Source organism: Streptomyces lydicamycinicus, assembly GCF_000829715.2.
Classification (GTDB): domain Bacteria; phylum Actinomycetota; class Actinomycetes; order Streptomycetales; family Streptomycetaceae; genus Streptomyces; species Streptomyces lydicamycinicus.
Map to the genome: position 1 here is coordinate 337,914 of NZ_BBNO01000004.1, position 113,468 is coordinate 451,381.

At 69.6% G+C, this 113,468-nt stretch carries 111 protein-coding genes, 3 tRNA genes and 1 pseudogene (2 of these 115 cut by a window edge); 44 read left to right on the forward strand and 71 right to left on the reverse strand.

The window, feature by feature from the left end:
- The 17 genes and pseudogenes from TU31_RS14790 to TU31_RS14850 form a co-directional block, all read right to left on the reverse strand.
- A protein-coding gene (locus TU31_RS14790) for an HK97 gp10 family phage protein (protein ID WP_042154483.1) crosses the window boundary here: on the reverse strand, positions 1–203 show its 5' end (the start). 229 nt of this gene lie to the left of the window's left edge; only the first 203 of its 432 coding nucleotides appear in the window; the start codon lies at positions 201–203; its stop codon lies beyond the left edge, outside the window.
- On the reverse strand, positions 203–607 hold the full coding sequence (locus tag TU31_RS38600; protein WP_158894479.1) for a hypothetical protein: 405 nt from the start codon (positions 605–607) through the stop codon (positions 203–205). The genes TU31_RS14790 and TU31_RS38600 overlap by 1 nt, the downstream gene beginning before the upstream one ends.
- 144 nt (positions 608–751) lie before the next feature.
- Complete coding sequence (locus TU31_RS14795; RefSeq protein WP_042155437.1) at positions 752–1,006, reverse strand: hypothetical protein; 255 nt, start codon at positions 1,004–1,006, stop codon at positions 752–754.
- A 196-nt stretch (positions 1,007–1,202) separates the two neighbouring features.
- Positions 1,203–1,628, reverse strand: a complete 426-nt coding sequence (locus TU31_RS14800) for a DUF6093 family protein (RefSeq protein ID WP_042154485.1) — start codon at positions 1,626–1,628, stop codon at positions 1,203–1,205.
- Positions 1,625–2,062 (reverse strand): DUF6093 family protein, encoded by a 438-nt coding sequence (locus TU31_RS14805; RefSeq protein WP_158894482.1) that lies wholly within the window; start codon positions 2,060–2,062, stop codon positions 1,625–1,627. Before TU31_RS14805 ends, TU31_RS14800 begins: the two co-directional genes overlap by 4 nt.
- Positions 2,063–2,142: 80 nt before the next feature.
- Positions 2,143–3,258 (reverse strand): hypothetical protein, encoded by a 1,116-nt coding sequence (locus TU31_RS14810; protein ID WP_042154489.1) that lies wholly within the window; start codon positions 3,256–3,258, stop codon positions 2,143–2,145.
- Position 3,259: 1 nt separating this feature from the next.
- Positions 3,260–5,374 (reverse strand): methyltransferase, FxLD system, encoded by a 2,115-nt coding sequence (gene fxlM / locus TU31_RS14815; protein WP_042154491.1) that lies wholly within the window; start codon positions 5,372–5,374, stop codon positions 3,260–3,262.
- A gap of 27 nt (positions 5,375–5,401) precedes the next feature.
- Positions 5,402–6,673, reverse strand: coding sequence for a lanthionine synthetase C family protein (locus TU31_RS14820; RefSeq protein WP_042154493.1), 1,272 nt, complete (start codon positions 6,671–6,673; stop codon positions 5,402–5,404).
- Positions 6,670–9,663 (reverse strand): lantibiotic dehydratase, encoded by a 2,994-nt coding sequence (locus TU31_RS14825; protein ID WP_245698547.1) that lies wholly within the window; start codon positions 9,661–9,663, stop codon positions 6,670–6,672. Before TU31_RS14825 ends, TU31_RS14820 begins: the two co-directional genes overlap by 4 nt.
- Before the next feature lie 190 nt (positions 9,664–9,853).
- Complete coding sequence (locus tag TU31_RS36875) at positions 9,854–9,994, reverse strand: FxLD family lanthipeptide (RefSeq protein ID WP_078885829.1); 141 nt, start codon at positions 9,992–9,994, stop codon at positions 9,854–9,856.
- 123 nt (positions 9,995–10,117) lie between these two features.
- A complete protein-coding gene (locus TU31_RS36880) occupies positions 10,118–10,291 on the reverse strand; it encodes an FxLD family lanthipeptide (RefSeq protein WP_078885789.1) in 174 nt (57 codons plus the stop codon).
- A gap of 207 nt (positions 10,292–10,498) precedes the next feature.
- The gene (locus TU31_RS14830) at positions 10,499–11,419 is read right to left on the reverse strand and encodes an endonuclease/exonuclease/phosphatase family protein (RefSeq protein WP_042154496.1); all 921 of its coding nucleotides are present in this window, start codon (positions 11,417–11,419) and stop codon (positions 10,499–10,501) included.
- A gap of 18 nt (positions 11,420–11,437) precedes the next feature.
- A complete protein-coding gene (locus tag TU31_RS14835; RefSeq protein ID WP_042154497.1) occupies positions 11,438–12,364 on the reverse strand; it encodes an endonuclease/exonuclease/phosphatase family protein in 927 nt (308 codons plus the stop codon).
- A gap of 60 nt (positions 12,365–12,424) precedes the next feature.
- A complete protein-coding gene (locus tag TU31_RS39725) occupies positions 12,425–12,646 on the reverse strand; it encodes a hypothetical protein (protein ID WP_245698548.1) in 222 nt (73 codons plus the stop codon).
- A gap of 461 nt (positions 12,647–13,107) precedes the next feature.
- Positions 13,108–13,308: pseudogene (locus TU31_RS40250) on the reverse strand (DUF5999 family protein); the annotation flags it as partial.
- Positions 13,309–13,645: 337 nt separating this feature from the next.
- Positions 13,646–13,849, reverse strand: coding sequence for a hypothetical protein (locus TU31_RS38605; RefSeq protein ID WP_158894485.1), 204 nt, complete (start codon positions 13,847–13,849; stop codon positions 13,646–13,648).
- Positions 13,850–13,922: 73 nt separating this feature from the next.
- Positions 13,923–14,138, reverse strand: a complete 216-nt coding sequence (locus TU31_RS14850; RefSeq protein ID WP_042154503.1) for a hypothetical protein — start codon at positions 14,136–14,138, stop codon at positions 13,923–13,925.
- A 378-nt stretch (positions 14,139–14,516) separates the two neighbouring features.
- On the opposite strand from TU31_RS14850, the gene TU31_RS14855 reads away from it, so the two are divergent.
- Together TU31_RS14855 and TU31_RS14860 are read left to right on the forward strand one after the other, a co-directional pair.
- Positions 14,517–15,413: a helix-turn-helix domain-containing protein gene (locus TU31_RS14855; RefSeq protein WP_042154505.1), complete on the forward strand. Its 897-nt coding sequence runs from the start codon at positions 14,517–14,519 to the stop codon at positions 15,411–15,413.
- A gap of 7 nt (positions 15,414–15,420) precedes the next feature.
- On the forward strand, positions 15,421–15,639 hold the full coding sequence (locus TU31_RS14860) for a DUF397 domain-containing protein (protein WP_177164684.1): 219 nt from the start codon (positions 15,421–15,423) through the stop codon (positions 15,637–15,639).
- Between the two features lie 86 nt (positions 15,640–15,725).
- Here the strand turns inward: TU31_RS14860 and TU31_RS14865 are convergent, their stop codons facing one another.
- The 8 genes from TU31_RS14865 to TU31_RS14895 form a co-directional block, all read right to left on the reverse strand.
- On the reverse strand, positions 15,726–16,598 hold the full coding sequence (locus tag TU31_RS14865) for a hypothetical protein (protein WP_245698550.1): 873 nt from the start codon (positions 16,596–16,598) through the stop codon (positions 15,726–15,728).
- Positions 16,599–16,605: 7 nt separating this feature from the next.
- A complete protein-coding gene (locus TU31_RS14870) occupies positions 16,606–16,932 on the reverse strand; it encodes a hypothetical protein (protein ID WP_042154506.1) in 327 nt (108 codons plus the stop codon).
- A 71-nt stretch (positions 16,933–17,003) separates the two neighbouring features.
- Positions 17,004–17,297, reverse strand: coding sequence for a hypothetical protein (locus tag TU31_RS14875; protein WP_042154508.1), 294 nt, complete (start codon positions 17,295–17,297; stop codon positions 17,004–17,006).
- Positions 17,297–18,352 (reverse strand): major capsid protein, encoded by a 1,056-nt coding sequence (locus tag TU31_RS14880; protein ID WP_042154510.1) that lies wholly within the window; start codon positions 18,350–18,352, stop codon positions 17,297–17,299. Before TU31_RS14880 ends, TU31_RS14875 begins: the two co-directional genes overlap by 1 nt.
- 13 nt (positions 18,353–18,365) lie before the next feature.
- A complete protein-coding gene (locus TU31_RS14885) occupies positions 18,366–18,785 on the reverse strand; it encodes a K structural protein (RefSeq protein WP_052718947.1) in 420 nt (139 codons plus the stop codon).
- Positions 18,786–18,934: 149 nt separating this feature from the next.
- A complete protein-coding gene (locus TU31_RS14890; protein ID WP_158894487.1) occupies positions 18,935–19,624 on the reverse strand; it encodes a hypothetical protein in 690 nt (229 codons plus the stop codon).
- Between the two features lie 140 nt (positions 19,625–19,764).
- Positions 19,765–20,739, reverse strand: a complete 975-nt coding sequence (locus tag TU31_RS38610) for a hypothetical protein (RefSeq protein WP_158894489.1) — start codon at positions 20,737–20,739, stop codon at positions 19,765–19,767.
- Positions 20,740–20,790: 51 nt separating this feature from the next.
- Positions 20,791–22,623: a hypothetical protein gene (locus tag TU31_RS14895; protein WP_042154514.1), complete on the reverse strand. Its 1,833-nt coding sequence runs from the start codon at positions 22,621–22,623 to the stop codon at positions 20,791–20,793.
- Between the two features lie 236 nt (positions 22,624–22,859).
- On the opposite strand from TU31_RS14895, the gene TU31_RS14900 reads away from it, so the two are divergent.
- Together TU31_RS14900 and TU31_RS39160 are read left to right on the forward strand one after the other, a co-directional pair.
- Entirely contained in the window at positions 22,860–23,765 is a 906-nt protein-coding gene (locus TU31_RS14900) for an SRA domain-containing endonuclease (protein ID WP_052718948.1), read from the forward strand.
- Positions 23,766–23,890: 125 nt separating this feature from the next.
- Positions 23,891–24,067, forward strand: coding sequence for a hypothetical protein (locus tag TU31_RS39160; RefSeq protein WP_181018605.1), 177 nt, complete (start codon positions 23,891–23,893; stop codon positions 24,065–24,067).
- 1,005 nt (positions 24,068–25,072) lie between these two features.
- Here TU31_RS39160 and TU31_RS14910 read toward each other — a convergent pair.
- Both TU31_RS14910 and TU31_RS14915 read right to left on the reverse strand, forming a co-directional pair.
- A complete protein-coding gene (locus TU31_RS14910; RefSeq protein WP_042154518.1) occupies positions 25,073–26,611 on the reverse strand; it encodes a terminase large subunit domain-containing protein in 1,539 nt (512 codons plus the stop codon).
- Positions 26,608–27,144 carry a hypothetical protein gene (locus TU31_RS14915; RefSeq protein ID WP_042154520.1) on the reverse strand — a complete coding sequence of 179 codons (537 nt, stop codon included), beginning with the start codon at positions 27,142–27,144 and terminating at the stop codon, positions 26,608–26,610. The genes TU31_RS14910 and TU31_RS14915 overlap by 4 nt, the downstream gene beginning before the upstream one ends.
- Positions 27,145–27,577: 433 nt before the next feature.
- Between TU31_RS14915 and TU31_RS39165 the strand changes: the two genes are divergently transcribed.
- Positions 27,578–27,742 carry a hypothetical protein gene (locus TU31_RS39165; protein ID WP_181018606.1) on the forward strand — a complete coding sequence of 55 codons (165 nt, stop codon included), beginning with the start codon at positions 27,578–27,580 and terminating at the stop codon, positions 27,740–27,742.
- A gap of 39 nt (positions 27,743–27,781) precedes the next feature.
- Here TU31_RS39165 and TU31_RS38615 read toward each other — a convergent pair whose 3' ends face one another.
- The 10 genes from TU31_RS38615 to TU31_RS35955 all read right to left on the reverse strand — a co-directional run bounded on the left by TU31_RS38615 (position 27,782) and on the right by TU31_RS35955 (position 35,027).
- On the reverse strand, positions 27,782–28,294 hold the full coding sequence (locus tag TU31_RS38615) for a hypothetical protein (RefSeq protein ID WP_158894491.1): 513 nt from the start codon (positions 28,292–28,294) through the stop codon (positions 27,782–27,784).
- 18 nt (positions 28,295–28,312) lie between these two features.
- Positions 28,313–29,758, reverse strand: coding sequence for a methyltransferase domain-containing protein (locus tag TU31_RS14925; protein ID WP_042154523.1), 1,446 nt, complete (start codon positions 29,756–29,758; stop codon positions 28,313–28,315).
- A complete protein-coding gene (locus TU31_RS39385; RefSeq protein WP_052718949.1) occupies positions 29,755–30,417 on the reverse strand; it encodes a ParB/RepB/Spo0J family partition protein in 663 nt (220 codons plus the stop codon). The genes TU31_RS14925 and TU31_RS39385 overlap by 4 nt, the downstream gene beginning before the upstream one ends.
- 92 nt (positions 30,418–30,509) lie before the next feature.
- The gene (locus TU31_RS38620; protein WP_158894493.1) at positions 30,510–30,683 is read right to left on the reverse strand and encodes a hypothetical protein; all 174 of its coding nucleotides are present in this window, start codon (positions 30,681–30,683) and stop codon (positions 30,510–30,512) included.
- Complete coding sequence (locus TU31_RS38625) at positions 30,676–31,578, reverse strand: hypothetical protein (RefSeq protein ID WP_158894495.1); 903 nt, start codon at positions 31,576–31,578, stop codon at positions 30,676–30,678. The genes TU31_RS38620 and TU31_RS38625 overlap by 8 nt, the downstream gene beginning before the upstream one ends.
- 265 nt (positions 31,579–31,843) lie before the next feature.
- Positions 31,844–32,053: a hypothetical protein gene (locus tag TU31_RS38630; protein WP_158894497.1), complete on the reverse strand. Its 210-nt coding sequence runs from the start codon at positions 32,051–32,053 to the stop codon at positions 31,844–31,846.
- A gap of 231 nt (positions 32,054–32,284) precedes the next feature.
- Positions 32,285–33,223 carry an SAM-dependent methyltransferase gene (locus TU31_RS14940; RefSeq protein ID WP_052718950.1) on the reverse strand — a complete coding sequence of 313 codons (939 nt, stop codon included), beginning with the start codon at positions 33,221–33,223 and terminating at the stop codon, positions 32,285–32,287.
- Between the two features lie 15 nt (positions 33,224–33,238).
- Complete coding sequence (locus tag TU31_RS14945) at positions 33,239–33,490, reverse strand: hypothetical protein (protein ID WP_042154526.1); 252 nt, start codon at positions 33,488–33,490, stop codon at positions 33,239–33,241.
- The gene (locus tag TU31_RS14950; RefSeq protein WP_042154528.1) at positions 33,487–33,819 is read right to left on the reverse strand and encodes a hypothetical protein; all 333 of its coding nucleotides are present in this window, start codon (positions 33,817–33,819) and stop codon (positions 33,487–33,489) included. The genes TU31_RS14945 and TU31_RS14950 overlap by 4 nt, the downstream gene beginning before the upstream one ends.
- A gap of 62 nt (positions 33,820–33,881) precedes the next feature.
- On the reverse strand, positions 33,882–35,027 hold the full coding sequence (locus tag TU31_RS35955) for a ParB/RepB/Spo0J family partition protein (protein WP_052718951.1): 1,146 nt from the start codon (positions 35,025–35,027) through the stop codon (positions 33,882–33,884).
- An 814-nt stretch (positions 35,028–35,841) separates the two neighbouring features.
- Between TU31_RS35955 and TU31_RS38635 the strand changes: the two genes are divergently transcribed.
- Positions 35,842–36,216, forward strand: coding sequence for a hypothetical protein (locus TU31_RS38635; RefSeq protein WP_158894499.1), 375 nt, complete (start codon positions 35,842–35,844; stop codon positions 36,214–36,216).
- A 4-nt stretch (positions 36,217–36,220) separates the two neighbouring features.
- A complete protein-coding gene (locus TU31_RS14960) occupies positions 36,221–36,997 on the forward strand; it encodes a hypothetical protein (protein WP_042154530.1) in 777 nt (258 codons plus the stop codon).
- On the opposite strand, the gene TU31_RS14965 is transcribed toward TU31_RS14960, so the two are convergent.
- The gene (locus tag TU31_RS14965; RefSeq protein ID WP_042154532.1) at positions 36,983–37,945 is read right to left on the reverse strand and encodes a recombinase family protein; all 963 of its coding nucleotides are present in this window, start codon (positions 37,943–37,945) and stop codon (positions 36,983–36,985) included. The two genes, TU31_RS14960 and TU31_RS14965, sit on opposite strands and share 15 nt — an antisense overlap.
- A 110-nt stretch (positions 37,946–38,055) precedes the next feature.
- A complete protein-coding gene (locus TU31_RS14970) occupies positions 38,056–38,259 on the reverse strand; it encodes a hypothetical protein (RefSeq protein ID WP_042154535.1) in 204 nt (67 codons plus the stop codon).
- A 185-nt stretch (positions 38,260–38,444) separates the two neighbouring features.
- On the opposite strand from TU31_RS14970, the gene TU31_RS14975 reads away from it, so the two are divergent.
- The gene (locus TU31_RS14975; protein WP_052718952.1) at positions 38,445–40,028 is read left to right on the forward strand and encodes a tyrosine-type recombinase/integrase; all 1,584 of its coding nucleotides are present in this window, start codon (positions 38,445–38,447) and stop codon (positions 40,026–40,028) included.
- Positions 40,029–40,151: 123 nt separating this feature from the next.
- On the opposite strand, the gene TU31_RS14980 is transcribed toward TU31_RS14975, so the two are convergent.
- The 3 genes from TU31_RS14980 to TU31_RS14990 form a co-directional block, all read right to left on the reverse strand.
- Positions 40,152–40,228 (reverse strand) — tRNA-Ile (locus TU31_RS14980).
- Positions 40,229–40,407: 179 nt separating this feature from the next.
- Positions 40,408–40,480 (reverse strand) — tRNA-Asn (locus tag TU31_RS14985).
- Between the two features lie 5 nt (positions 40,481–40,485).
- A tRNA-Asn gene (locus tag TU31_RS14990) sits at positions 40,486–40,558 on the reverse strand.
- Positions 40,559–40,777: 219 nt separating this feature from the next.
- On the opposite strand from TU31_RS14990, the gene TU31_RS14995 reads away from it, so the two are divergent.
- Together TU31_RS14995 and TU31_RS15000 are read left to right on the forward strand one after the other, a co-directional pair.
- Positions 40,778–41,077, forward strand: a complete 300-nt coding sequence (locus TU31_RS14995; protein WP_042154536.1) for a hypothetical protein — start codon at positions 40,778–40,780, stop codon at positions 41,075–41,077.
- A gap of 62 nt (positions 41,078–41,139) precedes the next feature.
- Entirely contained in the window at positions 41,140–42,621 is a 1,482-nt protein-coding gene (locus TU31_RS15000) for an FGGY family carbohydrate kinase (protein WP_042154539.1), read from the forward strand.
- A gap of 43 nt (positions 42,622–42,664) precedes the next feature.
- Here TU31_RS15000 and TU31_RS15005 read toward each other — a convergent pair whose 3' ends face one another.
- The 8 genes from TU31_RS15005 to TU31_RS15040 form a co-directional block, all read right to left on the reverse strand.
- Positions 42,665–43,888 carry an RNA polymerase sigma factor gene (locus tag TU31_RS15005; RefSeq protein WP_042154540.1) on the reverse strand — a complete coding sequence of 408 codons (1,224 nt, stop codon included), beginning with the start codon at positions 43,886–43,888 and terminating at the stop codon, positions 42,665–42,667.
- 142 nt (positions 43,889–44,030) lie between these two features.
- Positions 44,031–45,947, reverse strand: coding sequence for a DNA primase (gene dnaG / locus TU31_RS15010; RefSeq protein WP_042154542.1), 1,917 nt, complete (start codon positions 45,945–45,947; stop codon positions 44,031–44,033).
- 194 nt (positions 45,948–46,141) lie between these two features.
- A complete protein-coding gene (locus TU31_RS15015) occupies positions 46,142–47,146 on the reverse strand; it encodes a pyridoxal-phosphate dependent enzyme (RefSeq protein WP_042154544.1) in 1,005 nt (334 codons plus the stop codon).
- A gap of 9 nt (positions 47,147–47,155) precedes the next feature.
- Positions 47,156–48,421, reverse strand: a complete 1,266-nt coding sequence (locus TU31_RS15020; protein ID WP_042154545.1) for an NAD(P)/FAD-dependent oxidoreductase — start codon at positions 48,419–48,421, stop codon at positions 47,156–47,158.
- A gap of 270 nt (positions 48,422–48,691) precedes the next feature.
- Positions 48,692–50,005 carry a deoxyguanosinetriphosphate triphosphohydrolase gene (locus tag TU31_RS15025; protein WP_042154547.1) on the reverse strand — a complete coding sequence of 438 codons (1,314 nt, stop codon included), beginning with the start codon at positions 50,003–50,005 and terminating at the stop codon, positions 48,692–48,694.
- Positions 50,002–50,883 carry a sirohydrochlorin chelatase gene (locus TU31_RS15030; protein ID WP_042154549.1) on the reverse strand — a complete coding sequence of 294 codons (882 nt, stop codon included), beginning with the start codon at positions 50,881–50,883 and terminating at the stop codon, positions 50,002–50,004. Before TU31_RS15030 ends, TU31_RS15025 begins: the two co-directional genes overlap by 4 nt.
- Before the next feature lie 140 nt (positions 50,884–51,023).
- Positions 51,024–52,049 (reverse strand): adenosine deaminase, encoded by a 1,026-nt coding sequence (locus tag TU31_RS15035; protein WP_181018607.1) that lies wholly within the window; start codon positions 52,047–52,049, stop codon positions 51,024–51,026.
- Positions 52,050–52,201: 152 nt separating this feature from the next.
- Positions 52,202–52,642 carry a gamma-glutamylcyclotransferase family protein gene (locus tag TU31_RS15040; protein ID WP_042154551.1) on the reverse strand — a complete coding sequence of 147 codons (441 nt, stop codon included), beginning with the start codon at positions 52,640–52,642 and terminating at the stop codon, positions 52,202–52,204.
- A 122-nt stretch (positions 52,643–52,764) separates the two neighbouring features.
- Here TU31_RS15040 and TU31_RS15045 point away from each other — a divergent pair, with 122 nt between their 5' ends.
- A complete protein-coding gene (locus TU31_RS15045; RefSeq protein ID WP_042154554.1) occupies positions 52,765–53,481 on the forward strand; it encodes a SanA/YdcF family protein in 717 nt (238 codons plus the stop codon).
- A 16-nt stretch (positions 53,482–53,497) separates the two neighbouring features.
- On the opposite strand, the gene TU31_RS15050 is transcribed toward TU31_RS15045, so the two are convergent.
- Positions 53,498–54,541 carry a trypsin-like serine peptidase gene (locus tag TU31_RS15050; RefSeq protein WP_042154556.1) on the reverse strand — a complete coding sequence of 348 codons (1,044 nt, stop codon included), beginning with the start codon at positions 54,539–54,541 and terminating at the stop codon, positions 53,498–53,500.
- Positions 54,542–54,543: 2 nt separating this feature from the next.
- Entirely contained in the window at positions 54,544–54,909 is a 366-nt protein-coding gene (gene cutA / locus TU31_RS15055; RefSeq protein WP_181018608.1) for a divalent-cation tolerance protein CutA, read from the reverse strand.
- Positions 54,910–55,235: 326 nt separating this feature from the next.
- Between cutA and TU31_RS15060 the strand changes: the two genes are divergently transcribed.
- Positions 55,236–55,601 carry a cupin domain-containing protein gene (locus tag TU31_RS15060; protein WP_042154557.1) on the forward strand — a complete coding sequence of 122 codons (366 nt, stop codon included), beginning with the start codon at positions 55,236–55,238 and terminating at the stop codon, positions 55,599–55,601.
- 93 nt (positions 55,602–55,694) lie between these two features.
- Positions 55,695–56,513: a class I SAM-dependent methyltransferase gene (locus TU31_RS15065; RefSeq protein WP_042154559.1), complete on the forward strand. Its 819-nt coding sequence runs from the start codon at positions 55,695–55,697 to the stop codon at positions 56,511–56,513.
- Between the two features lie 22 nt (positions 56,514–56,535).
- Here TU31_RS15065 and TU31_RS15070 read toward each other — a convergent pair whose 3' ends face one another.
- From TU31_RS15070 to TU31_RS15080, 3 genes are all read right to left on the reverse strand, one after another.
- Positions 56,536–57,324 (reverse strand): sulfite exporter TauE/SafE family protein, encoded by a 789-nt coding sequence (locus tag TU31_RS15070; RefSeq protein ID WP_042154561.1) that lies wholly within the window; start codon positions 57,322–57,324, stop codon positions 56,536–56,538.
- Between the two features lie 158 nt (positions 57,325–57,482).
- Positions 57,483–57,701 (reverse strand): hypothetical protein, encoded by a 219-nt coding sequence (locus TU31_RS15075; protein WP_042154563.1) that lies wholly within the window; start codon positions 57,699–57,701, stop codon positions 57,483–57,485.
- Between the two features lie 199 nt (positions 57,702–57,900).
- The gene (locus TU31_RS15080) at positions 57,901–59,205 is read right to left on the reverse strand and encodes a ferredoxin reductase family protein (RefSeq protein ID WP_063770802.1); all 1,305 of its coding nucleotides are present in this window, start codon (positions 59,203–59,205) and stop codon (positions 57,901–57,903) included.
- Between the two features lie 637 nt (positions 59,206–59,842).
- On the opposite strand from TU31_RS15080, the gene TU31_RS38640 reads away from it, so the two are divergent.
- The 16 genes from TU31_RS38640 (at position 59,843) to TU31_RS40255 (ending at position 82,042) form a co-directional block, all read left to right on the forward strand.
- The gene (locus TU31_RS38640; RefSeq protein WP_052718953.1) at positions 59,843–61,276 is read left to right on the forward strand and encodes an Ig-like domain repeat protein; all 1,434 of its coding nucleotides are present in this window, start codon (positions 59,843–59,845) and stop codon (positions 61,274–61,276) included.
- Positions 61,277–61,496: 220 nt separating this feature from the next.
- A complete protein-coding gene (locus TU31_RS39175; RefSeq protein ID WP_181018609.1) occupies positions 61,497–61,655 on the forward strand; it encodes a DUF7196 family protein in 159 nt (52 codons plus the stop codon).
- A 61-nt stretch (positions 61,656–61,716) separates the two neighbouring features.
- Positions 61,717–62,004: a DUF1360 domain-containing protein gene (locus TU31_RS15100; protein ID WP_042155464.1), complete on the forward strand. Its 288-nt coding sequence runs from the start codon at positions 61,717–61,719 to the stop codon at positions 62,002–62,004.
- Positions 62,005–62,112: 108 nt separating this feature from the next.
- The gene (locus tag TU31_RS15105) at positions 62,113–62,793 is read left to right on the forward strand and encodes a DUF899 family protein (protein WP_042154569.1); all 681 of its coding nucleotides are present in this window, start codon (positions 62,113–62,115) and stop codon (positions 62,791–62,793) included.
- 97 nt (positions 62,794–62,890) lie between these two features.
- Positions 62,891–64,891: a glycoside hydrolase gene (locus TU31_RS15110; RefSeq protein ID WP_042154571.1), complete on the forward strand. Its 2,001-nt coding sequence runs from the start codon at positions 62,891–62,893 to the stop codon at positions 64,889–64,891.
- Positions 64,892–65,048: 157 nt separating this feature from the next.
- Positions 65,049–67,706 carry a nitrite reductase large subunit NirB gene (nirB, locus tag TU31_RS15115; RefSeq protein WP_042154573.1) on the forward strand — a complete coding sequence of 886 codons (2,658 nt, stop codon included), beginning with the start codon at positions 65,049–65,051 and terminating at the stop codon, positions 67,704–67,706.
- Positions 67,706–68,107: a nitrite reductase small subunit NirD gene (gene nirD, locus TU31_RS15120; RefSeq protein WP_078885791.1), complete on the forward strand. Its 402-nt coding sequence runs from the start codon at positions 67,706–67,708 to the stop codon at positions 68,105–68,107. Before nirB ends, nirD begins: the two co-directional genes overlap by 1 nt.
- Positions 68,108–68,225: 118 nt before the next feature.
- Positions 68,226–68,723, forward strand: a complete 498-nt coding sequence (locus TU31_RS15125) for an SRPBCC family protein (RefSeq protein WP_042154575.1) — start codon at positions 68,226–68,228, stop codon at positions 68,721–68,723.
- A 170-nt stretch (positions 68,724–68,893) separates the two neighbouring features.
- A complete protein-coding gene (locus TU31_RS15130) occupies positions 68,894–69,199 on the forward strand; it encodes an ArsR/SmtB family transcription factor (RefSeq protein ID WP_018088131.1) in 306 nt (101 codons plus the stop codon).
- Between the two features lie 261 nt (positions 69,200–69,460).
- Complete coding sequence (locus TU31_RS15135; protein WP_042154577.1) at positions 69,461–70,405, forward strand: oxidoreductase; 945 nt, start codon at positions 69,461–69,463, stop codon at positions 70,403–70,405.
- Positions 70,406–70,433: 28 nt separating this feature from the next.
- The gene (locus TU31_RS35965) at positions 70,434–71,057 is read left to right on the forward strand and encodes an RDD family protein (RefSeq protein ID WP_052718954.1); all 624 of its coding nucleotides are present in this window, start codon (positions 70,434–70,436) and stop codon (positions 71,055–71,057) included.
- A gap of 165 nt (positions 71,058–71,222) precedes the next feature.
- On the forward strand, positions 71,223–73,172 hold the full coding sequence (locus TU31_RS15145) for an APC family permease (RefSeq protein ID WP_042154578.1): 1,950 nt from the start codon (positions 71,223–71,225) through the stop codon (positions 73,170–73,172).
- A gap of 36 nt (positions 73,173–73,208) precedes the next feature.
- Positions 73,209–74,006: a maleylpyruvate isomerase family mycothiol-dependent enzyme gene (locus TU31_RS15150; RefSeq protein ID WP_042154581.1), complete on the forward strand. Its 798-nt coding sequence runs from the start codon at positions 73,209–73,211 to the stop codon at positions 74,004–74,006.
- Positions 74,007–74,092: 86 nt separating this feature from the next.
- On the forward strand, positions 74,093–74,452 hold the full coding sequence (locus TU31_RS15155) for an SUKH-4 family immunity protein (protein WP_052718955.1): 360 nt from the start codon (positions 74,093–74,095) through the stop codon (positions 74,450–74,452).
- Positions 74,453–74,591: 139 nt separating this feature from the next.
- Positions 74,592–75,086 (forward strand): hypothetical protein, encoded by a 495-nt coding sequence (locus TU31_RS15160; protein WP_042154583.1) that lies wholly within the window; start codon positions 74,592–74,594, stop codon positions 75,084–75,086.
- A gap of 107 nt (positions 75,087–75,193) precedes the next feature.
- Entirely contained in the window at positions 75,194–82,042 is a 6,849-nt protein-coding gene (locus TU31_RS40255) for a toxin glutamine deamidase domain-containing protein (protein ID WP_042154585.1), read from the forward strand.
- Positions 82,043–82,113: 71 nt separating this feature from the next.
- On the opposite strand, the gene TU31_RS15170 is transcribed toward TU31_RS40255, so the two are convergent.
- Complete coding sequence (locus TU31_RS15170; protein WP_158894501.1) at positions 82,114–83,088, reverse strand: HEAT repeat domain-containing protein; 975 nt, start codon at positions 83,086–83,088, stop codon at positions 82,114–82,116.
- 142 nt (positions 83,089–83,230) lie between these two features.
- Between TU31_RS15170 and TU31_RS15175 the strand changes: the two genes are divergently transcribed.
- The 7 genes from TU31_RS15175 (at position 83,231) to TU31_RS15200 (ending at position 89,177) form a co-directional block, all read left to right on the forward strand.
- Positions 83,231–83,554, forward strand: a complete 324-nt coding sequence (locus TU31_RS15175; RefSeq protein ID WP_245698552.1) for an SUKH-4 family immunity protein — start codon at positions 83,231–83,233, stop codon at positions 83,552–83,554.
- Positions 83,555–83,671: 117 nt separating this feature from the next.
- On the forward strand, positions 83,672–84,292 hold the full coding sequence (locus tag TU31_RS15180; protein ID WP_158894503.1) for a hypothetical protein: 621 nt from the start codon (positions 83,672–83,674) through the stop codon (positions 84,290–84,292).
- A gap of 466 nt (positions 84,293–84,758) precedes the next feature.
- On the forward strand, positions 84,759–86,018 hold the full coding sequence (locus TU31_RS15185) for an ABC transporter substrate-binding protein (RefSeq protein ID WP_078885793.1): 1,260 nt from the start codon (positions 84,759–84,761) through the stop codon (positions 86,016–86,018).
- 101 nt (positions 86,019–86,119) lie between these two features.
- A complete protein-coding gene (locus tag TU31_RS15190; protein ID WP_042155478.1) occupies positions 86,120–87,028 on the forward strand; it encodes a carbohydrate ABC transporter permease in 909 nt (302 codons plus the stop codon).
- 24 nt (positions 87,029–87,052) lie between these two features.
- On the forward strand, positions 87,053–87,889 hold the full coding sequence (locus TU31_RS15195; protein ID WP_042154590.1) for a carbohydrate ABC transporter permease: 837 nt from the start codon (positions 87,053–87,055) through the stop codon (positions 87,887–87,889).
- 40 nt (positions 87,890–87,929) lie between these two features.
- Positions 87,930–88,070, forward strand: coding sequence for a hypothetical protein (locus tag TU31_RS38645; RefSeq protein WP_158092687.1), 141 nt, complete (start codon positions 87,930–87,932; stop codon positions 88,068–88,070).
- Positions 88,071–88,271: 201 nt separating this feature from the next.
- Positions 88,272–89,177 carry a TauD/TfdA dioxygenase family protein gene (locus TU31_RS15200; RefSeq protein ID WP_181018623.1) on the forward strand — a complete coding sequence of 302 codons (906 nt, stop codon included), beginning with the start codon at positions 88,272–88,274 and terminating at the stop codon, positions 89,175–89,177.
- Positions 89,178–89,252: 75 nt separating this feature from the next.
- Here TU31_RS15200 and TU31_RS15205 read toward each other — a convergent pair whose 3' ends face one another.
- Positions 89,253–90,098 carry an ArsR/SmtB family transcription factor gene (locus TU31_RS15205; protein WP_052718957.1) on the reverse strand — a complete coding sequence of 282 codons (846 nt, stop codon included), beginning with the start codon at positions 90,096–90,098 and terminating at the stop codon, positions 89,253–89,255.
- A 558-nt stretch (positions 90,099–90,656) separates the two neighbouring features.
- Between TU31_RS15205 and TU31_RS15210 the strand changes: the two genes are divergently transcribed.
- Complete coding sequence (locus TU31_RS15210) at positions 90,657–90,866, forward strand: hypothetical protein (RefSeq protein WP_042154593.1); 210 nt, start codon at positions 90,657–90,659, stop codon at positions 90,864–90,866.
- A gap of 149 nt (positions 90,867–91,015) precedes the next feature.
- On the opposite strand, the gene ppdK is transcribed toward TU31_RS15210, so the two are convergent.
- The 3 genes from ppdK to TU31_RS15225 all read right to left on the reverse strand — a co-directional run bounded on the left by ppdK (position 91,016) and on the right by TU31_RS15225 (position 96,472).
- On the reverse strand, positions 91,016–93,796 hold the full coding sequence (ppdK, locus tag TU31_RS15215) for a pyruvate, phosphate dikinase (protein WP_370682744.1): 2,781 nt from the start codon (positions 93,794–93,796) through the stop codon (positions 91,016–91,018).
- A gap of 308 nt (positions 93,797–94,104) precedes the next feature.
- Positions 94,105–94,809 (reverse strand): type 1 glutamine amidotransferase, encoded by a 705-nt coding sequence (locus TU31_RS15220; protein WP_042155482.1) that lies wholly within the window; start codon positions 94,807–94,809, stop codon positions 94,105–94,107.
- Positions 94,810–94,954: 145 nt separating this feature from the next.
- A complete protein-coding gene (locus TU31_RS15225) occupies positions 94,955–96,472 on the reverse strand; it encodes an MFS transporter (protein WP_042155484.1) in 1,518 nt (505 codons plus the stop codon).
- A 102-nt stretch (positions 96,473–96,574) separates the two neighbouring features.
- Here TU31_RS15225 and TU31_RS15230 point away from each other — a divergent pair, with 102 nt between their 5' ends.
- Positions 96,575–97,522, forward strand: coding sequence for a helix-turn-helix transcriptional regulator (locus TU31_RS15230; protein WP_042154597.1), 948 nt, complete (start codon positions 96,575–96,577; stop codon positions 97,520–97,522).
- A gap of 42 nt (positions 97,523–97,564) precedes the next feature.
- Here TU31_RS15230 and TU31_RS15235 read toward each other — a convergent pair whose 3' ends face one another.
- Positions 97,565–98,137, reverse strand: coding sequence for a MarR family winged helix-turn-helix transcriptional regulator (locus tag TU31_RS15235; protein WP_042155486.1), 573 nt, complete (start codon positions 98,135–98,137; stop codon positions 97,565–97,567).
- A 249-nt stretch (positions 98,138–98,386) separates the two neighbouring features.
- On the reverse strand, positions 98,387–99,514 hold the full coding sequence (dusB, locus tag TU31_RS15240) for a tRNA dihydrouridine synthase DusB (protein WP_042154599.1): 1,128 nt from the start codon (positions 99,512–99,514) through the stop codon (positions 98,387–98,389).
- 154 nt (positions 99,515–99,668) lie between these two features.
- Between dusB and TU31_RS15245 the strand changes: the two genes are divergently transcribed.
- Positions 99,669–101,123, forward strand: coding sequence for an MFS transporter (locus TU31_RS15245; RefSeq protein ID WP_042154601.1), 1,455 nt, complete (start codon positions 99,669–99,671; stop codon positions 101,121–101,123).
- A 49-nt stretch (positions 101,124–101,172) separates the two neighbouring features.
- Here the strand turns inward: TU31_RS15245 and TU31_RS15250 are convergent, their stop codons facing one another.
- The 3 genes from TU31_RS15250 to TU31_RS15260 form a co-directional block, all read right to left on the reverse strand.
- Positions 101,173–101,535 (reverse strand): hypothetical protein, encoded by a 363-nt coding sequence (locus tag TU31_RS15250; protein ID WP_042154604.1) that lies wholly within the window; start codon positions 101,533–101,535, stop codon positions 101,173–101,175.
- Complete coding sequence (locus tag TU31_RS15255; RefSeq protein ID WP_219819204.1) at positions 101,535–102,260, reverse strand: DUF6232 family protein; 726 nt, start codon at positions 102,258–102,260, stop codon at positions 101,535–101,537. Before TU31_RS15255 ends, TU31_RS15250 begins: the two co-directional genes overlap by 1 nt.
- A 160-nt stretch (positions 102,261–102,420) precedes the next feature.
- Positions 102,421–103,344 (reverse strand): helix-turn-helix transcriptional regulator, encoded by a 924-nt coding sequence (locus TU31_RS15260; protein WP_245698553.1) that lies wholly within the window; start codon positions 103,342–103,344, stop codon positions 102,421–102,423.
- Between the two features lie 101 nt (positions 103,345–103,445).
- Here TU31_RS15260 and TU31_RS15265 point away from each other — a divergent pair, with 101 nt between their 5' ends.
- From TU31_RS15265 to TU31_RS15275, 3 genes are all read left to right on the forward strand, one after another.
- A complete protein-coding gene (locus tag TU31_RS15265) occupies positions 103,446–104,969 on the forward strand; it encodes an MFS transporter (protein WP_042154608.1) in 1,524 nt (507 codons plus the stop codon).
- 152 nt (positions 104,970–105,121) lie between these two features.
- Positions 105,122–106,126 (forward strand): aldo/keto reductase, encoded by a 1,005-nt coding sequence (locus tag TU31_RS15270; RefSeq protein WP_042154610.1) that lies wholly within the window; start codon positions 105,122–105,124, stop codon positions 106,124–106,126.
- A gap of 190 nt (positions 106,127–106,316) precedes the next feature.
- Positions 106,317–106,904, forward strand: coding sequence for a TetR/AcrR family transcriptional regulator (locus TU31_RS15275; protein ID WP_042154612.1), 588 nt, complete (start codon positions 106,317–106,319; stop codon positions 106,902–106,904).
- 263 nt (positions 106,905–107,167) lie between these two features.
- Here the strand turns inward: TU31_RS15275 and TU31_RS15280 are convergent, their stop codons facing one another.
- From TU31_RS15280 to TU31_RS15300, 5 genes are all read right to left on the reverse strand, one after another.
- The gene (locus TU31_RS15280; protein ID WP_042154614.1) at positions 107,168–107,668 is read right to left on the reverse strand and encodes an anthrone oxygenase family protein; all 501 of its coding nucleotides are present in this window, start codon (positions 107,666–107,668) and stop codon (positions 107,168–107,170) included.
- Between the two features lie 106 nt (positions 107,669–107,774).
- Entirely contained in the window at positions 107,775–108,137 is a 363-nt protein-coding gene (locus TU31_RS15285) for a winged helix-turn-helix transcriptional regulator (protein WP_052718958.1), read from the reverse strand.
- Between the two features lie 98 nt (positions 108,138–108,235).
- A complete protein-coding gene (locus tag TU31_RS15290) occupies positions 108,236–108,439 on the reverse strand; it encodes an SCO3870 family protein (protein ID WP_042154618.1) in 204 nt (67 codons plus the stop codon).
- 118 nt (positions 108,440–108,557) lie between these two features.
- Complete coding sequence (locus tag TU31_RS15295; RefSeq protein ID WP_042154620.1) at positions 108,558–109,211, reverse strand: response regulator; 654 nt, start codon at positions 109,209–109,211, stop codon at positions 108,558–108,560.
- A gap of 8 nt (positions 109,212–109,219) precedes the next feature.
- Positions 109,220–110,446 carry a sensor histidine kinase gene (locus tag TU31_RS15300; protein WP_042154622.1) on the reverse strand — a complete coding sequence of 409 codons (1,227 nt, stop codon included), beginning with the start codon at positions 110,444–110,446 and terminating at the stop codon, positions 109,220–109,222.
- Positions 110,447–110,620: 174 nt separating this feature from the next.
- On the opposite strand from TU31_RS15300, the gene TU31_RS15305 reads away from it, so the two are divergent.
- On the forward strand, positions 110,621–111,151 hold the full coding sequence (locus tag TU31_RS15305; protein ID WP_107070688.1) for a hypothetical protein: 531 nt from the start codon (positions 110,621–110,623) through the stop codon (positions 111,149–111,151).
- Between the two features lie 463 nt (positions 111,152–111,614).
- Here the strand turns inward: TU31_RS15305 and TU31_RS15310 are convergent, their stop codons facing one another.
- Positions 111,615–112,997, reverse strand: a complete 1,383-nt coding sequence (locus tag TU31_RS15310; protein ID WP_042154624.1) for a glycine--tRNA ligase — start codon at positions 112,995–112,997, stop codon at positions 111,615–111,617.
- Positions 112,998–113,207: 210 nt separating this feature from the next.
- Here TU31_RS15310 and TU31_RS15315 point away from each other — a divergent pair, with 210 nt between their 5' ends.
- A protein-coding gene (locus TU31_RS15315) for a metal ABC transporter substrate-binding protein (protein ID WP_042154626.1) crosses the window boundary here: on the forward strand, positions 113,208–113,468 show its 5' portion. It continues 702 nt past the right edge of the window; the window shows 261 of its 963 coding nt (coding positions 1–261); it begins with the start codon at positions 113,208–113,210; its stop codon lies beyond the right edge, outside the window.

Consider the following 113,468-nt stretch of genomic DNA (forward strand, 5'->3'; position numbering starts at 1 on the left):
GTCGGCGCGTTCGGTCCCGGTCTGCCGCTGGCATTGGCCTTGATCGCCGTCTCCAGCAGCATGGCGTAGTGCTGCACAACGCTGGCCACCGCCGGGAGCGCGGCTGCCGCGCGAGCATTCAACCGTGCCGCGATCTGGGGCGCGTTGCTGTAGGCCCCTGCCAACGGGTGGGCGTTCGGGTGCGGATTCTGCGGGGAGGCCATCAGTTCGTCTCCGGGTTCGGGTCGAACTCTCCCCGCGCCCACTGCTGGAGCTGTGCGAGCACCGCCTTGGTGAATCCGTACTGGCCGCCTTCGAGGTCAGGGCGGGCGAGGGCCGCCTTCTCCAGAAGTCCTGCGTCCATAGCCGAAAGGAATGCAGCTGCCGCAGGTCCCGGTTCGTGGGGGACGCCGACCGCGACTCGGGCGAAGCCGTCGAAGTCTGAGCCGGACTTTCCCCTTGCAAGTTGGATGACCAAGTCGGCTGGCTGACCCGCCAGTTGATGAATGGTGTAGCCGGAAACGACTCGCGAATAGTCGACTCCGCCTATCTGTATCGACGCCTTGGTTCCGTCCGTCGTGACCCTCACCTGCTGAAGGCAGGCGGCCGAAGTGTCCGTGATCTCCATACGTCGAGCGTAAGCCGGTTCTCGGACACTCCGATTCGCCTTAGAGCCTGTCCGATGGGTCAGCCACACCGGCCTACGGACGGGACTGAAAGCCCACCGCGTTAAAGCAGCCCGCTGCTGCTCGCTCCTTAGAAAGCCGAGTTGTCAGCAGGACGAGCCCACGCCGTCGAACTGCGCACCCGGGTTGCCCTCCCCATTGAGCGCGTTACCCAACAGACCGTTGAGGAGCCCGACCTGGCCCAGAATATCGATGTTCAGGTCGTGCGTCTTGCACCAGTGGCCGTGGCGATTGTTGAGCTTGCCGCCGCCCAAGCCGTCATCAGCAAAGGCACCGCCTGCGGCTCCGATCATGGCAACTACAGCCAGGGCAGACGCGGCGACAGCAGTATGGATGCGCATGTTCACTCCCATGTGACAGTCCCGACCCGGCGGTGTCGCCGAGGGCGGCGGCCCGGAGAGTGCCGCCGTACGGGTGAAGATCTCCGACGCAATCGGCCGCAAACGACGGCGAAGCCTGGTTCCCCCGAACTAGCTAAATCCTCCAGCGCGTCGAATGAAAGGGACCAGGTCACTGACAGCACCCGTCGGACAGGCTCTAGGACGGCGGGGTGATCTCGTCCAGTCGCGTCACACGGACAAGTTCGACGGTTGATGCCTCTGCCGGGTCGAGAACCTGCCAGACACGGCCGCCGGTCGCCGCACTGCCCGAATGCGCGACGGTCACCTCAACTCGGTCGTACCGGGCTGGCACCGGTGCGCCGAGAGGGGTCAACAACCGGTACCAGGACACCGTGTCGTCGAGCCACTGCTTCCCGATGATCCCCTCGGCGGTGACCTGACCGTGCCCGGACAGCATGGCGCCGGGCCCCTCATAGACCAGGTCGGCGGGCACCTCCCCGAGAAGCCCGGTGTCGGGGTCGAGCGCCGGCGTACCCGTCGGCCTGGTCACGCGCACCGTGTCCAAAAGGAGCTTGGCTTCCAGCTCCTTGCGAATCTCCTCCGGATCAATGGCGGTGGTCACGCCACCGTTCCCGACTTCTGGGTGTTCTGGTCAACCCACGTCGTCCGAACGACGCTCAGGGTAGAGGTCTCCCCGATGTCGATCACTCGCCATGTCCGACCGATGGCCGACTCGTCTTCGGCTTGCACGACGGTCACGGTGTCCTCGCGGGAGGCGACCGGTGCCGACAACGGAGTCAGCAGTCGGTACCGGGACGGGGTGTCGTCCACGTACGCCTGCCCGGCGAGGTGCAGGACAACGGAGGGCCCGCCAGTGGGGAAGATCGCGCCTGGGCCTTCGTAGATGGTGACGGGCGGACCGGGCTCGTACTGCCCTGTGTCCGGGTTGAAGATCGGCTCGCCAGGCCGGTAGATACGGATCTTGTCGGTGAGGATCTTCTTCTCAACGATCGCGCTGACGGCCCCCAGAGTCAGCCCTTCAGTAGGCACGCTCATGCATTCGAGCGTAGCCGCGCCCGCCGACAGCCCGGAATCTGTGCCCGGGGTGGTGAAGTCGGCCCGTCCCCACCACGACGTCAGGCACTAGCGGAAGGTGCTGCAGCGCACACGCGGGTGATCACAGACTCGCTGGTGTTGAGGGCGGTGAACAGGTCCCCTCGCAGGTCTTCGGGAATGGCGCCGGAGCCCAAAGCACACCCCTCGACGATTCTCTGAAGACGGTCTGCCTGCTGGGCGGTCATGTACTCGTGGCAACCAGGGTGAGACAGCACATCGCGAGCTGCGTAGCCGTCGCCTACCGCGACGGTCTCCTCGACGAGATCTGTGGCAATACGGCTGGCAATCCCCGGACCCTGTCCACCAGCAAGGTCGATGGCGGACAGCCCCAGCCGTGTGAGGAACACCGCCAGGCCAGCACTTCGCTCCAGGGAACGGTAGAGATCCACCAAGTCGTCGAGAGCAGTGTCGACCGGCAGGTTCGCCGTCCGCCTGCACAGCACCGTAAGAAGTGCTGCAATCGCGCTCTCCCACGCCTCACCAGGAACGGTGCCACTCAGCAGGACCTCAGCCCGTTCGATGTCTCCCGCCGTGATGTGGGCTATGACGGCAACCTGGCGGCCGTCAAGCATCCTGCTGCCGATGCCCTTGTGCCGCTGGACCTGGGCATGTGCCTCCGCCCACATGTCGGCGCTGGCCAGGGCGCGCGTACCGTCGGCCAGCAGTACGGTCCACAGCCATTGATGCAGCTTGCGGCGGTCCTCGTTCGCCCCGGTGACGCGCTCAAAGGACACCTCGTTCCCGTCGATCGTGACGGCCGTGCCGGACGTCACCGCTCGGTACATCGAGTCGAGAAGAGCAAAGCCACCGCCTCCGTCGCCGGAACGGATCAGCAGCCGCGCGAGGTTGACCAGGGGCTCCAGGCTGAACCGGGCGACCTGCGCGCCCAGGGGCTGGGTGCGCAGGTACGCCACGGCGTGACGCCAGCACAGAGTTCGGGCCAGGTCCGGAACGGCACAGTCGCTGGCGAGCAGGGCCGCCTTGTTGAAGGCGGCAGATGCTGGGGCCAGCCGGCCGGTGCGCTCGGCCTCCCGTGCAAGGCCGCCGATCTCCTGAACTCGATCAACGAGGGGCGAACAGGCAGGCCGAGGCCGGGCGACCAGCGGAAAACGCCGCACTATCTGGCTGGCGTCCATCTCACTGCCACTCGATGACGATCCGGTTGAGGGCATTGTCGAACGCGAATCGTCCCGGCGCCGAGGCCGGCGGTGCACCATCGAGATTCTGGACTTCGAAGGCCACGTTGCGCTCGCGGAAACCGCGATTCCATACGCCCATCTCTTCGGCCACCCGATCGGCGAGCTCCTTGCCTGCCGGACCGTGGCCGATGGCTCCCGCCTCGTACAACTGCCCGCCGTCCTCGGCAAGACCAGCCTTCCGCAGCGTGAGGTAGGCGAAGCTGCTTTGTTCCGCCACCGCCATGGGCCGGAACCCGTCGGCCAGGTTGCTGGCCCCGGCGCCGTTACGATCGACTTCCATCCGGCTGAGGGCGTTGTCCAGGCTGCACGACAGCCAGAGCCACATGTACTCCGGCGACTCAGACCCCCGGAACGTCACGCCCGACCACGCTTCGGTTCCCGGCTGGTCGAGCACGCCGCGCAGCGCCTCGTCCGCCTTCTGCTCCTGGTTGAACTGGAGCTTGACTGCGCCGTCGTCGGTCAGTGCGACAAGGCGCCGCGGGTCATCAGCTACCCCTGCCCGCAGCGGCATGAACGTGCACATCGCACTGCGGACGCTACGCCAGCGGCCATCTGCGTCCCGCTCGAAGGCGACAGCACGCGAGACGCTGCCCCGCAGCCGGAGAGGCACGACGAGGCGGCCGTCGGGCGCGAGCTGGTCGAGCCAGGCCGACGGGATCCCGTGAGCACCAACGGTCGCGACGATCCGGTCGTAGGGAGCGCCCTCCAGGTGGCCGACCGCGCCGTCTCCGAGGATTACGGTCACGACGTCGGCGAATCCGGCTTCTTCGACGGCCGCTTGGGCGTTGTCCACGAGGTCCTGGTCCACGTCGATCGTGTATACGTGCCCCTCTTCACCGACCAGACGTCCCATGGTCGAGGCGAACAGGCCGCTGCCGGCACCGCCTTCCAGGATCCTCATGCCCGGCTTTGCTTCGGTGAGTTCCAGCATGAGGGCGTTGACCGACGGCTGGGAGACGGCGCTGATGGACGCACCGGAGCTGTCGAACTTGGTGTGGACCGGGGTGTCGGCGTACGCCTCTTCGAGGGTGGCGCCAGGCTTCGACTGGCGTACGAACACGTGTCGAGGTACTGCCCGAAGAGCGGCTTCGATGTCGTCGCTGTGCACGCGTCCATCGGCCTTGAGCTGGTCGACCAGCTTGTTGCGGAGGTTCTCGGCAGCGGTGTTGTCGTTGATCGTGTCGGTATCCACGCCGGTGAGGCTAGTGGCATCAGCGGCCGTGCCTGATGCAGACGCGGCGGATTCGCTCGTTCCCATGACTACCTCTTTCGCCAGGTTTGACAAGGTGCTTTGGTCCTCACTGCTGAGGCCCAATCGGTTCCAGTGGAAGATCAGGTGGTGGGCGAGTACCGCTCGAAATCCGCGTTCCAGCCGTCCAAGGCGGTGGAGGCGAGCGAGCCGCTGCCCTGCCCACTCGAACGTGGCAAGCCAGTCGGCCAGTCCCGTCAACGAGCCTCCGTCGACGAGCCTGCTGGTGGCGCTGACATCGACGGTCATGAGCTGTCGCACAGCCTTCGCGGCCCGGTCGGACACGGGCGCGACCGCCGTGCCTTGTCGCTCAGCGGCCACCCTCGCCCATACGTCGCCCTGCTCGAAACGATCCAGGCCCGCGGAGCGCATGAGAACGCTGAACAGCAAGATCGCCAGCTCGCGCCGTCCCAGGCCCGGCGCCTCGGGGACTTCCCGCACAGCGGCGGCGAATTCGAGGATGTGGCGACTGTCGTGGTGAAACAGCTCGTGGGCCAGCTTCATCCCGGCGGCGCCACCGAATGCCACCGCCTCCGGCTCGTAGATCCCCACCGTCCACTCGCTGACTAAGCCCTCGGCCCGCAGGCGTTCCAAGAGGCTGTCCAGGCGTGTGGAAGCCCGATCGTCAGTGGGCTCATACCGGATCCGCCAGCACGGGAATTTGCGCAGGAACGACCACTGCACGATCTCGCCCTCCGCTGCACCGACCTCAAGCTCGGGCAGAAGGTGTTCGGCGGCGAGCTGTTCAGAGTCCGGCCAGGTGGCGAACTGGACGAGGCGCTGCGGCCACTCGTCAGGTGCCATATTCACTGTTGCCTCTCTTCGTACGGGTCAGTTGATCAAGAAGCATGTGTCCCAGCCGGATATGGGGGGCGTGCCTGTCTGCGTCGCGTGCAGAGCGAGAGCCACGCCGGCTGCGCCTTCGAGCAGTCCGATGTCGCCGGGCCCGTTCGGCGGCCGAAGAAGCGATGTGGCCAGAGCAACTGGCTCGACGTGTGTGATGGGAGCGAGCAGGCGAGGCAGCTGCTCGGCGAGGACGGGCTTGATCGCGTCCGCCGCCATGCTCCGCGTGATGTGCGCCAGCCCCGCAAATCCGTGACAGATGGAGTGATCTCCGGTCGCTTGCAGCTGTTCCGGATCTGTCATCGCGTGTGCCATGGCGCTCTCGGCCATCTGTTGCCGCTCTGTGTCGCCCGTCGCGATTCCAGCGAGTTGCAAAGCTCGGGCGATGCCCGCTGTTCCGTAGCACCAGCTCGGGCGTGAGGGGCCGTTGCCGGCATCGCCGTAGCGAAGCTGCTCTCGGGTGATCCAGTAGGGCCACCAGGGTCCGGCCGGTCCGTCCTGACGCCATCGATCCAGCCATGCGCAGATCCGGCTGATTGCCTCGGCCTGTCCGTCGACAGTGACACCGCGCCGTGCGGCAATCGACAGAAGAGCCAGTGGGCCACCGATGCCGTGTGCTACCCCCGTGTTGGCGTGGCCTTGAGGGAATTCCGGTGACGGCTTGCCGGAGGGGGCCAGGTCGCACCACCAACCGGGTACGAGCTCGCCGGAGCTTTCGATCGGTTCGGTGAGCCGGACCAGGTAGGAAAGGACAGCTCGGGTCAGGTCGACTTGGCCCTCGCGCCTGAGCAGAAGAGCACCGAGGCCGCTCAGGCCGCGGATGGTGTCGAACTCCGCCAGCGCGGGCAGCTGCCCACGGTCCATTCGGAGATGTGCACGCTCCAGCCGGTGACGCGTCATGTTCTCGATGTGCCGGTCGAGGGTGTCCAGGGCGCGGGCATACCGCTCGGGCCGGTCTGCCGCCGCGGCGTTCAGAGCGAAGGCGAGCGCGGGGGCGCCGTAGTAGAGGTGACCGTCCACGCCGCCGACGGCTGGGGCTTCAGCGGCGCAGGTGAGCCAGTCGTGAGCGAGCTTCCACGACGCGATGCCGGAGCGGGCCCGCTCGACGTGTAAGAGAGCGACGCCTGCGGCGCCGTACGCCAGAGACTGCGGAAACCAGCCCTGTGTGAGTTCAAGCCCGCGCACATCGGCCGGTGAAGCCAAGCGATCGGCGATGGCGTCGGCTGCTGCCTGCACCCTGAGGTCTGACGTCTCGCTCATGAATGCCGCGCTTTCCAGGCGAGCGCAGCGGCCCGAGCCAGCCTCAGGCAGGTGCGCTCGTCGTCTTTGTCGATGCCGGCGGCTCGGATGTGGTGGCCATGGAGGAGCGAATCAAGGATGGTGTCGGGGTTCACGTCCTCGGCCTGGCGCAATAGCTCCCGATACTGGCCCAGGGCACGGTCGCGGGCTGCCCACTGGGCGTACATCGTCTCTCCACCGGGGGCTGCACGGAGCCCGGCCCAGTTGTCCGAGGGATCAGCCAGCCGTACCGCCTCTGCGAGCACGTGTCGATCCAGCGGTTCGGAAGCGTGAATCTTGCCGTACCTGATCATCCAGTCCATGCCCTCGCGCGAGCCGCCGGAGAAGGCCACCGCAATGGCTATGAGGTTGCTGGCTGCGAGGACCTGCGGGTGGGGGCCGCCTGGTAGGGCGAACTGTTGGGCAAGGCAGCGTGAGTCGGCGGCGAAGACGGCCTCGACGGCTTGCATGGCTGCCCCGCGTCCCCACCTTCCGGTCTCGGGGTAGGAGGTGGCGAATTGCAGGTCGCTGAGCAAGCCGTCCTCACGAAGACCATCCGCCCACCTGCTGATCCACGCGGCGGCCTGACCGAAGGCTGCGGGGTCAGGAAGAGCAACCCTCAGGCGAATGTGCGGGCGCGGGTCGCGGTACCGCATGTACCACCATGCTGGCGGCTGGTCCCATTGCGCGAGGAGCTGCGGGAGGTAGTGGCCCAGGATCTCTGGCTGCCGCTCGTTGTGCCCGTACAGCTTGGCCATAAGCCATTCGGATCCGCCGGGCAGGCGCCCGTGGCCACGTCCAATGAGGCGGGAAGCGGAGACAGCTGGTGCGGCGGGCCACTGCGGGGGAACGGCTGCCGTCATCGGAACGGTGATCTCGTGGGCATGGCCACTGAACCAGGTGCTGGTGCCCTGGGGGGCTTCGGCGAGCACCGCGCGCTCGGAAACGTCCAGGTGCGAGCGCAGGAGTTCGAGGTGTGCGCTGTGCCCGAGGTCCAAGTGCAGAAGTCGGTCGCCCTCGGTCAGGTAGACCGACTTCGGGAGCCGGCGTTGCTCTGCCCACCTTTGCAGCTCCTCGCGCCACTCTTTCCACGGAGCAGCGCGGCTGGGCAGTTCGGAGCGCGTCAGTCGCCACCTGGCCGGCGAGAGGACCGTTCGGCCGTAGCGCAGGCGCGGAAGGAACGGGAGCCGATCAGCAATTCCCCACGTGAAGCCGGTGACGACGGCGGCCTGCGCTTTGCCGATCTCGCTGAGGAACCGGGCCAAGGGCGGGGTGTGTGTTCGCAGGTCGAGAGCGTGTAGTGCGTAGGCGTCCACTCGGGCCTTTCGGGATACCGAAGCCAGGTAGAGGCGACGTCGGTCGCAGCCCACTGCGAGATCGCTCAGCGGAATCACGCTCGGGCCGGCTGGTCGGTGTTCCGCCACGCTGATGATCTCGGGGGCCAATGCGGGCGCGCGGGTTACGTGGGCGTCGCTCGGGTCGAGCGGTGCAAAGGAGAGCTGGGCCAGCCGCGTACCGGGATCGGTCGTCGGCAGTTGCGCGATTTCACGGGCTGCTCGGGCTCGATCAGATTCGTCCAGCAAACCGATGAAGCGACCGGACAGGGTACCGACGCCGCGGGAGGCACTGATGACAGAGAGCGTGAAGTCGCCGCTGTCGAGTGCGTGGACCGACTCGGCGTGAAGTTGGAACCGCAGCTCGAAGTGAGGAGGGATCTGCAGCCTCTTTCGGTCCCCAAGCTGTAGCTCGGTGATCGTTTGCTCATCGAGCTGGACCTCGTCGCGACCGTCGAGCGCGGCGCTTTGGGCCAGGGCAAGAAGCTGGTGGTCGCGCGTGCTCGCCAGCCCTTCCGGCTCGGGCTCTCCATCGAGGTATCCAGCGGGGAACCCAAGACCGATGTCGGGGTCAACGACGTCCCGGAGCGGGACGAGGGAGCCGATGCCGTACCGCTCAAAGAATCTGTTGTGGTATTCCTTCCACGCCGCAGTGCCGAACGGCCAGGCAGTCAGCTGCGCCAATGCCGTCGCTGCCGATTCGGCTTCACGGCGAACCTCCCGCGGGAGGGTGAGTGAGCAGTCCACGCGCAGGTCCACCGCCAGGGGCTGAGAGGCGACGGCGCTCACGTCCGTCATCAGGCCCCGCAGCTCGGCGCGCAGACACCGGCTGGCGGGACCGGTGCCTACCTGGCTGTGCTCGTTCATGCGACGGCGAACAGAGCGGAGACGACCAACGATCTCACTGGCCTCAGGCACGTCTTCGATACGGGCCGCTTCCACCTGATCCATGAGGTGAGCGAAGGCGTCGAACGTGGTCGACGGCGCATGGAGGCTGGTGATCAGGGCTCCGTGTTCCACCAAGGTCTCGATGAGGGGAGCAATCTTGCCTGCTGCCTTGGGGAACTCGGCGGCCACCTTCTCCACCAGCTCGTCGTAGCGGACCGGCGCTCGGGCAGCTTCGACCGCTACCCGGACTGGTGCGGTGTACCTCAGGCGCGCCTCGGCCACGGCACCACCTTCCACGGGGCGACGCCGGGGCGGGTATGGAACGACCAGCCGGTTGCCCCGTAAGAACACCGCTGCATTTGCCATGAGCGGTAGCCGACACAGCACCTCCGGCACGGCTTCCAGCTGGCCGATGACGTCACTGAGCCAGGCGGAATCAGCACGGGCAAGGGCACGGTGCCGTTCGCCCCAACGAACCGCGGTCTCGGCGCCGAATTCGGCCGGCGCCACACCAGCGAACAGTCCGAAAGGTGTGGCCCGACTCGTCATCCGCATCACGTATCGGATCACGGACAGAACCGTTCGGCGCACCTGCCGTACGTCCAGGCGCGCGTCGGAGCACACCGCTCCCACCTGCTGTGCAAGGTCCGGGCTCGCCAGCTCGATCGCTTCGGCAACCGCGGACAACGCCCAGACTTCTGCCAGCCATTCGCGCCACCGCTGCACCTGTCCGGGCGAATCGTCAGCCATGTCCGGCCAGGCTGGCAGGTCCAGTTCGGACCAACAGGCGGCTCGTACGAGCACCGACTGACCACACCGATACAGCTGTCGGCTACGTCTCGAAGCCATGTGCTCCCTCCCTCGTAAGCCCTTCAGCCAGGTGCCGGTTCGGGCAGCGGCGTACCACTGCCCGAACCGGCATGGACTAGCGCCCCTGTGGTCAGGCCACCTTGGTGGCGCACGCGCTGGGGCACGAGCTGCCGCAGCCGTCGTCCGTCAGCACGATCAGCCGACCGTCATCGACGCCGGACTCCAGAACGCTGACGTCCAGGTCGAACTCGTCCTTCATCTCCACTTTCATCTCCACGGGGTTTCCTCCAAGGGTTGAGGCCGATCCGAAGGTTCGGCTCGGTGAGCCGGTTCCGCCGTCGCCGACGGCGCCCAGAACACGTTGGCGTCGGTCCTGGGAGTTCGAGGTGTTGCGTCAGGCAGCGTTGCTGACACACGAGGTGCCGCAAGTGCTCCCACAACCACCGTCGGAGGCCGCGAGTTCGATGGTGGTCTTACCGGCGTCCAAGACGGTGATGTCCAGATCGAACGGGTCCTGAGCGACGGCGCCGGTGGACTCCGGCTGCCCTTCCAGCGTGCTGAGCATCATGGTGATACCTCCGTTGACTGGTCGAGACGATCTTGCGGTGTTGCAGATAGCCGGTCAGGCCCTGGAGCGTAGTGAGATAGCCACACGGCCCAGGCAGTTCCGGCCACCGGTCCGAGGTGCCATGCACCACGTGCTGGAGCGTGCGGGGCCGCTTCCCCCGGACCGGGGTTCAGGTATGCCGCCGACGCTCACCGCGGCGGCCGTCGTTCATGCCACAGCCAATTCGAGCTGGTGGTTGAGCACGTCCGAGAGGATGTCGGCGTCGAGCGTGAGGCGGACAACGTGGTGATCCGAGTCCGCCTCCGGGACCTCGATCACGTCAACGCCGACCACAGTTCCAAGCAGGTCGCTCGTGGCGTAGATGCGGTCGATGCGTGAGTCCGGACCGTGGGTCTCGCAACCGTTGACCGTGCGAGAAAGCGCCTTCGCGCTCCCATCCCGCGTGTTCGCCCAATGGCGCGCGACATCCTCCAGCCCCGCCGTGCGCAGCGCCTCGTCCGGGCGGGTGTCCATGACGCGCCTGCCGCCGGGCCCAACGAAGGACCGGTGCAAGCGGTGCGGCCGGTCGGCTATGGCCTTCAGTTCCGGCAGGGCGACGTCTCCCTCTACACCCGGTGAGGGGTACGAGTTGTTGTCCCCAGCGAGGAGAGCTGGCATCCGCACGGTCTCGCCGTCGGCCGTCGTCCACGTCTTGTCGGCCCAGACCGTGAGCCATTCGGCCTCGGCGAGCCGGGTGGTCGGGGAGGCGTAGTTCAGGTGGTACGAGGCCACCGCGATCGGCATGGATCGACTGCCCGCCGGCGTGAACCGCAAAGTCATGGCTGTCGGAGGCAGCACCCACATCGGGCCGGTCTGCGGCCACTCTCTCAGCGGCTGGAACTTGCGGGGGTCGGCGAACACCGCAGTGCACGCCCGCGGGCCCAGCCAGCCGCGCAGGCCGAGGACATCCTCCAGCTCGTACATGATCTCGTTGCCGTTGGTGTCCGCTCCCCACATCTCCTGCCGGAGGACGAGGTGCGGATTGAGGGATGCAAGCAACTCGTGCGCCCGGAGCCTCTTCGCTGCAATGCCCGCACCATTGCGCTCGAAGTTCCAGGACAGGACGGTAATTTGGGACTTCCGGTTCATTGGTGGTCGCCTCCCGAGTTAGGCAGCCGTGGCGGCGCTGGGTGCCAGTGCGCGGCGCACACCGGAGAGGCTGAAGGTGGCCACGACAGGACAGTGATCGGACGCTTCACGGATCTCGTCGTTGACGATGACCTCCAGGCTCGTCAGGGCCTGGGCGACCTGCGGCGTGGCGTAGATCCGGTCGATGCGCTGCATCTCGCCTTGGTCCCTGCGCCACAGGGACGCGGTCGGAGAGAGCGCGCCGGGCTGGCGCAGCCGCGTTGCGGCGTACTGCCCCAACTCGACGAACACCGGAGGTCGGCCGTGGTGTGTACCGGCGAGGATGTGATCCGGGCGCGTGTCGGAAACGCGCTGCCCATCCCGGTCGACCGTGCGGTGCTCGAAGTGACTGCGATCCTCCACCTCGTCCCAGTCCGGGAGGAAGGCCGCCTCATCCTCACTGTGCGGATAGGAGTTGCAGTCGCCACCGATGATCGCCGCCATCCCGGGCTTGCCCAGGGTGGTCAACCGCCGCGCCTCGTTGACTCGCCGGTCGGGGTCGAAGGAGCAGAGGTGGAACGACGCGAGACTCAGCTTTGTCTGGGCACCCTTCAGCCGCACGACAGGGTTGCAGATGGGATGCCACATGCCGGTCGCGTGCTCGTAGAACTCGGTCGGCTCGCACAGGCCCGGATCGGTGTAGACGCCAGTCGCGTTCGCGGACTCCGGTGTGGCGCTGGCGAGGAACGCGGCGTGGCCTCCCAGACGAGCGGCCTCAGCCCACACCGCGCGCCTGCCGTACATGTCCGCGCGGGTCAGCTCCTGGCGCAGCAGCACATGGGGGTTGAGAGCAGCAAGGACCTCCATGGCGAGATGCCAGCGTTCGTCCGAGCCATCACGGCCGGTGCCGTTGTGCTCGACATTCCACGAGACCACGCGGAAGGCATCGTCATCGGACTTACTCAAGGAGTCCCCCTCAAGGTGGATTGATGAAGGCGGTCAGCAAGCAAGGCGGAGGAAGCGAGGTCAAGAGCGAGCAGCCGCGACCTCCCGTTCGAGATCGACGACAGTGACACCGCGCAGCTCGCGTACGAGTTGAGACGCCAGGAACCACGGCCTGAGCAGACGCTCCTTGTACGACAAGGGCCGATCCGCTTCCTCGTCGCTGACCTTCACGGGCACGGGCCGCATGTCGGGGCCGGTGGTGTAGAGAGTGCCGACCACTCCGTACAGACGCGGTACGCGCACCCGAATCACCACAGCCCCGGCCCTCACCAAGTGGCCACACTGCTCGACCGCAACCACAGCGCAATCAAGGCAGAGAGGCGGCTGCCAGGTAAGGGCGCCCTCTGGCCAATCCGACTTCACGGAATCATCTGGCCTCGTTGCCAGGAACAGGTAGCCGCTGGCGGTCCGGCTGGCCGGCTGGACGACGCACACCTGGCACCGGAGCCCCTGCATCGCCTCCCGCTGCCGAGACGGATGGACCTCCCGCCATCGCGGAGAGCCGACGGGCCAGCCGTCCTCGCGATTCTGGGAGCACCGGGCCCAGAGGACCCCTTGATCGTCCCGATCCCTGGGGCCCTCGTCCAGGTAACAGAGCCCTCCGCCACCGGGGCGAAGGCCGAGCATCGCGGCCGAGTCCGGATCCTCGCCCCGCCGAGCGGTGACGTAGGGGACGACGGAAGACCACGGCATCAGAGGAGTAGTCATGCCGCAGCCCGCGCATCGATCGAGAGCGAACGATGCGGCTGGATGATCCGGCCGTCCGGCAGCAGCTCACCGGTGTCCTCGAAGAGCAGGACACCGTTACACAGCAGGCTCCAGCCCTGCTCAGGGTGGCAGGCCACGGGATGTGCTGCCTCCCGGTCAGTGGCCTCCGCGGCGGGGCAGGCGGGGCGGTGCTGACAACGTGGGTACGCGTCCGGCTTACGGAATGCCGGTGGCGTGGCGCGTTTTGAGCTGGCTCGCACGGCAAGTTGGCCTTTCATCGCTGGGCTGACAGCACTGGGCGTGGCTACCGGCCGCCGCTCTCCGCGTAAGGAGCGGCGGCCGGGGCCCGGCTCCCTGCGCCGACGGGGACGGCGTACCCACCAGGGAGCGGGCCGCTTCCTCCGCTCTGACCATCCCGGGACCAGGCCGTGCCCGTGTCGGCGAGCGCAGCGGTCGCTACGGGAGGCGGAGGAAGCCATCTGCGGTCATCTCGGCGCGGGGACAGCGATCCGGCCGCGCGGAGATGACCTGTTCTTAGGGGCCGAGGTGAACGACGTACTGGTAGGTGAGCCAGCCGACGACACCGATGGTGAAGGAACCGATCACGGCGGCCTGGCCGAGGCCGAATCCAGTGCTGCCGATCGCCTTGTCGTGGTTACGAAGGAGCGTCTGGTAGGGGTGCCTGATCGCCCAGCGCAGGCGCGGCAATCGGCGTTTCCTTCGGTGCGCGGCACTCATGATCGCCTCCCCCACTTCGAGCCGAAGAGTGCGAGGAGTCCGAACACGGCCACAACGCCTAAGCCGATGGACGTCACGACACTCGCTCCTCGCTGGTGAGGACGCGGTGCAGGCGGCGCCAGGTCCGGGGAGCGTCCGGGACGTGGAAGAAGTCGGGTGCGCGCTCCTCCAGCTCGTGTCGCGCGTCGAGCTGTTCCATCGCCTGCTGAGGCGTACGGACCGGCAAGGGTACGTACGCGGTGTCCGGCTGAATGATCCGGGACGTGGTATCGCGGCGTCCCTCAAGCATGGGTTGCCTCCACGGTGTTGGTTTGATGTGCCGGCTGCCAGTCGCATGGCACGTGGGTGAGGAATCGGAGCCGGAGCGCAGCCGCGCTCATCGGACAGGGACGGATCTTCTTCTCCGCCACCCACGCGAACCGCACTGCACGGCGCGCTCCGGCCGCCGGCGCGGGCTCGCCTCCCCCAGGAGATCGCCCCCCGCCGACACAACTACGTTGGCGCTTATGCGGGTTCATCGGCAACCGAATCTGCGGTGAATATTCAACTGAAGACACATTGGTATATGCCGAGATCCGCACAAGGGGCTGCGGGGCCCGCACACGGGATGCCACACTCTGCGCACACCAGCAGGTGATCCGCACAGCGGTATGGGGAGGGCGCACAAGTGGCAGCGAAGCGTGGGGCAACCGGACGACGTCTGGAACTCGGGCTCCAGCTCCGGCAGATGCGGGAAAGCATCGTCATGAAGACCGGCAAGCCGATGACGCGCAAGGCCGCCGTCACCGGCACAAAGCTCTCCGAGGCCGCGCTACAGCGCATCGAGACAGGCGCCCTGAACTTCCGGAACGTCGGTGACCTACGCAAGTTGCTGGACAAGTACGGCGTCACGGACGAGGAGGTCATCGAGACCCTTGTCGAACTGAACCGCGACTCGTCGAACCAGGACTGGGTGACCCGCTACCGCAGAGTCATGCAGGCCGGTATGCCGACCTTCGTGGGAGTCGAGTCGGAGGCGCGGGAGATCCGCGTGTACCAACCGACGGCAGTCCATGGCCTGTTGCAGACCGAGGGTTATGCTCAGGCCATATTCGACATCGGGAAGCCGGTCGAGGAGACCACCACGGAGTTCTGCCGCCAGAACGTCGCACTTCGCATGGAGCGCAAGGAGAGGGTCCTACGGCGAGAGCCCGATCCGGTCAAGCTGTGGGTGATCCTGGGTGAGGCGGCGCTGCGCCACATCGTTGGGGACGTAGAGGTGATGCGTGAGCAGTACGAAGAGATCACGAAGCTGGCTGCACTCGATCATGTAGCGATTCAAGTGCTCCCCCTCGCCGGCCGGGGCTACCGCGCATCCCACGACTTCGCCATCCTCGACCTTGGCGATGGTCTGCCACCGATGGTGCAGATCGACACCGCCTGGGGTGCCGTCTCGACCTCCGACAAGCCACGCGAGGTCGATAGGTTCAAGCGCCGATTCGACACGATGATGTCCTCGGCGCTCCCGCCAGAGGACACCGCCGAGTTCATGCAACGACTAGACCGAGAGTTGAAGAGCCATTAACACTCACATGCACCACCCCACGGCCCCTGAACTGGCGCCCGAGAGCGCCTGGTACAAGTCGTCGTACAGCAGCGGCGACACGGGCAACTGCATCGAGATTGTCAACCTGAGCAGTCAGATCGGCATCCGCGACTCCAAAGACACGAGCGGACCGGCGCTCGTCGTGTCGACTGCCGCGTGGTCGTCGTTCGTAGACCTCGTGCGTTCAGGTGATGTCGACCTGTAGTCATGGCACGGAGTGGTCCTCCCCAGGGGATTTGGGGAGGACCACTCCGCGTCTGCGCTTCACCTGACGTACGGGTCCGACAATCGTCAGGTCGCAGGTGGAGCGTACGCATGTTCTGACCTCTTGTCCCCATCGCTGCGCTGCCGCGGTAGCTGGACATCCGGCCTGGGGCCGAAGGCCCGTCGACAGCGGGGATGCGAGATGGGCCACTCTGCTGCGTCCTCGACGGCGCGGAGCGTTCCGGCCGCCTTATCCGCGTCCTGGTGAGAAGTCCACCCGCAGTCGGAGCCGTCGAAGACCTCAACGAAGCTGACACCGGCCTGACGAGACCTGTTGAGGGTGCCCGCGTTATAGGCGACGGCCGACTTCGCGAGCGTGGCGGCCTCGGCCCATGCCCGCACCGGGACGCGGGCTCCGTTGCGGTAGATGACGTGCGTCAGCTTGTGCTTCGCGGCGAGCCGGTTCGCGAGGTTCTTCGCGGCCCGCTTCGCGGTCATGTTGCCCGCTGCCAGCAGTGGCACTTCGCGGCGAGCAGCCTGCCGCACTGCCCGGTAGAACTGGCTGGCCATCCGTTCGGCTTCCTCGGAGCGGCGCAGGAAGTCGGCGTAGGAGTCTGCTGCGAGCGACTGCAGTGCGTCACGGTGGAACGTGGTCCAGGTGAAGGTCACGCCCAGGGCCTCGGCAGCCGTCCGCCCGCCCTCTTCGTACAGATGAGGGAGCTGCCGCTGTACGAACTGCCGGGCCTCTTGATCCACGCGCTGCCGGAAGTCCCTGATCGCCTGCTTGAACTCCTCCAGAGTCGCCAGGGTGTAGGGAGTACGCGGATTGTCCGCGAACTTGGCGATCACCTCCCGCTGTTTGGCCTCCAGGCGCTGCCAGGCGTCCTCGAGTACGGCTGCGACGCGGCGCGCGATCTCATCGGGGTCGCCGGGTATCAGTGGCGGCCACTCGTACGGCATAGCCGCTCTACCTTGTACGCCGAGACGGCAGGAGCGGCGCGGTGACCAGGTCGGCGCTGGCCTCTCCTGCCGCCGGATCATCCGGGGCGACGAGTTCAGTGAGGCCCGTGATCTGGCGCTCCAGTCCGGCAAGGTTGTTGCTCTGATCGATAGTGACCACGCCGTCAACGGTCATGCGCAGCGGTTCAGCGAGCAGCTTGGCACGGCGTTCGGCAAGAACCTCTGCGGCGACCGCGCGGGCTCGTCCGAGTCGGGCGTAGCGGGCGGCGAGGTCTTGTTCGTCCGTGGCGGTGCCGAGCTGCGCCCGGAGCCAGGCGAGGAGGATCGGGTCCATCAGTGCTCCTGGATGGCCGTGGCCCGCCCCCACCAAGGCGGGGCGGGGACGGGCTGAGGTGTCGTGTGCTCTTACTCGTCGGCGTCGGCGGCCTTCCTGCGCCGCCTCGGTGCCGGCGCCGTCGGTTCGGGCTCGGGCTCGGGCTCGGGCGGCGCGGTAAAGCCGAAGGGCTTCTGCTCGTCCTTCTTCGGCTCGTCCGGCTCGGACTCCTCCGGGCCGGGCGACGGCTCGTCGTTCTCCCAGGCATCCGGATTGGTGATCTCGGCGGCCAGGTCGTCGTCAGGCTCGTCACCCGGCTCCAGCACGATCCACTCGCGCGAAGTCGGGTGCTGGACGTGGACGGCGGTGGCGAGGCGGCGACCCATCAGATCACCTTGGCCACGATGTGAGCGTCCGGCGTGTGCAGCACGGGCATGCCGACCGCCGCACCCTTGGTCCAGATCTGAACGGGGTCATCCTGAGCGCCGCGGGTGATGATGATGCCCGGACGGTCCTCCTTGGTAATCTCCGGGTTCGTCCCGCGCGAGAGCGCCAGGCCCTCGGCAGTCACACCGAAGATCGTCTGCCCCCACTTCGTACGGTCCGGCGGCAGCATGATCCACCGGTCCTCCGGGAGCACCTTGGTCTGGACACCGTCGACACGCACCTGCCCCTTGTAGAAGGTGATCGGGGGCAGGCCGTAGTTGTCGCGGACCACATTGATCTGCTGCGGGGTGAGCGTCGCGGTCGGAGTGTTCGACGGGTTCACCGAGCCGTAGTAGGCGGCGCGGTAGGCATTGTTTGCGGCGAGGAAGCTGTACGCCTTCCGGCTGGTGACCACCATGTCGGGGAACGGAGCGCCCCGGTCATCGAGGTATTGGATCCACGCCAGCTCGTCCTTGATTGGGTCCGAGGTGGGGTCCGACCACAGCTTGGGCGCGGTCGGCAGGTTGCCCGCCGGCACGCCCCAGTCGACCTCGATCGTCAGGCCGTTCTCCGCGTTGAGCGAGAACCTCCCGTCCACCAGGACGTCGCCCCACGCGAGTTCGACACGGGAGCGGATCGCCTCGACATGCCGCTCGGTGTCGTCGTACAGCAGCTCGATCAGCCGGTCCTCGTCCGCGCCGCGGGACGCCTCCAGCAGCACCTGCTCCTGCTCGCCGACGAGCAGCTTCTGTCCGAGCGGTGGCAGCATGCCCTCGCGGGTGGTCTGCCACGCCTCGCGGGTCGCGAACGGCACGCTGGCGTCGAACGCGCGGTACTTGGCGACGTTGACGTACCGGCCGTTGTCCTTGACCCGCCACTTCACCTCGTCCTGCTCCAGCGTCGGGATGATCCCGCCGTCCTTGGTGAGCAGGTGGTCCTTCTGTGACGGGATGGCGCGGGCGAATGTCGTGAGGTCGCGGGCGGCGACGTTCTTGATCAGGTCCTGAATGGTCATCGTCGGCCGCCTCTCACACGTACCGGATCTGCGGACCGGTCACCGACGGGGTGACCTTGGTGGTGTCGATGCCGCCAGGGACCTTCGCGGCCACGACGACTCCGTGCCACAGCAGTGCGGCAGGGACCTTCGTTGCGGTCGGCGCGAACAGCACCTCGGCGAAGACGTGACCGGCGAGGCTCTGGCGGCCGTCGGTCGCCGTCGGATCGAAGGCTCCGTACAGGCCGCTCGCGGTGATCTTGCCGACGGGTACGCCGGACAGCACCCGGCTATACGGCTGGTTGGTGTCGGCCGACGCGGCGGTGTGCGTGCCGGCGGTCAGCTTCGAGATGTCGAGCGTGATGGTCTCGGTGGAGTCGGTGCCGTGCAGCGCCGCGAGCCAGGCCCGGTCGGCGGTGTACGAGGTCGACGTGGTGATGGGCTGGAGTGTCACAGCCGTCCTCCCGTGGACGTGAAGCGAATCGGATTCGCGCACTCACCTGGTGGTGGCGCCGTCCACGGGAGGAGTGAGGGGCGTGGTCCCCATGTCCGGCTATCCCGCCGGTGGGGTCATGGTGTGCGCCATGACGTCGCTGAACCTGGTCAGTCGGAGGTGATGAAGCCCCGACGCCGAGCCATTTCCAGCCCGGCCGCGCCGGGCTTGGGCGGCACGCCGCCACGGGACGGCGGCCCGCCGGCGGGAGATCCGCCAGGAGCGGGCGGTGTGGTCTCGCGGGTCTGGCCGAACAGCTCCGGTCGCCGCTCCTTCAACTGCTCGGCAGCCGCGGCGACTGCGTCCTCGTCGACATCGGGCTGGTCGTCAAGGGCCCGGTCGATGAGGAGTACTGCGTCGCTGAGGTCGTCTCCGGCTGCGCCAAGTCCGGCGAGAGCCGCACGTCGGATGGCGGCGCGCTCCCTGGCTGCGGCCTGGGCCTCGCGAGCCTCAGCCGCCCTCAGCTTCTCCTCGGCGGCCTGCTCTCGGCGTTCCACCTCCGACAGCGCGGCCTGTTCGGCGTCGCGCTTCGTGGTGATGAACTCGGTCAGCGCCTCGGAGTTGTCGAAGCCGAGATCGCCAAGCAGCTTCTTCACGGCTGCGCGTCCGCCCTGCGTCTTTTCGCGGGCCAGCAGCCGAGACAGATCCTCCTGCGAGACGGCACCGCCCGGTGCCCCACCGTCGCCTTCGGGCTCGTTGGAGTCATTCTCCAGGGAAGCTCCGAGGATCGGGTAGATCGGTCGCCCGTCACGGCGGCGCCCGAGCGGCACAAAGGGGTTAGGGAGCGAAGGGCGCGTCATGCGTGAACCATCCACAGGTCTCCAGCGCCCCCACGCCGATGATCAGTCTAGCGATCTGCTGGACGGGGCTGCTTCCTGATGCACTCGGCAGCGCACGTCGGGCGAAGCCCGTGATACCGGGCTCGAGCGGATGGTTCCCATCACGCTTCCGGAAGAGGAGTAATGGCATGCACGATTGTGGCAGCGTGATCACAAGCGGCCCGAACTTCGGCCCATGTGGGTCGCACCCCCGCATGAGCAGCCCGATTCCTGACGTTGGCGAGTTGCGCGCCAAGCTTGTTCTTGGACACACCTGGATCCGCGCCCAGCTCCGTACAAAGGCTGTGCAGATTCATCAGTCCATTAACACCCTTGATCACCTCATCGATGAATGACGCACCTATGCCCCTGGAGGTGAGTTCGCGAGTGATGTAGCCACCCATCGCCACCTCGACGGCCGTGGCCGCATCAACAACTGCTTTGCGGGGCATGGCCCCAATCTTCGCCTCCACAGCTTCGAGCAGCGTGCGGTGCTCAGGCGGGAGCAACTCCCCATCAGACGCACGTCGCATCGCACCCGCAACTTGGTCTCGATTGAGGGGCCTTGGCCAAACATATACACCGCGTTCCCTCGGCCCGTTGCTAACTACCTCCCCTTGATCGTCCACGACGTGAACAGCGGAAGGGCGGTACGGGTCGAAGTCCTGCATCGGCTCACCACTCCACGCACAGGCCCATTCCTGGAAGATGCGGAACCACGTGAAGAACTTGTTACCGAGATCACGAACAGGCTCTTCCAGCAGGTCCTGTTCATGTTCGAGGATCGGCGAGATGGCTACTGCCTCGACATAGCAGATGCGTTGCGTGCTGCGATACCCCCACGCATCCGTGGAGGTGCGCAGCAGGGCCTTGGGCAGAGCCTCGCCGGTCACGTCAGGCGGAGCGATAAGTCGGTCCAGCCGCCCAAGGCGGTCAGGGGGTGGGGTGAACTGGGCTTCACCTTCGAGGACGGGAAGAGTAACCGTGACTTGGTGTCTTCCGATCGTCACGTCAAAGGCAAGACCCAGCACCTCCACATCAACGGGTACAGGGCGCGGGAACTGAGCTATGCCGGGGTACCGGTGGTGGGACGACATGCACTCGATTATCCGATGCGCAGCCACCGTCAGGCTCAGAGTTCCCTCAACTCACTCACCACGCGCTCCGGCTGGAATCATGGACGTGCTCGGCAGCTCCGGGGCGGGCTCGGGCAGCCCCAGGTATTCACGAACAGCGGCATTGTCTCCGGTGGCGTCGGCGAGTCGCGCAGCAGCATCGAAGGCGCGGGCCTGGATTCGCTCGATCTCCGCCTGAGCGTCATCGATGGGATACCCAGCATCGATCAGCATTCGGACGCCGGTCTCGACGGACAGCACACCGGCGCCCACGCCCTTGACCACCTCGTCGAGAACGGCAGCACGGTCGGTGGGGGTGTGCGGCCCCCACATCAAGCGGGCGGGCAGAGACTCCCCCGCGGGCCAGCCCTCGGCCTGCCCGGCCTGATGCAGTCGCTGGACCATGCGCAGCAGGATGACGTACTTGTGGTTGCGAGCCAGGCGCATAGCCGCGACCAAGGAGTCCAGCGGGCCGAGGGCCAGCTGTAGGGCGTAGCCGGATGGCAGGGCTGTTGGGTCGAGCGTGCCCAGGCCGGCCGCCGTGAGGCGGCTGTTCGCGGCGATCCGGTCGAGGATGTGGTCGACGCGGGCGCGCAGCTCGGCGAGTTGGGCGGAGGTGTCCAGGACGTCCATGCGCCCGTTGTCGTTGAGCTGCCAGACCGTCCCGGCCCTGACCTTAACCGGGAGAGGCTGGCCGGTGGCGCGGTCGATGGGAAGCCGTGCCCCGGCCAGGCCGATGATCGGCGAGCCGGTGGTGGCTGATGCTCCGGAGCTGTCGGTGTCGGTGGCGGACAGCTCGTCCAGGGCCTGGAGGACGGTGGCGACGGTGGGCTTGCCCCAGTGCTCGCCGCTGGCCGGGATGGAGTTGGTGACGTGGACGAGGGGAATGAAGTCCACCATCAGGTCGAGCCGGTCGAGGACTTCACCGTCTGATCGGACCCGGTAGGTGGCCTTGTGCATGGGCAAGTCGTAGAGGAAGTCGGCGTACTTGAGGTCGTCCAACTCCCATTCGGCATCGGTGAGGTAGCACGTCCAAGGGGTCGGACGACCCGGTGCCCACGGGTAGGTGCGGGTGATCACGCCGGCGTCGCCATTGAGAGAGTCGCCCCTGCTGAGGACTGGCTCGCCGTCGTCGGCGTAGATGTACTCGCGCACGGCATTGCCGTTCTTCGCTGTGCCGCGTCGGCTGGCGGGGGCGATCGGGCCCAGTTCGTAGGTGACGCGGCGGAGCCTGGCTTTCAGGCCGCGCCGCTTGTCCTCCGGCAGCTCCCAGGCCAGATGGACACGCATGGGGAACTCGGCGCCATCCTGCTCGCCGTCCTCAGGCCACTCCGGGAAGTACAGGCCCGGATCCCACGTGCGCAGCAGCACGCGGCCCTTCGCCGGCTCCCAGGCAAGGCTGTAAACCGCGTCGCCCAGCAGGATCGCGGTCCGCTCCGCCTGCTGGATGCGCAGGGGCAACAGCTCCTTCTCCGCCCACGCCCTCAAATTGTTCTGTACCGCCAGTGCCATGGCGGCCTCGTCCGTGGGTTCGTCATCAGCATGCTCCGCACCTGCGACCGTGATGGTTTGCTCGGAGCCGAGGAGGTAGCCGAGCGCAGTGTCGACGAGCTTCGAGGCGTCGCCGAGTTCGCGCCGCTCGGTGCCGGCTTCGTCGTCGCCGGTTATCGCGGCGACCTGGCCGGCCTGGTTGGAGTCGTACGCGGCCAGCAGACGGTACGCGGCGAGGCGCCGCAGGTCCTCGTCGGGAACCCAGGATGAGGTCAGCTCCGCCCAGGCGTTGCGTCCCGGTCGGCGTGGATCGGCCATGACTGGCTTGTAGTCCAGCCAGCTCCAGACGTCGGTGATCAGCTCACGCAGGCCCACTGTGCCCCTCCAGGCAGTCGGCCCCGCGCCGCAGGCAACACCCTACGTGCCCGATGCCCACCCCCCAAGGCCGTACATAACGACTCGATAACACCTAGGGCGGGTGCACAGGATCTTTTGCGGGGCTTTCGACGCATAAGCGCAGTTCAAGTAACCGCGTTCTTCAGGTGATGACCCGAGGTCACCCTCTTTCATCACGGTGACTGCGCTAGCCTTCATGGCACGGGAGGTGGACGGTGACCAAGGATGAGCTGAAGGTAGGCGAGGTAGTAGCGCGGCGCGATCTGCACGCGCGCTTCGGCGGTACCCCTCAAGGCGGCATCTCACCGTCGACCCAGTCTCAGATGGTGATGGTCTTCGTCACCGAGCGACCAAGCCCGAATGACATCACGGGGTGGGGGGAGGACGGAACCTTCCACTTCTCGGGCGCCGGCATGCACGGCGACCAGGAGATGACACGGGGGAACCTGGCACTGCTGCGCCATAAGGAGCAGGGCCGCGCGGTGCACCTGTTCCACCAGCTCCGCAGGCATTCAGACGAACCAGGCCGGTTCTATCGCCACCTGGGCCGCTTCGAGGTCGACTCTGAGCAGCCGTACTACATCGCGGACGCACCGGACGCGAACGGCGACCTCCGGACTGTGATCGTCTTCCGGCTACGGCCGGTAGGAGCTACCGTCCCCGAGGGCCCCCGCTTGCCGGTCACTCCGTTGACTGAAACACGCATCACCAAGGCACCCGAGATCACCGTTGCCCGTGTCCGCCGTCAGCCTCAGGAATCCCCGACCGACATCCTCCGACGCTTGACCGGGGACTACGCGAACCACCTGCACGGTCTCGGACGCGAGGTCGTCAGCGCACAGGTACGGGTGAAGGGCGAAACCAGAATTGCCCGCGTCGATCTTCTGGACGCCACCGAGAACAGACTCATCGAGGTGAAACACAACACCACCCGGCAGTCAGTTCGAAGTGCGATCGGCACCCTCATGGACTACCGCCGCTTCTTCCACCCGACCCCCACCCTCACGCTGCTCGTGCCCGCAGCTCCGAGAGAGGACCTGCTCGACCTCTGCGCGTCCCTGTGCATTGAGGTCGTATGGCCGAACTATGGGGGTGAAGGCTTCACGTCGACCCATGACTAACGGCTGAGGCAGTACGCGCACTGCAATGCGCCGCCGCCCCAGCCGCCGTCTGGTTACCACAGGGGTCCTAGTCGCTGTGAGTAACCGTGTGCCCTTGTCCAGCAAAGAACAGGAGCTACTCCATTATGTGCGAAAACAACGCCGTCCCCGAAGTCAGCAACGGCCACGACGCCACCGCGGCCCGAATCTACGGGCTCGCCCTGGTGGCCGGCGCGCTGCTGATCGTCTTCGGGGACACCAGCCCGGTCGAAGCGTCGGGATTCGTGTCCCCGTTCCTGGTCATGTTCGAGCAGCGGCGATAGCTAGCCGGTGGCGGTCGCTCCAGGGGGACGACCGCCACCCTGCCCGAGGCAGATCACGCCGTCGGTTCACACCACGAACTACGGCCTCTTCCCGGCGACCTCAGCCACAGCCTCGTCATAGCCGGGCATGCCCGGCGCCGGGAATGAGGAGCACGCGGAGAGGAAGCCGACTCGGTCGCCTGCGCTCTGCTCGTGCTCACCGAGCTGATCCCATCGGTCGGCACACTCCTTCTCGCTCGGGCTGGAGTAGGAAGGTGCTGCACCGCTGGCGATCTTCTGGCGCTGCATGGCCAGCCCTTCGCGGCGCCCGAGCCGGTACGTCTCGCGTACTCGGTCAAGATGGGCGACGCGCTGCACCTCTTGGCTCGGCTTCTCAGCCTTGGACGAACAGCCCGTGAGGCACGCAGCGGCGATGGCTGCGGTGCACAGGGCTGTGGCCCAACTCCCCCTGATCCCCATGCCCGGAGGCTAGCAGCGCGGCAGCACCCAGTAGTCGTCCACAGCACAAGGCTGATTAGCCGCAGAGTTCGCGAAAGCTGCCACGATACGGAGGTGCAGTGCATAGGGTCGGCTTGCTACTACTGTGGGTCACCCATCCCGCTCGCCCGTTCATGAGTTCGGGCATGTCCTCTACGCCTTAACGGTGAAGGGAGAGTGTGGTGGGAGAGCACGCCAAGCCGAAGCGGAGGCAGCTGACTGGCCGCCGAGTCTGGTTACTCATCCAGATCGCGGTCTGGCTGAGCAGCCACTTCGGCGACCAGTAGCCGGGCTGGGCATCGGCCGTTCTCGACTGGCATCTTGGCGGCCGGTGCCCGCATCTCGCGGGTGGTGCTCACTCCACAGGGGTCACCCCCTGGTGGGGTAGCCCCTGCCGAGCATAGCGGGATGACGCGTAAAACTTGCCTCCTGTGAAGAACACGTACTCACGTGAGTATGTGGCCGTCCACTGCGCGGCTATGGGCCGTTTCTTCATGGGGCCGTTTTACTGTCAGCAGGCCAGCCGATTCAGCGGCGCCCGTCGAAGCGGTCGTCGTCGATGTCGGATGGCAGGGTGTCCAGTTGATCCGGGTCGGCTAGTTCGGTCAGCCCATGCACCGCGGCGTCCATCCGGTCCGGGCTATCCATTCCCTCGACCCAGGTGACCATCTGGTCCTCCAGTTCGCTGTATTCGCCGACGTGGTGGACGAGCTGCTGTTCGTAAAGCTGTGCCACCGGTGCCGCGCGCAGGCGCTTGCCCACCTTGGCAGTGACTTCCAGGATCATCGGCATGAGCAGTCCCTTGGTGACGCCTTCGCGGCGTAGTTGCTCCCATGCCTGCGTGACGATCTGGCGGGCCATGTCCCCGCCGTAGTTCTTCTCCACCACGATGGCGTCGGCCTTGAGTTCGAGGGCGAGTCGGCAGGCGGCAAGGCCCCAGTCGTTGGCGCCCATGGAGCCTGACCGGTCGGCGAGGACGTAGAGCTGCCGGTCGAAGTCCCGGCCCACGCCGATGACGCCGGTCTCGTCGCCGACGGTGGACTCTCCGCCGGCGGGGTCGACTGCCACGACGATGCGCGCCATGTCGATGCCGGAGAACTGGACGGCGTTGATGCGGGCGGTGTCGATCCACCCGCGCTTCCACACGCCTCCCTCGGCCGGGCGGGGCTTTTGCATGTAGAGGGCGCCCCAGACCCGTTCGCCGACACGCTTACGGGTTCGGGCGTGGTGGGCTGCGTCGAATCGCTGGGGCCACAGCGGCTCGCCGGGTGCCCGGCCGAGCGGGTCATCGGGGCTGTCGGCAAGGGCCGGGAGGTCGATGACGCGCCATGCGTCTCGCTCGGTGGCGAGGATGCGCCCGGCGAGATCGTCCTCGTGCCAGCGCGTCTGGATCAGGCAGATGGCTCCGGTGGGTTCGAGTCGGGTCTGTATTACGGAGGTCCACCAGTCCCAGGCGCGTTTGCGCATGGTCGGCGAGTCCGCATCGGCCATGTCCTTGACCGGGTCGTCCACGATGGCGATGTGGGCGCCGCGTCCGGTGAGGCCGCCTCCGATGCCCGCAGCGAGGAGCCCGCCTTCGCCGCCGACGATGTCGAAGCGGTTGGCGGCCTTGCTGCCGGCCGCGAGCTGGATGCCGAGGTCGTCGCCCCAGGTGTAGATGGCGTCCCTGATCCATCGGCCGTGGTCGTCGGCCAGGTCGGCGGAGTAGCTGGCGATCATCATGCGGTGGCCGGGGTTGCGCCTCAGGTACCAGAGCGGAGCCCAGCGGGAGGCGCGTCGGCTCTTGCCGTGCCGCGGGGGCATCGTGAGCATGACCCGGTCGCACCGCCCCTCGGCCATGTCGATGAACGCGCGGTCGATCAGGTCCAGGTGCGGTGCCTGCATCTCTCGCCCGCCGGTGAGGACGGCGGCGAGCGCGCCTGGCGAGCGGTCCATGGCCAACTGACGCTCCGCGCGTGCCAGCTCGGCCCGTAGCGTCGGGGAGGCGGACCGGGCGATGGCACGGCGTTGGGCTGGCGGCAGCGTCTTGTAGTGGGCGATGACGCTCTCGTTGTCCCGGGGCCTCATTCGGCGTCCGGGTCGGTCAGGGCGATCAGCGCGTCGAGTTCGTCGGCGGTGACGTTCTCGATCTGCACCGGCCCGCCGTCGGGGCCGGACAGCTCCGTCCTGACGGGCATGTCGAGGCCGAGCAGGCGGGCGCGCCGCTCCATGATCCGCAGGGTTCGGTCGATGGCCGCGAGATCCTGGTCCCGGACGGCCTTCTTGTAGGCGACGAAGAACAGCCGGTCGAGCCGGTCGGCTTCAAGCTCGCGCAGCTCGTCAACGTCGTCGTTTAGCTCGGCGCGGCGGTCGGCGAGTGCTGTGCGGACGTCCCGGCAGGCGGCGTGGATCAGGGCCTCGTCGGTGGGCGGGTCCTGGTTCTTGCGGTACCGCTCGATGCCGTAGCCCTGGGGGTAGGCGATGCCGTCAGAGTTCGCGGTCGGGTCGGCAGCCAGCTTGCGGGCGATCGTCAGCCAGTCCACGCCGGCGAGTCGTAGGTCGATGGCGTCCGAGCGGCGGCGCGCGATGGCCGCACGCGCGGCTTTGTCGGGGCGTCCCACGGCGGGGTCCTCCACAGCTCGGGTGCGCCCCCGCGCCCGTCACCATGATCGCACTTGGCATCAGTTGCGGGACTCCCCCGTACGCTCTGCTGCAGTTCGCGCGGACTCCCGCCAACTCGCCCCGGATTGGGTACAGTTCTGTACGCAGCGGGGTCTGAGCCATCAGGTCCCCGCTGTCTACGATGACAAGTGCGTTTGCCGGGAGCCTGGAACCGACGTCCCAGGTAGGCCGGGGCTTGCCGCCCAGGCCGTGTTCCGCACAGAGCGATGCTGTAAGGAGAGCCCGTCTCAGGTTGCGCTAGCACCGCACCATCTGAGTTCTGAGCGTCGGCAGGACCTCAGCTGACCACACGCATGTGCGTGGTGGTCGAGCTGAGGTCTGCCTATCGGCCACCTTGGTTCGACCGCCCGACAGGGAATGGGATTTGAACCGGTGGACTCCGCCATCCTGTGGCTTCTTGGCGCCTCGGGTGTACTGGCCGTGGCCTTGTTCGTGATCAAGGGACTCCTCGACCAGGTGCCCGACATCGCCGAGTCTTGGCATCGAGCCAAGCACGCTGTCCGCGGTCAGGACAGGTCCGACGGCGACGATTCGTGATGCCGGGGGCGGGTCGTTGGCACCCCAGCGCCCCGTTCCTCAGATCAGCGACATCTGCTCACCCTCTTCGGGCTTCTGGGGGCGTACATACTCAGGCGGCGCGTCGGGCGCATCGCGCTCGGTGCGCAGCCACCAAGCGAACTGGTAGTTGCGGCAGGTGCGAAAGCGGACCGAGTTCCGACGCGGCTCTTCCGCAGGAATGCTGTGCTCGCCCCATCCAGTGATGGGGCGAGCATTACCGAGGCGCACGTGCAGACCCGGCACAAGGGCGGGCCCCTCCCACTCTTCTCCGGGTGCGCCTTCGAATGCCAGGTGGGCGTTCTGGCTCCAGTTCCAGGGGTTGGGCAGCGCGCACAGGTACCAGGCCAGCGGCGGGTTGTTCGGCGGGAGTTCAACGGTCTGGTGCCGGCGACGGACATCCACTCGGGGACGCTCGGGCTGGCCGAAGCTGCGCAGGCAGTGCTGGTCGAGAGCTACGTGCCGCACGCCGGCCAGCCACATGATGTGGTACCGACTTCGCGATTCAATTTGGACCTGTATTCGCTGCAACACGCGCTCCCCACACTCTTCTCAATTGGCGAGAGATTCATTTCTCTCTACTACCAATTTTATCAAATTTCCCACCAATTCCAGATGCCTGTCATGGCGGAAGCCATTCGGATAAGGCATATTGAATTCCTCTTCGAATGCCTTCTCGTATTCCTCTTTGGGGAGCGGGATCGGGCGGCGACATGTGGCTTTGAGGTTGGACCCGCTGAGGTCGCTGACCTGCACGTCCTTGAAGTACCGGCGGAGCAGCGGCTCCAGCGTTTCAGGCGTGTGGAAGCGGAGCTTCTGCCACTTCCCCTTGACGAAGTTCATCTCCACGTTGTCTTCGTCGAGGAAGCTCATCTTCGTCGTCGCCGTCTGGGAGGTGACGCGTTTGGCCTGCTCGTCGCGCAGTTCGCGGGCCAGGTTGCGCGTGCCGAGGCACACCACTCCGTCGGCGGCGCACAGAGCGTTGACCGTGGTCATGACCCAGTGCTGGTAGTCGAGCGAGGTGGTGGCGTTGATGACGGAGTCGAGGACGACGACGTCGTACAGGCCGTTCGCCTGGATGTCCTTGTCGATGTCGCGGATCATGCCGACGACGGCCCGGATGTCGACGGCGTACGAGCCGTCCCGGCAGCGGTAGGGCTCGTAGTCGTGGATGTTGAAGCCCTTTGCGCGCAGGTGCTTGGCGTAGTCGCCGTATCCGGCGCCGAAGTCCACGACGCGGTGCGTGGGCTTCAGCCAAGGGGTGACGAGCTGGTCCCATGTTTCGGAGCCGTAGGCGAGCTTCCCCGCCTTGGCCTTGGAGGAGAACTGCCTGAGCCTCTTGGGCTGGACGATGTGCTGGTTCCAGACGGGTGCCTTGTTCTCGATGGCGGTCCAGTCGTAGACGCCGTACTCACCAGTGAGATCGGCGTGGAGCTGGGCGGCGTCGGCGGAGGACACAGTCCAGGCAAGGACGTCGAAGCGCGAGAACGAGGCGACGACGGCGTACTCGGCGTTGAGGACGATGCGGCCCTGGTCATCGATGACGACGCTGCCCCAGGGGCCATGGCCGGCGGTCATATGGCCGATGGCGTTGACGAAGGAGAGGTTCTTGCGTTCGGTGACGCGGATGGATTGCCACGGTATCCAGGACCAGGCGCCGATCTCGCCGGGCTCGGCGTAGACGACGCTGGCCTCGGTCTCCACGCGGTTGTGGAGGAGGTTGAATTGGATCTCGTCCTGCAACCTGACCTTGGTGCCGAGCATGACTGCGGGGGTGTGGGTGAGGCCGATGGCCTTGAGTCCCTTGGTCCTCTGGTGACCTGCGACAAGGGTGCCGTCCGCGTTGAGGATGACCGGCTTGACGACGCCGTGGCGGCGCAGCGATGCCTGGAGCCGGACGAAGGCCGTCTCGCTGAGGCGGCGCGGGTTGTAGTCGGCGGGGCGCAGTTGGTCGAGCGGGTACGCCTCGTGGAAGGTGGTGGTGGGTGCCTTGCTCATGCGGGTTCGCCCTCCTGGTGGGCTTCCTGAAGGACGTGCCAGCCGAAGCCGAGGTCACTGTTGGTGTCGTCGACGAACTTCGTGTAGATGGCGTTGAGGGCTTCGACTTCTTCGGAGGTGATCCGCACTCGCTTGGACTCCCACTGGAGGTAGCCCCACTGGAGGTAGTCGACCGTGGCGGCAGCTCCGGTGCCCGCGCCGTCCGATGTCAGCTCCAGTGTCTCGGGGAGTGAGGTGTCGTCCAGGAGTCGGTCGACGCTCTCGCGGTCGTATCCCGTACCCGCGAGGTCGGGGATCTCGGAGAGGACTTCGGCGAGCAGGGCGCTGTCGTACCCGGCGAGGTCGTTGGTCCGGTTGTCGACGATGACGATGCGGGCAGCCGCATCGTCATCGACATCGACCCAGGTGACGGCGATCTGGTTCCAGCCGAGCTGCTGGGCAGCGGCGTGTGTGTGGTTGCCTGCCAGGATCTCGTTGAGCCGGCCGGTGAACGTGCCCTTGTTGACGACGATGGCCCTGTACTGGCCGTTGACGGTCAGCGATTCCGCGATGGAGGGGATGTCGCCGCTGCGGGGGTTTCGGTGGTACGGCGTGAGATCCCCGATGGGGACGGCGAGCGGCAGGAGCTGTTCGGGGATATTGGCGGGCGTCGGGGTCACGGGGCGTCCCTTGTGTAGGCCGTTCCCCGCGCCCTACGACATCAGCCTATGGGATCTCGTCTGCCCGAGGCTCCGCGACTGGCGATGTCCCTTTACCCGCGACCTGAGCGGTTCGACCCGGCCCCGGCCGTCGCAAGCTTCTCCTGTTGGGCAGCGAGCCGCTCCCGCAGTCGCTCAAGCTCGGCCTCTGAGGCACCGAGCTGCGCCTTGTACTTGATGTACTCCGGATCTACCTCGTCGACCGGAGGAAGGTCAACTCTACGCATCTCGCCCTCCTCGACGCACGAGTTCCTGGATGTGACCAGCTGCAGTGTTCAATGCACCTGCAATCGGACCATTGAGATCAACATCAACTGGCCGCCCGCGGCGCGGCCTGACGTCTGCCGAGAGTACACCGACAACGTGGCGGTTTCTAGGATCTCGAATGGGCCAGGTCACGAGGTAATGATAGTGCTCGACATCCCGGAACTCGCTTAGAGTCATCCTCCATCGCTCATTGTTATCAATGCGGTTCCACAGCCAGGAATCGACCCTGGCGCGCCAGCGCGTCGACCCCGTGATCTTTCTCCCCCGGGAAGATCGCGCGAACCACTGGCCCATCGGAGATTTCACAATTCTCCCTATTCTCGACTTGGGGTCAACAACCCCTGCGGCCCGCTTCGATTCCCAGTCCACACGCAGGTCGGCACAGATCTGCTGCCAATTTTCAGCAAGTGCTTCCTTCCTCGCCCAAGTGGTCCCTATCGGCCCGTGATCGTAGCGATAAAATGCTGCACCCAAATTTTGATCATCTCGATCAATGCCAATGAATGAAACCGGACGAAGGCGGGCTCTAAGCCAAGTTGGCCATCGGCTTGCCACGTGCACGAAGACGCCAGATCTGCGCCAGTCGGCATTCGCATGCTCCACTAGCCCAAGGAGCACGACCCCCATCTCCTGCCGCATTCGCGCATCTCTTTGGCGAGCCTCCCGCACTCTCTTTGCAAGCCCCATCTGCCGCCAGAAGGGTTCAAAAGCTGTAGCCGCCAACCCGAGAGCAAGCGTCACCATGAGAATCGCTTGGTGCTGTGGCCACCAGCCCTCTGGGTAATTCGCAAGCGCCAGCATTCCGGCACTCAGGAAAACACCCACCAGAATGTTCTTGACTGCGGTATACGACACCAGAGAATTCACCTCCAGCGACGCAAGGGTGGGACCACAACAACACCCTTCGCCTCAATGCCTACTGTAACGCAGGCTACATTGGCCGCATCTCCAGAAGATCCCCGGGACGGGCCGGTACACAGGAAGGAGACAGGAGGAGATTAGCGGTTATTGCAGCCGCAGATTCCGGTTGGTTGACACCATGCCTCACAAGCACCGCACCACTCGGCTCCCGGCACGGGCACAACACGGCGGTCCGCACTCTCTGACCCCTGGCTTTCTGTCATGCCGATGCTCTCCTCAGTCTTTTGGGTGCCATGGCCGCTTCGATCTCCGCGCAATGTCGCTCCGCTTCGAGATCCGGCCCTCGTCGAACCTTGAGGTCGGGGTCGCGTTCGATGAGGGCGTTGATCGGCGGGCCGTCACGCTCGACGAGGAGGCGCAGGTACAGCTCGCGGTCCGCTGGATCCCCTTTGAAGTCCTCTGCGTTCATGGCGCTCCTGAGTGCACGGGGACCCGCCCCCGTGGGCGAGGGCGGGTCCGGGCGTGATCGTGGACGTGGCGGCATCCCGGGTGGCTTCACGTCGGCGCGGAGCCGGTGCCTGGCGGGTAGGGCGCGGGGGATTGGCCACCCGCCAGGCACCGAAGGGGATGCCGCATGCCACGGCATGTTGGTGGGCCGGTTCCTCGGCTGCGGCCGTTCCCTCCAACGAGATAGACCGTATCACTCTTGAGTGTTGGGATCTATTTTGCGCGAAGAGTGGTCCCGCCCGTCATGCGGCGCTCCGTAGCCGAGCCCGTCGAGAGGCGCTGTTCCGTGAGCGGTCGGTTCGTCCGTGAGGAACAGGTCCTGCTGCACCGCGCGGGACTGAGCGGTGAAGTCCTCGGGCCTGAGCGTGATCTGTCGCATGCCGCGAGGGGGAGCCACGTCGCGGACCGGGATGACCGCGATCACAGTGGCCACCCCTACCGCCGGGAACGCGTCTGCGGGCAGCTCCCACAGGGTTCCCCGCGCCTCCCAGATCTGGGCGAGGAAGTCATTGGTCCTGTGATCGCCCCGGTAAGTGAGGCTGCCGTACATGATCGCGACGAGGAGGCCGCCGGGCTGGATGAAGCGCAGCGCCCGCTCCACGTGCCGGATGTCCTGGCGTCCGGCAAACGGGGGGTTCATGATGACGCGCTGGTAGCGGCGCTGCACCGGCACGCTGAAGAAGTCGGCGTTCGTGACCTGCCGGGCGTACCCGCCGGCGCGGATGTGCTCGGCGCGGGCGGTGTCGAGTTCGACGCAGTCCACGATGGCCCCGCGGGCGGCGACGGCTTCGGCGATGGCGCCGCGCCCCGCCGAGGGCTCCAGCACCTCGCATCCAGTTTCGAGTTCGGCCAGGTCCAGGATGCGTTCGACCGTGGGCTCCGGCGTCGGGTAGAACCCCCGGTCGACATCGGTGATCACCTCGCCCGTGGCGAGCAGCCCGGCTATGGCGTCGGCGGCGTCGATGGTGAAGATGTGGGCCTTCTTGTAGCGGTGCCAGACGCCGCCCACCGTGTGAAGGGCGAGGTTGACGCGCTCGTACAGGTTGCGTTCGAGCTGGCCGTTCAGGCGGAGCGCCGGGCCGTCGACCGTGGCCGCGCGGAGGACGTCGAGAACGTCGGGATCTATCTGCATGGTTGGGTCTCCTGATCAGGCGTACTGGGTGCAGTTGGCGGCGAGCGGATGGCCCTTGTGGTCCGCGCAGACGGCGTCCCCCGTCGCAGGGTCCGTGCCGCCGTCACACAGCTCGCACACCCAGTAGCCGCAGACGACGCAGATCGCGGAGGCGAGCTGGTTGTGGGTGTCGGCCAGGTCGGCGTCGCAGCGGCGACAGATCTCGGGCGGCAGGGTGCCGTCTTCCGGCCAGGTCTTGAGGCCGTTGATGCGCTCGGGCCGCTTCATACGGTCTGCCCCTCAGCCTCGTTCGTGGCGCCGGCGACGAGCAGCGCCGCTTCGAGTTCCACCAGGCGCGCCGCGACCATGACGGGGAAGCGGACGTAGACGGAACCACCGGCCTGGTTGAGGAGTTCGGCTGCGGCGAGGAAGGTCGTGTTGCTGGCCTCGTTCAGAGCCTGCGGGTCGTTGTCGCGGCGAGCCTTGACCAGATGCTGCGCGGCCTCCCGAACGAGCTGGGCGGCGTCGGAGTCGTACTCCTCAAGGGCGTTGGCCGTGGCCGGCACCCCCTCGAACAGGTTGCGATTGATGTTGCGCATGGCGCGGATGTCGTTCATCACTGTGGTCTCCGGGTGGAAAGAGGGGGCGGCCCGCTGGGGGCCGCCCCGGGATGGATCGTTCAGGCCGCGATGGCAACCGGCTCGGCCTCGGCGTCGCCCGCCTCCGGTTCCGGGGCGCTCTCCTGCTCCGTGTCGTCAGCCGCCTCGGCCTGCGGGGCGGTGGACCCCGCCTCCGCGTCCGTCTCCGAAGTAGCGTCGGCGGTCGGCTCGGCGGCGGGCTCCAGGCTGGCGAGCGCGGCATCGGCCTCCGCGACCAGGTCGGGGGCAGCCGCCGCGGGGTTGACCATGATCTCGCTGGCGTCGGCGTGCGCCTTAGCTTGACGGAGCTGGAAGCGGGCCTTCTGGACGAAGTTGGCGACCCGGTCCATCTGCTCCAGCCGCTTGCCCACCTGCCCCTCCAGGGCGCGGGCCAGCTCCATCGGGTCGGCCTTGCCGATGCTGTCCAGCAGCTCGCACATACGCTCGATCTCGTCGAGGTCGCTCTGGGTCTTGGCCTGTGTCCGGCTGCGCTGGGCCTTCTCCTCGGGTGTCATCTCCTTGACGTCGACCATGGAGTCCTGCTTGGCGGCCTTCTCCTGCTTGCGCATGGCGTAGGCGATGTGGACGAGCTGGTTGTCGCTCTTGTCGCCCTTCTTCCAGTCCTCGAAGACAGCCTTCTGGTTGTCCCGGGACAGGGCGGCGATCTGGACGGCGGCCTGAGTGCCGATGTGCCCGAGGTCGACAGCCGTCTGGATCTCGGGGCGCAGGGCGAGCAGTGCCAGGCGCTGGTTGACGTACTGGACCGACTTGGAGAAGGTCTTCGCGACGCTGGGGACTTGGTCGGGGTCGCCGTCGTACTCGTCATCCAGGACCCGCTTGAAGCCGCGCGCCTCCTCCAGCGGGAGCATGTCCTCGCGGTTCAGGTTCTCGGCCATAGCCTTCTTGAAGGACTCCATGTAGCTGATCTCGGCGTCGCCCTCGGCCAGGAGGATCTTCGTCTCGATGGTGATGTTGCCCGCCAGCCCGTTGGCGCGGAACCGGCGCTCCCCAGCGACCAGCTCGTACCCGCCCTCCTCGACCTTGCGGACGACGATCGGCTGGAGGAGGCCGTGCTCCTTGATCGAGTCGGCCAGCTCAGACAGGGCCTCCTCACTGAAGGTCTCGCGGGGCTGGTTCGGGTTGCGTCGGATCTGACGCATCTTCAGGGTCGCGTACTTGTGCGGCATTTGGGGCTCCAAGAGGTCGGTGGGGGCTTCTCCCTCCCCCTTCCTTGCGGTTCTATTCTATATGCATTCAGAGTGAGGGTCCATGATTTTCGAGAAGTTTTTGCAGGTCAAACACCTAGGTGCGGACCCCGACGGGGCCCGCACCTAATAAACCTTCGCCAGTCAGCCCGCAGCCACCAGGCCAGCTACCTCACGCTGCTCGACTCCGCGCTCAACCCGCCCGGGGTCGACCACCGATAGGGCGCCGAGCACTTCACGTGCGACCCCTGCGTCCAGATGGACATTCGGTACGCCCCCAGACTCCTTCAGCCGGGCCAGTACGCGCTCCAGCTCGATCCCCACCCCGATCCTCCCCGTGCTCCAGCACCCACCCGCAAGAGGGCACTTTTAGATCCCCACGCAGACGAGTTCGAGGCACACATGTGGCGGCCTGGGGGTGCCGGTCACAATCTCGCAGCCTGGCAGGCGGGTGAGGGGTGACGACCACATGTGAGTGCTTGATCTACGTCTACCGTGATCCTGCTTTCAGATACTCCTAATGTCAATCAACCTAGACATTAGACTGCCTTGCGAGTCACCGTCGCCGCGAAGTACATCGAAAATGCGCCAATTCTCGACACCGGCCCCGGCCGGGCCACCCCACTGAGGAGTAGCCAGCACCATGCCGCTTGGCCCGGACACCCCACTGTCCAGCAAACTCGCCGTATTGCTCGGCAGGAAGCGCGGGACAGATGGGAAGACCCCAAGCACACGCGCCATCGCTGCCGCCACAGCCGAGACTCCCGGCGGAAAGCCAGCGATGACACACCAAGTCGTGAACGAGCTGCTGAACGGGGTCAAGTCCAACCCATCGACCTCCCAACTCATGGGCCTCGCACGCGCGCTTGAGTGTCCGGCGGCCTACTTGCTTCCCGGCTACAACGGTTTGACCTCTCTATCGGTCTACGAGGAGCACCACGACGCCCGCGAGGCGCTTCGACTTGTCCATGACCTGGGCGAAGCTGGAGCTGCCGAACTCCTGGAGGCGGCGCGTGAGATCCGACTGCGGCACGGCGGCAGCGACCTCACCGTCCCAGAAGTTCCCGATCCGCTACCGCCTGCCGCCGAACCTCCGCGGCCAGGCCGGCGGAGGCGACTCAGCTTCACCGAAGCAGCGGAACGGGCCGTCTCTGATCTGGAAGGAAATTGAACGAATGGACGGCATCGTCTTCGGTTTGTGCGCACTGGTTTGCATAGCCGGTACCGCGCTCTCCGGCCGGGAAGCCTGGCGGCAGAGGGCCCGAGCCGAGTACCGCGTCGCTCGGTTCACGCGCACCGTGGCCTTCGGCGTATGCGGCGTAGGCGTCCTTCTCGCCGTGCCCACGGTCGAAAACCTCGTCGAGTCCATGACCGGCATGAACAACGCAGCCAAGCTCGGGGCCCACATCTGCGCCGTCCTGTGGTGCGGCAGCCTACAGCTCATGCTCGTGGACTGGTCGTACAACCAGGACGTCCTCAAGGCCAGCCTCTACGCGCGCATCGCCTTCGGCGTGTGCGTCCTTATGGCGATGCTGCCGCTGTTCGTCGAGACGAGCGGTGAGAGCATCGAATTCACCACCGAATACGCCGCAGCTCCTGGTGTCACCGTGTACCTCATGGTCTACCTGGGGTACGTGGCGATCACCTGCGGCGAGATCGCATTCCTCTGCTCCGGGATGGCTCTGTCCGCCCGACGGAGCGGCCACATCTGGACAGCCAGCGGGCTGGCTGTGTCGGCGACGGCAGCATTGTTCGGTGTCGCTTACGCCGCCAGCAAGGGGTCATACCTGGTGATGCACTACCTGGGTCACCCCTGGCCGCTGCGTTACGAAGAGGTCGTCTCGCCCTTGCTGGCCGGTCTCGCCGTGATCGCGCTCATCACGGGCCTGACGATGGCCATGGTCGGAAGGCGAATCGCAGCCCGGAAGGCGGTCGGTTCAACCGCCGTCTGACACGCGGGACAGCTTGCGCCAGTGGAGGACGACTCGGCCTGGCTCGACGGTGCGTACGCCGCGGGCACTCGCGGGGAAAACCTCCACCTTCTTCAAGAGCAGCCTCGTAATGGCCCTCTTCGATGAGTGCGGTGCCGTGTTCCACCACCTGACGAGGTCTTTGGCGCTGCCCAGCGAGAAGTTCGCCATCTGCTCTGCGTATCGAATTCGCGAGCGGATGTCCTTGAGGTTTGCGGTGATCTCACCGTCGGCGGTTACGAACGCGTCGCTGCTGATCTGGCGCTTGCCATAGAGGGTGGCCGCCTCCGTCCGGCGCCCTTCCAGGTCCTTTGCCTCTGCCTCCAGCTTCTTCACCTCCGCCCGCACGGCTACTCGGGCAGCCTGGATCTGGTCCCGGATGCCGGGCTTGAGGAGTTCAGCCACGACGTACTCGCCGACGTAGTTCTCCAACAGCTCGGCGTCCATACGGACCTCGCCGCAACCGCCCCGCCCTTGCTTGCTCTTCGGGCGGCAGCGGTAGCCCGGCGTACCTGCGTTCGTACGAGCGCCCTGGAGAGCTTGCGTGCACTTACCGCACTGACTGGCTCCGTCCACCAGTAGGTAGTCGTACGGCGCGTCTGCGTCCGCCGTCTTCCGGCTCTTGTCCCGCTCCTGGAGGGCCTCGAACTCCTCGCGTGTGATGGCGCCGGGGTGGCCGGCGTCGACGAGCTCGCCGTTCTCGTCATAGCGCAGACCGGCGATGGCCGGGTTGCGGAAGAGACGCCCAACAGAGGCGTCCTTCCATTCCCCGCCCAGCGTTCCCCGGTAGCCCTCGCCGTTCGCCCACAAGGCGATGTCGGCGTTCGATTGACCGGCCAGCGCCCGGCTCACCATTTGCCGAAGCGGATCCACTTCGTCATCACGCAGTCGCTGACGCGACTGGTCGTCGAACCCGTAGAGCCGTGGCATGCGGTCGTCCGTTCTTCTCGTGCTCCGTAGCCGCCCGATCCTAGGCCACAGCCCTGTGGCCGGGCTGAGGATCCTTGAGGAGATCGGGTACGCCAATGGCTACGGAATGATCACTGCGCCGGTGGGGTAACCCCGAGCACTCGCCAAAGCGCAGCCGTAGGGATCTTCACCGTGCTGCCCAGCGTGAGGGTCTGCACAGGGAAAGACCCCGTCTTGATCAAGCTGTAAGCCTTGTGCACACCGATCCCGAGCGCCCGCGCAGCCGTCGTGACGTTCACGGTCGGCGGCAGCGCGAGCAGTTCCTCCAGAGTCATCGCGCCAGCCCTGGAATCCGTAGCTGCTGAAGCGTCCTTCGTTGTCATTCCCGTTGTCGCGTTCTCCCCCGCGCCAACGTGATTTAAGGATACGCCAACACTGGAGTGTTGGGGCAAGATGGAGCATCGGTTCGACAAGGACCGACACAGAAGCTCCACAACCGAAGGCCACGAAGGGGATATTCGTGTTCAACCCCAGCTACCAGCGGCGCTGCGCGTGCCAAGAGCCCCTGGTCGAGGACGATGGCACTCCGATACTCGACAAGGGCGGCAAGCCGAAGCTGCGCAAGCTCGGCGCCGAGTGCCCGAAGCTCACGCAGAAGGGGCACGGCACCTGGTACTTCTACTTCGAGCTCGAAGCCGGCGAGGGCGGTAGGCGCCAGCGGGTGCGGCGAGGCGGGTTCGCCACGAAGGACGAGGCGAAGGCCAAGGCGGCCGAGGTCTACCGCGACGTCATTGGCGGCGCCGACGTCCTCAGCAACACCACCGTCGGGGAGGACCTGCGCACCTGGCTCAAGAGGAAGAGAAGCCTGGCCCGCACCACCCGGCACGGGTACGAGGAGCACATCACGCTCTACCTCGAACCGCACCTCGGGCACATCAAGCGGCGTGACCTCAAGCTGCGGCACGTCGAGGCGATGTACGACGCGATCGAGCGGGAGAACGCCGAGCGGCTGATCCACCACGCCAAGGTCATCGAATTGCAGGAAGCCCGCGATGCCGCCTACACGGCCTGGGTCCGGGCCGCGGGGAAGAAGGAGGAGCGGCGCACCACGCGCCGGGCCTACCTCGACGCCAACGCCGCGCTCCGAGAGGGCCGCAAGGGCAAGCGGAAGATCACCAGTGCCGCGACGATGCACCGCATCAACGCCACCCTCAGCTCGTTCCTGGGCAGCGGCATCAAGCGCGGCGAGTACGCGACCAACTGGGCCGCGATGGTCGAGCTGCCGGCAGTCAAGCGGCCCAAGGCCCTGGTGTGGACACCCGAGCGCGTCGAAGAGTGGAAGCGCACGGGCAAGAAGCCCAGTCCCGTCATGGTCTGGACACCCGAGCAGACCGGCGAATTCCTCGACTTCGTGAACGACGACCGGCTCTGCGCTATGTGGCACGCGTTCATTTTCCGTGGCCCTCGGCGCGGCGAGATGTGCGCTCTGCCCTGGCCGGAGGTCAGCTTGACCGGCTCGTGGTTCCGCATCTCGGCGCAGATCGTCGAAATCGCCTACCGGCAGTACGACGAGGCCCCCAAGCAGGACAGCGTGCGGACGGTCACGCTCGACTCCCAGACTCGCGAGCTGTGGCGCGCGTGGCGGCTCACGCAGGACGAGGAACGCGAGCAGTGGTCCGGTGAGGAAGCCTGGGTCGAGAGCAATCGGGTCTGGACTCACGAGAACGGCGAGCCCCTGCACCCCGACTGGATCAGTCGGCGGTTCAACCGACTGGTCGAGCTGTCAGGGCTGCCCCCGATCCGCCTGCACGACACGCGTCACCTGTCGGCAACGCTGGCGCTGTTGGGCAAGGCTGACATCAAGGTCGTCCAAGAACGGCTGGGCCACAGCTCACGGCAGATCACCTCGGACACGTACACCAGCGTGCTGCCTCAGCTCTTGACGGCTGAGGCGGAGTCCACGAGCGCGGTCGTGCCCCGGCCTCAGAAGGCAGGTCCGGAACCGAAGGAGCCGTCCCAGCCGGACGACCAGGACGAGACCTCGGAGGCGGGCCCGGAGGCCGACGGCGAAGGCCCGGACGAGGGATTGCGTCCCGCCGCGTGACCCGCGTCCCGAATTTGTCCTGTCGATCATGAAATCATGATCGGGACGGGCCGCCAGGACCCTGCCGTGCGCCGCCCTGACCAGCTAAGAAGCTGGTCAGAACGTTCTTTCGACCACTTTAAGTGGTGGGGCGGGTGGGACTCGAACCCACGGCCGACGGATTATGAGTCCGCTGCTCTAACCGGCTGAGCTACCGCCCCCCACGGCGCGTCGCGCACATTTGTGCGCGCCGTCTGCCGCAGCATAGCCGCTCATACGATCTGTTGCCCGTGAGGGCTGCCGTCGGGCGACCACGCACGCCCAAGAGGACCTCGATCACGGGCCGTTCGGTTCCATGGCACAAGAAAAAGGACCCCTTCCGGGGCCCTCGTTCTCTCTGCTCCCCCGACTGGACTCGAACCAGTAACCCTCCGGTTAACAGCCGAATGCTCTGCCAATTGAGCTACAGGGGACCGAGCTCCCCCGACTGGACTCGAACCAGTAACCTGCCGGTTAACAGCCGGCTGCTCTGCCAATTGAGCTACAGGGGATTGCTCTGTGTGCCTCGAATGCACCGCTGACCGGTCTTCCGGACGGCGCGCGCTCGCTGCGACACATACATTAGCGCAAGCAGGGGGGTGCTCCGCCAATCGGTATCGCCTCAGGTCACCTCGGGTGATCTGCGGCCCCGGAGGGTAGGCGCGCGGCACAGCCCTTCACTCCGGTGCGTACCGGCACCGGACGGGACCGACGAGAGGAAAGGTGGAGCAATGCGCTACCGGCTCACGTTCATCGCGGGACTGGCCACGGGGTATGTGCTCGGCGCACGGGCGGGCCGGGAGCGGTACGAGCAGCTCCGCAAGGCCGCCCAGCGGGTCTCCCAGAATCCCGCGGTCCGGAACACCGCCGAGTCGGCCGCGCTGACCGGGCGCGAGGCGGCGTCGAAGGCCTTCGGGACGGTGTCGGCCAAGGTCGGGGACCGGCTGCCGGCCTCCGTCACCGACCGGGTCCGCTCGCTGCGCGACCAGCGCGGTGCCGATGAGGACGACTGGGGCACGAGCAACACCTAGGGGGTCGCCCGGGTAAACCCTGACGCTGCTCCTATGCGTCGTATGGGGCATCATCTGAGGCCATGGGGATAGTCGCCGGATTGGACAGTTCGTCCGAGAGCACACGGATCGTCGTCTGCGATGCGGACACGGGCGCCGTCATCAGGCGCGGGTATGCGCCGCACCCCGTCGAGAAGGGGCCCGAGGTCGATCCACAGGCGTGGCTGATCTCGCTCGGGGAGGCGGCGGGCCACGGGCTGCTCGAAGGGGTGCAGGCGATCGGCGTCTCCGCGCAGCCGCACGGGCTGCTGCCGCTGGACGTCGAGGGGAATCTCGTACGGCCCGCGCTGGTCGGCAATGACAAGCGGACACAGAGCGCGGCGGCGGATCTGATCGACTCGCTCGGTGGGCGTACCGCGTGGGCGCAGGCCGTCGGGGCGGTGCCGCAGGCGACCCATGCGGTGACCAAGCTGCGCTGGCTGGCGCGTACCGAGCCGGCGCATGCGGCCCGGATCGCGGAGGTCATGCAGCCGCACGACTGGCTGGCGTGGCAGCTGCTGGGGCGGCCCGCCCGGCGGACGACGGACCGTGGCGGGGCCTCGGCGACCGGTTTCTGGTCGGCGGCGACCGAGTCGTACCGGCCGGATCTGGTGGAGCTGGCGCTGGGCCACCAGGTGCGGCTGCCGGAGCTGCTGAGCCCGTCGGGGACCGCGGGGTTCACCCCGGAGGGGCTGCTGATCTCCGCCGGTACGGGCGAGACGATGGCGGCCGCCTTCGGGCTCGGCGTCGGGGAGGGCGACGCGGTGGTGTCGCTGGGCGCCTCGGGGTCGGTGTTCGGGATTCACCACGAGGCGCTGGTGGACCCGAGCGGCACGATCACCTCGTTCGCGGACGCGACCGGCCGGCATCTGCCGGTGGTGCACACCAGCAACGCGGTACGGGTGCTGCGCGGGGCCGCGGAGATGCTGGGGACGGATCTGGCGGGCGTGTCCGAGCTGGCGATGAACTCGTCGCCCGGTGCGTACGGCATGGTGCTGCTGCCGTATCTGGAGGGCGAGCGGACCCCCCATCTGCCGCATACCGCCGGGTCGTTGCACGGGCTGCGGCGGGACAGCATGAAGCCGGAGCATCTGGCGCGGGCGGCCGTGGAGGGGATGCTCTGCGGGCTCGCGGACGCGCTGGACGTGCTGCGGGGGCGGGGCGTGGCGGTGCGCCGGGTGTTCCTGCTGGGCGCGGCGGCGGAGCTGTTCGCGGTGCAGGCGGTGGCCCCGGCGCTGTTCGGGGTGCCGGTCGTGGTGCCGCAGCCGGCGGAGTACGCGGCGCTGGGCGCGGCCCGGCAGGCGGCCTGGGCGTGGGGGGTGGCGCACGGCACCCTCACCCCGGCCGGCGGTGCGGAGTCCGCACCGGGCGGCGGGCCCGCCTGGGTCGATCCCCCGCAGTGGCCGGCCGCCGCGAGCCAGGTCTTCGAACCGGGTGAGGAGCTGGCGGTCGGCCAGGCCGTGCGCCAGCAGTACGCGGCGGTGCGCGACGAGGCCTATCCGGGGGCGTTCGAGCGGGAGGCGTGACGTCCCGGGCGGCGGCCTACCGGGCGGGCCGGGCCCGGCGGTCTCAGTCGAGGTAGCCGCGGAGCTGGTCGGCGAAGGCGTGGTCGCGGAGCTTGTTGAGGGTTTTGGACTCGATCTGCCGTATCCGTTCGCGGGTGACGCCGAAGATCCGGCCGATCTCCTCCAGCGTGCGGGGGCGGCCGTCGGCAAGGCCGTAGCGGAGCTGGACGACCTTGCGTTCGCGTTCGCCGAGGGTGGACAGCACCGCGTCGAGGTGCTCGCGGAGCAGCAGGAACGCGGCGGATTCGACGGGTGAGGCGGCGTCGCCGTCCTCGATGAGATCGCCGAGGGCGACGTCCTCCTCCTCGCCGACGGGAGCGTGCAGCGAGACCGGCTCCTGGGCCAGCCGCAGCACCTCGCTGACGCGTGCGCCGGTCAGGTCGAGGTGGGCGGCGACCTCCTCGGGTGTGGGTTCGTAGCCGCGCTCCTGGAGCATCCTGCGCTGGACCCGCACCACGCGGTTGATCAGCTCGACGACATGGACCGGGACCCGGATGGTCCTGGCCTGGTCGGCGAGGGCGCGGGACATCGCCTGGCGGATCCACCAGGTGGCGTAGGTGGAGAACTTGTAGCCGCGGGCGTAGTCGAATTTCTCGACGGCGCGGATCAGCCCGAGGTTGCCCTCCTGGACGAGGTCGAGCATGGTCAGCCCACGGCCGACATAGCGTTTGGCGACGGAGACGACCAGCCGCAGGTTGGCCTCGATCAGGCGGCGCTTGGCCATCCGGCCCAGGACCACCAACTTGTCGAGGTCGAAGGCGAGTTGGGAGGAGAGGTCGGGGGCGTTGGTGAGCTTCTCCTCGGCGAAGAGACCGGCCTCGACGCGGCGGGCGAGCTCGACCTCCTCGGCGGCGGTGAGCAGCGGGATCCGGCCGATCTCGCGGAGGTACTGGCGGAAGAGATCGGCGGACGGGCTGCCCGCCTCGGGGCGTGGCACCGGCTCCGGGGTGATCTCCTCGACGATCATCTCGGCGGCGGGTGGTTCGGCCTGCTGCGGCACGGTGAGCGGCTCCGTGGCCGGGTCCGTGTCGTGCTCCGTGGCGGCCGGCGCGTCGGCGAGGGTCTGGGTCTGCACGGGGGCGACCTCCAGGGTGATCGCTGCTGAAGCGGCAGAAAGGTCGGGCACGGTGGCGGCCGGGCCGCCGTCCGTCCCGTACGTCACGAGTGGTTCCGCGGGGGATTCCGGTGCGGTACGGCCGGGCCCGCGGCGCACCGAGGACTCAGGCACCGCTTCTCAGTGTGGAGTACGACACACGCCTGCCACGAGGGGCGTGCGGGCACTTTTTGAGTCCGGTCCGTGACCGGACGGCTACCGCGGGGTGTTACGGGCGGGGCGGCGCGGGCCGGCTCCCGGGGCCGGGCCCCGGGGGCTACAGGGCGGCGTAGCCGCGTTCGCGCAGGGACTGGCCGTACTGCTGGAGGACCCACAGTTCGTTCTGGACGGCCGCGAGGTGTTCGGGGTCGGCGCGGGGGCCGAGGCGCTGGAGGGTGCCGCGGATCTCGGTGACGCGCTGATTGACGGCGGCGAGGCGGACGGCGACCAACTGGACGCCGGCGTAGGCCTCGTCGGGATCCCGGCGGGTGTGCAGCGGCTCGACGGCGAGCTCGGTGACCATGGCGCGGACGGTGTCGTCGGGGGCGGCCTCCCGCACCCGGGGGATGAAGGCCTGGTCGGCGGCGCCGGCCGCGGCACCGCCGGCGTCCTCGATGCACTGGCGGACCACGGCGTAGGGCGGGGCGGTGAACTCGTCGGCACCGTAGGCGTCGAAGGCCGGGGAGACCAGGTCGGGGCGCTGGAGCGCCAGCTTGAGGAGCTCCCGCTCGACGCGGTGGGCGGGGCTGCGGAGGTTGAGCGCCGGGCCGCGCGGGCCGGGCGCGGGGCCGGCCTCCACGGGCGCCGGGGCCTGGCCGCGGCGCTGCTGACGGCCCTGGTCGGGACCGCCGTCCCGGCCCCGTTCGCGGGCCCAGCGGGCGAGCTGGGAGACGCGCTTGACCACGAACTGGGTGTCCAGGATGCCGAGCATGCCGGCGAGCTGGACGGCGGACTCGTGCTGGATGGAGCTGTTCTTGATGTGCGCGACGATGGGGGCGGCCTCGTCGAGGGCGGCGGCGCGGCCGACGGTGGTGTCGAGGTTGTGCCGGGAGACGACATGGCGCAGCGCGAACTCGAAGAGCGGGGTCCGGGCCTCGACGAGATCGGCGACGGCCTGATCGCCCTTGGCGAGCCGCAGATCGCACGGGTCCATACCGCCCGGGGTGATCGCGATGGAGGTCTCGGCGGCGAACTTCTGGTCGTCCTCGAAGGCGCGCAGGGCGGCCTTCTGGCCTGCGGCGTCGCCGTCGAAGGTGAAGACGACCTCGGAGCCGGAGTTGTCCATCAGGAGGCGGCGGAGGATCTTGATGTGGCCCTCGCCGAAGGACGTACCGCAGGTGGCGATGGCGGTGGTGACACCGGACAGATGGCAGGCCATCACGTCCGTGTAGCCCTCGACCACGACCGCGCGGTTGGTCTTGGCGATCTCCTTCTTGGCGAGGTCGATGCCGTAGAGGACCTGTGACTTGCGGTAGATGGGGGTCTCGGGGGTGTTGAGGTACTTGGGGCCGTTGTCGTCGTCGCGGAGCTTACGGGCGCCGAAGCCGACGACCTCGCCGGCGATATCGCGGATCGGCCACATCAGACGGCCGCGGAAGCGGTCGATGGGGCCGCGGCGGCCCTCCTGGGAGAGGCCGGAGAGGACGAGCTCCTGGTCGCTGAAGCGGCGGCCGCGCAGAAAGCGGGTGAGGTGGTCCCAGCCGGCCGGGCTGTAGCCGACGCCGAAATGCTGGGCGGCGGCCTGGTCGAAGCCGCGCTCGGCGAGGAACTTGCGGGCGATCTCCGCCTCGGGGCTGTCGAGCTGCTCGACGTAGAACTGGGCGGCGGCCTTGTGGGCCTCCACCAGGCGGGTGCGTTCACCCTGCTGGCGGCCCGGGGTGTAGCCGCCCTCCTCGTAGCGCAGGGTGATACCGGCCTGGGAGGCGAGGCGCTCGATGGTCTCGGCGAAGGAGAGGTGGTCGATCTTCATGACGAAGTCGACGGTGTCGCCGCCCTCCTGGCAGCCGAAGCAGTGGTAGAGCCCCTTGGCCGGGCTGACGTGGAAGGACGGGGACTTCTCGTCGTGGAAGGGGCACAGGCCCTTGAGGTTGCCGCCGCCGGCGTTGCGGAGCTGGAGATACTCGGACACGACGGCGTCGATCGGGACCGCGTCCCGCACCGCCTTCACATCGTCATCGTTGATCCTGCCTGCCACGCGTGAATTCTACGGCCGGGGTCGGACAGCCTTGGTCGCGCGTGGGCGGTCGCCGCGAACGCCGGGGCTCTCCCCCCACCCCCGAACCCACCCCCGCCCCCTCCCCCGAAGGGGGAGGAGGGGGAGGGGGCGGGGGAGCAGCATGGCGAGCTCCGCGGCCCGGCCGGCGCCCCTCCCCGCACCCCGCCCCTCCCTCACCCCAGCAGCTCCAGAAATCGCTCCACCCCCACGTTGCCCCCCGAGATGATCACGCCGATGCGGGGTGGCAGCGGGCTGATGTGGCCGGCGAGGAGGGCGGCGAGGGCGCTGGCGCCGCTGGGTTCGGTGACGATCTTGAGGCGTTCGAAGGCGAACTTCATGGCCGTGCGGATCTCGTCGTCGGTGACCAGGACGACCGAGTCGAGCAGCCGCCGGTTGACGGAGAACGTCAGCTCGCCGGGGCGCTCGGCGGCCTGGCCGTCGGCGATGGTGCGCGGGACCGGGATCGTGACGGGGTGGCCGGCGGCCAGGGAGCGCAGGGTGTCGTCGCCGGCCTCCGGCTCCACGCCGATCATGCGGATGCCGGGGACGAGGGCGGTGGCGGCGATGGCCGAGCCGGCCATCAGGCCACCGCCGCCGACCGGCGTCAGCAGCGCGTCGAGCGGGCCGGTCTCCTCGATCAGCTCCAGGGCCGCGGTGCCCTGGCCGGCGATGATGTGCGGGTGCTCGTACGGCGGGATCAGCGCGAGGCCGCGTTCCTCGGCGAGCCGCCGGCCGATCGCGACGCGGTCGCCGGTGTAGCGGTCGTAGGTGACGATCTCGGCGCCGTAGCCGGCGGTGGCGTCCTTCTTGGACTTCGGGGTGTCCTCGGGCATCACGATGACGGCGTGGCTGCCCAGCTCCCGGGCGGCCAGCGCGACGGCCTGGGCGTGGTTGCCGGAGGAGTAGGCGGCGACTCCACGGGCCAGCTGTTCCGCGGACAGCCGGGACAGGGCGTTGTAGGCGCCGCGGAACTTGAAGGCGCCGACCCGCTGGAAGTTCTCGCACTTGAGGTGGATCTCGGCGCCGGCCAGCGCGTCGAGGGTGCGGGAGCGCAGCACGGGCGTGCGGTGTGCCACTCCCGCCAGCCGCCGGGCGGCGTCCCGGACGTCGTCGAGGGTGACGACGTCCGGAACGTCGGTGCGGCCGGGGCCGGTGGGACCGCTGGGGCTTGGCGTCATACGGGCACGCTACGGGAGCAGCGAGGCGAGCGGAACCTCCGGATCGGCCAGCGCCTCGGGCGCCAACGACGCCCCGGAGCGGATGAGTTGCTGGATGGACTCGGCGACGTCCCAGACATTGACGTTCATCCCCGCGAGCAGCCGGCCGTCCGCGCCGAGCCAGAAGGCGATGAACTCCCGCTTGGCGACGTCACCGCGGCAGACGACCTGCGCGTACGAGCCGGGCGGGGCGTAGCCGGAGTACTCCATGCCGACGTCGTACTGGTCGGAGAAGAAGTACGGGATGCGGTCGTAGCTGACGTCCTGGCCGAGCATGGCGCGCGCGGCGGCCGGGCCGCCGTTGAGGGCGTTGGCCCAGTGCTCGACGCGCAGCCGGCTGTCCAGAACGGGGTGGTCGGCGGCGGCGACATCGCCGGCGGCGTAGATGTACGGGTCGGAGGTGCGCAGCGCGGCGTCGACCGCGATACCGCCGCCGGCCTCCCGGTCGACGAGGTCCAGCCCGGCCTGTTCGGCGAGGGCGGTGCGCGGGGCGGCGCCGATCGCGGCGAGTACGTCGTGCGCGGGGTGTTCCTCGCCGTCGTCGGTGCGCACGGCGAGCACCATGCCGTCCTGGCCGACGATCTCGGTGAAGCGGGCGCCGAAGTGGAAGCGGACGCCGTGTTCGCGGTGCAGATCGGCGAACAGGCCGCCGAGTTCGGGGCCCAGGATGCCGTGCAGCGGGGTGGGGGCGGGCTCGACGACGGTGACCTCGGCGCCGTAGGAGCGGGCCGCGGCGGCGACCTCCAGGCCGATCCAGCCGGCGCCGGCGATCACCAGATGGCCGTTGTCGCGGCCGAGGGAGGCCAGCACGCCGCGCAGTCGCTCGGCGTGTGCGAGGCGGCGCAGGTGGTGCACGCCGGCCAGACCGGTGCCGGGGATGTCCAGGCGGCGCGGCTCGGCGCCGGTGGCCAGCAGCAGCTTGTCGTAGACGATCAGGGTGCCGTCGCCGAGGCGGACGGTCTTCGCCCCGGGGTCCAGGTGGACGGCGGGCTGGCCCAGGTGGAGTTCGATGTGTGCCTGGGCGTACCAGGCGGGTTCATGGACGAAGACGCTGTCGCGCTCTTCCTTGCCGAGCAGGTACCCCTTGGAGAGCGGGGGGCGCTCGTAGGGGTGGTCGCGCTCGTCACAGATGAGGATCACCCGGCCGGTGAAGCCCTCCGCGCGGAGCGTCTCCGCGGCTTTTGCCCCGGCCAGGCCACCCCCGACGATGACGAACGTCTGGTGTGCGTCGACCACTTGCTTCCTCCTCGTTGCGGTACCTGCGTCCGCGTCCGCGTCGTGAACGCCCCGATGTACCCCCCGGTGCTCTCCCCCGTTGATGCGTTCGGTGGCGTCAGGGTTCCCGAACGCCGCCTGTCGGGGCTCCCCGGTCACCGTCCGCCGAACGGGGTTGCCGTGCCTGTCAGGGCTCGCTGTTCGCTGTTGTCAGGGTGCTCCGTTCGAAAACGGTGGGGTTCGAGCGTCCCGCACGGAGCGTGAGGGGGGAAGAGGGGCTTTCCTCCAGGGTCACCCGCGGTGGGCCCCGCCGTGACCGGGGCGACGGGTGAGACGGGCGTGCAGCGAGCGGGCGGAGGCGTCGGTCAGGGCCGCGATCTGGTCGATGACGGCGCGCATCCGTGCGGTGTCGTCAGGGGCCGTGTCGAACAGTGAACGGAACTGTGGATCAAGGCCGTCGGGGGCGCGGGCGAACAACACCTCGCCCAGTTCGGCGATGACGACACGCTGGTCGGCGCGGAGCGCCTCCTGGTCGGGGCGCTGCATGACGTACCGGTCGGCGACGGCTTTCAAAACGGCGCATTCCAGCCGGGTTTCGTCCGGAACCACCAGCTCCGCTCCGTAGCGGGTGAGCCGTCCGGTCCCCCACCGGGCCCGCGTCGCGCCCTCGGCGGCGAGACAGAAGCGGCCGATCAGCTGGCTGGTGGCGTCCTTGAGGCGGGCCTGGGCGAGGGCGGAGCCGTCGTAACCGTGCGGCCACCACTCCTGCTCCAGGAGGCGGTCCAGCGCCGCGGCCAGCTCCTCGGGGCCGGCGCCGGGAGCGTAGCGTTCACCGGCGACCGCGAAGATCTCGGCGCGTTCGGCGTCGGCGAGCAGGAGGTTGGGGTCGAGGTGTCCGGCGTGCAGCCCGTCCTCGACGTCGTGCACCGAGTACGCCACATCGTCGGACCAGTCCATGACCTGCGCCTCGAAGCTCCGGGCGCCGTCGGGGGCGCCCTGCCGGAACCACGCGTAGACCGGTGTGTCGTCCGCGTAGACCCCGAACTTCGGGGACGCGGGGTCGGTGGGGTGACCGCCGCGCGCCCACGGGTACTTGGTGGCCGCGTCGAGGGCGGCGCGGCTGAGGTTCAGCCCGACGCTGACCGTCGAGCCGTCTTCGGCGGGCACGAACCGCTTGGGCTCCAGACGGGCCAGCAGCCGCAGCGACTGGGCGTTGCCCTCGAATCCGCCGCAGGGCGCGGCGACTTCGTTGAGCGTCTGCTCGCCGTTGTGTCCGAAGGGCGGGTGGCCTAGATCGTGCGCCAGGCAGGCGGTCTCGACCAGGTCCGGGTCGCAGCCGAGGGCGGCACCGAGCTCCCGGCCGACCTGCGCGCACTCCAGGGAGTGGGTCAGCCGGGTTCGCGGGCTGGCGTCCCAGGCGGCGGTGTGCTCGCCGGGGGTGACGACCTGGGTCTTGCCGGCGAGCCGGCGCAGCGCGGCGGAGTGCAGTACCCGGGCGCGGTCGCGCTGGAAGGCGGTGCGTCCCGGCCGTTTGTCGGGCTCGGTGACCCAGCGTTCGAGGTCGGCCGCGGTGTAGCCGGGGATGGTCGGTGGTGTGCCCGTCATACAGCGACGGTAGCCGCCCTGCGGGCCTCCGGGTCGCATCCGGTAGGAGCCAGGAGGGCCTGGTCGTAGCGGTGCAGTACGAGACGGGCCAGTGCGGGGTGGTCGCCCAGGGGCTCGGCGGCGGGCCCGGGGGCGGCGGCCGCGCACTGGGTGGCGAAGCGTCCGGGGGCGGTGAAGCAGCCGGCGACGGCGATCCGGTCGTGGCCGCGGTCGCGCAGCGCACGGACCGCGTCGGGGACGGTGGGGGCGGCCGCCGAGGCGTAGGCGGGCAGGACGGGGGTGCCGCCGAGCCGGTCCGAGAGCAGCCGGGCGGTGCGCTCGGTGTCCTGGGCGGACCGCGGGGCGCGGGAGCCGGCGGCGGCCAGGACGACGGCGGTGCGCGGGCACGGGGCCTCGGGGAAGCCGGCCGTCAGCAGCCGGCCGTGCAGCGCCTCGGCGAGGAGGCCGTGCGGCCCGAGGGGTTCGGCGACGTGGCCGGTCAGGTGGGGTGCGCCGCGCAGCGCGGCGGGCAGGTCGTGGGTGACGTGATGGCCGCGGCCGAACAGCAGCGGTACGAGGACGGCGGCGCCGCGCAGCCCGTCGAGGGTGTCGGCGAGCAGCGGCTGGTTCAGCTCGATGTGCCCGAGCCGTACGTCCAGGCCGGGGCGCAGCGCCCGGACCCGGTCGAGCAGGGCCCGGACGGTGGGCAGGGCGCGGGGGTCGCGGCTGCCGTGGGCGACGGCGACGAGGGTGGGGGACGGGGCGTCCGGGGCGCGGAAGCCGTGCAGCCGGACGCGGCGGAGCTGGGTGCTGAGCTGGGCGGTGATCTCGGCGGCGAGGCCCCCCGTGCCGAGGGGGGCCAGGGACGCGGAGGGCAGGTGCGGTATCGGCGCCGTCATGACCTGAGCGTGGCAGCCGGGCGTTGCCGCTTCGTTTCCCCGCGGGGAACTTCGTGTTCCGTCCGGCTGCCATCCACTCCGCCCCGGGAGCAGGACGGGCGGCAGGGGACATCTCACGCGCCCCTGCCGCCCGAGGGGCGTTACGCCTGGTGGGCGTCCACTTCCCGGAGGTACCGCTCGCGGGTCGCCTCGTCGAGGAAGGAGGCGCGGAAGGAGTTCCGGGCGAGGGTGCGCAGGGTCTCCTGGTCGAGGCCGAGGGCGTCGCGTACGGCGGTGAAGTTGTCGTCCGCGTAGCCGCCGAAGTACGCCGGGTCGTCGGAGTTGACGGTCACCAGCAGCCCGGCGTCCAGCATCGCGGGCAGCGGGTGGTCGGCGAGGTCGTCGATGACCCGCAGCCGCACGTTGGACAGCGGGCAGACGGTGAGCGGCACCTGGTCCGCCACCAGCCGGGCCACCAGCCGCTCGTCCTCCAGGGAGCGCACCCCGTGGTCGATCCGGTCCACGCCGAGGACGTCCAGGGCCTCCCACACATAGGCCGGGGGCCCCTCCTCCCCCGCGTGCGCCACGCACTTGAGGCCGGCCTCCCGCGCCAGCGCGTAGACCTCCTTGAACTTCGACGGCGGGTGCCCGACCTCGGCGGAGTCCAGGCCGACGGCGGTGATCCGGTCGAGGTGGGGCCGGGCCGCCTCGAAGGTCGCGAGGGCGGACTCGGCGCTCTCGTCGCGCAGGAAGCACATGATCAGGCGGGTGCTGATGCCATAGGTCTCGGGAGCGCTGTCCAGGGCGCGGGCCAGGCCGTTGATGACGGTGCCGATCGGGACGCCGCGCGCGGTGTGCGCCTGCGGGTCGAAGAAGATCTCGGCGTGCCGGACGCCCTGCTCCTTGGCGCGGGCGAGATAGGCGTGGGCGAGGTCGGCGAAGTCGTCCTCGGTGCGCAGCACGGCCATCAGCGCGTAGTAGAGGTTCAGGAAGGACTGAAGATCGGCGAAGGAGTAGGCGCGGCGCAGCTCGTCCTGGGTGGCGTACGGCAGCTCGATGCCGTTGCGCTCGGCGAGCGCGAAGGCCAGCTCGGGTTCCAGCGTGCCCTCGATGTGCAGATGCAGCTCCGCTTTGGGCAGCGGCTCGTGGGCGGTTGCGGCGGAGGGGGAGGACGGGGAGGAAGCCACGCGGTCACACCTGTTCTGCGGTACGGGAAGGGCCCTCGGTACGGGTGGGATCCCCGGTACGAGGAGTCGTCCAGGTTAGCCGGGGCGGGGTCCGCTGCCTCGGCGGCGCCCGTGGGCGGCCGGGTGGTGTGCGCGGCCGGCAACAGCGCCGGTCAGCCGGCCGCCGCCCGCGAGGCCGGCCAGTCGCCGCCCTCGATGGGGGTGCCGGTGGCGCGCAGCCGGGCGGCGAGCGGGCCGGCCGCCAGGTAGACCCAGGCCCGTACGGTCCGGCCGTCCGGGCACACCGCCTCGGTGGGCACCCGCTCGTAGAGGTTGTGCGGGTCGCCGGGGGTGTAGCCCTCCAGCCGGTCCAGGAGCGCGCACACCTCGTCGTAGTCGGTGTCGCGGGGCCGGACCAGGGCGCCGTGCACCACCGCGCCGGCGGGCCCGGTCGTCGCGTAGGGGTAGCCGGGGCCGTCGTACAGCAGCGCGCCGCCGATGTGGGCCGGTTCCTCGGCCGCGGTCCGGCCGCGCAGGGTCCGGCCGTAGTTGGCCTCGCCGGGCCGCAGCGTCCCGTAGACGAAGAACGGCAGCCGCTCGGGCTCGCGGGTCATGGTGGTGCGGTCCTCTCCGGGCGGGGTGCTCACTGCCACGATGCCAGGCCCGCGCTGCAACCATCACGGGTGCACCGGGCGTCGCAGCCTGCGAGATCGATCGCGAGCGGACGGGGGCAGGGATGCGCGGGCCGGTACCGGGACTGGTGCGACGGATACGGAGCGGGGTGCGCCGCCCGCGGCTGCCGCGGACCCGGCGGGGCCGGCGCCGCGCCTTCCAGACCGTGGTGGCGGTGACGGTGCTCGCGCTGGCGCCCGCGACCTGGATGAACGCGACCGCCGGGCCCCGGGTGCACGGTGTCGCGGACGCGCCGTCCGCGCCGGTGGCCATCGTCTTCGGTGCGGGCCTGTGGAACGGTGCGCCGTCGCCGTATCTCGCCCACCGGCTGGACGCGGCGGCCGCGCTGTACGAGCGGGGCACCGTCCGCGCGGTCCTGGTCACCGGCGACAACAGCCGGACCGACTACGACGAGCCGGACGCGATGCGCAGCTATCTGCTGCGGCACGGCGTCCCGGCACGGAAGATCGTCAGCGACTTCGCGGGCTTCGACACCTGGGACTCCTGTAGCCGGGCCCACCGGATCTTCGGTGTGAACCGGGCCGTGCTGGTCAGCCAGGGCTTCCACATCCGGCGCGCGCTGGCCCTGTGCAACGCGGCCGGTGTCGACTCCGACGGCGTCGGGGTGGCCGCGAAGCACGATGTGACCTGGGCGTACGGCGGGGTGCGGGAGATCTTCGCGGCCGGGAAGGCGGCGGCGGACGCGCTGCTGCGGCCCGATCCGCAGTTCCTCGGGCCGCATGAGAAGGGGGTGACGGAGGCGCTGGCGGACGCCGGTTAGCGCCTCCGTCAGCGGGTCACTTCTCGGCCGCGCGGGCGTACAGGTTGAGGAGCTTCGTCCCGAAAAACGGGCTGTAGGAGATCCGGTCGGCGTCCGGGCCCTTCGGGCCACCGCCGTTGAGGCCGCCGATCACGCCGATGACCCGGCCGGTCCCGCTGTCCTCGTCGAAGTCGCTCAGCCAGGGGCTGCCGGAGGTGCCGCCGTAGAACCCGCCGCATTCCATGCGCAGTTCACGGGTGCCGGTCAGCCGGCCGGTGCGGGTCGCGCAGCGTACGGCCCGGTCCTCCGGATCGTTGCGGACATTCGGGTAGCCGATGACGGTGACGTCGTTGGTGTAACCGGGCGTCGGGGAGAGGGTGTTGCCGCCGGTGACCTCTTCCAGGGTGCGGTCGTCCTCGTCGGGGGCGACGGTGGCGAAGGCGAAGTCGAGGTCCGCCCCGGCACCGCTGGTTCCGCGCTCGGGGTAGGCGAAGGTGTCCTTGATCGCCCATACCCCGTGCGGCTGGGTGGTCGCGCCGGAACGATACTGCGGGACGAAAGCGGCACGGGTTCCCGGATTGCAGTGCCCGGCGGTGAGGATGAGGTTGCCGTGCGGGCTGTGCACGACGCTGGCGGTGCAGTGGTGCGCCTTGGCGTCCCCGTCGACGGAGAACAGCACACCGACGGACGGGATGCCGTTGAAGTGCCGGGCGGTGCGGCCGGCCCGGGCCGCGGCGGCGGTCCCCTTCGGTGCGGCGGACCGGGTCGTGGCGGTGGTCGGGGCGGGGGCCTCGGGCCGGGCCGGCGTGTCGCTGCCGGCCGGTGCGGCGGCCGCCATCCGGTCGGGCGTCCAGTAGGCGGCGGCGTCCCGGCTGGTCCAGGTCGCGTCGGGGGCGGGGCTGGGGTTGCCGTCGCCCGGTGCCGCGCGCCGGGCGTCGTTGACGGCGTGGCCGACGGTTGCGGTGGCCAGGCAGACCGTCACTCCGGCCACGGCCGTCGCGGCCTTGATCCAGCGCTTCCGGGTGGGCCGCGCCCGGTGAACTCGCGTCGTGGCGCCGCGTTCCGTGGTGTCGCGCTCCATGTTCAGCTCGTCTCCTCTGCGACCCAGGACAGATAGCCGGCGGCACCGCGGGTGATGGGGGTGGCGATGATCTCGGGGGTGTCGTAGTCGTGCGCGTCGAGGAGATAGGCCGCCAGCGCGTCGTAGCGCGCCTCGGCCGTCTTGAACAGCACCTGCCACTCCTGGCTGGCCTCGACCGCGTCGTCCCAGCGGTACACCGAGGTCACCGGCGCGCTGATCTGCGCACAGGCGGCGAGCCGGCCCTCGATCGCCCCGCGCGCCAGCTTCCGGGCCTTGGTCTCGCTGTCGGTGGTCGTCATGACGGTCAGGAATCCGGTCTGCCGCCCGGTGGGGTCGGGCGGGCTGTTCGGGGCGGTCGGGTCGGCCACGGGTGCGCATCCTTCACGGTGGGGGTCGGGAGGGAACGGACGGGACGGTGGGACCGCTTCGGCCGGGCAGGGCCGGCCGGCGGCATGGGTCCGTGGCGTGGCCGAGCGGACTCGGCGACGCCACGGACCGCCTCGCATCGTACGGACCGGATGATCATCCCGTAAGTGACCGGCCCGCCCCGCGGCGGTATGCACCCGGACGCCGCCCGCCCCCGCCCGCCAGGCTCCCGGGCCCCGGAACGGGCTCCCCGGTTGCGTCCCCCCGTGCACCGGCAACGATGGAAAGGGCAGCCCAGCCGCCGGTCCGTACGCGAAAGGCCAGCATCATGGACGATCTCGATGCGCTCGCCCGCCAGCAGCTCGACGAGGCCAGGGCCTCCGCGCACGGGCGCAGTGCCCGGCTCTTCCTGCACGACGACCGGCTGCGGCAGACCGTGATCGCACTGGTCGAGGGGGCCGCGCTGGATGAGCACAACGCACCCCCGGCGGCGAGCCTGCAAGTCCTGCGGGGGCGGGTCCGGCTGACCGGAGCGGGCGGGGGCCAGGAGTTGATGGCCGGTCAGGTCGCCATGACGCCGCGCGAGCGGCACGGTCTGCTGGCCCTGGAGGACTCGGCGGTACTGCTGACCGCCGTCATGGAGATACCGGCCGGGGCGCGCCCTTCGACCCTGACGGGGACGGACCGGAGATAGCGCGGGCGCCCCGGAGCCACGCGGGCACCCCCGGAGCCCTCTTCGGAATTCTGAGTCTTCACATTTTTCTGAATCTTAAGTACTCTCTACTTCATGACCAGTCCGCGTACCCAGGTGCATCTGACCGAGGAGAAGGAAACCCTTCTCGCCACGCTCTACGGCCGCGCGGTCGACAGCCGCGCGAAGGATCCGATCCTCGGCGACACCACCGCCGCCGAGACCATGCGGCGGCTCGACTACGACTTCAGCAGGATGCGGCTGAGCCCCGGCAACGCCGCCGGAGTCGCGCTGCGCGCCCGTCAGTTGGACGACTGGACCGCGCGCTTCCTCGCCCGGCACGAGGAGGCGACGGTGGTGCATCTGGGCTGCGGCCTCGACAGCCGCGTCCAGCGTCTCGACCCGGGGCCGGGGGTGCGGTGGTTCGACATCGACTACCCCGAGGTCATCGCGCTGCGGCGGCAGCTCTACCCGGAGCGCGCGGGCTACACGACCATCCCGTCGTCCGTGACCGACCCGGCGTGGGTCGCGCGGATTCCCGCGGACCGGCCGGCGATGATCGTGGCCGAGGGGCTGCTGATGTATCTGACCGAGGCGGACGGCACGGCGCTGCTGCGGCGGCTGATGGACCGGGTGCCGGGCGGTGAGCTGGCGTTCGACGCCTTCAGCCGGTTCGCGATCCGCGTCCAGTGGCTCAACCGCCCCGTGGTGAAGGCCGGTGCGCGGCTGCACTGGGGCACGGACACCGCGGGGATCGCGGCGCTGAGCCCGAAGCTGGAGATCGTCGAGAACATCAGTGCCATGGAGATCCCGGGAGTCGAAAAGCTGCCGGCGGGCAGCCGGCTGGCGGCCCGGATGTCGGCGAAGCTGCCCGCGGTGCGGGACATGGCGCGGATGTACCGCTGCCGGTTCTGAGCGGCGGCGGGGTCCGCCCCCCTCAGGCCGCCAGCCACTGGTCGTAGGCCAGCTTGCACAGCAGCGCGACGACCACGACCACCAGCACTCCGCGGACGAAGCCGACGCCGCGCTTGAGGGCCATCCGGGCGCCCACCATGCCGCCGGTGAAGTTGAACAGGGCGAGTACGGCGCCCAGTTGCCACAGCACGGTGCCCTGGATCGCGAACATCGTCAGTGCACCGATATTGGTGCAGGAATTGACGACCTTGGCGGTGGCGGAGGCGGTGACCAGGTCCATGTGCAGCACCGCGGCGAGCGCGATGATCAGGAACGCCCCGGTCCCGGGCCCGATCAGCCCGTCGTAGAAGCCGATCCCCAGGCCCGCGATGAGGACGGCCGCCAGGACGCGCTGACGGGAGACGGGCCCCGAGGGCGCGGGGGCGGTCCCGAAGGCCGGCCGGACCAGGATGAAGACCAGCACCCCCAGCAGGACGGCCATGATCAGCGGGCGCAGCACCGCACTGTTGATACCGGCCGCGAAGAACGCCCCGGCCAGCGAGCCGGCGACCGCGGCGAGGCCGATGCGCAGCGCGGTCCGGACATCGATCGGGGCCTTGCGGACGTAGGTGACCGCGGCCGCGGTGGTGCCCACGATGGCGGTGGACTTGTTGGTCCCCAGTACGTACGCGACCGGGGCGTGCGGCAGACCGACGAGCAGCGCGGGGAGCAGCAGCAGTCCGCCACCGCCGACCACGGCGTCGATCCAGCCCGCCGCGAGCGCGGCCAGGCAGAGCAGGGTCAGGGTGAAGAGCGATATGTCAGGAGGCACCGGCTGATCTTATGAACCGGCCGCCGCCCACGGGCTGTTGTCCCGTGATCCCTGGCGGGCGCATGACGACGGATACCGCCGTCACCAGGGAGGACTTGGCGCAGCCGTGCGCGTCGGCGGAGCGACGGAGACGCTCGGGGACGGTGTGGCGCCGACGGTTACCGTCGCTCCGCGTGGACCAGTTCCACGGCGCCGCCCCGGTCCGGGAGGCTGTACCCGGCCGGCGGCCGGTCGGGGGAGGGCGGGGCGGCCGGGGTGACCGTCCGGGACACCAGGGTGGCGGCGAGCGCGCTGGCCCCCACCAGGCAGGCGGCGAGCTGACGGCGGGCCCGGACGGTGACGGCCGGGACGGTGTGCGGTTTGCGGTGTCTGGCCATGGGTGGCGGGTTCCTTACGGGTCGGAGCGATCGGGAACGACGGGAGGACCGGGGCGCGGGCCGACGAGGGACCACGGGCTGCTCGGGGCGCGGGCCGACGAAGGACGACGGGGGACGACGGGGACGGGCTGACGCGGGACAGGGCCGACGAGGGGCAGCAGGCCGCTGCCCACCGGGACGGCGAAACGCTCGACGGCCCTCAGAAGGTGAACTGCTCGCAGTGGATGCGGTCGGGCGGCACCCCGGCCCGTTCCAGGGCGGCGACCGCGGCCCTGGACATGCCGGGCGGGCCGCACAGATAGACATCGTGTTCCGCCAGGTCCGGGACGAGCCGGCGCAGGGCCCCGGGGGCCAGCGGATCGAAGGGGCCGTCGGACGGGCCGAGGAGGTAGTGCAGCGCCGCACCGCGCGCGGCAGCGATCTCCTCCAGCTCCTCGCGCAGCACCAACTGGGCGGCGTTGGCCGCCCGGTAGAGGAGGGTGAGGTCCCCCGGGCCGCCCGGCAGGGTCTCGAAGAGCGCACGCATCGGGGTGATCCCGACGCCGCCGGCGAGCAGCAGCACCTTGCGCCGGGTCCGCCGGTGTGCGGTCAGCGCGCCGAACGGGCCGGTGGCCAGTACCCGTACGCCCGGCCGCAGACGGCGAATCCGGCGGGTGTGGTCGCCGCACGCTTTCACAGTGATCCGCAGGGTGTCGTCCCGCACGGGTGCGGAGAGCGAGAAGGGCAGGGCCGTCCGCCACAGCCGGCGGTCCAGGAACCGCCAGCGGAAGAACTGCCCCGGCTCGGCCCGCAGTGCGTTCAGCCCCAGGCCCCGGATGACGACCGAGACCACGTCCGGCCCCTCGATCCGGACCTCGGTGACCCGCAGACTGTGCCGCAGCGCCTGCCGTACCGGTACGACTATGCGGTACCAGACCAGCAGGGTGCCGACGGTGGTGTGCAGCAGTGTCCACAGCCAGACGGCGAGCGGGCCGCCGGCCAGATCCGGTCCGGAGAGCTGGTGGGCGAAGGCGAGGGCGGCGCCGACGTAGGTCAGCAGATGTGCGGCGCGCCAGGTCTCATGGCGTACCCGGCGGCGGACCGTACGGGCCGAGGTGACGCCCGCGCCCGCCAGCAGCGCGGTACCGACGGCGGCCGCGGCCAGGCCCGGGTAGCCCATCAGGCCGACGGCGGCACCGAGGACATCGGCGCCGGTGTGGGCGGCGTAACCGCACAGCGCGAAGACGGTGTGGGCGAGGCACAGGGTCAGGACATGACGGCCGCCACGGGCGTGCCAGCGGGCCAGCCGGTCGGCGCCGACGCCGTGTTCGACGGCCGGCACCCGGGCCATCAGCAGCAGCATCACCAGGATTCCGTAGCCCGCGAGCAGACCGCTGAGGTGGGCGAGGGTGGCGAACAGCGCATCGAGCCGCACCGAGGGCTCGGCCTGCACCAGCCAGAGGGTGACGACCGACACCGCACCGCCGGCCAGCCCCCGCAGCAATGCCGTCGGCGTGAGGCGCAGCGGAGGCGCGGGCGTTGGGGCCCCGCGCGGTGCGCGGGGCGGCCGGGGTGGCAGGTACCGGGGGTTGAGTCGCGCGTACAGCGGATGGGTGGGCGGCGGGTCGGCGGGGCCCTGAGGCGGGGCACCAGGACCGGGTGCGCCGCCCGGCGCGTACCGGTCGCTGGGGTCGGCGTGGATCGTCACGGCGTCGAAAATACGGCCGCTCGGAGACCGGAAACAGCAGGTCAGGGCCGTTCCGTAGATCCTTAAGGCGGCCTTGAGGATCCGCTGACCGGCGGTTAAGAACCGCGGGCGCCATGGGGTATCTCCGGCGCCGGATTTCCTGCGGCTCAAGGCTGCGACGGCGCACCGTAGTTGAGGCCGAAGGTCGGTACCCGCCACTGATACGCGCTGCGCCATCCGGGCTAATCCGGTCGCCAACTATGGCGTGTCGTGCGGGCGGACCCTTGAATCGGTGCTACCGACGGTGGGGTGCCCATCCCCTGGCGGGGGACCATGGACGGCTGCTGGTGTGATGCGGTTCGTCGTGTTCTTCAGGGCACCCCCGACAGGTGAGCACGCCAGGACAGTTGTCTGCCCTCCGGCGTGCCGCAGCCCCCACCTCCTCATACGGAGCCTTCGAAAGGGGCTGTCCAGCATGGCACTCGTTCTCACGCTCACCCCGTCAACCGTTTCGGCGGGCCAGACCTTCCAAGCCGCTGTCACCGGAGCGGTGGCAGGTGAGGCGATCACCTTCACCTATGACGGAGCGACCCCGCAGACCGTTATCGCTGACGCCAGTGGCAATGCCAGCGCCACGTTCACCGGGACCACAACGGGCGTGGTGGTGGCCGCCGGCCCCACGAGTGGCGCCGCCTCCGCGACGCTGACCGTCAGCGCGGCGCAGAACTGTGTGGTCACGGTGACGGCGACGCCGTCCAACCCCGCCGCGGGCCAGCCGGTCACCGTCACCGCCACCGTCACCTGCGACGGCGTACCCGTCCAGGGCGCGACGGTCCTCTTCGCCACCACCGGCGGCTCCCTCGGCGTCGGCGTCACCACAGCCGCCGGGCAGGCCAGCGTCACCACCAGCTCGCTGCCGACCGGCGTCAACGTCGTCACCGCCACGGTCATCTCCGCCACCACCACCTGCACCTGCGTCGGCGTCTCCGCGACGGCCACCGTGACCGTCACCGCGCCGCAGAACTGCGTGGTCACCCTGGCGGCGACGCCGGCCACCCCGTCCGCCGGTCAGCCGGTCACCGTCACCGCCACCGTCACCTGCGGCGGCGCCCCGGTAGTGGGCGCGACCGTCCTCTTCAGCACCACCAGCGGACCGCTGGGGATCGGCGTGACCAACGCGTCCGGCCAGGCCAGCCTGACCACCAGCACCCTGCCTGCCGGAGCCAACGTCGTCACCGGCACCGTGATCGCCGGCACCAGCGCCTGCACCTGCGTCGGCTCCGCCGCCACCACGACCGTGACCGTCGCCCCGGCGCAGAGCTGCGTGGTCACCCTGTCGTCCACCCCGGCCAGCCCGTCCGCGGGCCAGCCGGTCACCGTCACCGCCACCGTCACCTGCGGCGGCGCCCCGGTAGCGGGCGCGACCGTCCTCTTCAGCACCACCAGCGGACCGCTGGGGATCGGCGTGACCAACGCGTCCGGCCAGGCCAGCGTGACCACCAGCACCCTGCCGGCCGGAGCCACCGTCGTCACCGGCACCGTGATCGCCGGCACCAGCGCCTGCACCTGCGTCGGCGTCGCCGGCACGAAGACCGTGACCGTGGGCACGGCGACCGGCTTCACGGCGAACCCGGCCTGCTACACGATCAGCTTCCCCCCGCTGCCCTGGGCCTTCGCCACGGCCACGTTCAGCGCCAGTGGCGCGACTCCGGGCTCGCTGGTCACCTTCCACCTGGGCGGCGCCAACGGGCCGGTGGTGTGCACCGCGACCGCCGACGCGAGCGGCAACGCCAGCTGCACGGCCGTCCTCAACATCGGGCAGGTGCTGTTCGCCACCTACACGGCGACCACCACCGGCGCCAGTGGGCCGCTCCAGTCGTCCAGCAGCCTGGGCGTCTGCCTCACCTGACGCCCTCCCCCGGCACGTGTGCCGCACGACCGGTAGCAGAACGCCGCGCAGCTGACGCGGCACGAACACCCTCGGGCTGACAAGACCCGGCGAAGCAGCCGTCCCCCGTAACGCAGATACGGGGGACGGCTGCGGGCCCAAGACAGGCCCGGGGACATCCTCCCCACACCGGCCGGGCCGTATCGGCCCTCATCGCGAAACGTCACACAAGGAGCGGACCATGGGCTGCAATTGCGGCGGTGGTGCCCGTCAGGGCGTCACCCTCTACCAGTTGACTCTGCCGGACGGCACGGTGCGCCTGTTCTACACCTGGCAGGAGGCCGACGCGGCCAACCAACGGGCCGGCGGCATCGGCACCATCACCGTCATCAATCAATAGGGAACCGCCCAGACAAGGAGCCACCCAGCACCCGAGCGGTGACAGGGTGGAGGTGGAATGCATGAGCCTTCCTGACTTTCTTCTTTCCCTCGGCGCCACGTGCCGGCTCACCAGATTCGTCACCAAGGACACGCTCGCGGCGGGGTTCCGCTCCTGGGTGGCCGACCGCTTCGGCGACGACTCCAAACCGTCCTACCTGGTCAGCTGTAGCTGGTGTACGAGTGTGTGGGTGGCCTCCGCGATGGCCCTGCTCACTCACTGGGCCGGCGGGACCACCGCGCTCCAGATCACCACAATGGCCCTGTCGCTCTCCTACCTCGCCGGGCTCGCTTCCCAGTGGCTCGACTGAGCGGCCCGTCCTCGCGTGGCGGGGCGCGGTGCGCAAGCCGACAATGAGGGCACAGCAGCCGGTGGCCAGGGACCGCGGCTGCCCGCCGTAGTCGTCCAGGAGGTGGCAATGCGCCAGACCCAACTCACCAGGGAGTCGACCGCATACGCCGACGCCCGCGAGGAGCTGCGGCAGGCCGAGATCGAGTTGATGCGCCGCCGCGAACGGGTCGCCGAACTGCGCCGGGGGCTGCCGCCGGGCCCCGTCGTGGACGACTACGTCTTCGAGGAGGGCCCCGCGGATCTGCACGCCGGGGACGCCCCGGCGCGGAACGTGCGGCTCAGCGAGCTGTTCAGCGGGCCCGGCCGGGACCTGATCGTCTACCACTTCATGTTCGGCAAGCGGCAGAAGCAGGCCTGCCCCATGTGCACGATGTGGATCGACGGGTTCAACGGGATCGCCCACCACGTCACCCAGAACGCGGACTTCGCCGTCGTCGCCGCGGCCGAGCTGCCGGTGCTGCGCGCATACGCCCGCGACCGGCAGTGGACGAATCTGCGGCTGCTCAGCGCCGGGGCGAACACCTTCAAGTACGACCTGGGCAGCGAGGACGCCGAGGGCAACCAGGACTCGACGGTGTCGGTGTTCACCCGCGACGACACCGGGTCGCTGCGCCACTTCTACTCGGCGCACCCCCGTATGGCCGATGACATCGACCAGCGCGGCATCGACCTGCTCACACCGGTGTGGCACCTGCTCGATCTCACACCGGCGGGCCGCGGCGACTGGTTCCCGGCGATCCGCTACTAGGGCGGGGCCGCCGGGCAGCGGGCAGCGGCTCCGGTGGATACCCACAGAACCGCGCTCTCTTAGAACCCTCTTACAACCGGGGACTATCCAGGTCCCCATGATCTCCGACGCTTCCAAGTCCCCTCAGGGCACCGGCCGCAGCCGGACCGCCACCCGTGTGCTCGCCGCCTCGCTCGCCCTCACCGCGACCACCTTCGGGGTGGCCGGATGTGACAGTGCCGCCGCCGGCACGCTGGAGGGCAGCCGGCTCGAACTGCCCGTCACCGGCGGTACGGCCGTGATCGACACCGCCTCGCTGGCGGTGAGCGCGCGCACCGCGAGCGGGCGGGCGCTGGTGCTGTCCGGGCCGGCGGGCGGCGGGCTCGGGAAGCCGGGGCCGGTGACGCGTACGGCCCGCGGGGCGCGGTGGAGTTACCCCGACAAGGGGCTGGAGGTGACGGCCGGTTCGGAGCGCGGGCGACTGCGGATCAAGCTGCGGGCGGACCGCGACGGGTCGGTCAGCTGGCCGGTGACCGGGACCGACCGGGCCGCCTCCGCCGTGCAGATTCCGCGCGGCGAGGGACTGGACATCCCGGTGAAGGACGCCTTCTGGAACGCCGGCCCCGAGAAGGGCGGGCTGGCCGGCAGCACCGTCGACATGGGTGAGGGTCTGGCCCTCCCGCTGTGGGGCTACTCCATGGGCTCCGCCGGCGTCAGCTACCTCACCCCCACCGATCTCGGCACCTCGCTGCGCTTCGCCTCCACCGGAGGCCGGCTGCGCACCACCGCCGCGCACGCCTTCGACGCCGGGGAGGGCACCCGTGACTACGAGGTCTCCTTCGCGCTGACCGACGGCAATCCGGTCGCCCCCGCCGCCGACTACCGCTCCTACCTCGCCCAGCGCGGAAAGCTCGGCAGCCTGCGCCGGAAGATCCGGCAGAACCCGGGCAACGGCAAGCTGCTCGGCGCCTTCCACGCCTATGTGTGGGGCGACGCCCGGACCGCCTCCGGGGTCGCCGGGCTGAAGCGGCTGGGCGTGGACCGGATGTGGCTCGGTTACGACGCCGGTCCGGACCCGATGAACGCCGCGGCGGTGCGGGCCGCCAAGAAGGCGGGGTATCTCGTCGGCCCGTACGACACCTTCGCCAACGGGCAGGACCCCAAGTCCGCCGACAGCCCCACCTCGGCCTGGCCGGGCCGGGTCTACCCCGACTTCTGTATACGGAAGGCGGACGGCACCCCGGAGACGGGGTTCGGGAACCGCGGCTGCTACCTCAGCTCCCGTGCCTTCGAGAAGGCCGAACCGCGCAAGCACTACCTCGCCGACCGCACCCGCTCGATGGTCGCCAACGGCGCGGACAGCTACTTCCTCGACGTGGATGCGACCGGTGAGGTGTTCCGCGACCACGGCAAGGGCCATGAGATGACCAAGGCCGGTGACCGTGCGATGCGGCTCGCCCGGATGCGGCGGCTGTCGGAGAACCTCGTCCTCGGCTCGGAGTCCGCCCAGCCCTGGGCCAACCAGGTGCTGGCCTACGACCACGGCTCGGGCACCCCGGCCGCGGACGGCCTGTGGAAGCTGGAGCGCGACAGGAAGACCTGGGGCGGCTATTTCCCGGAGAAGGCCCCGGGCGCGTTCTTCAAGCCGGTGAAACTGCCCGCCGAGCTGGCCACGGCCATGTACGACCCCAAGTACCGTGTCCCCCTCTACGAGACCGCACTGCACGGCTCGCTGGTCAACGCCGAGCGCTGGGAGCTGTCGTACGAGAAGCTGCCCGAGCAGAAGACCACCCGGGCGCTGCTGGCGATGCTCTACAACACCCCGCTCAACTATGCCCTCGACGGCCCGACACTGGAGAAGAAGGGGGCCGAGATGGCGGCGCTCCAGAAGTACTTCTCGCCGCTGCACCGGGCGGCCGGCACCGAGCAGCTGACCTCGTTCCGGTGGCTGACCGGGGACCGCAGCGTGCAGCGCACGGTCTTCGGCGACGGCACGCTGACCGTCACCGCCAACTTCGGCAGCCGGGCCCACGACGGTCTGCCGGGCGGCTGTGTGGACGCGAAGCTGCGCACCGACGACAAGCCGCGGCGGCTGTGCCCGGCGCAGCCGCAGGGCTGACCGTCCGGCCGGTCGGGGACGGACAGACCCCAGGGGCGGGCCCCGCACGCGGCGGGCCCGCCCTCACACGGCGGTCCGCCCGCCACTGAGGGCAGCGTTCCGCCCGGGAAACAGAGCAGATGCGGGCGGGTAACAGCCGGACCGCAGGCTGAGGAACATGACCTCGATGCCGCCGCACCCGGAAGCCACGCCAGCCGCCGCGCCTGGCACCACCCCCACCCTTGTCCTCATCGGCCACGGCATGGTCGGCCAGCGCTTCCTGGAGGAGCTGGCCGACCGCGGCGTCACCGAGCGGACCCGGGTGGTCGTGCTGTGCGAGGAGCCCCGCCCGGCCTACGACCGTGTCCAGCTGACGTCGTACTTCGCCGGCCGCAGCCCGGACGACCTGAGTCTGGTCGATCCGGACTTCATGGCCCGCCACGGCATCGAACTGCACCTCGGTGACCCGGCCACGGCCGTCGACCGTACGACCCGTACGGTCACCGCCCGCTCCGGCCTGACCGTCCGCTACGACGCCCTGGTGCTGGCCACCGGCTCGTACCCGTTCGTGCCGCCGGTGCCCGGCAAGGACAGTGCGGGCTGTTTCGTCTACCGCACCATCGAGGACCTGCTCGCCATCGAGGAGTACGCCAAGAACGCCCGCACCGGTGTGGTGGTCGGCGGCGGGCTGCTCGGCCTGGAGGCGGCCGGGGCGCTGAAGGGGCTGGGGCTGCGCACCCACATCGTGGAGTTCGCGCCGCGGCTGATGGCGCTCCAGGTCGACGAGGGCGGCGGCCGCGCGCTGCGCCGTACCGTCGAGGAGATGGGCCTGGAGGTGCACACCGGCGTCGGCGGCAAGGAGATCGTCGCGGACGGGGCCGGTGCGGTGACCGCCATGGGGCTGTCGGACGACTCCCGTATCGAGACCGATCTGGTCGTCTTCTCGGCCGGTGTCCGGCCCCGCGACCAGCTCGCCCGGGACTGCGGGCTGCCGGTCGGCGACCGCGGCGGCATCGTCGTCGACGAGCGGTGCCGCACCGCCGACCCCGCCGTGTACGCGATCGGCGAGTGCGCGCTGGCCGCCGACGGCCGGGTCTACGGACTGGTCGCGCCCGGCTACGACATGGCCCGCACGGCCGCCGGCACCCTCGCCGACGCGCTCGGCGCCGGCAACGGAGCGGCCGACGGCTTCACCGGCGCGGACCTGTCCACCAAGCTCAAGCTGCTCGGGGTGGACGTCGCCTCCTTCGGTGACGCGCACGGTGCCACCGACGGCTGTCTGGACGTGGTCTACTCCGACGCCCGCAGCGGGGTCTACAAGAAGCTGGTGATCGGCGCCGAGGGCGAGCTGCTGGGCGGGGTGCTGGTCGGCGACGCCGAGGCGTACGGCATGCTGCGCCCGCTGACCGGCAGCGTTCCGCCGGTGTCGCCCGAGCAGCTGGTGCTGCCCGCCGGGGCGGCCGGGGGCGGGGCCGCCGCGCTCGGCCCGTCCGCGCTGCCGGACAGTGCGGTGCTGTGCAACTGCCACAACGTGACCAAGGGGACGGTCCGGGCGGCGGTCACCGAGCACTCCTGCGGCACCCTCCCCGAGGTCAAGAAGTGCACCAAGGCCGGTACCGGCTGCGGCAGTTGCGTCAAGTCGCTGACCGCCGTGATGAACGACGAGCTGGCCGCGAACGGTGCCACCATCGACACCGGGCTGTGCGGCTGCTTCCCGCACACCCGCGCCGAGCTCTACGAGATCGTGCGCACCCTGCGGCTGACGACCTTCGCCGAGCTGCTGGACTCGCACGGCCGCCCGGAGGCACGGAACGGCGACGGCTGTGAGATCTGCAAGCCCACGGTCGGCTCGATCATCGCCTCCCTCGCTCCCTCCGTCGGCGCCGACGGCTATGTCCTCGACGGGGAACAGGCCGCCCTCCAGGACACCAACGACCACTTCCTCGCCAACCTCCAGCGCAACGGCTCGTACTCGATCGTGCCGCGCATCCCCGGCGGGGAGATCACCCCGGACAAGCTGATCGTGATCGGCGAGGTGGCCCGCGACTTCGGCCTCTACACCAAGATCACCGGTGGTCAGCGGATCGACCTGTTCGGCGCCCGGGTCGACCAGCTCCCGCAGGTGTGGGCCCGGTTGGTGGACGCCGGCTTCGAGTCGGGGCATGCGTACGGCAAGGCGCTGCGCACCGTGAAGTCGTGCGTGGGGCAGACCTGGTGCCGCTACGGCGTGCAGGACTCGGTCCGTATGGCCATCGAACTGGAGCTGCGCTACCGGGGGCTGCGCTCCCCGCACAAGCTCAAGTCCGCGGTATCCGGCTGCGCGCGGGAGTGCGCGGAGGCCCGCGGCAAGGACTTCGGCGTCATCGCCACCTCCAACGGCTGGAATCTCTACGTCGGCGGCAACGGCGGCGCCGACCCGCGGCACGCCGATCTGCTCGCCCAGGACCTGAGCGACGCCGAACTGATCCGGCTGATCGACCGGTTCCTGATGTTCTACATCCGCACCGCGGACCGGCTGGAGCGCACCTCCGCCTGGCTGGAGCGGATCGAGGGCGGCCTCGACCACGTCCGGGACGTCGTCGTCCATGACTCCCTGGGGCTGTGCGACGAGCTGGAGGCCCTGATGGCCGCCCATGTCACCCACTACCGCGACGAATGGGCCGAGACCCTCGCCGACCCCGAGCGGCTGGCCCGCTTCGTCTCCTTCGTCAACGCGCCCGACGCGCCCGATCCGTCCGTCCGCTTCGTGCCGGAGCGCGACCAGGTCAAGCCGGACCTGACGCTGCTGGCCGGCCCGACCCTGCCCATACGCACCCTGGAAGGGACCTCCGTCTGATGACCACCGCCACCGCACCGCTCACCCGCACCGGGGCCGCCGCCGCGGCCGCCGGGACCGCCACGGTCGAGATCCACTGCCCCCAGGGCTGGGTCGCGGTCTGCACCCTGGACGACCTCATCCCGGGGCGCGGGGTCGCCGCGCTCCTCCCGGACGGCACCCAGGCCGCGCTCTTCGTCGACCGCGCCGGGCAGCCCTATGCGATCGCCAACCGCGACCCGTTCACCGGCGCCCAGGTGCTCTCCCGCGGCCTGACCGGCTCGGCCGACGGCCGCCCGTTCGTGGCCTCGCCCCTGCTCAAGCAGCGTTTCGACCTGGCGTCGGGCAGCTGCCTGGACGATCCGTCGGTCTCCGTCCCGGCGTATCGCGTACGGACGGGGAGCGGGGAGCGCGCCCACTGAGCCCTTCCCTGCCGGCGCACCATGTGCAACCCATCGGTTGCACCTCCTGCCGCCACGTGCAACCATTGGGTAGCACGTAAGGCATCAGCCGATCCGAGAACGGCAGGAGGCGCACGCCATGAGCACCGACAGCCATCAGAGCACCGGCAGCGACGCGGGCGGCGGCAAGGACCGCATCGAGCGGGAGATCAGCATCGCCGCGCCCGTGGAGCGGGTGTGGGCCGTGCTCACCGAACCGGAGCACGTCGGCTCGTGGTTCGGGCAGGGCACACCGACGCCGGTCGATCTGCGGCCGGGCGGCATCATGGAGCTCGACCACGGCGAGTACGGACAGTTCCCGACCACCATCGTGACGGTGGACCCGCCGCGTCACTTCGCGTACCGCTGGGCCGGCGCCTTCCCGGGCGAGGTGGCGACCGAGGGCAACTCCACCCTCGTCGAGTTCACCCTCACCCCGGAGGGCGACGGCACCCGGCTGCGCGTCGTGGAGACCGGCTTCGCCGCACTCGCCATCCCCGAGGACCGGCAGCCCACCGCCGGCTACGAGAGCCACTCCGAGGGCTGGTCCGGCCAGGTGGAGAACATCCGGCGGTACACGGAGCAGCTCGCGGCATGACGAAGGACGCGGGGGCGGGAGCGGGGCGGCCGGGGGCGGGGCCGCCGGGGGTGGGGCCGCCGGGGGTGGGGCCGGACGGGGGGTCGGGGAAGGGCTCGGGGGCCGGAGCGGGGCCGGGCTCGGGCTCCGGCCCGGACACGGGCACGGACGGCGGTGCGGGCGCGGACGCCGTGGCCGAGGTGTTCGCCGCGCTGGCGGACCCGACCCGGCGCCGGATACTCGACGCGCTCGCCGCACACGGCGAGGCGACCGCCACGGTCCTGGCGGCGGAACTGCCGGTCAGCCGCCAGGCCATCGTCAAACATCTGGGCGTCCTGGACCGGGCCGGTCTGGTCGCCGGCCACCGGGAGGGCAGGGAGGCCCGCTACCGGGTGATCCCGGAGCGGCTGGGGGTCACCGCCCGGTGGATGGACCGGGTGGCCGCCGCATGGGACACCCGCCTCTCGGCGATCAAGCGCCTCGCCGAAGGGGAGTGACCGGGATGGTGCGGTGGCGCATGGCCGGACCGGTGCGGGGGCGTGATCGGGCCGGTGTGGTGGCGTGACCGGGGCCGGTGCAGCGGCGGTGGGCGAACCGGCGCGGCTGCGGTGGACGGACCGGCCCGGCGGCGGCGAGCGGACCGGCGCTTCGGCAGCGGCCGGCCTCCGGGCGCGCCACACCCGTCACCTCCGCCCCTCCGACACCATCCGCCTCACCGGGCGGCGTAACCTGGTTGCCCCCTACGGAGGAGTGCAGGCGTGACCAGGTGGAACACCAGCCACATCCCCGACCAGACCGGCCGCTCGGTGGTGGTCACGGGCGCGAACAGCGGTATCGGCTATGTCACCGCCCGCGAACTGGCCCGCCAGGGCGCCCGCGTACTGCTGGCCTGCCGCAACGAGACGCGCGGGATCGCCGCGCTGGACCGGCTGCGTTCCGAAGTCCCCACCGCCGAGGCCGAGTTCCGCGCCCTGGACCTGGCCGATCTGTCCTCCGTACGGGACTTCGCCGCCGCCCTCGACGACTTCGACGGTGACCGCCTCGACCTGCTCATCAACAACGCGGGCGTGATGGCCCTGCCGCACCGCACCACCGCCGACGGCTTCGAGATGCAGTTCGGCACCAACCACCTCGGCCACTTCGCGCTGACCGGGCTGCTGCTGCCCAAACTCCTCGCCACCCCGGGCGCCCGGGTCGTCACCGTCTCCAGCATGCTGCACGCCCTGGCCGACCTCGACTACAGCGACCTCAACAGCGAGCACTCCTACCGCCGCTGGATCGCCTACGCCCGCTCGAAGAGCGCCAACCTCCTCTTCGTCCACGAGCTGACCCGGCGGCTGGCCGCGGCCGGCTCGCAGGTCGTCGCGGCCGCCGCGCACCCCGGATACGCCGCCACCAACCTCGCGACCGCGGGCGTCCGGATGGAGGGCCGCACCTCCACCGAGCGCATGGTCGAGCGGGCCAACCAGCTGCTCGCCCAGTCCCCCGACGGCGGCGCCCTGGGCACCCTCTGCGCGGCCACCGCCCCCCACATGCGCCCGGACTCCTTCATCGGCCCGCGCAGCGGACTGCGCGGCGCCCCCGCCCAGTGCTTCCGCGCTCCCTGGACCAAGAAGGACGCGAACGGCGAGCGCCTGTGGGCCGCCTCGGAACAACTCACCGGTGTCCGCTACGACTTCTCCCGGCCCGCCGCGGCGTTCTGACCCGCCCGGCATGGGAAAATCCGGACCCGTGTACGAGCGACCCTTCCCTCCGCAGCAGCCCTCCCCGCAGGGCCCGCCGCCCCCGCATCCCTACCAGCCGCACCCCTATCAGGGGGCGCCGCAGCCCTCTCAGGGAGCGCCGCAGCCCTCTCAGGGGGCGCCGCACCCGTACGCCCCGCAGCCGGCTGCGCAGTCCCCGTACGCACCGCCCGCCGCGGCTGCGCGCATCCCCGACGAGGCGCGACCGCTGCGCCGGTGGGGGGCGCTCCTCCTCGACGGCCTGCTGGCCCTGACCGCCGCCTATGTCGCCCTGAACTCCGCCGACCACGCCGGTCTGCCCGCCCTTCAGACCTGCTACGCCGTCGCCGGCGCGGGCTTCGGGCTGTCGTTCCTCAACCAGGTCCTGCTGACCCGTATCGCGGGTGCCAGCCTGGGCAAGTTCGCCGTCCGTACCCGTGTCATCCGCGAAACGGACGCCAGCCGTCCGCGGCTGCCCCGGCTGTTCCGCCGCTGGCTGGGCGGCTACCTCTTCATCGTGATCTGGATCATCGCCGCCTGCTTCGAGTTGGAGGACGACCCCGAGGACTTCTGCGGGGTCCGCCTGGTCCGCTACAAGGACCTGCGGGCACTCGTTCCGGCATACGGGCGCTGAACGAGGCGGAGCGCGGCGGCACGGTGGGGTGCGCCGGCCTCCCGTCAAGAACCCGTGAAGAACGGCCCGTCGTCCGCCAAGGGCCCGCCAAGGCCGCGGACGACGGCCGTCGCGCCCCGCACGCTGGCCTGGTCCAGCACGGTGCGCACGGAGGTACGACGAGCAATGCCGCAGGTGTCCCCAGCCGAGGGCCGACCGGAGGAACCACCGGATACCGCCACCGCGGTCACCGCCAACGGGCCGGGTGACACGGGCAACGGCCCCCATTCCGGGTCCGGGTCCCACGCCCCCCGCGGCGCCGCGGTGTCCGAGCCCGACGCCCGTCACCGGCTCACCGCCCTCCAGGGTCTGGCCGCCCTCTCGCTCGACGCCATGGCGTCCGTGGCCTACGGCCCCGAGTCGATCGTGCTGGTCCTGGCCGCGGCCGGCGGCCACGGACTCGGCTTCACGCTCCCCGTCACCCTCGCCATCGCCGCCCTGCTCGCCGTCCTGGTCGCCTCGTACCGTCAGGTGATCGCGGCCTTCCCCGATGGCGGTGGCTCGTACGCGGTGGCCAAGACGCACCTCGGCCTCCGCACCGCCCTGTTCGCCGCCGCCTCCCTCGTCCTGGACTACGTGCTGAACGTCGCGGTCTCGGTGACGGCCGGGGTCGCGGCCCTGACCTCGGCTTTCCCCGCCCTGCACGACGACCGGGTGGGTATCTGCCTGGCAGTCCTCGCCCTGATCACCGCCCTCAACCTGCGCGGTATCGCCGACTCGGCCAGGGCCTTCCTCGTCCCCACCGCCGTTTTCGTCGGCGCCGTCCTGACGATGATCGCCGTCGGACTGTTCCGTACCGCCCCCGCCGCCACCGTGACCGCCGACGGACACGCCTCCGTCGTCGCCGACCACGCCACCGCGGTCGGTGCCCTGCTGCTGCTCAAGGCGTTCGCGTCCGGCTGTTCGGCGCTGACCGGGGTCGAGGCGGTCGCCAACGCGGTGCCGTCCTTCCGGTCCCCGGCGGTCCGGCGCGCCCAGCGCACCGAGGTCGCGCTCGGTGCCCTGCTCGGGGTGATGCTGATCGGGCTGTCCGTCCTCATCGGCCGTTTCCACCTCCAGCCAGTGGAGGGCGTCACCGTCCTCGCCCAGCTCGCGGACGCCTCGTTCGGCCACAACGCGGCGTTCTACGTCGTCCAGTTCGCCACCATGGTGCTGCTGGCCCTCGCCGCGAACACCTCCTTCGGCGGCCTGCCCGTCCTGATGGGCCTGCTGGCCCGGGACAACCACCTGCCGCACGTCTTCGGCCTGAAGGCGGACCGCCAGGTGCACCGCCACGGCGTGCTGGCGCTGGCCGCCGTCGCCGCCGCGCTGCTGGTCTTCTCCGGCGGTGACGTGAACACCCTGGTCCCGCTGTTCGCCCTCGGGGTCTTCGTCGGCTTCACCCTCTGCCAGATCGGCATGGTCCGGCACTGGCGGCGTGCACGCTCCCCCAGGTGGCGCGGCAAGGCCCTGCTGAACGGCGTCGGCGCCCTGCTCACCGGCGTCTCGGCGGTCGTCGTCACCGCCACCAAATTCACCACGGGCGCCTGGCTGATCGTCCTCGCCCTGCCCCTTCTCGTCCTCACCTTCGAGGCGGTGCACCGCGCCTATGCCCGGATCGGCGCCCGTCTAGGCCTGGGCCGCCTCCCGGAACCCCCGCGCCGCGCCCGGTCCCTGGTCGTCGTCCCCGTCTCGCACCTCTCCCGGCTCACCGGCGAGGCCCTGAACGCGGCGGTGTCCCTCGGCGACGAGGTGGTGGCGGTCACCGTCACCCACGACACCCCCGAGGACCGCCCGGCCACCGAGGCCCTCCGCCGCGACTGGGAACTCTGGAACCCCGGCGTCGACCTCCTCGAACTGCCCTCGGCCACCCGCTCCCTCGGCCGCACCGTCGCCTCCTACGTCAGCGATCTGTCGGCCCGTCACCCCGGCAGCCGCATCACCGTGCTGATCCCGGAGGCCGAACCCGCCCGCCTCTGGCAGCGCCTGCTCCAGAACCAGCGCGGCGCGGTCGTCGCGCACGCGGTCCGCCGCGACACCGACGCGGTGATCTGCCGGCTCCGCTTCCGCCTGACGGCGCCCGCTCACACGTGGTGACCGCTCAATGTCAGTGGGTGCCTTTACCGTGACGACATGGACGCCACCATGGATTACGACGACCACTGCGCCGAAATCGTCCATCAGGCCGAGCTGCTGGGCTCCCACCTCGACGCGAGCACGCCCCTGACCACCTCGGTGCCCTCCTGCCCCGACTGGAACCTCGCCCAGCTGCTCCGGCATCTGGGCGAGGCCCACCGCTGGGTCGAGGACCTCGTCCGGACCCGGGCGACCGAGCCCCCGCCGGAGACCGCACTCCGGGTCCTCCCGCGCGAGACCACCGAGACCCCTGCCGCCCTCGCCGCCTGGCTCACCGAGGGCGCCCGGCTCCTCGCGGACACGCTCCGCGCCGCCGGCCCCGACACCCGGATCTGGACCCCGCTCCCCTCCGGCTCCCCGCGCTTCTTCGCCCGCCGCATGGCCCACGAGACGGTCATGCACCGGGCCGACGCCGCGCTCACTCTCGGCGCGGACTTCACCGTCGACCAGCGGGTCGCCCTCGACTGCCTCGACGAGTGGATGGAACTGGGCTCCCTGCCCGAGATGTTCGACTTCCACCCCGACCGCCGCGCCCTCCTCGGCCCCGGCCGCACCCTCCACTTCCACGCCACGGACACCCCACCGGAAGCGGCCGCCGACTGGCTCGTCGACCTCACCGGCGACACCCTCGCCTGGCGCCGCACCCAGGAGCCGGCCGCGGTCTCCGTCCGCGCCCCCCTGACGGACCTCCTGCTCCTCATCTACGGCCGCGTCCCGGGCGACCGCGACACCTTCGCCATCACGGGCGACCAGGAACTGCTGGAATTCTGGCTGTCACAGGTGCTGTTCGGGTGAGCACGGGCACCCGGAGGCGAACCGATCGGGCGTCAGGGCGTGAGTTAAGTTGACCCTCCGCATGTCCAGCACCAGGGAGTCAGAACATGACCGATTCCGCCCGGTCTGGCAGCGTCCCGGGCCTGCCTCCCACACCGCCGCCGCTCCCCCCGCAGACCGGACCGCAGCCCGTGCCGGCGAACGCGGACGAGGCGCTGGAGATCGGCCGTCAGCACTTCCCCGAGGTCGGCTCACCCGGCGGCCCTTCCGGTCTGTTCGTCCATGAATTCGACATCGGCTACCTGATCCACGCGAGCCGGCCGCCGGCCGAGGACCCCACCGCCCTGCCCGCGGAGCCCGGCGGAAGCAACGTCGTCATCGCCAAGGGCAACGGCGAGGTCTCCTTCCTGCCCAACTTCCCCCCGGAGTCGGCCGTGGAGCTCTACCACCGCCTGCGCAGCCGCTGAGCCCCCTGAGGTCTCCCCACCGGAGCCCCACCGACCACGCGCAGCGCGCTTCCGTCCACAGCACCTGGTGGGCCGTCAACCGCGCCGGTTAAGCTTTGACTTGATTTTGATCGGGTCAGCACGAACACGGGGGGACGTCATGGCAGGAGCCGGCGGTTTCCAAACCGATGTGGAGAGCCTCAAGGCTCAGGGCACGAACTTCGTCAAGCTCGGTGAGGACTTCTATTCCTCGGTCGCACGGCTGATGGACGGCCTGCACGCGTTGGGGGCCGGGCCACCCAGCAGCGGACAGGAAAAGGCGCCGCCGGAGAAGTCGTTCGGTGAGCAGTTCATAAGCGGTCTGACGACCTTCGCCAGCAAGGACGGGGCTCCGCCGTGGGGCGATGACGAGATCGGCGAGAAGTTCGGTGTCGTCTACGAAGGCGTGCGGGACGGCATGAACGAGTCGATGGGCCATCTCTCCGCCCAGCTCCAGAAAATCGGCAAGGCATTGACGTCGATGTCCAAGAACCATGCCGAGAACGAGGACTTCAACGACTCGCTGATGAAGCAGCACGTCGAGAACCAGCAGGCGTGGCGGGACCCGACCGTCGACGACACGGTCCACGCCTCGCTCACGCCCGTCAAACACTGAGGCCAGCGGCCGGTTCCGGGGATGCGGACACGGCGGCCGTTCCGCGCGGCCCGCGTCCGCCACACGTCTAGAAGCACTTTTCACGGGGGAGCTCCACCTTGTCTGTCATGCTGCCGGATCCGCTTGAGTGGGTCCTGGACATGCTCGGCTTCAACTGGCCGCACGCGGACGAAGACAAGCTGCTGGAATGCGCGCAGGTCTGGCGCAATTTCGCGGCGGAGGTGCAGGGGCATCAGGCCCGGGGTGCCACCTACGCGAGCAATGTGCTCGCGGAGAACGCCGGCGATGCCATCGAGGGCTTCGGCAAGGCGTGGGAGAAGTTCTCCGGCAACTCGGGGTACTTCAACGACGCCGCGCAGGCGGCCGAGGTCATCGCGTTCACCTTCGAGGCCGCCGCCACGCTGGTCATCGGCATGAAGGTCGCCGTGATCGTCCAGCTGGCGATTCTGGCCGCGGAAATCATCGCGGCCCAGGCCGCGGCCCCCTTCACCCTCGGCCTGTCCGAAATTGGCGGCGCGGCCGCCACGCTGGCCACCCGCGAGATGGTCCGCAGGATCCTCAAGGAGGTCGCCAAGCAGCTCCTTGACGCGATCATGGAGGCGGCCAAGGAGCCGGTGATCTCCGCGCTGGAGGCCATGGCCTCCGACCTCATCGCCCAGACCGTCAACCAGAACTTCGGCGCGCAGAAGGGCTACGACCTCGGCCGCACCGCCAAGGAGGGCCAGAAGGCCGCCACCGACGCCCTCAAGAACACCGGCGAATCCCTCGGCGAAAGCCTCCGCGACGGCGCCGGCGGCCGCGCCGGACGCCGCGCCCGCAACGGCCTGGACAGCGCCGCGGGGCACGGGAGCGACGGCAGCGACTCCACGGACGGCGGCAGCGACGGCGGGTCCAGCGGGTCGGACAGCGGGTCCGGTAGCTCCGGTCGTGGCTCGGGCAGCGGGTCGGGGTCCGGTAGTGGGGCCGATGGCGGTGGCTCCGGCAGCGGTTCGGACGGGGGCGGCTCGGGAAGCAGCTCGGGAACGGGGTCGGGCTCGGGATCGGGGTCGGGGTCGGACAGCGGCTCCGACGGGGGCGGTTCCGGTGCCGGTTCCGGCCGCGGCTCCGGTGACTCCGGCGGCAGCGGCAACCGCGGCGGCGCGGACTCCGGCGGCTCCACCAGCCACTCCCCCCGCGCCTCGGACAATGTGGGCGCGGGTACGGGCGCGGACGGCGGCAGCGGCTCCCGTACGGATCCCGGCGCGGGCTCCGGTACGAACCCCGACTCCGGCTCGGACGCAGGCGCGAACACAAACGCGGGCGCGGGTACCAACCCGAGTTCCTCCGCCGACGGTTCCTCCCACGGATCGGACCCCTCGCGCAGCGTCCCGGAGTCCCAGCCCCTCCCGCCGCCGGACCAGCGCTCCCCCTTCGACGAGGGCTACTCCGGCGGCAACGACAGCCCGTACGGGACGTCCCCCACCCCCGACTCCGGGCACACTCCGGACAGCGGCCCGACCCCCGACTCCGGCCACACCCCGGAGTCGGGTCCGGCCCCGGACACCTCCCGCCCCGACGCCGATGCCCCCAGCACCCAGCCCACCCCCGACAACACCCCTGACTCGGCCCGCCCGGACCCGGACAACATCACCACCCAGCCCGCACGGGACACCACCCCGGACGCCATACGCCCGGACGCCGACAACGTCACCACCCAGCCGGCCCCGGACCACACCCCGGAGGGGGCGCGCCCGGCCCCCGCCCCGGACAACACCCCCGACTCGGCCCGCCCGGACGCGCCCCAGCCGGCGCCGACGCCCGCGCCGAGCCCGGACCCCGTAGCCGGAAACCCGCCCTCCTCCAGCGACAACTCCCCCGACGCGGGCAGCAACAGCACCTCCAACGGGGACAACTCCACGGGCGGCGGCCGCGCCTCGATGCCGCACGCCGGCACCCCGCCGCAGGGCGCCCCCGTACAGCACACCCCGTCGTCCGGTCAGCCAGTCCAGCAGCGTGACCCGGCTCCCGGCGACCCCATGCCCACGGTGGACGACCCCGACGACACCACCGTCACCACCCAGTCCGCGGGCACCGCAACCCTCCCCCCGCCGACCCAGCACACCGCCGACACCGGCACACCCGCCACCCCCTCCCCCCAAGGGGCCCAGCCCCACACCCCCCAGGCCAACGGCCCGATGACGATGGGCGCCATGCCGCCCCAGGGCGGCGGCACCGGCACACCCCACGGCACCACACCGTCCACCGGCAACACCAACGGCAACGCTTCCGCCCGCCCCAACCGCCGCCCCGACGGCTCACAGGCGATCCACGACGCAAGCCAACAACGACGCCCCGAGCAGCCCGCGTACAACCCGCGCCTCGACGGCCCCCGCCGGGAAGAGACCTCCCGGCCCTACAACCCGCGCCTGGACGGCCCCCGCCGCGACACCCCCACCACGCCTCCCGGCAACAACCGCCGCCCCGACGGCTCGCAGATCATCCACGACCACACCCAGCAGCCCACCCCCGAACGCCCCCCGCACAACCCCCGCCTCGACGGTCCCACCCGCGACAACGAGCCCCGCCCCGGTCAGAACGACCCGACCCGGCGGGACGCCGACACACCGCACCAGGACGACCGCCAGCACCGACAAGACCCCTCGAACCCGAGCAGCGACAGCAACCGTCCTGATGGTGGGCGTCCTGACGGTGGGCGTCCTGATGGCACGGGGCCCGAGAGCACCAGGCCCGACAGCACTCGCCCTGACCACCCGGGCCCCGACGGGACACGCCCGGACAGCCCGCGTCCCGACGACGCCCGCCCGGACAACGACAACTCGCCGCGCCCGGACGCGCCGGCCACCACCCAGCAGGCTTCGGCCATGGATCCGGCGACGCAGCAGCAGCCGCGCCCGGCCGACCCCGGCTACCAGCAGCACCCGAACCAGCAGCCTCAGCAGCCGGCTCCGCACCACCAGCAGCCGTACGCCCAGCAGGCACAGCAGGCGCCGCAACCGCACCCTCAGAATCAGCAACCCCCGCAGCAGCACGCTCAGCAGCCTGCGCCGCACCACCAACCGCAGCAGACACCCCAGCCGCCGTCCAACGGCCTGCCGCCGGACGCACCGCACTCCCTCGACCGGATTCGCAACGATCTTCAGGGCGGCCCCCAGGGGCTGCTTCCGACTCGCGCCATCGATCAGCAGTTGCTCGCCGACGCGGTGCCGCGGAACCCGGACGGTTCACCCGTCCGTCATCCGGACCCCTTCCAGCCGTGGTCTCAACTACAGAACGACGGTGGCCTGGTCATACCCGGCCGGTCCAACAACTGCGTGGACTGCAGCCGTTCCTTCCTGGAGACCTGGTTCGGAAACCCGCAGGTCTCCGCCCCGCGCACCTGGGACACCAACCCCGATGGCAGCCTGGACCGCCGTACGGGCGAACGCAGCGGCATCGCGAACATCAATCGCTGGGCCAACACGCCCCTGCGCCATTCCGGAGGAACGGCGGACGGGTACGCGCGCATTGCCCAGGATCTGAAGAACGCCGGCCACGGCGCGGGCTCCATCATCGTCGTGGAGTGGAAGGACGGCTCTTCCCACGCGTTCAACGCGGTCAACCACAACGGCCGCGTGGTCTGGGTCGACGCGCAGTCCGGTGCGGTCAGCGAGCAGCCCCTCCACACCCAGGGCGTAAGGGTCTGGCACCTCACCCTCGACGCCAACCGCCAGCCCTACGTCGCCCCCACCCAGCAGTCCACCCAGCCCCAGCAACAGCAACAGCACACCCAACAACAGCAGCCGTACCAGCAGGTCCCGCACCAGCAGCAGCCCAACCCGTACCAGCAGCAGCAACCCACGCCGTACCAACAGCACCCGCAGCAGCAGGCGTACGCCCAGCAGCAAGCTCAGGCTCAGCACGCACAGCAGCAACAGGCACAGCAGCACGCACAGGCACAGGCATACGCCCAGCAGCAGGCCCAGGCGCAGGCCCAACAGCAGGCATACGCCCAGCAGCAGGCGCAGGCCCAAGCCCAAGCCCAAGCCCAAGCCCAACAGCAGGCGTATGCCCAGCAGCAGGCCCAAGCCCACGCCCAGCAGCAAGCCCAGGCACAGGCACAGGCCCAGCAGCACCAGGCACAGGCACAACAGCCGCACCCATACGCCCAGCACCAGCCCAACCCGTACCAACAGCAGCAGGCGCAGCCCCAGCAGCACCAGCCGAACCCGTACGCCCAGCAGCAACCCCAGCAGCCAACCCCGCAGCAGCCCCCGTACGCCCAACAGCCGGGCCCGCAGAACCAGCAGCCGCACCACCAGCAGAGCCCCTACGCCCAGCAGCCCAACCCGTATCAACAGCCCCACCAGCAGCAGCCCGGCCCCCACGCGCCATACCAGCAGCACCCGTACGCGCAGCAGCAACAGCCCAATCCGTACCAGCAGCCGCACCAGCAACAGCCGCCGGCACCGCACCAGCAGCAGAACCCCTACACCCAGCAGCCCACGCCGTACGCCCAGCCGCAACAGCCGCACCCGTACGCCCAGCAGCCGTACCCGCAGGCACCGCACAATCCGCCCCACCCGGCAGCACCCGAGACCGCCGGGAACAGTTCACCGGCATCGGACTCCCAGCACCCGGACGACCGCTCCGGGAAACCGGCGGCCGACACCACCCCGCCGTCGGACAGCACCGGCCACTCCTCCCGCCCCGAGGAGAACGCAGCAGGCGACGGCAACCCCGCGGCGCCCAAGTCCGATCCCGACCCCACCCCGACGGACCAGGCCGACCACGCCGAACCCCACCACCAGAACACACCGTCGAACACGTCGGACACGACGGACACGTCTGACCCCGCAGACCACTCCACACACTCGGAGCGGCCGGACCACTCGGAGGACTCCGACCAGAACAGCCCCACTGCTGCCTCCGACACCCGCAACCGCGAGCGTCCCGGCGGTCTCGACGGTCCCACCGACGAGCACCAGCAGCAGGTCGAGGACTCGATCCCCAAGGGCGAGAACGGCGAGCCCCAGCGGCACCCGGACCCCGAGGACGGCAACTGGGTCGACTCCATCAACGACCCGGGCCCCGACGCCCCCGGCCGCAGCAACAACTGCGTCGACGCCGCACTCGCAGCCGCCGACACCTACTCCGGCAACCCCACCGCCGCCGCCCACCGCACCCCGGACACCCACCCCGACGGCACACCCTCCGACCGCGGTGAGAACAACGGCCGCGACCGCATCGAGAACACCCTCGGCGCCCGCTTCAGCGACTACGGCAACGGCCGCGGTGCCTTCAACCGCCTGGAAAACGACCTTCGCAACTCCGGCCACGGCTCCCAGGCCGTCATCGTCACCCAGGACAGCAAGGGCCGCGCCCATGCCTGGAACGTCGTCAACCACAACGGCAAGATCACCTACGTCGACGCCCAGACCGGCCAACGCAGCAACAAGCCCCTCCACGACGGCACCAACGGCGTCCACGCCATCCCGCTCAACGCCAACCGCCGCCCCCTCCAGGACGGTTCACCCCGCCACAACGGAGACACCCGAGGCGACCGCCGCCCCGCAGCCGAACCCGCGGGCAACGGCAAGGGGAAGAACGACCCCTCCCCCGACGACATGGACATCGACGAAGTGGGCCAGCCCCACGACGATTCCGACGTCGACATGGCCGACGCCGACGGTGACGAGAACTCCCCCACGCCGCAGTACGCCCACCCCCACGATCGCGGTGAAAGCGATACCTCATGGCAGGAAACGGGCGAGACTTCCACCTTCAAGGAGGAAGGCAAGAATTCAAAGGAATACGGCCTGGAACCGGACAAACTGCAGCAGGACCTTCGTGCGCAACAGCCGGTACACAGAGTGCGTCTCGACAACGTCCACAACCATCTCAACACCTGGGCAGACAACGGAAGTCTGGCGCGCGCACTGCGCGCCGTTGCCGGTGATGCCAGGCCGCCCGAGGTCGATGCAGGGCGCGGTCCGCTCAAACTCAACAGGGATGATCTGATCAGGCATCTGCCCGGCTTCGACAAAATGGAGCACGGAGAGCAGATGGCAGTGATCTCATCGCTCGCCCGCCTGAGCCTCTCGTTTCACGAACAGCATGGCGTCGGAAATAACCCGAATAAGATTCCGAAGCCTTATCTGGGGCGAGACAAAGAGCCGCCGGAGCCGGGCACCAGGGACAGTGCGGCGAAGAATGCGGACGGATCCCTCGGCGTCAAGGGCCACAAGGCGTCTGCGGAGAAATTCTTGGCAGACATTCCGGAAGCCGACGACGCACAGACGAACGACATCTGGAAGCATGGCCCCGACTTCACGGACAGAAACTATGCCGTCCTGGAAGTCGAAGGGCCCAACGGAGAGATCAGTTATGTGGTCGATTCGTCCGTCCCCACAGGAGAGAAACACGTTTCTGGCCGGCACTCGGAAAAGCACTTGATCGAATGGCTCAAGCGAAGCAATGAAGAGTTGCCGGAAGGGAAATCCTACACACCGAAGGGGCTCTACACAGAGCGTGAACCGTGCGGCAAGGGACAGGGGCACGCCAAGTGTTCGGACCAACTCCGCAAGCACCTCAAGGGCATTCCGATCTACTACAGCACCACCTACCGGACCGATCCGGAAGGGGTAAAGATCCGCAAGAATCTCGACGTACTCAAACGTGGCGAGATCAAGGAAATTCCCAAACTCTCCGATGATGAAGTGAGAGAAGAGGTCACGCGACGGGTCACCGAGCGCTACGGGCCGAATTCCGGGTGGACGAGTAAACACCTCAACGAACTGTCCGAGGCCGATGCGGCCGGCGCTCGAGAAAAGCTCAAGAAGGTGATTGAAAGTGACTACAAGAAAATGAAGGACGATACGCGGACCGAGAAGGAGAAGGCCATCGTCCGCGAGATGGAAAGGCATATCGCGTCACTGGAAGACACCTGGCAGCGGGTTTACCCTCAGCTCGTGAGCTAAACACGCAGGCCCTCTCGGACCAGCCTTGAAGCGCTGGTCCGAGAGGGCCTGCGTCTGCACCGCGAGGGGAATCAGATTTGCAGAGCCCCCTTGAACACCGCGTTCGTCACGTCACCACCGGCCACTGCGATCCAGCCATGACCGACCTTCTCGGCAATGCTGATTGTCGTGGGCGGAATCGAAATCCACGAAGCCACGCTCTCCGGGTCCGTGACCCCCTCCGCATAGTCGCCATGCTCCTCGGGATCGTAGAGCGGATCATCCTCATCCACCATCAGAGAGCGCTCAAAAGGCATGGGGTCGCCGATCCACTCAGGGTCACCGTAGGTCCGGTACCCTCGATGATCCTCCCCGTTCCGCGCGACCCACCACACGTTGTTCCCGTCGAAGTCATCGACCAGGTAGAAGTGGGCCTCGTTGCACCGCGCACTCAGCTTCTGAACTGCGTTCGCCCAATTGTCATTGATGAAATCGTCACCGTAGATCAGACGCCACTCATCGAACTCCGGGGTGATGAAGACGCGATAGGCGCGCTCCTCTTCGCCCTCAATTTCAATGGAATTCTCCGACTCCACGGCCGCGCTGATGCCCATGGCGACAGTCGCCGGACGCACATCGCCGAGCTCCAGCGCCTGGACGATGTCGTTCACCTGCGCCCCGCGCACCGCGAGCCACCCGCCTACCGGGAGTTCGTCGGGCTGCTCATCAACGAGCTTGACACGCACCAGTCGTTCGATGGCCTTGAGGTCCCGTTCAGCAATTTCCTGCCCACCGGCCAGCTCGGCCAACGCCTGTAGCGCGGGACGCCGGAGCCGACCGGGCCCCTGCCGCCGAATCCGCTGCAATACAGGTACTGCCCCAGATCCGATGGACGAAAGGCAGGACTGCGCCCGGACACCACCATTCCCTGTCGAATCAGCAAGCAGCGGAAGGAGGTACTCCACAGCTTGTGGGCCCAGCTCACACAACGCCCGTTCTGCGGTTTCCCATTCATCGGGGCCACTGGAACACAGCTGCTGGATCAACTGTTGGATATCGTCTGTCATAGCAGGAACCCTATCCAATGGACCAAGCGGCCCCCGGGCCAGCTCGGGGCCAACTCACCACTGACAGGCCGTCATCAGGATCTACCCAACGGCCGGCCTGACGGCCACGTCCCACCAGCGAGTGTTGCGGAGACTGTCGAGAGTGCACGAACGCAGGTCACAGATACCAGAGGCCGACCCGCCGGAGCCCAAGAACGCCACGCCGGCCAGCGCCGAGGAAGCACTGGCAATAGCCCGCGCCCACTTCCGCCCCCGCTGTCACGACGGCACCGCCGCCTCGGTGCACGTCCAGGAGTTCGACCTCGGCTATCTCATCTACGCCACGTTCCCGCCCACCGAACCTCGTTCCTTCGGCGGCACCCACCTGGTCATCTCCAAATCGGACGGCACACTTACCTTTGTGCCCAACTTCCCCCCGGATTCTGCGATCGCCCTCTACCGCAAGCGCCACGCTCCCCATCACTGAGCGAAAGACAGGAAGGCCAGATACGTCAGGCCATGGCGCGCGGCAAGCAAATAGAGGTGCCGGCCACCACGCCAGGGAGGCCGGATGCCCCGCGTCATATCGTTCCGAGGTAATTACGTGAATCAGCCCAGTATCCCCGGCCACCACCACATCTCGACCGATGAAGCGGTCTCACGCGTTGTCGAGTGGTGGAACGAAGGGCGTCCCGCCGGCAGCCGCTGCGACATCGTGAGCGGTCACGCCGCGGACGAGGTCCTGGAAGAAGTGCACCGGCGAACACCTCGAAGTCTGCTGCTCGATGCCGCGGGGCAGACGCCCGAGGAGATCGTGACGGAGGTACTGGGCTTTGTCGGTGTGCCGAGCGCAGCCCAAATCAACACGCCGTGGCGCCATTTGCGCAAATATTTCTCCGCCGACACGTACATCCTGCTCAAGAACGCACACCGAGCAGAGAGCAGTAGAAGGAGGGCCCACCAGGTGTTGAGCGCCAGAATGCACGACTTCCCCGGAGTGAACATCCGGCTGGCGAGGGAGGTAGCGGATGCCGCGGGCGGCCACATCCACCTGGCCAAGAAGGCGATTGACGCGCTGTTCACGTTTTCCGCAGGGCTGTGCATTCCGCTCTCCATGGAGATCACAGCGGCGTGGTGGGACGGATTCAGCTTGAGGTGGCGGGCCATCACCTCGACCACCCCGTCGAAAGGCATGCGGGGAATGACTGGGTCCACGGTCCGATAGGCGCGTCCGTCCTGCACGCTCCGTTCGAGTTCCAAGTCCACAGAAGTCAGGGGGAGATGCGGTTCGACGTGGCGATCTACTGGTCGACATGGTCGCCTGACGGCCCGGGGTGGGCTGCCGTGAAAAGCGGCATCGCCGCCCTGGCGAAAGACGGATGGGTACCGGAATGAGGCCCTCCGACCCTGGCCATGCGCCATGCGCAATCCACAACGTGCCGTAGGCGGCAGGCGGCAGGCGGCAGGCGGCAGGCGGCAGGCGGCAGGCGGCCCGATAAGACCCCCACCCCCGGTTGTCCACAGGCGCAATACGCCCCCCGCCCCCATACGGCACCATGGACGACCGCACCATCCGTGATCGACCATAACCGGGATGTGACAAGCGCACGCGCGACGCATCGTGCGGCAGGTGACGAGCGCAGGGGGCGAGGTGTCGTGCGGAACATGACGACCGCAGGGGGCGACGTGGCATGACGGAGATCAACAGGCGGCGGCTGTTGACGGCCGGGGGTGGGGTCGCCCTTGCGGCGGGGTTGGCGACAGCGTGTGGGTCCAACACCGGGCGGGGTGCTAGTGGTTCGGGGGCGGAGATCAGGCAGTGGTATCACCAGTACGGGGAGCCTGGGGTCGAGCGGGCCGTGAAGCGGTATGCCGCCGCGTACCGGAAGGCGGATGTCTCGGTGCAGTGGCGGCCGGGGGATTACGACCGGCAGACGGCGGCGGCGCTGCTGACCGACTCGGGACCGGATGTCTTCGAGGTCAACGGGCCGCTGCTGGAGCAGATCCAGGGCGGGCAGGTGGCCGATCTGACCGATGTCGTCGAGCCGGTCAAGGACGACTTCCACCAGGCCGCGCTGGCGCCGAAGATCTGGCAGGACAAGGTCTGGGGCATCCCGCAGGTCGTGGACATGCAGCTGCTCTATTACCGCAAGAGCCTGCTGAGGGAGGCCGGTGTCCGGCCGCCGCGGACGCTCGATGAGCTGGTGGACGGGGCGAAGAAGCTCAGCGGCAAGAAGACCAAGGGGTTGTTCCTGGGGAATGACGGCGGGGTGGGGGTGCTCGGCGGGACGCCGTTGTTCGCCGCCGGGCTGAGTCTGATCGAGGCGGACGGGAAGGCCGGGTTCGACGATCCGGCCGCGGCGCGGACACTGGGAAAGATCCGGCAGCTGTACGCGGACAAATCGTTGCTGCTGGGGGCGCCCACGGACTGGTCCGATCCGGCCGCGTTCATCCAGGGGCTGACCGCGATGCAGTGGTCGGGGCTGTGGGCGCTGCCGCAGATCAGGAAGGCGCTGGGGGACGACTTCGGGGTGCTGCCGTTCCCGAAGGACGGAAGCGGCGGGAAGCCGTCCGTTCCGGTGGGTGCCTACGGCTCGGCGGTCAGCGCGCGGAGCAAGCGCAAGGCGGAGGCGAAGTCCTTCGCGAAGTGGCTGTGGGTGGACCGCACCGACTTCCAGCAGGATTTCGCGCTGTCGTACGGGTTTCACATCCCGGCCCGGATCTCGTTGGCGAAGAAGGCCGAGCAGCTGCGTAAGGGGCCGGCGGCGGAGGCGGTCCGCTTCGCCACCGAGTACGGCTATGCGGAGCCGCTGTTGTGGACGACCGCGGCCCGTACCGCCTATCAGGACGCGCTGAGCCGGATCATCAAGAACGGCGCCCACCCGGAGAGTGAGCTGAGGCCCGTGGTGCGCAAGGTCAACGCCGAGCTTCAGCGGGTCAAGAAGAAGTGACGGCGACGGGAGGGAGCGGAGGGGCGGTCGGGGTCAAGGACGAGCCGGTCCGCCGGGCGGCGGCCGCCCCGGCTGCCGGGCGCCCTTCGCTCGGTGTCCGGCTGCTCGGGCCGCAGCGGCGGAATCTGTGGTTCTGGGCCTTCGTCGGTCCGTTCGCCCTCGGGCTGGGGCTGTTCACCTATGTGCCGTTGGCGTGGAGCGTCTATCTGAGCTTCTTCGACGCGCACAACACGGTGAGTCCGTCCGGTGCGGATTTCGTCGGGCTGGGCAACTACGGCGCGATGCTGAGCGATGCGTCCTTCCTCGGCAGTCTGGGGACGTTTCTGCTGTTCACGGCGTTCATCGTGCCGGCGACGTATGTGCTGTCGCTGGCCCTTGCGCTGATGGTCAACCGGCTGCGGTTCGCCCGGGCGTTCTTCCGGTCGGTGTTCTTTCTGCCGACGGCCTGCTCATATGTCGTCGCGGCGGTGATCTGGAAGCTGTCGATCTTCAACGGAGTGCGGTTCGGGCTGGCCAACACCGTGCTGGGGTGGTTCGGGGCGGACCAGACCGCCTGGCTGTCGACCACCGATCCGCCCTGGTACTGGCTGGTCATCGTGACCGTACGGCTGTGGTTGCAGGCCGGGTTCTACATGATCCTGTTCCTGGCCGGGCTCCAGCGGATCTCACCGCAGCTGTACGAGGCGGCGGCGGTGGACGGGGCGCGGCCCGGCTGGCAGACCTTCCGGCACCTCACCTTTCCGCAGTTGCGTGCCACATCGGTGGCGGTGGTGCTGCTGCTGGTGATCAATGCGTTCCAGGCGTTCGACGAGTTCTACAACCTGCTGAGCGATGCGCGCGGCTATCCGCCGTACGCCCGGCCGCCGTTGGTCTATCTCTACTACACGGCGCTGGGCCGGGATCAGAACCTCGGGCTGGGCAGTGCGGGTGCGGTGATCCTGGCGCTGATCATCGCGTTGGCGACGGTGGTGCAGGCCCGCTGGTTCGGCCTCGGCCGCAGGGAGGAGTGAGCGGGGGATGGAGGAGTGAGCGGGATGGACGATGCGCTGACGAGGGCCGGGCGGGCGCTGCGGGTGGTGCTGCTGGTGGCCCTGGCGCTGCTGTTCCTGGTGCCGTTCTATCTGCTGGTGCGGAACGGGCTGGCGACCGAACAGGACATCACCGCGCCCGACTGGACGTTCTTCCCGCGGGTGCTTCAGTGGTCGAATCTGACCGAGGTCTTCCAGGACCCGAACCTGCCGCTGGGGCGGGCGCTGCTCAACTCCACGCTGATCGCGGTGTCGACCACCGCCGGTACGGTGCTGCTGGCCTCGCTCGCCGGGTACGGCCTGGCCCGGATCCCGTACCGGCACGCCAATGTCGTCTTCTACGCGATCCTGGGGACGCTGATGGTCCCGGCGGCCGTGACGTTCGTGCCGAGCTTTGTGCTGGTGTCGTCGCTCGGATGGATCTCCACGCTGCGCGGACTGGTCATTCCGACGCTGTTCAGCGCGTTCGCCTGCTTCATCTTCCGGCAGTACTTCCTGGGCTTCCCACGGGAGCTGGAGGACGCGGCGCGGGTCGACGGGCTCGGCTACTGGCGGACGTACTGGCGCATCGTGGTGCCGAACGCCCGCCCGGTCTTCGCCGCCGTCGGCACGATCGTCTTCATCGGCGCCTGGAACGCGTTCCTGTGGCCGCTGGTGATCGGGCAGGACCAGGAGGCCTGGACGGTGCAGGTGGCTTTGTCGACGTTCACCACCGCGCAGAACCTCAATCTGCATGAGCTGTTCGTGGCCGCGGCGGTCTCGATCGCCCCGCTGGTGGTGGTGTTCCTGGTGCTCCAGCGGTACATCGTCGCGGGAGTGGAGCGCAGTGGGATCGATGACTGACGCATTGAGGACACCTGGCTGAGGGGGTACGGTGCGTGGCATGAGCACGCACCTGGACGTCCGTGAGGCGGAGCCGCGCGACCGCGGCCCCCACGGCGAGTGCGCGCCCCGCGGCCTGAGCTTTCTGCGCCGCCGCGGCCGGGTGGGCTCTCCCCCGGCCGGCTGTTCCTGTACGTCCTGACGGCTCGGTGAGCTGAGGCCGCGGCCGCCGGTCATCCGCGGTCCCGGGCCCGCCCGTACGCCCGCCGGCGACTCTCCCGTACCCCACCGCACCCCGCCCTGCCCTCCCCTTCTTCCTTTCCAGGAGGCTCCGTTGACGGCTCCCACCGACTCCGCCGCGCCCGCTCCGGCCACCAGTCCCGCCCCTTCCGCCACTCCCGTCCTGCGCCCCCACCGCATCCCCGCCGACGGGCTGTACGAAGGGCCGCGCCTTCTGCGCCGGACCCCCGACGGCTGGGACGACCGCCCCTACGAGCGCTTCGAGGTCGTACCGCAGGCGGCCACCATCGGGGCCGAAATCCGTGGGCTGGACCTGTCCCGGCCACTGTCCGGGGAGCTGCGTACGGAGCTGAACCGGGCGCTGCTGGAGTGGAAGGTGCTGTTCTTCCGCGGGCAGCGGCTGAGCTCCGCGCAACAGCGGGAATTCGCCCGGAATTGGGGCGAGCTGGAGACCAATCCGCTGCTGGCGCCGGGTGATTCGAAGGACGTGGTGCGGTTCGACAAGACGGCCGGCGGGGTCCCGACGTTCGAGAATGTATGGCACACGGATGTGACGTTCCGGGAACGCCCGGCGATGGGCGCGGTGTTGCAGCTGCGCGAGGTGCCGCCCGCGGGCGGGGACACGATGTGGGCCGATATGGCGGCGGCATACGACAATTTGCCGCCGGAAATCCGGGCACGGATCAATGAGGCGCGGGCGGTGCACGACTATCTTCCGGGCTTCGCGCGCTTCTACTCCCCCGCTCAACTGGCGCCATTTCAGGAGGAGTTCCCTCCGGTTGTGCACCCGGTGGTGCGCCGGCACCCGGAGACGGGGCGGCGGATGCTGTTCGTCAACGCATCCTTCACCACCCGCATCGTGGGTCTCGGCCGGGCGGCGAGCGACCGGTTGCTGCGGCTGTTGTTCCAGCAGGCGCAGGTGCCGGAGTTCCAGGTGCGCTGGCGCTGGCAGCCGGGGGATCTCGCGTTCTGGGACAATCGCGCCACCCAGCACTACGCGGTGAACGACTACGGGACGCACCGCCGGGTCGCCGAACGGGTCGCCATCGCGGGCGACCGCCCCTCCTGACCGCGGGGCCGGCGCCGGCGGAAGTCCGTACCTCCCGCACACGCCCGGTGCCCGGCACGAGGTCCCCGGCGCTCCTCACCGGAGCCGCTCGTACGCCGCCTCCTCCGCCGGGCGTGCACCGCGCAGCAGGGCCGCGCCCAGCGGGGTGAGGGTGTGCAGCACCGCGTTGCCCTGCCGCAGGGTGAGCAGCAGACCGGCGTCGCGGAGCACCGTCGCATGCTGGCTGGCGGAGGCCAGCGAGACATCGGCGCGCCGGGCGAGTTCGCTGGTGGTGCAGCCGACGCCGATCCGCTGAAGTATCGCGGAGCGGGTCTGCCCGACCAGCCGGCCCAGGGAGCGCTCCGGCGGGACCTGGGGCGTGAGCCGGGGCGTGGGATGCTCCACCGGGTAGACCAGGACGGGCGTCAGCTCCGGGTTGTGGAAGGTGACGGGGGTGCGGCGGCAGAAGTACGACGGCAGCAGCAACAGCCCCCGGCCGTTGAGGTGGAGATCGCGGTCCACCGGATAGTCGGCCTCCAGGACCGGCGGGCGCCAGCGCATCATCGGCGGGAGCGAGGCGAGCAGCCGGTCCGCGCCGCCGTCGAGCAGTGCCCGGCCGCGGGCCGCCCGGTCGGCCTCTATGCGGCCCTGGACGCGCGGCCAGTAGGGAGCGACGGCCGCCTCGTAATAGCGCTGGAGTATCCCGGCGAGCCGGCCGAGGGCACGGGTGTCGCCGTCGGCCATCGCCCGTATCCAGGACGGGAACGGGCGGGCGGCAGTGGAGAGCCGGGCGAGCTCGGCGCCGAGCCGGGAGGCGGGCGTCTCCCGCAGGGCGGCGAGCGCGTCGGTCATCCCGAGGAGCCCTTCGGCGGGCGTCAGGAAATCGGGAAAATAGCCGCGCGTGGGCACCAGCGGCGCCAGCAGCCGCGCTTCGCCATTCAACCTTCCCCGTGTTTCCGATCGCCATTTGCCGAACGCCGAATCGTCCCGTCTGTCACGTAGCCGGTGAAAGCTTAAGACGGTCTCCCACAGTGCGTCCGGGCGTGCCGCAATGCGCACCCGGGCCAGATCGAGTCCACTGAAATGGACGCGTAACACCGAACCCCCACCCCTGGTTTCCTCAGTCGGCCCCCGGCACGCCTGAGTATGCACGCCAACACGCGCGGTCACCATGCCCTTTTGGCCAGACTTGAAAGTGGTCGCGCCACCAGGGGGCCGGAAGGAATGCTGTACTCAATTCAACGGCGGTGCGAACGGACCGGGTTGCTCGATCCCGTGGGGGGTGATGGGCACACCACCGGCCGCTCGGCAGCCCCGTTGAAGGCCGCCTTCCCGCGCCGACCGGGGTGGCGGCAGCTCCCGAGGGGGGAGTCCGGAGAAAACGAGGGCGGCACCTCCGCACAGGTGCCGCTCTCGTCGGACCGGACAGGAGCCCGAGGGCCGTCGTCCGGCCCCGCTCCACCGGATGCACCCTCGGGGACACGGGGGCAGGCTGGAGGCATGGCCGAGCACCCGCCCGTCATCGTGCATCCGCCGTCGCCCACCGGTGGCCGGCGCGTCACGATCGAGGGCGAGATCCTCGGCCTCGCGTACAGCAGCGTCGATCTTCTGGAGTTTCTGCGCCGGGCCGGTCTGGACACCGACATGGTGTCGCTCGACGACCACGACCTGATCGAATGGCGGGGCGGCGGCCACAACGTCTGGATATGACGAAGGGCGGCACCTCCGCACAGGTGCCGCCCTCGTCGGGGTGCCGGAGCCGGCGTCAGGCCGGTGAGGGTGAGGTGCCATGGCACCGGGCTCCGGTGGGCTGTCCGGGGCGCCGCGGACGCGCCTGGCGCCCGCGGTGCTCCGGTGGGTCAGCGGCTGTCGCTGCCCTTGGACTCGGCGGCCGCCCGGCCCGCCTCCAGCCGTGCGACCGGGATGCGGAACGGGGAGCAGGAGACGTAGTCCAGTCCGGCCTCGTGGAAGAAGTGCACGGACTCCGGGTCACCGCCGTGCTCACCGCAGACCCCGAGCTTGAGGTCGGGGCGGGTGGCGCGGCCGGCCGCGGCGGCGTTGCGGACCAGGGAGCCCACGCCGTCCTTGTCGATGGTCTCGAACGGGCTGACGCCGAAGATGCCCTTCTCCAGGTAGGCGGTGAAGAAGCTGGCCTCGACGTCGTCGCGGCTGAAGCCCCAGACCGTCTGCGTGAGGTCGTTCGTACCGAAGGAGAAGAAGTCCGCGGACTCCGCGATCTGACCGGCCGTGAGGGCGGCGCGGGGCAGCTCGATCATCGTGCCGAGAGTGAGCTTGAGGCTGACGCCGTGGGCCTTCTCGACCTCGGCGATGACCTGCTCGGCCTCCTCGCGGACGATCTCCAGCTCCTGGACGGTGCCGACCAGCGGAATCATGATCTCCGCACGCGGGTCGCCCTTGGCGTTCTTGCGCTCGGCGGCCGCCTCGGCGATCGCGCGCACCTGCATCGCGAACAGACCGGGGATGACCAGGCCGAGGCGTACGCCGCGCAGACCCAGCATCGGGTTCTGCTCGTGCAGCTTGTGCACGGCCTGGAGGAGTCGCAGATCGTTCTCGTTGGCGTCCTTGCGGGCCTCGGCGAGCGCGACCCGCACCGACAGCTCGGTGATGTCGGGCAGGAACTCGTGCAGCGGCGGGTCCAGCAGCCGGACGGTCACCGGCAGCCCGTCCATCGACTCGAACAGCTCGATGAAGTCGGCCTTCTGGAGCGGCAGCAGCTGGCTGAGCGCGGCGTCCCGGTCGGTCTCGGTGTCGGCCAGGATGAGCCGCTCGACCATCTCGCGGCGCTCACCGAGGAACATGTGCTCGGTACGGCACAGGCCGATGCCCTGGGCGCCGAACCGGCGGGCGCGGGCGGCGTCCTCGGCGTTGTCGGCGTTGGCCCGTACGCGCAGCCGGCGCACCCGGTCCGCGTACGCCATGATCCGGTGGACGGCCTTGACCAGCTCGTCGGCGTCCTCGGCACCGGCGTGCATCCGGCCCTCGAAGTACTCCACGACCGGGGACGGCACGACCGGCACCTCACCGGCGTAGACCTTGCCGGTGGAGCCGTCGATGGAGACGGTGTCGCCCTCCTCGATGACGATCCCGTCCTGGGTCGTCATCTTGCGGGACTTGGTGTCGACCTCCAGCTCCTCGGCGCCGCAGACACAGGTCTTGCCCATGCCGCGGGCGACGACGGCGGCGTGCGAGGTCTTGCCGCCGCGGGAGGTGAGGATGCCCTCGGCGGCGATCATGCCGTTGAGGTCGTCGGGGTTGGTCTCCCGGCGGATCAGGATGACCTTCTCGCCGGAGCGCGACCACTTGACGGCGGTGTACGAGTCGAAGACGGCCTTGCCGACCGCCGCGCCCGGGGAGGCGGCGATACCGCGGCCGATCATCTCGGACTTCGCGCCGAGGTCGAAGCGGGGGAACATCAGCTGCGCCAGCTGTGCGCCGTTGACCCGCTGGAGGGCCTCGGCCTCGTCGATCAGGCCCTGGTCCACGAGCTGGGTGGCGATCCGGAAGGCGGCACCGGCGGTGCGCTTGCCGACCCGGGTCTGGAGCATCCACAGCTTGCCGCGCTCAATGGTGAACTCGATGTCGCACAGGTCCTTGTAGTGCGTTTCGAGCGTCTCCATGATCTGCATCAGCTGGTCGTACGACGCCTTGTCGATGTTCTCGAGGTCGGCGAGCGGCACGGTGTTGCGGATACCGGCGACGACGTCCTCGCCCTGGGCGTTCTGGAGGTAGTCGCCGTAGACGCCCTGGTGACCGCTGGCGGGGTCGCGGGTGAAGGCGACACCGGTGCCGGAGTCGGGGCCGAGGTTGCCGAAGACCATGGAGCAGACGTTGACCGCGGTGCCGAGGTCGCCGGGGATGCGCTCCTGGCGGCGGTAGAGCTTGGCGCGGTCGGTGTTCCACGAGTCGAAGACCGCGCGCACCGCGAGGTCCATCTGCTCGCGCGGCTCCTGCGGGAAGTCGCGGCCGGTCTCCTTGGCGACGATGTCCTTGAAGTGCGCGACCAGGCTCTGGAGGTCGGCGGCGTCCAGCTCGATGTCGACGCGGACACCCTTGGCCTGCTTGGCCTCCTCCAGCGCCTCCTCGAAGAGCTCGCCGTCGACGCCCAGCACGGTCTTGCCGAACATCTGGATGAGGCGGCGGTAGGAGTCCCACGCGAACCGCTCGTCACCGGCCTGCGCGGCGAGGCCGGAAACCGACGCATCGGAGAGGCCGATGTTGAGGACGGTGTCCATCATGCCGGGCATGGAGAACTTCGCACCGGAACGTACCGATACGAGCAGCGGGTCATCGGCCTGGCCGAGCTTCTTGCCCATCTTCTGCTCAAGGGCGTCGAGGTGCTCGGAGACCTCGGCACGGAGTGCCGCGGGCTCGGTCCCGCTGTCGAGGTAGACCTTGCAGGCTTCAGTGGTGATCGTGAAGCCGGGAGGGACCGGAAGTCCCAGGTTGGTCATCTCGGCGAGGTTCGCACCCTTGCCGCCTAGCAGGTCCTTGAGGTCCTTGTTGCCCTCGGTGAAGTCGTAGACGAACTTCGCGGACGAAGGCTTGGTTACGTGGGGATCTTGTGTTTCCGGCACGGCACTGACTCCTCGCCGACGGGCTGCCCTGACGGCGAGGAACATACCCAGATCGAAGGCGTATGGGTACGTCCACTTGGTCGACATACCCGCGTAACCAGTCGTCCGCCACCGGATCGAAAGTGATCACGCGTTTGGGGCACGCTTCACTACCTGAATGCATCACTCCGCTACGCAGTCAAAAGAGGGAATCTGTGCTACTCACTGCAACGAATGGCTTAATCAGTCGAACAGATGAAGCGTGGCACCCGGTGCCACCATTGGAGGGATGGAGCCCCACTTCGACCGCTCATCTGAGCGCTACCCCTATCAGGGGTGGCGAGAATCACGCGCTCATGTGTGACCCGGTTCCATCATTTGGACCCGCTCGCGGCTATGTGATCAAGGAAAGCATCCACCAACGCGCGGGCCCGCGCGCGGACTGCAGGGAGATCTGCCCGCAATTCGGCCACCAGCCGCTCCGGGTCGACGCCCACCTCGGCCGCGATCGCCGCCCCGTCCTCGTCGAACCACGCCTGGAGCACCTCCGGCGTCAGCTCCGGGTGGAACTGCACGCCCCAGGAGCGGCCGCAGACGAAGGCCTGCGAGGCGACGTCGGTGCGCGCCAGCTCCCGGGCCCCCGGCGGCAACAGCCAGCGGTCCCCGTGGAACTGGAACCAGGGGCCCGGCCCGACCAGCTCAGGCGCGTCGGTCGTCAGCCGGCTCCAGCCCAGCTCGAAGCGCGGGGCGGCCTCCACGTCCCCGCCGAGCGCGGTGGCCAGCATCTGACCGCCGAAGCAGATGCCGAGCACCGGGACCCCGGCCCGGTGCGCCGAGCGCAGCAGTGCCAGCTCCGCCTCGATCCAGGCGTTCCGCCGCGCCACCGACCACGGAGCACCGAGCGTGAGGATCAGGCCATAGTCCTCGGGCGCCGGGAACGCCACGTCGACGTCCGGGGTTGTATACCGCTCGGCCGGCACGACGAGCAGTTCGTCGAGCTCATAGCCGCGTTCGGCCAGCCGCTCCCCCACGTGGCCCGCGGTGGACAGATGGTCGTGAACGATGACCAAGGCACGCATGCCGGTCACTCCCCTCCCTCGGCGGGGCCGCCGGGACCCCGGATGCGACGCCCCGTTTGGGCTCAAACTTCAGTATCGCCCGGGAGGCCGCCGGGCGCGACGGCTCTGCCGTACGCCCCGGGGCCGTCGGGGCGCCGCCCCACGCTCAGCGCCGGGCGCGCAGCAGCGGAAGCAGCGCCAGTGCGCCCAGCAGGGTGCCGGCCGCCACCGGCAGCGCGGTCGCGTACAGCGCCTGCGCCGAGGCGACGGCCGACGGCGCACCGGCGCCGCCGGCGGTCCCGGGCCAGTCCGCGAGGGCCAGGAAGACGCTGCCGTACGCCGCGACCCCGACCACCTGCGCAAGCTGCGGGACGGTGGTGAGCACCCCGCTGGCGTCCGAGGCGTCCGCGGGGTCGATCCGGGACAGCGCGAGGGTCAGCAGCGGGCTGGTGGTGTACCCGAGACCGAGGCCCCAGAGGAGTTGGAGCGCCGGCAGGACGAGACCGCCGTGGCCGCCGGTGCGCAGGGCCCACCCGATGCCGAGGTAGCCGGCCGCGGCCAGCGCGCAGGCGGCGGCGATCATCGGCAGATGCCAACGGGCGGGCAGCTTCTGCCAGGTGAGGCTGCCGGTGGCGACGCCGAGGGCCAGCGGGGCGAAGGCCAGACCGGCGCGGGTCGCGGACTCGCCGAGCCCGGACTGAAGATGCTGGGAAAAGGAGAAGAGGAAGCCGGCGTACCCGGCCATACCGAAGAACAGCGCGGCCGCACCGCACACCAGGTCCTTCGAGCGCAGCACCCGGCCGGGCACCAGCGGAGCTCCGCCGCGCCGTGCGACCCCCCGCTCGACCAGCACGAACACCACGGTCATCGGGACCACCGCGCTCAGACAGAGCGTCGTCCACAGCGGCCAGTGCTGCTCATGCCCCAGGACCAGCGGTACGACCAGCAGCAGTAGCGTGGCCGTCAGGGTGACCAGGCCGGGCAGGTCCAGGCCCTTGGCCGACGGGGGTGCCCCGGCGGGCAGCAGCCGTACCGCGGCGGCCAGCAGCGCCAGCCCGACCGGCACGTTGATCAGAAAGACCGGGCGCCAGCCGGTGCCGAACAGATCCGCGCTGACCAGCAGTCCGCCGGCGACCTGGCCGACGACCACGGCGACCGCGATCACCGCCGCGTACAGGCTCAACGCCCGTGCCCTGGCGGGGCCTTCGAAGGTCAGCTGGATCAGGCTGTAGATCTGCGGGACCATCAGCCCCGCCCCGATGCCCTGCACCACCCGGGCAGCGATCAGGACCCCGGCCCCCGGCGCCAGACCACAGCCGAACGAGGCGAGGGTGAAGGTGGCGAGACCGGCCAGGAAGACGGTCCGGAAGCCGTGCCGGGCACCGAGCCTGGCACCGGTGATCAGCAGCGCCGCATAGGAAATCGTGTAGCCGGAGACGATCAACTGGAGCGCGGAACCGGTGGTGTCGAGGTCGGTCCGCATGGTCGGCGTGGCGACATTCACCACGGTGGCATCCAGCAGCGCCATGAAAACCGCGCCGAGAATGACGAGAAGAATTCCGGTGTGCCGCGATCGCTTTCCGTCCGGGGCAACGGGCTCCCGATACGTCGTGCCGCCGTCCACGGATTCCCCGGCGGCAGTCCGGCCGGATTCGGGGAGGCGGTCCTGGGTCATCTCACTCATGACAGCGATGATCACGGCCGGGGTGTTCGGGTACCAGATATCCAGTGATCCTGGTACCGGCGGTATCTGGCACGGGGTCATGACGTCCCGCATGATGGTGCGGTGTCCAGCACCAGCACCCGTTCCCCAGCTGTCGCGGCCGCCCGGCGCGGTGAACTCGCCGCGTTTCTGCGGCTCCGCCGGGAGCGCCTCACCCCGGCGGACGTCGGACTGCCCGGCGGCCCGCGGCGGCGCACCCCGGGACTGCGCCGTGAGGAGGTCGCCCAGCGGGCCGGTGTCGGAATCGCCTGGTACACCTGGCTCGAACAGGGCCGGGCCATCAACCCGAGTGTGCAGGTGCTCGATGCGATCGCCCGTGCGCTGCTGCTCGACCCGGCCGAACGCGAGCATCTGCACCGACTCGCCGGGATCCCCGGGGCCGCGGCCCGCATCCCGGCGCGACAGCCGCTGCCGTCCGAGGCGCAGACCATTCTGGATTCACTGAATCCGCTGCCGGCCGGCCTGGTGTCCGCCGGTTATGACGTGCTGGCATTCAACGACGCCTATGCGGCGCTCGATCCCCGTATGGTGCTGCTGCCGCCGGCCGACCGTAATGTGTTGTTGCGCCTTTTCACCGCGGACGAGGAATGCCAGCCGCTCGTCGACTGGGAGCGTGAAGTCTCCTTCATGGTCGGCCAGTTGCGCGCCGAATTCGGGCGCCGGCTCCATGACCCGCACTGGCGCGCGTATATCCGGAAACTCTCCGAGGCGAGCCCGCTTTTCGTGGACATGTGGGCCCGGCACGAAGTCACCGCACCGGCCACCCACCGCAAGCGATTCCGGACGGTCGACGGCCGCGAGGTCGCCATCACGGCGACCGGATTCACCACGACGGCCGTCCCGGACGCCAAGATGTGGATTTATACGCCGGACGACGGGGAGGCCGTCCGGGTGCTCGGTGAACTCCTCGGCCGCTACCGGGAGTCCGGCGCCGCCGGGCTGGTGGCTGCCGGTGCGGCGGCGGCAACTGACCACAGCAAGGGCGCGGCCAATACGGAGCGAAGGCCGTAGACGCGGCCGGGGCGGTGCGCCCGGCAGTCACGCCCCGCTCCCCTACCTCTTGGCCCGGCGTCCACTCCGCCGCGGGCGCGGGTCCTGGCCGTCCAGCAGCTCCAGCCGCCGCTCCTCGCCCCGCGTCTCGACCTGCGCCACGACCCGGCCCAGCAGCTCCGCCAGGTCCAGTGCCTCGTCGTCGCTCAGCCCCTCGGTGACGAAGACCTCTTCGGCGTGGAACTCCGGGAAGACCCGGGCCATCAGCCGCTCCCCCTCGGGGGTGAGCACGAGCAGGGCGAGCCGTCCGTCGGTCGGATGGTCCTTGCGCTCCAGCAGACCGCGGCTCTGGAGGGTGCGGGCGACGCCGGTGAGCGTGCCCTTGGAGATCCCGGCGTCCTCGGCGACCCGGCGGGTCTCCCGCTCGCCCCCGATCCACACCACCCACAGCACGACGAAGGAGGTCCAGGTCAGCTCGGCATCGCGCAGTACGGAGTTCTCGAAATGCTGCCGTACGGCGGCCGCGGCGCGGTAGAGGTGCGCGACCGCGGCCATCCGCTCGTGGCGCACGGGGGTGTCCCCGAGCTTGGCCTGTACGTCCTTCTCCGTGTCCCCGGTGGAACGGTGCCCGCTCACCACAGCGACTCCCTCGGCCGGTCCGTCGGTCCCGCCCACTCCCTGCCGGACCTCGTGGGCGGCCGTACGAGCTGCCGCAAAACGCCCGTACGGGATCAAACGATAACGCGGCCCGGGCACGCTGGGCCCCGCCCGCGCGCCGACACACCTCAGGGGTACACGGGTGCCGTAGGCCGGATGGCGGCCTCTCCAGGCCACAGGGGCTCGTGTGGGGAGCCATCCGCCGGAGCAGCCGGCGGCCGCCGGGGCTCAGCCGCCCGAGGTGTCCAGCTCCGCGCCCGCGTCCACGCCCGCGCAGTCGTACGGGTCGTCCAGCCAGCCGTCCGGCAGCACGACCCGGTTGCGGCCCGAGGTACGGCCGCGCGGGCCGTCCGCACCCGCCGGCCACGGCTGGTCCAGGTCCAGCTCCGACAGCAGCGCGTCCAGCTCGTCGAGGGAGGAGGTCACCGCGAGGCCGCGGCGCATCTCGGAGCCGATCGAGAAGCCCTTGGTGTACCAGGCGACATGCTTACGGAAGTCGATCACGCCGCGCGCCTCGTCACCGATCCACTCGCCGAGGAGGGTGGCGTGCCGCAGCATGACGGCGGCGACCTCCTTGAGCGTCGGCTGGGCGTAGGTGCCGGTGCCTTCGAACGCCGCCACCAGGTCCCCGAACAGCCACGGCCGCCCCAGGCAGCCGCGCCCCACGACCACTCCGTCGCAGCCGGTCTCCCGCATCATCCGCTTGGCGTCGTCCGCCGACCAGATGTCGCCGTTGCCGAGCACCGGGATCTCCGGGACATGCTCCTTGAGGCGGGCGATGGCGTCCCAGTCGGCGGTGCCGCCGTAGTGCTGGGCCGCGGTGCGCCCGTGCAGCGCGATCGCCGTGATGCCCTCCTCGGCCGCGGTCCGCCCCGCATCGAGGTAGGTGAGGTGGTCGTCGTCGATGCCCTTGCGCATCTTCATCGTCACCGGCAGGGCGCCCGCGTTCGCCACCGCCTCCCGCAGGATCGAGCGCAGCAGATTGCGCTTGTACGGGAGCGCCGAGCCGCCGCCCTTGCGGGTCACCTTCGGGACCGGGCAGCCGAAGTTCAGATCGATGTGGTCGGCGAGGTCCTCCTCCGCGATCATGCGGACGGCCTTGCCGACGGTGTCCGGGTCGACGCCGTACAGCTGGATCGAGCGCGGCTTCTCGGTCTCGTCGAAGTGGACCAGCTGCATGGTCTTCTCATTGCGCTCGACCAGCGCCCGCGTCGTGATCATCTCGCTGACGAACAGGCCCTTGCCGCCACTGAACTCCCGGCACAGCGTCCGGAACGGAGCATTGGTGATCCCGGCCATCGGCGCGAGGACCACGGGCGGCTGCACCGCGTGCGGACCGATCTGGAGCAGAGTCATGGCGGCGATACCTTCGGCTTTCTTCGGCTTCCGTTGGCGGGGCGGGCGGGCCGCGGCCGTACGGGGGAACCGGCCGCTGCGACCTCCCATTGTCCCGCACCGCGCGAGTGGCCTCGCCAGGGCCGGGGACGGCAGATCGTTGTAGCGTTCAAGAATGCCTGAGCTCAGCCGTCGACGGCGTCTCCTGGTGCTGGCGATCTGCTGTATGAGCCTGCTGATCGTCAGCCTCGACAACACCATCCTCAATGTCGCCCTGCCGTCCATCCAGCACGATCTGCACGCCTCGGTCGCCGGCATGCAGTGGACCATCGACGCCTACACCCTGGTCCTGGCGGCGCTGCTGATGCTGGCCGGCTCCACTGCCGACCGGCTCGGGCGGCGCCGGGTCTTCCTGGTCGGACTGGTGGTCTTCGCGGCCGGCTCGCTGCTGTGCAGCATGGCGCCGAGTCTGGAGTGGCTGGTGATCTTCCGGATGGTGCAGGCGGTCGGCGGCTCGATGCTCAACCCCGTCGCGATGTCGATCATCACCAACACCTTCACCGAGCCGCGCGAGCGGGCCCGTGCGATCGGGGTGTGGGGCGGTGTCGTCGGCATCAGCATGGCGGCCGGGCCGGTGATCGGCGGGCTGCTGGTGCAGAGCGTCGGCTGGCGCTCGATCTTCTGGATCAACGTCCCGATCGGCGCCCTCGCGCTCTTCCTGACCCTGCGCTACGTCCCCGAGTCGCGCGCCCCCAGGCCGCGCCGCGTCGACCCGGTCGGCCAGCTGCTGGTCATCGGGCTGCTCGGCTCGCTGACGTACGCGATCATCGAGGCCCCGGACGCCGGCTGGGCGTCCCCGGAGATCCTGGCATTCGTGCTGCTCGCGCTGGCCTCCCTGGCCGGTCTGCTCAGCTATGAGCGGCGCCGCCGGGAGCCCCTGATCGACCTGCGGTTCTTCCACAGCGCGCCGTTCAGCGGGGCCACGGTCGTGGCGGTATGCGCCTTCGCCGCGCTGGCCGGCTTCCTCTTCATCAACACGCTGTATCTCCAGAACATCCGCGGTCTGTCCGCTTTGGACGCCGGTCTCTACATGCTCCCCATGGCCGGGATGACGCTGATCTTCGCGCCGCTGTCGGGACGGCTGGTCGGCAGCCGGGGGCCGCGGCTGTCCCTGCTCCTGGCCGGTGCGGCGATGGGCGCCAGCGGACTGCTCTTCGCGGCGTTCGACGCCCAGTCGGCGGACCCGCTGATGTTCACCGGCTATGTCCTGTTCGGCATCGGGTTCGGCCTGGTCAACGCGCCGATCACCAACACCGCGGTGTCCGGGATGCCCCGCGCCCAGGCCGGGGTGGCCGCCGCGGTCGCCTCCACCAGCAGACAGGTCGGACAGTCGCTCGGCGTCGCGGTGATCGGCGCCGTACTGGCGAGCGGGGCACATGCCACCGCCACCACGGACGCCTTCCTCGCGGCCGGCCGCCCGGCGTGGTGGATCATCGCCGGCTGCGGCGCGGCCGTCCTGCTGCTCGGCGCACTGACCACCGGCCGCTGGGCGAAGGCGACGGCCGATCGCACGGCGGCACTCTTCGAGGACGAGGCCCCGGGGCACCAGCCGGCGGACGCGCGGTCTTAGGTGTGCGGTCCGGCTCCGGGCGCCGGACGCGGGAGTGGTGCGCGGGTGCTCACTGCGCGCCCAGGAGTCCCAGCACCTTGTTGACCGCCTCCACGATCGGTACGCCGAGCGCGCCGAAGGTCGCGGCGATGCCCGCGACGGCGTACAGCGCGCGGTGGCGCTCCTGCTCCGGGACGTTCGCCTCGGCCCGGAGGGCGGGCAGCGAGTCGTCGAGGGCGTCGGCACCTGCCTGCGGGACCTGGCCACGCAACTCCTGTACCAGGGCGAGGAGTTCGCGCAGCGCCTCCTGGACGGCCGGGGCCGGCTCCGGGGCCGGGGTGACACGCTTGTCGATGCCGACGTTGCCGGAGCCGCCGTGGAGGGTGACGTGGTCGCCGCTGCCGAAGTAGTAGTGCTGGCCTCCGCCGCTCATCAACTCGCCATCCCCACGTTGCCGGTGCCGCCGTACATGTTGACGTTGTCCCCGAAATAGTAGTGCTTGGGGCTGATCGCGATGGTGTCCACCCGCACCGTGAACTCGGCCGCGGGGTTCTCGATCGCGTGCGCGATCTGGTGCGCGAGCCCCCGTAGTTGGTCCGCGTCGGGGCTGGTCACCACGGCGGTGGAGGGGCCTGTCGTCTCCACGGCCAGAACGAAGTGCGGGGGCGCGCTGAGCACCCTCAGCATCTCCACGAGGGAGTAGACCAGTGCGGCACCCGCGGCGATCACCACGAGGGCGGTGACTCCGCCGGAATCATCGCCGCGGCTCCCGAAGCCGCCGCTGGTGGCGGCGAGCAGGAGGAGGAAAACCGTGGCCATCCCGAGGAGCAGCAACCGCTTCACGAAGGTCACGACGGCGTCCTTGCGCCGGGGGTGGATGGTGAGCGTGTACACCCGCGCGACGTTCTGGAGCGGATAGTAGGCGTCACCGACCCAGAGCAGCCGCTTGCTGACCCGCAGATCGACCCCGATGATCGGCTGTGCCGATGCCGCCGGTGCCACATCGGGGTGTGGATCGGCGGCCGGCGACGGACCGACCGGTGGCTGCGGCGGGGCGGCGGGCGGCGGCGGTGGGGCCGCGGGCGGCGGGCCCCCGGGGGTGTCCCGGGCCTCTGCCGACGGGTTCCACGACTGCTCCGCAGGGTCTGTTGACGTCATCCGATTCCCCCTCGTCAGACCTCACCGAGTGAGATCCGGTCTCCTCGCGGCAAGGAGGTCTCTTCGTCGCTCAGTGCCGCACCATGCAGGAGGATTCACTCTGTCAGATGTGTTGCCACGGACGGAAGTTGGTTCTCGCGGGCGGACCTCGCCCGTACGGTCACACCGCCGCGAGCGCCGCCGGCTCGGCTGCCAGCTGCTCCAGCCGTTCCCGGGACATCTCGTCCACGGGTGTGTAGTACAGCAGCTTGGGACCGGGGTTGGGCCCCGTCCACAGGCTGGTGGCGGTCAGTTGCAGGGCCCCCGCCCGCGGATGCCGGAAGACCTTCACGGCGCTGACCGGGCGGAGGACCTCGTGCTGCGCCCAGATCTCACGGAACTCAGGCGAGGCCTCCATCAGCCGCGCGACCAGCGCCTTCCAGGCCGGCTCGGCGAGATGCTCGGCCATCGACGCCCGGAACTTGGCGGCCATCACCCGCAGCGTGGCCTCCAGGTCGCCGAGACCGGCCCGCCACACGGGGTGGGTGAACGCCAGCCACATACAGTTGCGGTCCTCTTCGGGCACCGCGTCGAGATCGCACAGCAGGCGGCCGTAGGTGCGGTTGTAGGCGAGGATGTCGAACCGGCTGTTCTGGACGACCGCGGGGAACGGCGTGAGCTGGTGCAGCAGTTGCCACAGTTCCCGGGTGACGCCCGTGCACTCCCTGCCGGGCATCGGATCGACCGCCCCCGCCAGCGCGAACAGATGGCTGCGCTCGGCGCGGTCGAGCAGCAGGGCGCGGGCCACCGCGTCCAGGACCTGCGGCGATACATGGATGTCCCGGGCCTGTTCGAGCCAGGTGTACCAGGTGACGCCGACCGCGCCCAGGTGCGCGACCTCCTCGCGGCGCAGACCGGGCGTACGCCGGCGGGCGCCGCGCGGCAGTCCGACCTGCTCGGGTGTGATCCGTTCCCGTCGGCTGCGCAGAAAGGCGGCCAGCTCGGCCCGGCGGGCGGCGTCATCGCGCGGTGCGGTGCCGTACGGCGGGGCGGCGGCGCCACCGGGGCCTGTGGCAGGCTGCGGCGGGAGCGGGTCCACGGTCATGGGTCCAGCCTGCCGCAGGCCCGATCCGGTTGCCAGGTAGCGCTGGTACCAGGATAAGAACACTCTGGTACCCGGTTGAGCGGTCGACGATCGTCGATCCCGTGAGCGATACCCGAGCACAAACGACCACCCCGGAAGCCCCGGCCGGGCCCCTCGGCGCCCCGGCCGGCGCGTTCCCGGACGCCCCGGCGACCCCGGAGGCACCGGCCGCACCCGGCCCCGCCCCACAGCAGCAGCGGACCCCGACCGCGCTGACCCCGCTCGGCCTGCTGACCGTACTGCTGGGCGCGGCCCTACCCATGATCGACTTCTTTATCGTCAATGTCGCTCTGCCGACCATCGACCACGATCTGCACGCGGGTCCGGCGATGCTGGAGATGGTGGTGGCCGGTTACGGCGTCGCCTACGCGATGCTGCTGGTCGTCGGCGGACGGCTGGGCGACATGATCGGCCGCCGCCGGATGTTCCTGTGGGGCCTGGCCGCCTTCGGACTGACCTCACTGGCCTGCGGCCTGGCGCCGGACGCCTGGACGCTGGTGGCCGCCCGGGTCGCCCAGGGCGCCGCGGCCGCACTGCTGCTGCCGCAGGTACTGGCCACCATCCAGGCGACGACCACCGGCAAGCGGCGCGCCAAGGCCGTCAGCCTGTACGGCGGCACGGCCGGGGTGTCCAGCGCCGTCGGCCAGGCACTCGGCGGGCTGCTGGTCTCCGTCGACCTGGCGGGCACCGGCTGGCGCGCGGTCTTCCTGGTGAACGTCCCGATAGCCGCCGCGGCCTGGCTGCTGGCCGCCCGTACGGTCCCCGAGACCCGCTCCCCGCACCCGGCCCGGGTGGACGGCCCCGGCACCGCGCTGCTCGCCGCCGCCCTGATCACGCTGCTGCTGCCGCTGACCGAGGGCCGGGCGGCCGGCTGGCCCCTGTGGTCCTGGGTCCTGCTGGCCGTCTTCCCCTTTGCCGCCACCGCGTTCGTGCTGTTCGAGCGCCGGGCCGAGCGCCTCGGCCGCACTCCGCTCGTCCCGCCCTCGCTGCTGCGCACCCCCTCCGTGAACAGCGGACTCCTCATGCTCGTTCCGTTCACGCTGGGCTTCGGCGGCTTCATGTTCGTGGTGGCGGTCGCCCTCCAAAACGGCCTGCACTTCGGCCCGTTCGCGGCCGGACTGTCCCTGGTGCCGCTGTGCGCCGCCTTCTTCCTCGCCTCGCTCGCCGGTCCGCGGCTGGTGCTGCGGTTCGGGCGGCGGGTGGTGATCGCCGGTTCGCTGATCCAGGGCACCGGGCTGACCCTGCTGGCGCTGACCGTGCACGAGGGATGGCCCGGGCTCTCGGTGGCGGCCCTCGCACCGAGCATGGCCGTACTGGGCATCGGCCAGGGCATGGTGATGCCGGTGGTGATGCGCATCGTGCTGAGCGAACTGCCGATGACACAGGCGGGCGTGGGCGGCGGCGTCATGGTCACCACCCAGCAGTCCGGACTCGCCCTGGGTGTGGCCACCCTCGGCACCCTCTTCCTCTCGCTGCTGCCGTCCGTCGGCATCCGCGACGCCCTGCTCGCCGCCCTGCTGACGCAACTGGCAATCGTCGCGGGCACCACGCTGCTCGCCCTGCGCCTACCCCGCACCGTGCGGTGAGGTGCGCCGAGCCGGGCTGAGCCGAGTCTGCGCGACATGACGGCTGACAGATATTGAAATCTGTCAGCCGTCATGTCATGGTGAGTACACGGCAGCCGTTCTCCGACCCCTCCCTCACCTCTCACCTCCCTCATCACCTTCAGGAGCAGACAGTGCAGACCCGCACCCTGGGCACCACCGGCCCGCAGACCTCCGCTCTCGGCCTCGGCTGCATGGGCATGTCCGCCCTCTACGGCGACAGCGACCGCGGCGAATCCCTCGCCACCGTTCACGCCGCCCTCGACGCGGGCATCACCCTGCTCGACACCGGCGACTTCTACGGCATGGGACACAACGAACTGCTGATCAACGAAGCGCTGCGCACCGCCCCTACGGCGGCTCGCGAAAGGGCGCAGATCAGCGTGAAGTTCGGCGCCCTGCGCACCGTCGAGGGCGGCTTCACCGGCTACGACGGCCGGCCGAACGCGGTGAAGAACTTCGCCGCGTACTCCCTCCAGCGCCTGGGAACCGACCACATCGACATCTACCGGATCGCCCGGGTCGATCCGGACGTCCCGATCGAGGAGACCGTCGGCGCCATCGCCGAGCTGGTCGAGGCCGGCCATGTCCGCCACATCGGCCTGTCCGAGGTGGGCGCGCAGACCCTGCGCCGGGCCGCCGCCGTGGCCCCGATCTCCGACCTCCAGATCGAGTACTCCCTCGTCTCCCGCGGCATCGAGGAGGCGATCCTGCCGACCGCCCGCGAGCTGGGCATCGGCATCACCGCCTACGGGGTCCTGTCCCGCGGCCTGATCAGCGGCCACTTCACCCGCGACCGCAAGCTCGCCGCGAATGACTTCCGGGGCATGAGCCCGCGCTTCCAGGGCGAGAACCTCGACCGCAATCTCGACCTGGTGGACGCCCTGCGCAAGATCGCCGACCAGAAGGGCGTCTCGGTCGCCCAGACCGCCATTGCCTGGGTGCTCTCCCGCGGCACGGACATCGTCCCGCTGGTCGGCGCCCGCCGCCGCGACCGGCTGACCGAGGCCCTCGGCGCCCTGGACCTCACCCTGGACGCCGACGATCTGTCCGCGATCGAGCACGCCATCCCGCCCGGCGCCGCCGCCGGCGACCGCTACCCCACCGACCAGATGGCCCACCTGGACAGCGAGCACTGACGGACGGAGGGAGCGGACCACTGCATGTCGGCCACCGGGCATAAGAGCCACCGGCCGTGCGGCCATCGCCGCGGGTACGGGGCGCGGCCAGGTACCGTCCGTACGTACCACCGCCCCCACGTGGTCCCCGCCCGGCCCGGCCCGTCGCCGGCGCGTGACCGCCCGCCCTCCCGAAAGGCCGACCCGCCGCATGCCCCCCGAGACGTTGACCCCCGAGCGCATCCTCGAAGCCACCGAGGAGGTACTGCGCCGCTACGGCCCGGCCAAGGCCACGGTCGTGGATGTGGCACGGGCCCTGGGCGTCAGCCATGGCAGCGTCTACCGCCACTTCCGTACGAAGGCGGCGCTGCGGGAGGCGGTCACGGCACGCTGGCTGGACCGTACGAGCCAGGAACTGTCGTCCATCGTCACGGCGGAAGGACCGGCTCCGGAGCGGCTGGACCGCTGGCTGACCGCCCTCTTCGAGGCCAAGCGGCACAAGGCCGGCGACGATCCCGAACTGTTCGCCACCTACATGACGTTGATCGGGGAGAGCGGCGGCGTGGTCGAGCGCCATGTCACCGACCTGGAATCCCAGCTCACCACCATCATCGAAGCCGGCGTCAGCCAGGGCGACTTCCACACCCCCTCCCCCGCCACCACCGCCCGCGCCGTCTTCGACGCCACCGGCCGTTTCCACGACCCGTGTTACGCCCCCGAGTGGTCCCGCCCCGAGATCACCACCGACTTCGAGGCCGTCCGCGACCTGGTCCTGCGCGGCCTGCGCACGGAGGCCTGAGCAGGAGCAACACCTGCGCTGACGGGGCAGCACACGTCAGGTGCAGACGAGCCTCCGGGGGGGGAGGGCGCACCTCTGCCCTGCCGGACGGGTGCGGACCGGGCAGGGGCAGGACCGGGCGAGTGTGGACTGGACGGGTGTGGACCGGGCGGGTGAGGGGCCGGGCAGTGCGGTAGCGGCCGGGTGCGGACCGGGCAGGTGCGGACCGGGCAGCCCGCTGCCGTATGCCGTTCGCCCCGCATGCCGTCCGCCCTGTCCGCCCCCTACACCGCCCCTGCCGTGCCGTGCAGAAAGAGGGCCCAGGCGAGGAGGCCGAAGGCCACGGTGTGCAAGAGAGCCCGGACGGTATTCCAGGTGGCCCAGCGACCTTCAAAGGCGGCCCGGGCGGCCTCCGCCCGGCTGTGGTCTCCCGTATCGGCCTTGTCGAGGGCGTTGTTGAGGGGGACGTTGACGCCGCTGGTGACGAAGAATCCCGCCAGGTAGAGCACCAGCGCGGCGAGAATCCAGGGCAGGGCCACCCGCCCGTGACCGTTCCAGGCCAGAACCGTGGCGAGGACCAGCAGGGGGATCGGCAACAGAAAGGGGACCAGGAACCAGCCGTTGAGGATGGCCCGGTTGATGTGCTGCATGGCCTGGACGAAGGTGCGGTCGGCGGAGCGGGCCAGACCGGGCATCACCGCGTAGGCGAAGGCGGCGAACAGTCCGGCCATCAGGCCCGCCCCGAGCGTCGCGACCAGCAGCGCGGCGGTCTGCAAGGCCCTCATGGCTCCTCCGTATGCGATACGCGGTCCGGCGGCCGCATGCCATCCGTGGGCCGACCCTACCGAGCACATCCCCGGCTCCCGCCCCACCCACCAGGAGGAGCCGCGATCAGGTCTGTTCCCCGCCGCCCTGGCGGGAGCGCTCGGCCAGCTCCGCGGCCCACCCGTCCGACCAGCGGACGAGAGGGCGAAGGGCCCGGTAGGCGTCCTTGCCGAGGGTGGTGAGGGCGTACTGGCCCTCCGGCGTCTGCTCCACCAGGCACGCGTCGACCAGTTCGAGCAGACGTTGGCGCAGCACGCTGGAGGACATGTTGTCGCACCGTTGCTGGAGGGATCGGAAGCCCAGGGAGCCTTCCTTCAGCTCCCAGACCACGCGCAGCGTCCACCGCCGGCCGAAGAGGTCGAGGGCGGCCATGAGCGGCCGCCCCGTGGTCGAGCCACGAACGGGCCGTCCCGGTGTCGGCGATGCCATGGGCGGTTCCTCCTCCGGACGTTCCCGCAGTGATGCCGATCATCGCACGCGACGGGCGCCGGGGCAGCGGCCCCGGCGCCCGTCGGCAGCGGCGGAACTCAGTCCGAGCTCTGCTGGCGGTAGCGGACCCACGTCACGACCGTCAGGCACGCGGTGGTCCACATCAGGACGCTGGTGGTGGCCACGGACTCGACGTACGGCTCGTAACCGTTCGCGCGCAACTGGACCGCGAGGACGCCCAGCACCGTCCCTAGCGCCGCAAGCGCGGCGGACAGGGAAGCGAACGGAGGCTGCTGTCTCATGTCATCTCCTTTGAGCTGGAGCCGGCAGGGTGATCATCAAGTCTATGTAACGACCGTCCGCCCAGGCCCTGTTGCGTCGCGATCGACGCCAACCCACCGAGACGCCCACCACCTGCCCCTAGGGGGTGTCCGCAAAGCCCCCCACACCCAGGAACCGCAGCACCGCCAGCACCCGGCGGTGATCGGCATCGGCCTTGGGCAGATCCAGCTTGGCCAGAATGTTGTTGATGTGCTTGGCCACCGCGCTCTCGCTCACCACCAGTTGTGCGGCGATGCCCGCGTTGGAACGTCCCTCGGCCATCAGCGCGAGCACGTCCCGCTCGCGGGCCGTCAGCCGCTCCAGCGGATCGCTCGCCCGGCGCACCAGCAGCTGCGCGACGACCTGCGGATCCAGCGCGGTGCCGCCGTCCGCCACCCTCCGCAGCGCCTCGATGAACTCCTCGACATCCGCCACCCGCTGTTTGAGCAGATAGCCCACCCCGCTGGTGTTCGTCGCCAGCAGATCGGCCGCGTACCGCTCCTCGACGTACTGGGAGAGCATCAACACCGCGGTATCGGGCCACTTCTGCCGTATCGCCAGCGCCGCGCGCACACCCTCATCCGTGAAACCGGGCGGCATCCGCACATCCACCACCGCCAGATCCGGCCGGTGCTCCTCGACCGCCGCCAGCAGCCCCTGCCCGTCCCCGGCCTCGGCCGCCACCTCGAACCCGGCCATCTCCACCACCTTGACCAGCCCGATCCGCAGCAGAACGGAGTCCTCGGCGATCACGGCACGCCTCACATCGGGCACGGCAGCTCCACGCTCATCATGGTCGGGCCCCCCACGGGGCTGCTCATCCGGAAGGTTCCGTCCACGGAGCGCACGCGCTGGGCGAGCCCCTTCAGACCGCTTCCCCTGGACGGATCGGCGCCGCCCATACCGTCGTCGGCGATCACCACCCGCAGTATCTCGCCGAGCCGGGTGACCGTCACGTCCGCCCGGGTCGCCTCCCGCGCATGCTTGGCGACATTCGTCAGCGCCTCGGAGACGACGAAGTAGGCGACGGCTTCGACGGCCGGCGCGGTCCGCTGCGGCAGCTCCGCCGGCAGGTCCACCCGCAGCCGTACGGGCAGCGGCGCGCGGGCCGCGAGCCCCGAGAGCGCGGCATCCAGCCCCAGTTCGTCCAGCACCGCCGGGTGGAGGCCGCGCACCAGATTGTTGAGCTCCTCGATCGCGTCCTTCGCCTCGCGGTGCGCGGCATCGATGACCTCCTGCGCCTCCGCCGGCAGATCCGTGAGGGTGGCCTTGGCGAGCCCGAGGTTCAGCGCGAGGGACACCAGCCGCTGCTGTGCGCCGTCGTGCAGGTCCCGCTCGATGCGCCGCCGTTCGGCGTCGGCGGCGTCCACCGCACCGGCCCGGCTCTCGGTGAGGTCCTCGACCCGCCGCGCCAGCTCGTCGGACCGGCTCACTCCCAGCACCGCCCGCCCGACCAGAATCTCCAGCCGGACGAGCCCCGCCGCCAGACCCGGTACCACGGCGAGCACCGCCAGCCCCAGCACGGTGAGATAGGTGCCGGTAGTGGTGTAGCCGGGGTGCCCGCTGCGCCATTGCGCCGGCACGAGCCACACCCACACCAGCACCAGTGCCGCGGCCAGCGCCGCCAACACCAGTGCCAGCAGCAGGACTTCCAGCACGCCGAGCAGCGGACCCACCAGCCAGTTGTAGCCCAACTGCCGCTTGCCTTCCGCGAACCGCAGCCGCGGCAGCTCCACCCCGCACAGCGCCCGGAACCGCCACCGCTGCGCCTCGGTGAAGCCGTACCCGGCGATGACCAGCAGGGTCAGCGGGGCCGTCAGCACCACCGGGGCGTTGGGGGAGATCCCGGTCACCGTGTCGGCCAGCAGGCCCAGCGCCCACCAGGCCAGCAGCACCGGGACGAGATGCAGCGGCACCCCGGCGGCGACGAAGGCGAGGTCGCGCCGCATACGTACGAGAGCCCGGCGCAGCCGGGGCGGGATGGTCATGATCACACCGTATGGGGCCGTTGGTGCGGCGGCCATGACAGCAGTGTCCGTACCGGGGGTGTAGCTGGTGCCACCCCAAGTCGGACAGCGGCATTACTGACCGTGGGCGCCGAAAACCGGAGTGTTGATCACGAGCCCGACGGCCGGGTTCATGACTCCGAAAGCGACCCTCCCATGACCCTGCTCGCCTACAACTCCCCCGCCACCCATGCCAGTTGCCCCCGCCGCGGCATCTCCGCCCGTCCGACGCGCATCGGCACCGGACGTCGTCGGCAGTCCAGAATCCTGACCGCCGCCGGCCGCCGCCGGCCGGGCAGGATCCTCACCGACACCGCACGCCGCCGGCCAGGCAGGATCCTGACCGGCGCCGGCCTCGTCCTCCTCCCCTGGCTCGGCTACCTCGCCGGCACCCTCCCGCCCGTCGAGGCCGCAGCCTGGGTCACCCTCGACACCCTGGAGGCCGCCACCCTCCTCATCACCGGCACCCGGCTCCTACGCGGCGCCCCCGGCCACCGCACCCCCGCAGCCGCCGCGGCCCTCCTGCTCCTCACCGACGCCTGCCTCGACCTGGCCACCGCCACCCCCGGCACGGAACTGACCACCGCCCTCGCCATGGCCATAGGAGCGGAACTCCCCCTGGCGGCCCTGTGCACCACACTCGCCGCCCGCCCGGCACAACCGGCCACCGCCCCGCACTCGCGCTGACAACGCCGGCGCTCCATATGCCTAGGGGCCGACCGAACAAAACCCGTAGGGGCCACAGACGCCCCCTGCGGGCCACAACGCAGCGGACATAACGAGCTATTCCCGCTTCCCCGCTCCGCCGCCACGGCGTTCAGCCCCGCGGCCACCCCACGACACGAGCACGCAAAATCGCCCGACACGGCTCAAAACTCCCAGCCCGACCGGCACTTGAGGTCACACGCATGGGCGCAGCCCGCGAAGAACGACCCCGCAACACGAACACCCAAAAGCACCGGCCACCCCAGAAAACCAAGCCCGACCAGCACGTGAGTCCACACCCACAGCCACCACCCCACGAAGACCAGCCTCCGCACCGCGAACACCCAAAAGCGCCGGCCCAGCCCGGAGAATCCGAGCCCGACCGGCGCTTGAGGTCACGCGCAGGGGCGCAGCGCCGCGAGAGAGCGGCCCGCCCCGTGAGGGACTAGCAGCCGAGCAGTCGCGCGCCCAGGTACGCCTGGATCTGGTCCAGGCTGACCCGCTCCTGCTTCATGGTGTCGCGCTCACGCACGGTCACCGCGTTGTCGTCGAGGGTGTCGAAGTCGACGGTGACGCAGAACGGCGTGCCGATCTCGTCCTGGCGGCGGTAGCGGCGGCCGATCGCGCCCGCGTCGTCGAACTCGATGTTCCAGTTCTTGCGCAGGTCCGTGGCCAGCCCCTTCGCCTTCGGCGACAGCTGCGGGTTGCGGGACAGCGGCAGCACCGCGACCTTGACCGGCGCCAGGCGCGGGTCGAGCCGCATGACGGTGCGCTTCTCCATCTTGCCCTTGGCGTTGGGCGCCTCGTCCTCGATGTACGCGTCGAGCATGAAGGCGAGCATCGCGCGGTTCACACCGGCCGCCGGCTCGATGACGTACGGAGTCCAGCGCTCGCCGGCCTCCTGGTCGAAGTAGGAGAGGTCCTGGCCGGAGGCCTTGGCGTGCGCCGACAGGTCGTAGTCGGTGCGGTTGGCCACGCCCTCCAGCTCGGAGAACTCGGTGCCGCCGAAGTTGAAGCGGTACTCGATGTCAGCGGTGCGCTTGGAGTAGTGCGAGAGCTTCTCGGCCGGGTGCTCGTACCAGCGGATGTTCTCCTCGCGGATGCCGAGGTCGCGGTACCAGTTCCACCGCTCGGCCATCCAGTACTCCTGCCACTTCTCGTCCTCGCCCGGCTTGACGAAGAACTCCATCTCCATCTGCTCGAACTCGCGGGTCCGGAAGATGAAGTTGCCGGGCGTGATCTCGTTGCGGAAGGACTTGCCCATCTGCGCGATGCCGAACGGCGGCTTCTTGCGGGAAGTCTGCTGCACCTGGGCGAAGTTGGTGAAGATGCCCTGGGCGGTCTCGGGGCGCAGGTAGGCGACCGAGGCGGTGTCCTGGGACGGGCCGAGGTGGGTGGAGAGCAGGCCGGAGAACTGCTTGGGCTCGGTGAAGCCGCCCTTGTTGCCGCAGTGGGGGCAGTTGACGTCGGCGAGGCCGTTCTCGGGGAGCCGTCCGTGCTTGGCCTCGTACGCCTCCTCCAGGTGGTCCGCGCGGAAGCGCTTGTGGCAGGAGGTGCACTCGGTGAGCGGGTCGGTGAAGGTGGCGACGTGGCCGGACGCCTGCCAGACCTCGGGAGCCAGGATCACGGAGGAGTCGATACCGACGACGTCTTCGCGCGAGGTGACCATGGCGCGCCACCACTGGCGCTTGATGTTCTCCTTGAGCTCGACGCCCAGCGGACCGTAGTCCCAGGCAGCGCGGGAGCCGCCGTAGATCTCACTGCACGGATAGACGAAGCCACGGCGCTTGCTCAGGCTGACGATGGTATCGATCTTGTCGGCGGCCACGGTGCTCTCTTCATTACGACGACGAACGATGGATGGGCGGCGCCCTAGCGTCTCAATGAGGGGTGCTGGTCAAAAGACGGGCGGGCGAATAGTTCAGGGTACCGGCGGCCGTACCCCCTGGATCAAATCGGTTCCGGCCCGTTGTCGCCCCGCTCACACCGCCCCATCCGCTGTTGACAATCGTTTCCAATATTGTTGAAAATGAGTGTCATGAACATACGCCGTCCTATATCCACCGCGACCCTCGCCGGAGTCTCGGTGCTCGGCCTGCTGGCCCTCTCCGCCTGCTCCCCCTCCGGCGGCGCCCGCACCGAGGACGGCAAGCTGCGGGTGACAGCGTCCTTCTATCCCATGGAATTCCTCGCCCGGCAGATCGGCGGGAAGCACGTCGAGGTGACCGACCTCACCAAGCCGGGGGTCGAGCCGCACGACCTGGAGCTCACCCCGAAGCAGACTGCCCAGCTCGGCGAG

Excerpts from the sequence above, each read along its gene's own strand:
- TU31_RS38600 (WP_158894479.1), bottom strand. The coding sequence starts at position 607 with ATGGAGATCACGGACACTTCGGCCGCCTGCCTTCAGCAGGTGAGGGTC.
- TU31_RS14795 (WP_042155437.1), bottom strand. The coding sequence starts at position 1,006 with ATGCGCATCCATACTGCTGTCGCCGCGTCTGCCCTGGCTGTAGTTGCC.
- TU31_RS14805 (WP_158894482.1), bottom strand. The coding sequence starts at position 2,062 with ATGAGCGTGCCTACTGAAGGGCTGACTCTGGGGGCCGTCAGCGCGATC.
- TU31_RS14810 (WP_042154489.1), bottom strand. The coding sequence starts at position 3,258 with ATGGACGCCAGCCAGATAGTGCGGCGTTTTCCGCTGGTCGCCCGGCCT.
- fxlM (WP_042154491.1), bottom strand. The coding sequence starts at position 5,374 with ATGGCACCTGACGAGTGGCCGCAGCGCCTCGTCCAGTTCGCCACCTGG.
- TU31_RS14820 (WP_042154493.1), bottom strand. The coding sequence starts at position 6,673 with ATGAGCGAGACGTCAGACCTCAGGGTGCAGGCAGCAGCCGACGCCATC.
- TU31_RS14825 (WP_245698547.1), bottom strand. The coding sequence starts at position 9,663 with ATGGCTGACGATTCGCCCGGACAGGTGCAGCGGTGGCGCGAATGGCTG.
- TU31_RS36875 (WP_078885829.1), bottom strand. The coding sequence starts at position 9,994 with ATGAAAGTGGAGATGAAGGACGAGTTCGACCTGGACGTCAGCGTTCTG.
- TU31_RS36880 (WP_078885789.1), bottom strand. The coding sequence starts at position 10,291 with ATGATGCTCAGCACGCTGGAAGGGCAGCCGGAGTCCACCGGCGCCGTC.
- TU31_RS14830 (WP_042154496.1), bottom strand. The coding sequence starts at position 11,419 with ATGAACCGGAAGTCCCAAATTACCGTCCTGTCCTGGAACTTCGAGCGC.
- TU31_RS38605 (WP_158894485.1), bottom strand. The coding sequence starts at position 13,849 with ATGAGTGCCGCGCACCGAAGGAAACGCCGATTGCCGCGCCTGCGCTGG.
- TU31_RS14850 (WP_042154503.1), bottom strand. The coding sequence starts at position 14,138 with ATGCTTGAGGGACGCCGCGATACCACGTCCCGGATCATTCAGCCGGAC.
- TU31_RS14860 (WP_177164684.1), top strand. The coding sequence starts at position 15,421 with ATGCACCACCCCACGGCCCCTGAACTGGCGCCCGAGAGCGCCTGGTAC.
- TU31_RS14865 (WP_245698550.1), bottom strand. The coding sequence starts at position 16,598 with ATGCCGTACGAGTGGCCGCCACTGATACCCGGCGACCCCGATGAGATC.
- TU31_RS14870 (WP_042154506.1), bottom strand. The coding sequence starts at position 16,932 with ATGGACCCGATCCTCCTCGCCTGGCTCCGGGCGCAGCTCGGCACCGCC.
- TU31_RS14875 (WP_042154508.1), bottom strand. The coding sequence starts at position 17,297 with ATGGGTCGCCGCCTCGCCACCGCCGTCCACGTCCAGCACCCGACTTCG.
- TU31_RS14880 (WP_042154510.1), bottom strand. The coding sequence starts at position 18,352 with ATGACCATTCAGGACCTGATCAAGAACGTCGCCGCCCGCGACCTCACG.
- TU31_RS14890 (WP_158894487.1), bottom strand. The coding sequence starts at position 19,624 with ATGACGCGCCCTTCGCTCCCTAACCCCTTTGTGCCGCTCGGGCGCCGC.
- TU31_RS38610 (WP_158894489.1), bottom strand. The coding sequence starts at position 20,739 with ATGTCGTCCCACCACCGGTACCCCGGCATAGCTCAGTTCCCGCGCCCT.
- TU31_RS39160 (WP_181018605.1), top strand. The coding sequence starts at position 23,891 with ATGTGCGAAAACAACGCCGTCCCCGAAGTCAGCAACGGCCACGACGCC.
- TU31_RS14910 (WP_042154518.1), bottom strand. The coding sequence starts at position 26,611 with ATGAGGCCCCGGGACAACGAGAGCGTCATCGCCCACTACAAGACGCTG.
- TU31_RS14925 (WP_042154523.1), bottom strand. The coding sequence starts at position 29,758 with ATGAGCAAGGCACCCACCACCACCTTCCACGAGGCGTACCCGCTCGAC.
- TU31_RS38620 (WP_158894493.1), bottom strand. The coding sequence starts at position 30,683 with ATGCGTAGAGTTGACCTTCCTCCGGTCGACGAGGTAGATCCGGAGTAC.
- TU31_RS38630 (WP_158894497.1), bottom strand. The coding sequence starts at position 32,053 with ATGAACGCAGAGGACTTCAAAGGGGATCCAGCGGACCGCGAGCTGTAC.
- TU31_RS14940 (WP_052718950.1), bottom strand. The coding sequence starts at position 33,223 with ATGCAGATAGATCCCGACGTTCTCGACGTCCTCCGCGCGGCCACGGTC.
- TU31_RS14945 (WP_042154526.1), bottom strand. The coding sequence starts at position 33,490 with ATGAAGCGGCCCGAGCGCATCAACGGCCTCAAGACCTGGCCGGAAGAC.
- TU31_RS14950 (WP_042154528.1), bottom strand. The coding sequence starts at position 33,819 with ATGAACGACATCCGCGCCATGCGCAACATCAATCGCAACCTGTTCGAG.
- TU31_RS35955 (WP_052718951.1), bottom strand. The coding sequence starts at position 35,027 with ATGCCGCACAAGTACGCGACCCTGAAGATGCGTCAGATCCGACGCAAC.
- TU31_RS14960 (WP_042154530.1), top strand. The coding sequence starts at position 36,221 with ATGGACGGCATCGTCTTCGGTTTGTGCGCACTGGTTTGCATAGCCGGT.
- TU31_RS14965 (WP_042154532.1), bottom strand. The coding sequence starts at position 37,945 with ATGCCACGGCTCTACGGGTTCGACGACCAGTCGCGTCAGCGACTGCGT.
- TU31_RS14970 (WP_042154535.1), bottom strand. The coding sequence starts at position 38,259 with ATGACTCTGGAGGAACTGCTCGCGCTGCCGCCGACCGTGAACGTCACG.
- TU31_RS14995 (WP_042154536.1), top strand. The coding sequence starts at position 40,778 with ATGCGCTACCGGCTCACGTTCATCGCGGGACTGGCCACGGGGTATGTG.
- TU31_RS15000 (WP_042154539.1), top strand. The coding sequence starts at position 41,140 with ATGGGGATAGTCGCCGGATTGGACAGTTCGTCCGAGAGCACACGGATC.
- TU31_RS15015 (WP_042154544.1), bottom strand. The coding sequence starts at position 47,146 with ATGACGCCAAGCCCCAGCGGTCCCACCGGCCCCGGCCGCACCGACGTT.
- TU31_RS15025 (WP_042154547.1), bottom strand. The coding sequence starts at position 50,005 with ATGACGGGCACACCACCGACCATCCCCGGCTACACCGCGGCCGACCTC.
- TU31_RS15030 (WP_042154549.1), bottom strand. The coding sequence starts at position 50,883 with ATGACGGCGCCGATACCGCACCTGCCCTCCGCGTCCCTGGCCCCCCTC.
- TU31_RS15040 (WP_042154551.1), bottom strand. The coding sequence starts at position 52,642 with ATGACCCGCGAGCCCGAGCGGCTGCCGTTCTTCGTCTACGGGACGCTG.
- TU31_RS15045 (WP_042154554.1), top strand. The coding sequence starts at position 52,765 with ATGCGCGGGCCGGTACCGGGACTGGTGCGACGGATACGGAGCGGGGTG.
- TU31_RS15050 (WP_042154556.1), bottom strand. The coding sequence starts at position 54,541 with ATGGAGCGCGACACCACGGAACGCGGCGCCACGACGCGAGTTCACCGG.
- TU31_RS15060 (WP_042154557.1), top strand. The coding sequence starts at position 55,236 with ATGGACGATCTCGATGCGCTCGCCCGCCAGCAGCTCGACGAGGCCAGG.
- TU31_RS15065 (WP_042154559.1), top strand. The coding sequence starts at position 55,695 with ATGACCAGTCCGCGTACCCAGGTGCATCTGACCGAGGAGAAGGAAACC.
- TU31_RS15075 (WP_042154563.1), bottom strand. The coding sequence starts at position 57,701 with ATGGCCAGACACCGCAAACCGCACACCGTCCCGGCCGTCACCGTCCGG.
- TU31_RS38640 (WP_052718953.1), top strand. The coding sequence starts at position 59,843 with ATGGCACTCGTTCTCACGCTCACCCCGTCAACCGTTTCGGCGGGCCAG.
- TU31_RS39175 (WP_181018609.1), top strand. The coding sequence starts at position 61,497 with ATGGGCTGCAATTGCGGCGGTGGTGCCCGTCAGGGCGTCACCCTCTAC.
- TU31_RS15100 (WP_042155464.1), top strand. The coding sequence starts at position 61,717 with ATGAGCCTTCCTGACTTTCTTCTTTCCCTCGGCGCCACGTGCCGGCTC.
- TU31_RS15105 (WP_042154569.1), top strand. The coding sequence starts at position 62,113 with ATGCGCCAGACCCAACTCACCAGGGAGTCGACCGCATACGCCGACGCC.
- TU31_RS15110 (WP_042154571.1), top strand. The coding sequence starts at position 62,891 with ATGATCTCCGACGCTTCCAAGTCCCCTCAGGGCACCGGCCGCAGCCGG.
- nirB (WP_042154573.1), top strand. The coding sequence starts at position 65,049 with ATGACCTCGATGCCGCCGCACCCGGAAGCCACGCCAGCCGCCGCGCCT.
- nirD (WP_078885791.1), top strand. The coding sequence starts at position 67,706 with ATGACCACCGCCACCGCACCGCTCACCCGCACCGGGGCCGCCGCCGCG.
- TU31_RS15125 (WP_042154575.1), top strand. The coding sequence starts at position 68,226 with ATGAGCACCGACAGCCATCAGAGCACCGGCAGCGACGCGGGCGGCGGC.
- TU31_RS15145 (WP_042154578.1), top strand. The coding sequence starts at position 71,223 with ATGCCGCAGGTGTCCCCAGCCGAGGGCCGACCGGAGGAACCACCGGAT.
- TU31_RS15150 (WP_042154581.1), top strand. The coding sequence starts at position 73,209 with ATGGACGCCACCATGGATTACGACGACCACTGCGCCGAAATCGTCCAT.
- TU31_RS15155 (WP_052718955.1), top strand. The coding sequence starts at position 74,093 with ATGACCGATTCCGCCCGGTCTGGCAGCGTCCCGGGCCTGCCTCCCACA.
- TU31_RS15160 (WP_042154583.1), top strand. The coding sequence starts at position 74,592 with ATGGCAGGAGCCGGCGGTTTCCAAACCGATGTGGAGAGCCTCAAGGCT.
- TU31_RS40255 (WP_042154585.1), top strand. The coding sequence starts at position 75,194 with ATGCTGCCGGATCCGCTTGAGTGGGTCCTGGACATGCTCGGCTTCAAC.
- TU31_RS15170 (WP_158894501.1), bottom strand. The coding sequence starts at position 83,088 with ATGACAGACGATATCCAACAGTTGATCCAGCAGCTGTGTTCCAGTGGC.
- TU31_RS15185 (WP_078885793.1), top strand. The coding sequence starts at position 84,759 with ATGACGGAGATCAACAGGCGGCGGCTGTTGACGGCCGGGGGTGGGGTC.
- TU31_RS15195 (WP_042154590.1), top strand. The coding sequence starts at position 87,053 with ATGGACGATGCGCTGACGAGGGCCGGGCGGGCGCTGCGGGTGGTGCTG.
- TU31_RS38645 (WP_158092687.1), top strand. The coding sequence starts at position 87,930 with ATGAGCACGCACCTGGACGTCCGTGAGGCGGAGCCGCGCGACCGCGGC.
- TU31_RS15210 (WP_042154593.1), top strand. The coding sequence starts at position 90,657 with ATGGCCGAGCACCCGCCCGTCATCGTGCATCCGCCGTCGCCCACCGGT.
- ppdK (WP_370682744.1), bottom strand. The coding sequence starts at position 93,796 with ATGTTCCTCGCCGTCAGGGCAGCCCGTCGGCGAGGAGTCAGTGCCGTG.
- TU31_RS15220 (WP_042155482.1), bottom strand. The coding sequence starts at position 94,809 with ATGCGTGCCTTGGTCATCGTTCACGACCATCTGTCCACCGCGGGCCAC.
- TU31_RS15225 (WP_042155484.1), bottom strand. The coding sequence starts at position 96,472 with ATGAGTGAGATGACCCAGGACCGCCTCCCCGAATCCGGCCGGACTGCC.
- dusB (WP_042154599.1), bottom strand. The coding sequence starts at position 99,514 with ATGACTCTGCTCCAGATCGGTCCGCACGCGGTGCAGCCGCCCGTGGTC.
- TU31_RS15245 (WP_042154601.1), top strand. The coding sequence starts at position 99,669 with ATGCCTGAGCTCAGCCGTCGACGGCGTCTCCTGGTGCTGGCGATCTGC.
- TU31_RS15250 (WP_042154604.1), bottom strand. The coding sequence starts at position 101,535 with ATGAGCGGCGGAGGCCAGCACTACTACTTCGGCAGCGGCGACCACGTC.
- TU31_RS15255 (WP_219819204.1), bottom strand. The coding sequence starts at position 102,260 with ATGACGTCAACAGACCCTGCGGAGCAGTCGTGGAACCCGTCGGCAGAG.
- TU31_RS15260 (WP_245698553.1), bottom strand. The coding sequence starts at position 103,344 with ATGACCGTGGACCCGCTCCCGCCGCAGCCTGCCACAGGCCCCGGTGGC.
- TU31_RS15275 (WP_042154612.1), top strand. The coding sequence starts at position 106,317 with ATGCCCCCCGAGACGTTGACCCCCGAGCGCATCCTCGAAGCCACCGAG.
- TU31_RS15280 (WP_042154614.1), bottom strand. The coding sequence starts at position 107,668 with ATGAGGGCCTTGCAGACCGCCGCGCTGCTGGTCGCGACGCTCGGGGCG.
- TU31_RS15285 (WP_052718958.1), bottom strand. The coding sequence starts at position 108,137 with ATGGCATCGCCGACACCGGGACGGCCCGTTCGTGGCTCGACCACGGGG.
- TU31_RS15290 (WP_042154618.1), bottom strand. The coding sequence starts at position 108,439 with ATGAGACAGCAGCCTCCGTTCGCTTCCCTGTCCGCCGCGCTTGCGGCG.
- TU31_RS15300 (WP_042154622.1), bottom strand. The coding sequence starts at position 110,446 with ATGACCATCCCGCCCCGGCTGCGCCGGGCTCTCGTACGTATGCGGCGC.
- TU31_RS15305 (WP_107070688.1), top strand. The coding sequence starts at position 110,621 with ATGACCCTGCTCGCCTACAACTCCCCCGCCACCCATGCCAGTTGCCCC.